This is a genomic window from Sphingomonas glacialis, from assembly GCF_006439055.1.
GTDB lineage: Bacteria > Pseudomonadota > Alphaproteobacteria > Sphingomonadales > Sphingomonadaceae > Sphingomonas > Sphingomonas glacialis_A.
On the sequence record NZ_RCZC01000002.1, the window covers coordinates 57,672 to 168,724 of the forward strand.

108 protein-coding genes and 1 tRNA gene (2 of these 109 cut by a window edge) are annotated in these 111,053 nt (G+C 66.8%); 56 read left to right on the plus strand and 53 right to left on the minus strand.

What is annotated here, in order from left to right; all coding sequences use genetic code 11:
• Nucleotides 1-154, plus strand: partial view of an alpha,alpha-trehalose-phosphate synthase (UDP-forming) gene (locus EAH76_RS04065; RefSeq protein WP_170207999.1) — the 3' end only. The gene continues 1,232 nt to the left of window position 1, outside the view; the window shows 154 of its 1,386 coding nt (coding positions 1,233-1,386); its start codon lies beyond the left edge, outside the window; it ends in the stop codon at nt 152-154.
• A gap of 141 nt (nt 155-295) precedes the next feature.
• Here the strand turns inward: EAH76_RS04065 and EAH76_RS04070 are convergent, their stop codons facing one another.
• On the minus strand, nt 296-961 hold the full coding sequence (locus EAH76_RS04070) for a nitroreductase (protein ID WP_140848477.1): 666 nt from the start codon (nt 959-961) through the stop codon (nt 296-298).
• Between the two features lie 659 nt (nt 962-1,620).
• On the opposite strand from EAH76_RS04070, the gene EAH76_RS04075 reads away from it, so the two are divergent.
• Both EAH76_RS04075 and EAH76_RS04080 read left to right on the plus strand, forming a co-directional pair.
• Nucleotides 1,621-2,943, plus strand: a complete 1,323-nt coding sequence (locus tag EAH76_RS04075) for a carbohydrate porin (RefSeq protein ID WP_161988970.1) — start codon at nt 1,621-1,623, stop codon at nt 2,941-2,943.
• A 104-nt stretch (nt 2,944-3,047) separates the two neighbouring features.
• Nucleotides 3,048-4,664, plus strand: a complete 1,617-nt coding sequence (locus EAH76_RS04080; protein ID WP_140848481.1) for an FAD-dependent oxidoreductase — start codon at nt 3,048-3,050, stop codon at nt 4,662-4,664.
• A 27-nt stretch (nt 4,665-4,691) separates the two neighbouring features.
• Here the strand turns inward: EAH76_RS04080 and EAH76_RS04085 are convergent, their stop codons facing one another.
• Together EAH76_RS04085 and EAH76_RS04090 are read right to left on the minus strand one after the other, a co-directional pair.
• Nucleotides 4,692-4,883 carry a hypothetical protein gene (locus EAH76_RS04085; protein ID WP_140848483.1) on the minus strand — a complete coding sequence of 64 codons (192 nt, stop codon included), beginning with the start codon at nt 4,881-4,883 and terminating at the stop codon, nt 4,692-4,694.
• Nucleotides 4,884-4,985: 102 nt separating this feature from the next.
• The gene (locus EAH76_RS04090) at nt 4,986-6,629 is read right to left on the minus strand and encodes an ATP-binding protein (protein WP_140848485.1); all 1,644 of its coding nucleotides are present in this window, start codon (nt 6,627-6,629) and stop codon (nt 4,986-4,988) included.
• Between the two features lie 100 nt (nt 6,630-6,729).
• Between EAH76_RS04090 and EAH76_RS04095 the strand changes: the two genes are divergently transcribed.
• The 4 genes from EAH76_RS04095 to EAH76_RS04110 are packed head-to-tail and all read left to right on the plus strand — an operon-like array spanning nt 6,730 to nt 12,847.
• Nucleotides 6,730-10,281, plus strand: a complete 3,552-nt coding sequence (locus EAH76_RS04095; RefSeq protein WP_194150938.1) for a hydantoinase B/oxoprolinase family protein — start codon at nt 6,730-6,732, stop codon at nt 10,279-10,281.
• The gene (locus tag EAH76_RS04100) at nt 10,282-10,935 is read left to right on the plus strand and encodes a DUF969 domain-containing protein (RefSeq protein WP_140848487.1); all 654 of its coding nucleotides are present in this window, start codon (nt 10,282-10,284) and stop codon (nt 10,933-10,935) included.
• Nucleotides 10,932-11,873, plus strand: coding sequence for a DUF979 domain-containing protein (locus EAH76_RS04105; protein ID WP_140848490.1), 942 nt, complete (start codon nt 10,932-10,934; stop codon nt 11,871-11,873). Before EAH76_RS04100 ends, EAH76_RS04105 begins: the two co-directional genes overlap by 4 nt.
• Nucleotides 11,873-12,847, plus strand: coding sequence for a DUF2891 domain-containing protein (locus EAH76_RS04110; protein ID WP_140848493.1), 975 nt, complete (start codon nt 11,873-11,875; stop codon nt 12,845-12,847). The genes EAH76_RS04105 and EAH76_RS04110 overlap by 1 nt, the downstream gene beginning before the upstream one ends.
• 971 nt (nt 12,848-13,818) lie before the next feature.
• Here EAH76_RS04110 and EAH76_RS04120 read toward each other — a convergent pair.
• The 6 genes from EAH76_RS04120 to EAH76_RS04145 form a co-directional block, all read right to left on the minus strand.
• Nucleotides 13,819-13,894, minus strand: a tRNA-Lys gene (locus EAH76_RS04120).
• A gap of 110 nt (nt 13,895-14,004) precedes the next feature.
• On the minus strand, nt 14,005-15,123 hold the full coding sequence (gene rodA, locus EAH76_RS04125) for a rod shape-determining protein RodA (RefSeq protein WP_140848497.1): 1,119 nt from the start codon (nt 15,121-15,123) through the stop codon (nt 14,005-14,007).
• Complete coding sequence (gene mrdA / locus EAH76_RS04130) at nt 15,120-17,144, minus strand: penicillin-binding protein 2 (RefSeq protein ID WP_431357983.1); 2,025 nt, start codon at nt 17,142-17,144, stop codon at nt 15,120-15,122. Before mrdA ends, rodA begins: the two co-directional genes overlap by 4 nt.
• A 77-nt stretch (nt 17,145-17,221) precedes the next feature.
• A complete protein-coding gene (gene mreD / locus EAH76_RS04135) occupies nt 17,222-17,731 on the minus strand; it encodes a rod shape-determining protein MreD (protein ID WP_140848502.1) in 510 nt (169 codons plus the stop codon).
• 7 nt (nt 17,732-17,738) lie between these two features.
• Nucleotides 17,739-18,656 (minus strand): rod shape-determining protein MreC, encoded by a 918-nt coding sequence (gene mreC, locus EAH76_RS04140; protein ID WP_140848504.1) that lies wholly within the window; start codon nt 18,654-18,656, stop codon nt 17,739-17,741.
• Between the two features lie 120 nt (nt 18,657-18,776).
• Nucleotides 18,777-19,823 carry a rod shape-determining protein gene (locus tag EAH76_RS04145; protein WP_140848506.1) on the minus strand — a complete coding sequence of 349 codons (1,047 nt, stop codon included), beginning with the start codon at nt 19,821-19,823 and terminating at the stop codon, nt 18,777-18,779.
• Between the two features lie 160 nt (nt 19,824-19,983).
• Between EAH76_RS04145 and mutL the strand changes: the two genes are divergently transcribed.
• Together mutL and EAH76_RS04155 are read left to right on the plus strand one after the other, a co-directional pair.
• Nucleotides 19,984-21,819 (plus strand): DNA mismatch repair endonuclease MutL, encoded by a 1,836-nt coding sequence (gene mutL / locus EAH76_RS04150; protein WP_140848510.1) that lies wholly within the window; start codon nt 19,984-19,986, stop codon nt 21,817-21,819.
• 69 nt (nt 21,820-21,888) lie between these two features.
• Entirely contained in the window at nt 21,889-22,269 is a 381-nt protein-coding gene (locus EAH76_RS04155; RefSeq protein WP_140848513.1) for a hypothetical protein, read from the plus strand.
• Nucleotides 22,270-22,546: 277 nt separating this feature from the next.
• On the opposite strand, the gene rplI is transcribed toward EAH76_RS04155, so the two are convergent.
• The 4 genes from rplI to EAH76_RS04175 form a co-directional block, all read right to left on the minus strand.
• On the minus strand, nt 22,547-23,146 hold the full coding sequence (rplI, locus tag EAH76_RS04160) for a 50S ribosomal protein L9 (RefSeq protein WP_133188026.1): 600 nt from the start codon (nt 23,144-23,146) through the stop codon (nt 22,547-22,549).
• Nucleotides 23,147-23,158: 12 nt separating this feature from the next.
• Complete coding sequence (gene rpsR, locus EAH76_RS04165) at nt 23,159-23,383, minus strand: 30S ribosomal protein S18 (protein ID WP_010186331.1); 225 nt, start codon at nt 23,381-23,383, stop codon at nt 23,159-23,161.
• Between the two features lie 14 nt (nt 23,384-23,397).
• On the minus strand, nt 23,398-23,832 hold the full coding sequence (gene rpsF, locus EAH76_RS04170; RefSeq protein WP_010186332.1) for a 30S ribosomal protein S6: 435 nt from the start codon (nt 23,830-23,832) through the stop codon (nt 23,398-23,400).
• A 306-nt stretch (nt 23,833-24,138) separates the two neighbouring features.
• On the minus strand, nt 24,139-24,510 hold the full coding sequence (locus tag EAH76_RS04175; RefSeq protein ID WP_140848516.1) for an RcnB family protein: 372 nt from the start codon (nt 24,508-24,510) through the stop codon (nt 24,139-24,141).
• Between the two features lie 210 nt (nt 24,511-24,720).
• On the opposite strand from EAH76_RS04175, the gene fabD reads away from it, so the two are divergent.
• The 7 genes from fabD to EAH76_RS04210 all read left to right on the plus strand — a co-directional run bounded on the left by fabD (nt 24,721) and on the right by EAH76_RS04210 (nt 30,351).
• On the plus strand, nt 24,721-25,656 hold the full coding sequence (fabD, locus tag EAH76_RS04180; RefSeq protein ID WP_140848518.1) for an ACP S-malonyltransferase: 936 nt from the start codon (nt 24,721-24,723) through the stop codon (nt 25,654-25,656).
• Between the two features lie 51 nt (nt 25,657-25,707).
• Nucleotides 25,708-26,139, plus strand: coding sequence for a GxxExxY protein (locus tag EAH76_RS04185; protein WP_140848520.1), 432 nt, complete (start codon nt 25,708-25,710; stop codon nt 26,137-26,139).
• The gene (gene fabG / locus EAH76_RS04190) at nt 26,139-26,879 is read left to right on the plus strand and encodes a 3-oxoacyl-[acyl-carrier-protein] reductase (RefSeq protein WP_140848523.1); all 741 of its coding nucleotides are present in this window, start codon (nt 26,139-26,141) and stop codon (nt 26,877-26,879) included. Before EAH76_RS04185 ends, fabG begins: the two co-directional genes overlap by 1 nt.
• A gap of 93 nt (nt 26,880-26,972) precedes the next feature.
• Nucleotides 26,973-27,209: an acyl carrier protein gene (locus EAH76_RS04195; protein WP_010186338.1), complete on the plus strand. Its 237-nt coding sequence runs from the start codon at nt 26,973-26,975 to the stop codon at nt 27,207-27,209.
• A 123-nt stretch (nt 27,210-27,332) separates the two neighbouring features.
• Nucleotides 27,333-28,592: a beta-ketoacyl-ACP synthase II gene (fabF, locus tag EAH76_RS04200; protein ID WP_140848526.1), complete on the plus strand. Its 1,260-nt coding sequence runs from the start codon at nt 27,333-27,335 to the stop codon at nt 28,590-28,592.
• Nucleotides 28,593-28,667: 75 nt separating this feature from the next.
• Nucleotides 28,668-29,633 carry an endolytic transglycosylase MltG gene (gene mltG, locus EAH76_RS04205; protein ID WP_140848529.1) on the plus strand — a complete coding sequence of 322 codons (966 nt, stop codon included), beginning with the start codon at nt 28,668-28,670 and terminating at the stop codon, nt 29,631-29,633.
• Between the two features lie 187 nt (nt 29,634-29,820).
• Complete coding sequence (locus EAH76_RS04210) at nt 29,821-30,351, plus strand: cupin domain-containing protein (protein WP_241659557.1); 531 nt, start codon at nt 29,821-29,823, stop codon at nt 30,349-30,351.
• 6 nt (nt 30,352-30,357) lie between these two features.
• Here EAH76_RS04210 and eda read toward each other — a convergent pair whose 3' ends face one another.
• The 8 genes from eda to EAH76_RS04245 form a co-directional block, all read right to left on the minus strand.
• Nucleotides 30,358-30,969 (minus strand): bifunctional 4-hydroxy-2-oxoglutarate aldolase/2-dehydro-3-deoxy-phosphogluconate aldolase, encoded by a 612-nt coding sequence (gene eda / locus EAH76_RS04215; RefSeq protein ID WP_140848533.1) that lies wholly within the window; start codon nt 30,967-30,969, stop codon nt 30,358-30,360.
• Nucleotides 30,966-31,934, minus strand: coding sequence for a glucokinase (gene glk / locus EAH76_RS04220; protein WP_140848535.1), 969 nt, complete (start codon nt 31,932-31,934; stop codon nt 30,966-30,968). Before glk ends, eda begins: the two co-directional genes overlap by 4 nt.
• 170 nt (nt 31,935-32,104) lie before the next feature.
• Nucleotides 32,105-33,925: a phosphogluconate dehydratase gene (gene edd, locus EAH76_RS04225; protein WP_140848537.1), complete on the minus strand. Its 1,821-nt coding sequence runs from the start codon at nt 33,923-33,925 to the stop codon at nt 32,105-32,107.
• A gap of 28 nt (nt 33,926-33,953) precedes the next feature.
• A complete protein-coding gene (pgl, locus tag EAH76_RS04230; protein ID WP_140848540.1) occupies nt 33,954-34,670 on the minus strand; it encodes a 6-phosphogluconolactonase in 717 nt (238 codons plus the stop codon).
• A 177-nt stretch (nt 34,671-34,847) separates the two neighbouring features.
• Nucleotides 34,848-36,314, minus strand: coding sequence for a glucose-6-phosphate dehydrogenase (gene zwf / locus EAH76_RS04235; RefSeq protein ID WP_140848543.1), 1,467 nt, complete (start codon nt 36,312-36,314; stop codon nt 34,848-34,850).
• 70 nt (nt 36,315-36,384) lie between these two features.
• The gene (gene argC, locus EAH76_RS04240) at nt 36,385-37,314 is read right to left on the minus strand and encodes an N-acetyl-gamma-glutamyl-phosphate reductase (protein WP_140848545.1); all 930 of its coding nucleotides are present in this window, start codon (nt 37,312-37,314) and stop codon (nt 36,385-36,387) included.
• Nucleotides 37,311-37,703 (minus strand): SH3 domain-containing protein, encoded by a 393-nt coding sequence (locus EAH76_RS23875; RefSeq protein WP_161988971.1) that lies wholly within the window; start codon nt 37,701-37,703, stop codon nt 37,311-37,313. Before EAH76_RS23875 ends, argC begins: the two co-directional genes overlap by 4 nt.
• Nucleotides 37,624-37,959 carry a MarR family transcriptional regulator gene (locus EAH76_RS04245; RefSeq protein ID WP_029625324.1) on the minus strand — a complete coding sequence of 112 codons (336 nt, stop codon included), beginning with the start codon at nt 37,957-37,959 and terminating at the stop codon, nt 37,624-37,626. Before EAH76_RS04245 ends, EAH76_RS23875 begins: the two co-directional genes overlap by 80 nt.
• A gap of 246 nt (nt 37,960-38,205) precedes the next feature.
• Between EAH76_RS04245 and secG the strand changes: the two genes are divergently transcribed.
• The 3 genes from secG to EAH76_RS04260 all read left to right on the plus strand — a co-directional run bounded on the left by secG (nt 38,206) and on the right by EAH76_RS04260 (nt 40,698).
• A complete protein-coding gene (gene secG, locus EAH76_RS04250) occupies nt 38,206-38,610 on the plus strand; it encodes a preprotein translocase subunit SecG (RefSeq protein WP_140848548.1) in 405 nt (134 codons plus the stop codon).
• A 106-nt stretch (nt 38,611-38,716) separates the two neighbouring features.
• The gene (locus tag EAH76_RS04255; protein WP_140848551.1) at nt 38,717-40,351 is read left to right on the plus strand and encodes a CTP synthase; all 1,635 of its coding nucleotides are present in this window, start codon (nt 38,717-38,719) and stop codon (nt 40,349-40,351) included.
• 80 nt (nt 40,352-40,431) lie between these two features.
• On the plus strand, nt 40,432-40,698 hold the full coding sequence (locus tag EAH76_RS04260) for a DUF1294 domain-containing protein (protein WP_140848554.1): 267 nt from the start codon (nt 40,432-40,434) through the stop codon (nt 40,696-40,698).
• Nucleotides 40,699-40,780: 82 nt separating this feature from the next.
• On the opposite strand, the gene EAH76_RS04265 is transcribed toward EAH76_RS04260, so the two are convergent.
• Nucleotides 40,781-41,245 (minus strand): Hsp20 family protein, encoded by a 465-nt coding sequence (locus EAH76_RS04265; protein WP_140848557.1) that lies wholly within the window; start codon nt 41,243-41,245, stop codon nt 40,781-40,783.
• Nucleotides 41,246-41,508: 263 nt separating this feature from the next.
• Between EAH76_RS04265 and EAH76_RS04270 the strand changes: the two genes are divergently transcribed.
• The 8 genes from EAH76_RS04270 to EAH76_RS04305 all read left to right on the plus strand — a co-directional run bounded on the left by EAH76_RS04270 (nt 41,509) and on the right by EAH76_RS04305 (nt 53,663).
• Entirely contained in the window at nt 41,509-43,986 is a 2,478-nt protein-coding gene (locus tag EAH76_RS04270; RefSeq protein WP_140848559.1) for a TonB-dependent receptor, read from the plus strand.
• Between the two features lie 481 nt (nt 43,987-44,467).
• On the plus strand, nt 44,468-45,718 hold the full coding sequence (locus tag EAH76_RS04275; RefSeq protein WP_140848561.1) for a lipoprotein-releasing ABC transporter permease subunit: 1,251 nt from the start codon (nt 44,468-44,470) through the stop codon (nt 45,716-45,718).
• Entirely contained in the window at nt 45,711-46,385 is a 675-nt protein-coding gene (locus tag EAH76_RS04280) for an ABC transporter ATP-binding protein (RefSeq protein WP_140848563.1), read from the plus strand. The genes EAH76_RS04275 and EAH76_RS04280 overlap by 8 nt, the downstream gene beginning before the upstream one ends.
• On the plus strand, nt 46,382-47,065 hold the full coding sequence (gene lepB, locus EAH76_RS04285; RefSeq protein WP_140848565.1) for a signal peptidase I: 684 nt from the start codon (nt 46,382-46,384) through the stop codon (nt 47,063-47,065). Before EAH76_RS04280 ends, lepB begins: the two co-directional genes overlap by 4 nt.
• On the plus strand, nt 47,062-47,670 hold the full coding sequence (locus tag EAH76_RS04290; RefSeq protein ID WP_140848567.1) for a GNAT family N-acetyltransferase: 609 nt from the start codon (nt 47,062-47,064) through the stop codon (nt 47,668-47,670). The genes lepB and EAH76_RS04290 overlap by 4 nt, the downstream gene beginning before the upstream one ends.
• On the plus strand, nt 47,667-48,146 hold the full coding sequence (locus tag EAH76_RS04295) for a glutathione peroxidase (protein ID WP_140848570.1): 480 nt from the start codon (nt 47,667-47,669) through the stop codon (nt 48,144-48,146). The genes EAH76_RS04290 and EAH76_RS04295 overlap by 4 nt, the downstream gene beginning before the upstream one ends.
• 218 nt (nt 48,147-48,364) lie before the next feature.
• Entirely contained in the window at nt 48,365-51,979 is a 3,615-nt protein-coding gene (dnaE, locus tag EAH76_RS04300; RefSeq protein WP_140848573.1) for a DNA polymerase III subunit alpha, read from the plus strand.
• A gap of 103 nt (nt 51,980-52,082) precedes the next feature.
• A complete protein-coding gene (locus tag EAH76_RS04305; protein WP_140848576.1) occupies nt 52,083-53,663 on the plus strand; it encodes a long-chain fatty acid--CoA ligase in 1,581 nt (526 codons plus the stop codon).
• 136 nt (nt 53,664-53,799) lie between these two features.
• Here the strand turns inward: EAH76_RS04305 and EAH76_RS04310 are convergent, their stop codons facing one another.
• Both EAH76_RS04310 and EAH76_RS04315 read right to left on the minus strand, forming a co-directional pair.
• On the minus strand, nt 53,800-54,093 hold the full coding sequence (locus EAH76_RS04310) for a DUF167 domain-containing protein (protein ID WP_140848578.1): 294 nt from the start codon (nt 54,091-54,093) through the stop codon (nt 53,800-53,802).
• Nucleotides 54,090-55,163 carry a PA0069 family radical SAM protein gene (locus tag EAH76_RS04315; RefSeq protein WP_140848580.1) on the minus strand — a complete coding sequence of 358 codons (1,074 nt, stop codon included), beginning with the start codon at nt 55,161-55,163 and terminating at the stop codon, nt 54,090-54,092. Before EAH76_RS04315 ends, EAH76_RS04310 begins: the two co-directional genes overlap by 4 nt.
• Before the next feature lie 56 nt (nt 55,164-55,219).
• Between EAH76_RS04315 and EAH76_RS04320 the strand changes: the two genes are divergently transcribed.
• On the plus strand, nt 55,220-55,558 hold the full coding sequence (locus tag EAH76_RS04320; RefSeq protein WP_140848583.1) for a VOC family protein: 339 nt from the start codon (nt 55,220-55,222) through the stop codon (nt 55,556-55,558).
• A gap of 9 nt (nt 55,559-55,567) precedes the next feature.
• On the opposite strand, the gene EAH76_RS04325 is transcribed toward EAH76_RS04320, so the two are convergent.
• The 4 genes from EAH76_RS04325 to EAH76_RS04340 are packed head-to-tail and all read right to left on the minus strand — an operon-like array spanning nt 55,568 to nt 58,965.
• Nucleotides 55,568-55,894, minus strand: coding sequence for a hypothetical protein (locus EAH76_RS04325; RefSeq protein ID WP_140848585.1), 327 nt, complete (start codon nt 55,892-55,894; stop codon nt 55,568-55,570).
• Nucleotides 55,895-55,896: 2 nt separating this feature from the next.
• Nucleotides 55,897-56,424: a molybdenum cofactor biosynthesis protein B gene (moaB, locus tag EAH76_RS04330; protein ID WP_140848588.1), complete on the minus strand. Its 528-nt coding sequence runs from the start codon at nt 56,422-56,424 to the stop codon at nt 55,897-55,899.
• Nucleotides 56,414-58,216, minus strand: coding sequence for a lytic transglycosylase domain-containing protein (locus tag EAH76_RS04335; RefSeq protein WP_140848590.1), 1,803 nt, complete (start codon nt 58,214-58,216; stop codon nt 56,414-56,416). The genes moaB and EAH76_RS04335 overlap by 11 nt, the downstream gene beginning before the upstream one ends.
• Nucleotides 58,213-58,965 (minus strand): uracil-DNA glycosylase, encoded by a 753-nt coding sequence (locus EAH76_RS04340; protein ID WP_140848592.1) that lies wholly within the window; start codon nt 58,963-58,965, stop codon nt 58,213-58,215. Before EAH76_RS04340 ends, EAH76_RS04335 begins: the two co-directional genes overlap by 4 nt.
• A 147-nt stretch (nt 58,966-59,112) precedes the next feature.
• On the opposite strand from EAH76_RS04340, the gene EAH76_RS04345 reads away from it, so the two are divergent.
• The 7 genes from EAH76_RS04345 (at nt 59,113) to EAH76_RS04375 (ending at nt 67,362) form a co-directional block, all read left to right on the plus strand.
• Nucleotides 59,113-60,756, plus strand: coding sequence for an electron transfer flavoprotein-ubiquinone oxidoreductase (locus EAH76_RS04345; protein WP_140850357.1), 1,644 nt, complete (start codon nt 59,113-59,115; stop codon nt 60,754-60,756).
• A gap of 120 nt (nt 60,757-60,876) precedes the next feature.
• Nucleotides 60,877-61,701, plus strand: coding sequence for a 4-(cytidine 5'-diphospho)-2-C-methyl-D-erythritol kinase (locus EAH76_RS04350; RefSeq protein WP_140848594.1), 825 nt, complete (start codon nt 60,877-60,879; stop codon nt 61,699-61,701).
• Between the two features lie 205 nt (nt 61,702-61,906).
• Complete coding sequence (locus tag EAH76_RS04355) at nt 61,907-62,641, plus strand: N-formylglutamate amidohydrolase (protein WP_140848597.1); 735 nt, start codon at nt 61,907-61,909, stop codon at nt 62,639-62,641.
• A 9-nt stretch (nt 62,642-62,650) separates the two neighbouring features.
• The gene (ilvD, locus tag EAH76_RS04360) at nt 62,651-64,372 is read left to right on the plus strand and encodes a dihydroxy-acid dehydratase (RefSeq protein ID WP_140848600.1); all 1,722 of its coding nucleotides are present in this window, start codon (nt 62,651-62,653) and stop codon (nt 64,370-64,372) included.
• Nucleotides 64,359-64,760 (plus strand): hypothetical protein, encoded by a 402-nt coding sequence (locus EAH76_RS04365; protein WP_431357972.1) that lies wholly within the window; start codon nt 64,359-64,361, stop codon nt 64,758-64,760. Before ilvD ends, EAH76_RS04365 begins: the two co-directional genes overlap by 14 nt.
• A complete protein-coding gene (locus EAH76_RS04370) occupies nt 64,757-66,181 on the plus strand; it encodes an NAD(P)H-hydrate dehydratase (RefSeq protein WP_140848604.1) in 1,425 nt (474 codons plus the stop codon). Before EAH76_RS04365 ends, EAH76_RS04370 begins: the two co-directional genes overlap by 4 nt.
• Nucleotides 66,178-67,362: a class I SAM-dependent RNA methyltransferase gene (locus EAH76_RS04375; RefSeq protein WP_140848607.1), complete on the plus strand. Its 1,185-nt coding sequence runs from the start codon at nt 66,178-66,180 to the stop codon at nt 67,360-67,362. Before EAH76_RS04370 ends, EAH76_RS04375 begins: the two co-directional genes overlap by 4 nt.
• Here EAH76_RS04375 and truA read toward each other — a convergent pair.
• On the minus strand, nt 67,353-68,093 hold the full coding sequence (gene truA / locus EAH76_RS04380) for a tRNA pseudouridine(38-40) synthase TruA (RefSeq protein ID WP_140848609.1): 741 nt from the start codon (nt 68,091-68,093) through the stop codon (nt 67,353-67,355). The two genes, EAH76_RS04375 and truA, sit on opposite strands and share 10 nt — an antisense overlap.
• Complete coding sequence (gene fmt / locus EAH76_RS04385) at nt 68,090-69,055, minus strand: methionyl-tRNA formyltransferase (protein WP_140848611.1); 966 nt, start codon at nt 69,053-69,055, stop codon at nt 68,090-68,092. The genes truA and fmt overlap by 4 nt, the downstream gene beginning before the upstream one ends.
• 169 nt (nt 69,056-69,224) lie before the next feature.
• Here fmt and recR point away from each other — a divergent pair, with 169 nt between their 5' ends.
• Both recR and def read left to right on the plus strand, forming a co-directional pair.
• Entirely contained in the window at nt 69,225-69,821 is a 597-nt protein-coding gene (gene recR, locus EAH76_RS04390; RefSeq protein WP_140848613.1) for a recombination mediator RecR, read from the plus strand.
• Nucleotides 69,822-70,084: 263 nt separating this feature from the next.
• Nucleotides 70,085-70,615 carry a peptide deformylase gene (def, locus tag EAH76_RS04395; protein WP_140848615.1) on the plus strand — a complete coding sequence of 177 codons (531 nt, stop codon included), beginning with the start codon at nt 70,085-70,087 and terminating at the stop codon, nt 70,613-70,615.
• A gap of 95 nt (nt 70,616-70,710) precedes the next feature.
• Here the strand turns inward: def and EAH76_RS04400 are convergent, their stop codons facing one another.
• Both EAH76_RS04400 and EAH76_RS04405 read right to left on the minus strand, forming a co-directional pair.
• Nucleotides 70,711-71,034: a hypothetical protein gene (locus EAH76_RS04400; protein WP_140848617.1), complete on the minus strand. Its 324-nt coding sequence runs from the start codon at nt 71,032-71,034 to the stop codon at nt 70,711-70,713.
• Between the two features lie 31 nt (nt 71,035-71,065).
• Nucleotides 71,066-72,727 (minus strand): formate--tetrahydrofolate ligase, encoded by a 1,662-nt coding sequence (locus EAH76_RS04405; RefSeq protein WP_140848619.1) that lies wholly within the window; start codon nt 72,725-72,727, stop codon nt 71,066-71,068.
• 152 nt (nt 72,728-72,879) lie between these two features.
• Here EAH76_RS04405 and EAH76_RS04410 point away from each other — a divergent pair, with 152 nt between their 5' ends.
• Both EAH76_RS04410 and EAH76_RS04415 read left to right on the plus strand, forming a co-directional pair.
• On the plus strand, nt 72,880-74,424 hold the full coding sequence (locus tag EAH76_RS04410) for a DNA recombination protein RmuC (protein ID WP_140848621.1): 1,545 nt from the start codon (nt 72,880-72,882) through the stop codon (nt 74,422-74,424).
• Between the two features lie 23 nt (nt 74,425-74,447).
• Nucleotides 74,448-75,146, plus strand: a complete 699-nt coding sequence (locus tag EAH76_RS04415; protein ID WP_140848623.1) for a tetratricopeptide repeat protein — start codon at nt 74,448-74,450, stop codon at nt 75,144-75,146.
• Here the strand turns inward: EAH76_RS04415 and EAH76_RS04420 are convergent.
• From EAH76_RS04420 to EAH76_RS04450, 7 genes are all read right to left on the minus strand, one after another.
• A complete protein-coding gene (locus tag EAH76_RS04420) occupies nt 75,143-75,949 on the minus strand; it encodes a TrmH family RNA methyltransferase (RefSeq protein ID WP_140848625.1) in 807 nt (268 codons plus the stop codon). The genes EAH76_RS04415 and EAH76_RS04420 overlap by 4 nt on opposite strands.
• A gap of 126 nt (nt 75,950-76,075) precedes the next feature.
• Nucleotides 76,076-76,348 carry an HPr family phosphocarrier protein gene (locus tag EAH76_RS04425; RefSeq protein WP_140848627.1) on the minus strand — a complete coding sequence of 91 codons (273 nt, stop codon included), beginning with the start codon at nt 76,346-76,348 and terminating at the stop codon, nt 76,076-76,078.
• Nucleotides 76,348-76,755, minus strand: a complete 408-nt coding sequence (locus EAH76_RS04430) for a PTS sugar transporter subunit IIA (RefSeq protein WP_140848628.1) — start codon at nt 76,753-76,755, stop codon at nt 76,348-76,350. Before EAH76_RS04430 ends, EAH76_RS04425 begins: the two co-directional genes overlap by 1 nt.
• A gap of 13 nt (nt 76,756-76,768) precedes the next feature.
• Nucleotides 76,769-77,734: an RNase adapter RapZ gene (gene rapZ / locus EAH76_RS04435; RefSeq protein ID WP_140848630.1), complete on the minus strand. Its 966-nt coding sequence runs from the start codon at nt 77,732-77,734 to the stop codon at nt 76,769-76,771.
• Nucleotides 77,731-78,171 carry an HPr kinase/phosphorylase gene (locus EAH76_RS04440; protein ID WP_140848632.1) on the minus strand — a complete coding sequence of 147 codons (441 nt, stop codon included), beginning with the start codon at nt 78,169-78,171 and terminating at the stop codon, nt 77,731-77,733. The genes rapZ and EAH76_RS04440 overlap by 4 nt, the downstream gene beginning before the upstream one ends.
• Nucleotides 78,168-79,793, minus strand: coding sequence for a sensor histidine kinase (locus tag EAH76_RS04445; RefSeq protein ID WP_241659558.1), 1,626 nt, complete (start codon nt 79,791-79,793; stop codon nt 78,168-78,170). Before EAH76_RS04445 ends, EAH76_RS04440 begins: the two co-directional genes overlap by 4 nt.
• Nucleotides 79,762-80,469, minus strand: a complete 708-nt coding sequence (locus tag EAH76_RS04450) for a response regulator transcription factor (RefSeq protein WP_140848634.1) — start codon at nt 80,467-80,469, stop codon at nt 79,762-79,764. The genes EAH76_RS04445 and EAH76_RS04450 overlap by 32 nt, the downstream gene beginning before the upstream one ends.
• Nucleotides 80,470-80,710: 241 nt before the next feature.
• Here EAH76_RS04450 and EAH76_RS23880 point away from each other — a divergent pair, with 241 nt between their 5' ends.
• The 4 genes from EAH76_RS23880 (at nt 80,711) to EAH76_RS04465 (ending at nt 82,427) form a co-directional block, all read left to right on the plus strand.
• On the plus strand, nt 80,711-80,881 hold the full coding sequence (locus tag EAH76_RS23880) for a hypothetical protein (RefSeq protein WP_161988972.1): 171 nt from the start codon (nt 80,711-80,713) through the stop codon (nt 80,879-80,881).
• Between the two features lie 12 nt (nt 80,882-80,893).
• Complete coding sequence (locus tag EAH76_RS04455) at nt 80,894-81,349, plus strand: hypothetical protein (RefSeq protein WP_140848636.1); 456 nt, start codon at nt 80,894-80,896, stop codon at nt 81,347-81,349.
• Nucleotides 81,350-81,385: 36 nt separating this feature from the next.
• The gene (locus EAH76_RS04460) at nt 81,386-81,700 is read left to right on the plus strand and encodes a hypothetical protein (protein WP_140848638.1); all 315 of its coding nucleotides are present in this window, start codon (nt 81,386-81,388) and stop codon (nt 81,698-81,700) included.
• 82 nt (nt 81,701-81,782) lie between these two features.
• Nucleotides 81,783-82,427 (plus strand): hypothetical protein, encoded by a 645-nt coding sequence (locus EAH76_RS04465; protein WP_140848639.1) that lies wholly within the window; start codon nt 81,783-81,785, stop codon nt 82,425-82,427.
• Between the two features lie 445 nt (nt 82,428-82,872).
• Here the strand turns inward: EAH76_RS04465 and EAH76_RS04470 are convergent, their stop codons facing one another.
• From EAH76_RS04470 to EAH76_RS04485, 4 genes are all read right to left on the minus strand, one after another.
• Nucleotides 82,873-83,319: an NfeD family protein gene (locus EAH76_RS04470; RefSeq protein WP_140850359.1), complete on the minus strand. Its 447-nt coding sequence runs from the start codon at nt 83,317-83,319 to the stop codon at nt 82,873-82,875.
• A complete protein-coding gene (locus EAH76_RS04475) occupies nt 83,319-84,287 on the minus strand; it encodes an SPFH domain-containing protein (RefSeq protein ID WP_140848641.1) in 969 nt (322 codons plus the stop codon). Before EAH76_RS04475 ends, EAH76_RS04470 begins: the two co-directional genes overlap by 1 nt.
• Nucleotides 84,288-84,407: 120 nt before the next feature.
• Nucleotides 84,408-84,974: a hypothetical protein gene (locus tag EAH76_RS04480; protein WP_140848643.1), complete on the minus strand. Its 567-nt coding sequence runs from the start codon at nt 84,972-84,974 to the stop codon at nt 84,408-84,410.
• Between the two features lie 164 nt (nt 84,975-85,138).
• The gene (locus EAH76_RS04485) at nt 85,139-85,321 is read right to left on the minus strand and encodes a hypothetical protein (RefSeq protein ID WP_140848645.1); all 183 of its coding nucleotides are present in this window, start codon (nt 85,319-85,321) and stop codon (nt 85,139-85,141) included.
• 379 nt (nt 85,322-85,700) lie between these two features.
• Between EAH76_RS04485 and guaB the strand changes: the two genes are divergently transcribed.
• From guaB to EAH76_RS04500, 3 genes are all read left to right on the plus strand, one after another.
• Nucleotides 85,701-87,158 (plus strand): IMP dehydrogenase, encoded by a 1,458-nt coding sequence (gene guaB, locus EAH76_RS04490; RefSeq protein ID WP_140848647.1) that lies wholly within the window; start codon nt 85,701-85,703, stop codon nt 87,156-87,158.
• A gap of 138 nt (nt 87,159-87,296) precedes the next feature.
• Nucleotides 87,297-88,469: an RsmB/NOP family class I SAM-dependent RNA methyltransferase gene (locus tag EAH76_RS04495; RefSeq protein ID WP_140848649.1), complete on the plus strand. Its 1,173-nt coding sequence runs from the start codon at nt 87,297-87,299 to the stop codon at nt 88,467-88,469.
• A 34-nt stretch (nt 88,470-88,503) separates the two neighbouring features.
• A complete protein-coding gene (locus EAH76_RS04500; RefSeq protein WP_194150939.1) occupies nt 88,504-89,010 on the plus strand; it encodes a tetratricopeptide repeat protein in 507 nt (168 codons plus the stop codon).
• 91 nt (nt 89,011-89,101) lie between these two features.
• On the opposite strand, the gene rsmA is transcribed toward EAH76_RS04500, so the two are convergent.
• The 4 genes from rsmA to EAH76_RS04520 form a co-directional block, all read right to left on the minus strand.
• Complete coding sequence (rsmA, locus tag EAH76_RS04505; protein ID WP_140848653.1) at nt 89,102-89,923, minus strand: 16S rRNA (adenine(1518)-N(6)/adenine(1519)-N(6))-dimethyltransferase RsmA; 822 nt, start codon at nt 89,921-89,923, stop codon at nt 89,102-89,104.
• The gene (pdxA, locus tag EAH76_RS04510) at nt 89,920-90,915 is read right to left on the minus strand and encodes a 4-hydroxythreonine-4-phosphate dehydrogenase PdxA (protein ID WP_140848655.1); all 996 of its coding nucleotides are present in this window, start codon (nt 90,913-90,915) and stop codon (nt 89,920-89,922) included. The genes rsmA and pdxA overlap by 4 nt, the downstream gene beginning before the upstream one ends.
• 16 nt (nt 90,916-90,931) lie before the next feature.
• A complete protein-coding gene (locus tag EAH76_RS04515; RefSeq protein ID WP_140848657.1) occupies nt 90,932-92,320 on the minus strand; it encodes a peptidylprolyl isomerase in 1,389 nt (462 codons plus the stop codon).
• A 113-nt stretch (nt 92,321-92,433) separates the two neighbouring features.
• Nucleotides 92,434-94,671 (minus strand): LPS-assembly protein LptD, encoded by a 2,238-nt coding sequence (locus EAH76_RS04520; protein ID WP_140848658.1) that lies wholly within the window; start codon nt 94,669-94,671, stop codon nt 92,434-92,436.
• Between the two features lie 196 nt (nt 94,672-94,867).
• On the opposite strand from EAH76_RS04520, the gene EAH76_RS04525 reads away from it, so the two are divergent.
• The 4 genes from EAH76_RS04525 to EAH76_RS04540 all read left to right on the plus strand — a co-directional run bounded on the left by EAH76_RS04525 (nt 94,868) and on the right by EAH76_RS04540 (nt 97,967).
• On the plus strand, nt 94,868-96,343 hold the full coding sequence (locus EAH76_RS04525; protein WP_140848660.1) for a leucyl aminopeptidase: 1,476 nt from the start codon (nt 94,868-94,870) through the stop codon (nt 96,341-96,343).
• Between the two features lie 146 nt (nt 96,344-96,489).
• Nucleotides 96,490-96,930, plus strand: a complete 441-nt coding sequence (locus EAH76_RS04530; protein WP_140848662.1) for a DNA polymerase III subunit chi — start codon at nt 96,490-96,492, stop codon at nt 96,928-96,930.
• 93 nt (nt 96,931-97,023) lie between these two features.
• The gene (gene ndk / locus EAH76_RS04535; RefSeq protein ID WP_140848663.1) at nt 97,024-97,446 is read left to right on the plus strand and encodes a nucleoside-diphosphate kinase; all 423 of its coding nucleotides are present in this window, start codon (nt 97,024-97,026) and stop codon (nt 97,444-97,446) included.
• On the plus strand, nt 97,446-97,967 hold the full coding sequence (locus EAH76_RS04540) for a GNAT family N-acetyltransferase (RefSeq protein ID WP_140848665.1): 522 nt from the start codon (nt 97,446-97,448) through the stop codon (nt 97,965-97,967). The genes ndk and EAH76_RS04540 overlap by 1 nt, the downstream gene beginning before the upstream one ends.
• Before the next feature lie 39 nt (nt 97,968-98,006).
• On the opposite strand, the gene EAH76_RS04545 is transcribed toward EAH76_RS04540, so the two are convergent.
• The 4 genes from EAH76_RS04545 to purM form a co-directional block, all read right to left on the minus strand.
• On the minus strand, nt 98,007-98,669 hold the full coding sequence (locus tag EAH76_RS04545; RefSeq protein ID WP_140848667.1) for a hypothetical protein: 663 nt from the start codon (nt 98,667-98,669) through the stop codon (nt 98,007-98,009).
• Nucleotides 98,666-99,043 carry an MmcQ/YjbR family DNA-binding protein gene (locus EAH76_RS04550; RefSeq protein ID WP_140848669.1) on the minus strand — a complete coding sequence of 126 codons (378 nt, stop codon included), beginning with the start codon at nt 99,041-99,043 and terminating at the stop codon, nt 98,666-98,668. Before EAH76_RS04550 ends, EAH76_RS04545 begins: the two co-directional genes overlap by 4 nt.
• Entirely contained in the window at nt 99,040-99,549 is a 510-nt protein-coding gene (purN, locus tag EAH76_RS04555; protein WP_140850360.1) for a phosphoribosylglycinamide formyltransferase, read from the minus strand. The genes EAH76_RS04550 and purN overlap by 4 nt, the downstream gene beginning before the upstream one ends.
• Before the next feature lie 165 nt (nt 99,550-99,714).
• A complete protein-coding gene (purM, locus tag EAH76_RS04560) occupies nt 99,715-100,824 on the minus strand; it encodes a phosphoribosylformylglycinamidine cyclo-ligase (RefSeq protein ID WP_140848671.1) in 1,110 nt (369 codons plus the stop codon).
• A 62-nt stretch (nt 100,825-100,886) separates the two neighbouring features.
• Between purM and EAH76_RS04565 the strand changes: the two genes are divergently transcribed.
• From EAH76_RS04565 to EAH76_RS04580, 4 genes are read left to right on the plus strand one after another with little or no spacing between them, the layout of a single operon-like run.
• On the plus strand, nt 100,887-102,158 hold the full coding sequence (locus EAH76_RS04565) for a heavy-metal-associated domain-containing protein (RefSeq protein WP_140848673.1): 1,272 nt from the start codon (nt 100,887-100,889) through the stop codon (nt 102,156-102,158).
• 19 nt (nt 102,159-102,177) lie between these two features.
• Entirely contained in the window at nt 102,178-102,813 is a 636-nt protein-coding gene (locus EAH76_RS04570; protein WP_140848675.1) for an HdaA/DnaA family protein, read from the plus strand.
• Nucleotides 102,810-104,987, plus strand: coding sequence for an RNA degradosome polyphosphate kinase (locus EAH76_RS04575; RefSeq protein ID WP_140848677.1), 2,178 nt, complete (start codon nt 102,810-102,812; stop codon nt 104,985-104,987). Before EAH76_RS04570 ends, EAH76_RS04575 begins: the two co-directional genes overlap by 4 nt.
• Nucleotides 104,988-104,991: 4 nt before the next feature.
• Nucleotides 104,992-106,518: a Ppx/GppA family phosphatase gene (locus EAH76_RS04580; protein ID WP_241659559.1), complete on the plus strand. Its 1,527-nt coding sequence runs from the start codon at nt 104,992-104,994 to the stop codon at nt 106,516-106,518.
• A 140-nt stretch (nt 106,519-106,658) separates the two neighbouring features.
• Here the strand turns inward: EAH76_RS04580 and rnd are convergent, their stop codons facing one another.
• The gene (gene rnd, locus EAH76_RS04585) at nt 106,659-107,837 is read right to left on the minus strand and encodes a ribonuclease D (RefSeq protein ID WP_140848681.1); all 1,179 of its coding nucleotides are present in this window, start codon (nt 107,835-107,837) and stop codon (nt 106,659-106,661) included.
• Between the two features lie 173 nt (nt 107,838-108,010).
• On the opposite strand from rnd, the gene aspS reads away from it, so the two are divergent.
• Nucleotides 108,011-109,834, plus strand: coding sequence for an aspartate--tRNA ligase (gene aspS, locus EAH76_RS04590; RefSeq protein WP_140848682.1), 1,824 nt, complete (start codon nt 108,011-108,013; stop codon nt 109,832-109,834).
• 136 nt (nt 109,835-109,970) lie between these two features.
• The gene (locus EAH76_RS04600; protein ID WP_140848684.1) at nt 109,971-110,744 is read left to right on the plus strand and encodes a polyphosphate kinase 2 family protein; all 774 of its coding nucleotides are present in this window, start codon (nt 109,971-109,973) and stop codon (nt 110,742-110,744) included.
• Between the two features lie 19 nt (nt 110,745-110,763).
• Here EAH76_RS04600 and EAH76_RS04605 read toward each other — a convergent pair whose 3' ends face one another.
• Nucleotides 110,764-111,053 carry the 3' portion of a hypothetical protein gene (locus EAH76_RS04605; protein ID WP_140848686.1) on the minus strand. 157 nt of this gene lie beyond the right edge of the window, so only the last 290 of its 447 coding nucleotides appear in the window; its start codon lies beyond the right edge, outside the window; the stop codon is at nt 110,764-110,766.

The following is a 111,053-nucleotide window of genomic DNA, read 5'->3' on the forward strand; positions in this document are numbered from 1 at the left end:
AGTGTCGGACGCGATCCTGCAAGCCATGCGAATGGATCGGACGGAGCGCATTCGACGGTGGCGCGCCTGCATGGGGTCGATCGAAACGCAGGACATCGATTGGTGGCGGCAGACGTTTCTCGATGCGCTGATGCTGCCGAGAGCCGGCGCCTAGGGCTTTGCCGTAGGCAGCGAAAAACACCGGCCGGGGGCGCCTGACCAATGCCTTGCGCAGAGCGACAAACAGCGCGTTGCGACGACCGGTTGAATCCGCCCGGACTGGGTCGGTCTCTGCGGCAATACGCATCTGCGCTGATCACGCGTGAAAGGTGACGATCTGGTCGAGCGGCTCGCGCGGCGCGATCACGCCGTTCACCGGATCGTCGGTATCGGCATAGCCCAGCGCCATGCCGGCAATAATGTACTCGTCCTCCGGTATCGAGAGGATCCGTCGCGTTGCACTCCAAAACAGGTTCCAGGCACCCTGGGCGCAGGTGTCTAACCCGCGGTCCTTCGCAGTCAGCATCAACGTCTGCATAAACATGCCAATGTCGAGGAACGACATCGAATCCAGCTCCTTGTCGATCGTGAAGATCAGCCCGACAGGGGCGTCGAAGAAGCTGTAATTCCGGCCCCATTGGCGCCAGCTAGCCGCGTCGTCGCCACGCGCAATTCCGATCCGCCCGTACATGTCCTTGCCGAGTGCTCGCATCCTAGAGATGTAAGGCTCCTTGCGTTTGGACGAGCGCGGAAACTCTGCCTTGTCGTCGTCCGGCCGGGTTTCACGATGCGCCAGCACTTCTTCCTCGAGGCGCCGGCGCGTGTCACCTGAGACGACGTGCACCTTCCACGGCTGGATATTGGTGCCCGAAGGCGCCAGGCAGGCGGTCTGCAGCAATTCTCGGATCAATTCCGCTGGCACCGGGTCCGACCGGAAAGCGCGAACCGAGTGTCTGGCGCGGACTACGTCGTCGAATTGCATGGTCCAGCCTCGTTACAGCGCGGGTGTCTACCTCAGCATAAACGCGACCTCGCCAAAGGCGAACCGCATTCGAGACCGCATGTGAACGAACGGCTGCAGTTTGACAGGGCCAGGATCGCAATGACCGCCTGATTGTGGGTCTATACGGTAGCACGCTGGGCGGTGTGAGCCGCTTATTTGCGATTGTTTGGTTGGCGTCCGACGGTCTTTCGGACCGCTTCATAAGGTTAGGGGACGGCGAAGGGGAGCGAGCTGTGTATCGGGAGGCGATTACGCGCTCGCGGATCACTAACTTTCGCTGGCACGCCCTGCGGAATAGCTGGGTAAGCTGGCTCAGGTAAGGTGACGTCCCCACCTGGGTGCTGCAGGAGCTGGGATGCTGGAAATCGGAGACGATGGTGCGCCGCTACGCGCACATGTCGGTGAGGTATTTGCAGCCTTACGCGGACCACGTAGGCCAGCGATCTAAAGGCGCCTGGCGGGTTTCGGTAACACCATCGTATAATGGTGTCCTCGGTCACCCCCGGACGAAGAGACCTGCACGAAATCGAGTCTTCGGGAGCACTGCAATGCGCGGTTTTGCAACGCCACCGTTCATTCGAGATAGAGCAACGTGGTCTCCACGTGTAAGGCGACGTCATCCCCTAGCATTGCGACTCTTGCGGATTGCGATCGCTGGACTGGTTTTCGGCGCTATGGGCGAGGCAGGCGCGCAGACGACGCAGCTTGCTCCAACACCGGCGCAGACTCGCGGCGAAAACGGCGAGGCGCTGCGGCGGCCCGAGGCCACGGTCACCCTGGCCTTGACCTATACCAGCGATCTCAACGGCGACGTGAGCGGAGGCGATCGGCGCGGTGCTGCGTATCTCCAGCGGGTCGGCGTCATCGCCGACGCGGACCTCGATCGGCTGGTGGGTTGGCGCGGCGCATCGGCGCATCTGAGCGTCCACTCGATCGTCGGGGAGGGGCTATCGGCGCACCGCGTCGGCAACGTCCTGACGGTCAGCGGGATCGAGGCCGAGCCGGCGCTGCGGCTGTTCAATCTGTGGATCGAACAGAAGGTTGGCCGCGGTGCGACGCTGCGGGTCGGGCAGTTCACCGCCGGACAGGAATTCGCGATCAGCCCGACCGCCAATCTCTTCGTCAACGCCACCTTCGGCTGGCCGGGAAGCTTCGCGACCGACCTGCCGAGCGGCGGTCCCGCCTATCCGCTGGCCGCGCCCGGCATCCGGGTCGCGCTCGAGCCAGGCGCCCGTACCAAGCTCCGGCTCGCGGTCTTTGCGGGCGACCCCGCGGGCCCCGGTGGCGGAGACCCGCAGCGCCGCGACCTGCACGGCCTCAATGGCTGGCGTCTTGCGGGCAAGCCCTTCGTCATCGGGGAAATCGCGCGCACCGCGTCGGGCGCCGATCCGGCCTGGTCGATCGTCCTTGGCAGCTGGGTGCATTTCGACCGCTTCCAGGATCTTCGCTACGACGTCGCCGGACGATCGCTGGCGGGGCAAGGTGCGAACGATCCGGCGTTGCAGCATGCCGGGAACGCTGCGGTTTATGCGATCCTCGATCTCAAGCTGCTGCAATCGAACGGTCGAACGCTTCACGGCTTCCTGCGCGGCAGTGCCAGTCCGCAGGATCGAAACGCGATCGATCTCTACGCCGATGGCGGGCTTTCATTGACGCAACCCTTCAAGGGCCGCCCGAATGATGTGGTGGGGATCGGCGCGGCAGTCGCGCGGCTATCGCCGCGGCTGCGTGGCCTTGTGAAGGACCAATCCGCGCTCTCGGGGCAGCCGGTCTTTACGCCCGCGGTCGAAGCGGTGTTCGAGATTACCTATCAGGCGCAAGTGCGGCGGGGTCTGTCGGTTCAGCCGAACGTGCAGCTGGTGCTGCATCCGTCGGCCGCGGTCATCGCCGATCCGCAGCAGTTGAGCGCCGCGCCATCGAACGCTGTCGTCGTCGGCGTGCGGACGGCATTTCGTTTGTGAGCGTCCGTGCTCGCAACCGCGACAGGTCTCTCGCGCTTTCACACCATCGCGGTATCATCCGCCGCGCATGACTATCCCGACCCGATCGCATCAGGAAACGTCCCATGGAAACTATCGGCCGCGATTTGCGCGAGATGCAGCGCATCCCTTTGACGGCGTCGCATGTCGATGCGCTGCGCGCCAACGGCATCGAACGGCGCTATCCCGCGGAAACCTTCCTGGCGCGACCGGGCGAGCCCGCCGACCGCTTTCTCTATGTCCTGTCGGGCGAGATCGAGGTGGTGAACCCGTTCACCGACAAACGACACCTCGCCTCGACGCTCGGACCCACCCAGTTCATGGCCGAAATCTCGTTTCTGAACGGCGGAAATTGGTCGATGGCGATGCGGACGGTCAGCGAGACCACCGTCATCGACGTGCCGCGCCTGCAGATGTTGCGGTTGATGTCCGACATTCCCGAGATGTCGGACATCGTCATCACGGTTCTTGCCGCGCGCCGGCGCCGGCAGCTCGATTCGGGCGATGGCACACTCGTCCTGATTGGCGAAGATGACGACCGCGCGGTCAGACGGATCGCGGAATTCGCGAGCCGCAACCGGCTGCCCTACAGGTCCTATGCGCTGGGCAGCCCCGAAGCCGTTGCAGTGGCGACGAGTTGCGCGACGGATCCCGGCCGACCCGCCGTCATTTTCGGCCGTGATATCGTCGTGGCGGACCCGACGCCGGAGAAGGTCGCCCGGCTGCTCGGGCTCAACCGCGATCTCGTCAATGACGAGGCGTTCGACGTGCTGATCGTCGGCGGGGGACCGGCGGGCGTCGCGGCCGGCGTCTATGCCGGTGCGGAGGGCCTTCATGCGCTCGTCATCGAGGACATCGCGATCGGTGGCCAGGCGGGGACATCGAGCCGCATCGAAAACTATATGGGGTTCCCCACCGGAATCTCGGGCGCGGATCTCGTCTGGCGCGGGGAAATCCAGGCGATGAAGTTCGGGACGCGTTTTGCCATGCCACGCCGCGTCGCCAAGCTCGAGCACCTCGACGAAGGCGGGTTCTGCGCGACGTTCGACAATGAACAGCGCGTGCGCGGACGTGCCGTCGTCGTCGCGACGGGCGTTCAGTATCGGCGCTTGCCGATCGATCGGCTCGAGGAATTCGAGGGTGCGGGGGTCTATTATGCGGCGACGGAAAACGAGGCGCGCTACTGTGCCAATGCCGAGACGGTGATCATCGGGGGCGGCAACTCGGCGGGACAAGCGGCGATGTTTCTCAGTCGGAGCGCGCGCCACGTTCGCCTGCTCGTGCGCGGCACCTCCCCGGCGTCGTCGATGTCGAGCTATCTGTCCTCGCGCCTAGAAGCGGACGCGGCGATTTCGATCGAATATGGCGCAGAGATCACCGCGCTGCACGGCGCCGATCACCTTGAGGCGGTGACGATCCGCACCATCGCCGATGGAAGATCGCGCACCCTTGCGACCTGCGCGGTGTTCATCATGGTCGGGGCCGCGCCCAATACCGGATGGCTGTCGGATCTTGTCGAATTGGACGCGAACGGCTTCGTCCGGACCGGCGACGCCGTCGGAAGTCCTTCGCCTTACGGGACGTCCCATCCGGGGATATTCGCGGTTGGCGATGTTCGCGCGAATTCGGTCAAGCGGGTCGCGTCGTCGGTCGGCGAAGGCTCCGTCGTCATCTCCAGCTTGTGGGCGTATGTGCGCGGCTGATCGGCGCGGTGACCGGGCAGCGTGCCCTCAGTTTGACGGGCCCCGCTGCGCCTTGAGGGCATCGAGCTCGGCCTGTTGCTCGGCGATGCGGTCCGAAGCGCGCTCCTCGTCATTCCCGCCCGAATAGGCAGCGGCCTGCTCGACCAGCGTGCGAAGATTCTCTTCGATGTCGGCAATCCGTTGGTCGAGTTCGGTCGGCGTTAGGTCGGTGTTGGACACGCTGTATCTCCTGAAAGCTAGATCCGGGTCTGAACGCGCCCCGCACTCTGCACAAGCATCCCCTCGGATGATTGTGCCGCCCGCCCGCCTTTCGAGCGCGGATTACCCCGAGCGAAGTAAGCGCAGTCCCTTCTGCCACATCCTGGCGGCGAACGAGCGGTCGAATCCGAATGCCTTGGGGGCCGGTACGACGAGCGTCACCTCGGCGCCACCCGCCGGCGCGTTGTCGAAGATCAGCTCCGCGCCAAGGGTGCGGGCGCGTTCGCGCATGCCGACCAGGCCGAAATGACCATCGCGCATGCCCGTGCGCAGGACGAGCGGGTCGAAGCCGATGCCATCGTCGCGCAGCCTGATGACGAGCGCCTCGGCACGATACTGTATCGTCACGTCCACTTTCGTGGCCGCCGCATGACGCGCGATGTTGATCACCGCCTCGTTTGCGATGCCGGCGATCTCGTCAGCCGCGGCAGGGGTCAGCAAACGGGGCTCGCCGTACACGGTGACAGAATGGAAGGGCGGCCCGCCGTGTTGCGGCGTGCGCACGATCTCGGTGAGGAGCGTTTCGGCGTCGCCATTGATTTCGGGCGGGCGCAGCGCCCTGACCCGGTCGCGCCCCTGCGCAATGACGTCCTCCGCACCGTCGAGCGCCGCCTCCAGCGTCTTTCGTTCGGGCAGGTCGGGCGGCATGCTGATCGTGGCGTGCTGAAAGCGCAGGATCAGGCCGGTGACCGACTGGAGCAGCGTATCGTGGAGTTCGCGGGCGATGCGCTCGCGTTCATCGTGGCGCACGGCCATGTTGGCGCGCACCTGCGCCGAGACCGCGCGGATGCGAACCCGGTACGCGAGCCAAAGGAGTGCCACGACGAGAACTCCGCAGAGAATGCGAAACGGCACGCTTTGCACGAAGGTCGGCCGGATCTCGAAGTCGAGCGTCGCCCCGCGTCGGTTCCAGACGCCGGCTTCGTTCCCGGCGATCACCTGGAACTGGTATTTGCCGGGTCCGAGGTTGGTGTAGTTGGTCGCGCGGCGCGTGCCCGGGTCGACCCAGTCGGTATCCACGCCGCTGAGCCGGTAGCGGAACTGGACGCGCTCAGGCGCCGAGAGGCTTGCGGCGGCGTAGGCGATGCGGATCGATCGCGTGCCGGGCGGCAGGATCAGCGCCGAGGGATCCCGGAAGGTCCGTGCGCCGGCCGCAAGGCTGCGGATCGACACCGGAGGCGCCCCTGCGCTTTCGTAGACCGCCGCCGGATCAATGCCGGCCAAGCCCGCTGACGTGGCGAACCAGATGCGGCCGTCGCCGCCGACGGCTGCCTGCATCCCGACGAACCCGCGGCGCTGGGGACTGCCGAACAGGCCGTCGCGGAAGTCGAACAGCCTGGTCCGCACCGGCTGCCCCGGCGCGTCAAAGGCCCTGTTCAACAGGTTGGAGGCGATCCGTACGACCCCGGCCGTCCCGTAGAGCCATGTCTCGCCGCGTGAGGTCTGCACGATTTCGCGCAGTCCCCGCGTCCACGGGAAGCGCGTGGCGTCTAGGGTCCGAATGCGGTCGCCCTGGATGCGGATGAGTCCGCGGGTCGTCGAAACGAGGAAGCCCTGACCGTTGGAGACCACGTTGGTGATGTCGCCGAGCGCGTATCGGGCGAGATCGATCTTGCGAAGCGTGTTCCCCTTCAATCGGAAAAGCGTGGACCCGTCCCCGGCGAACATCGCGCCGGTCGCGTCGGTGGCGATTCCCGATCCGATCACCGGTGCGCTCGCCGACGCGGCACGATGCCACCCCTGTGAGCCGACCCGATCGAAGGGCGGTCGCGCTTGATCCGTCACTGCGGAAATGGGAGACGGACTGATGGCACCATGGCAGTTCTGGATCGATCGCGGCGGCACCTTCACCGACGTCGTAGCGCGCAAGCCCTGCGGCACGGTCGTCACGGCCAAACTGCTGTCCGAAGACCCCGAACGGTATGCCGATGCGGCGGTGGAGGCGATCCGGCGCTTGACCGCGCAGGCGGACGTGCCGCTCGAACTGCGCATCGGCACGACCGTCGCGACCAATGCGCTGCTCGAGCGCAAGGGCGAGCCAACCGTTCTGGCGATCACGCGCGGATTCGGCGATGCGCTGCTGATCGGACACCAGGAGCGGGCCGACATTTTCGCGCGCGACCTGGCGCGGCCCGCGCCGCTGTTCGCGCACGTCGTGGAGATCGACGAACGGATCACGGCGGATGGCGCGCTGGTGACCCCGCTCGACCGCGACGCGGCGCAGGCCGGTTTGCAAGCGGCGTTTGCGGCCGGTTTCCGGTCGATCGCCATCGTGCTGATGCATGGCTATCGCTTCAGCGCGCATGAAGCGGCGCTGGCCGAGCTCGCGACGGCGATCGGCTTCACGCAAATCTCGGCCAGCCACCGTGTCGCGCCGCTGATCAAGCTGATCGGCCGCGGCGATACGACCTTGGTCGATGCCTATCTGTCGCCGGTGCTCGATCGCTACGTCGCGGGGCTGCACGCGGCGCTCGGCCAGAACGCGCTGTTTATGCAATCGTCGGGCGGCCTCGTCGATGGCGCGCGCTTTCGCGGCAAGGACGCGATCCTGTCGGGGCCGGCGGGTGGTATCGTCGGCATGGCGGCGACCGCGCGCGCGGCCGGGTTCGACCGAATCATCGGCTTCGACATGGGCGGGACATCGACCGACGTGTCGCATTATGCCGGCAGCTACGAACGCGATACCGAGACGCTGATCGCGGGCGCCCGCATCCGGGCACCGATGCTGCGCATCCATACCGTGGCAGCGGGCGGGGGGTCGATCTGCAGCTTCGACGGACAGCGGCTACGGGTGGGGCCGGAGAGCGCCGGTGCGATGCCGGGGCCGGCCTGTTACCGCCGTGGCGGGCCGCTGACCGTCACCGACTGCAACGTGATGCTCGGCAAAGTGCGCCCCGAATTCTTCCCTGCGCTGTTCGGTGCGCAGGGTGACCAGCCGCTCGATCCGGCGGCAGTGGCGGCGCGTTTCGCCGAACTGCCGCTCGACGCCTATGCCGCCGCCGAAGGCTTCGTCGCGGTGGCCGTCGCGAACATGGCCAATGCGATCCGCAAGATCTCGGTCGCGCGCGGGCACGATGTCACGCGCTACACGCTCGCCTGTTTCGGCGGCGCGGGTGGGCAGCACGCGTGTCTCGTCGCCGACGCGCTGGGAATGGATCAGGTGATGATCCACCCGCTCGCGGGCGTGCTGTCGGCTTATGGCATGGGGCTGGCCGATCGCCGCGTGCTGCGCGAGCGGACACTGGGGGCGGGGGTCGCGGATAGCGCGGCGATCGCCACGGCCTTCGATGTGTTGGCGACCGAGGCGCAGCAAGCGCTGGTGGCGCAGGGCGTCGCGCCCGACACCGTCATCGTCGAGCGCCGCGTCCACCTGCGCCGCGGCCAGACCGAACATACGATCGAGCTCGATTTTGCGGAAACGGCGACGATGACCGCCGGCTTCGATGAAGCGCATATCGCCCAATTCGGGTTTGCGAGCACACAACCCTTGATCGTCGATCGTCTCGTCGCCGAAGCGGTCGCGAAAGGGCCACCGGTCGAGACGATGCTGGTCGATCTGCCGGGTCATGCCGCCGCACCGCTGGCGATCGTCCCGGTGCATATGGCAGGGGCGTGGCACGATACGCCCGTGGTGGCGCGCGAGGGCCTGCCCGCTGGCCATGCGCTCGACGGGCCCGCGTTGATCATCGATCCGATGTCGACGACCGTCGTCGAACCCGGCTGGCGCGCGCGCGTGGATACGATCGGAAATCTGATCCTCGATCGTGTCGCCGCCCGGCGCGTCGCCAGCGTCGGCACGCAAAGCGATCCAACCCGCCTCGCGATCTTTGCCGGACTGTTCAAGAGCATCGCCGAGGAGATGGGCGCAGCGCTGCAGCGGTCCGCCGCGTCGGTCAACATCCGCGAGCGGCTCGATTTCTCGTGCGCGCTGTTCGACGCCGCGGGCAATCTCGTAGCCAACGCGCCACACATCCCGGTGCATCTCGGATCGATGGGCGAGAGCATCCGCACGATCATCGACGCGCGCGGGGGCAATGCCGACGGACGTGGCATCCGCCGGGGCGACGCGTATGCGCTCAACGCGCCGTATCGCGGGGGCACGCACTTGCCCGATATCACCGTCATCATGCCGGTCTTCGCCCCAGGATCGCCGGGTGGAAGCGACGCCCCGGACTGGTTCGTTGCCGCGCGCGGCCACCATGCCGATGTCGGCGGGATCACGCCTGGATCGATGCCGCCCGACAGTGTTTCGGTCGAGCAGGAAGGGGTGTTGCTCGACGATGTGCTGGTGGTGGACGAAGGGCATTTCCGCGAAGCCGAACTGCGCGCAGTGTTCGCCAGCGGCCCCTATCCGGCGCGCAACATCGACCAGAATATCGCCGATCTTGCCGCGCAGCTGGCCGCTTGCACGCGGGGCGCGGCCGGCTTGGCGCGGATCGCCGACGCATACGGCGCGGAGGTCGTCAGCGCGTATATGGAGCATGTGCAGGCCAATGCCGACGCTGCCGCGCGTCGCCTGATCGTCCGGCTCGACGATGGCGCTTTCGCCTATGAGATGGACGACGGTGCGGTCGTCCGGGTCGCCATCCGGATCGATCGCGCCGGCGCGACCATGACGATCGATTTCGCCGGGACCAGCGACCAGCGCCCGAACAATTTCAACGCGCCGGTCTCGATCGTGCGCGCCGCCGTGCTGTACGTCCTGCGCGTGCTGATCGACGCCGAGGTGCCGCTCAACGATGGCTGTCTGCGCGGCGTGACGATCCGCGTGCCGGAAGGGTCGATGCTCAATCCGCGCTTCCCGGCGGCCGTGGTGGCGGGCAATGTCGAGACCAGCCAGGTCGTCACCGACGCGCTGTTCGGGGCGCTGGGGGCAATGGCGGCGAGCCAGGGCACGATGAACAACTTCACCTTCGGCGACGACACCTACCAATATTATGAGACGGTCGCCGGAGGATCGGGGGGCGGCCCGGGTTATGACGGCACGGCGGTGATCCAGACGCACATGACCAACAGCCGCCTGACCGACCCCGAAATCTTCGAGACGCGCTTTCCGGTGTTGCTGGAGGCGTTCGCGATCCGCCCGGGTTCGGGCGGGGCAGGGGCGCGCACCGGCGGCGACGGCGGCCTGCGGCGCATTCGGTTCCTGACCGACATGACCGCCTGCATCCTCGCCAATCGCCGGCGCGTGCCGCCGTTCGGGCTGGATGGCGGGTCGGCGGGCGCCGTAGGCGCCGCGCGCGTCGAGCGCACCGACGGATCGATCGATCGCCTCGGATCGACGGCAAAGGTGGACATGCGGGCGGGAGACGTGTTCGTCATCGAAACGCCCGGCGGCGGCGGATTCGGAGGCGATTGAATGCTTGTTCTGGCGGGGATCGGGGTGATCGTCGCGGGCTTCCTGTTGCGCTTCAACCCGCTGCTGGTCGTGGCGGTCTCGGCACTGGTCACCGGCCTTGCCGCCGGGATCGATCTGCTCGCGATCCTCGCTGCGTTCGGCAAGGCGTTCAACGCCAACCGTTTCGTCAGCGCGATCTACATCGTCTTGCCCGTCATCGGGCTGCTCGAACGCCATGGCCTGCAGGAGCGCGCGCGCGGCGTGATCGCGGCATTGCGCGGCGCGACGGTCGGGCGGTTGCTGATCGGCTATCTCGTGTTCCGGCAGATCACGTCGGCGCTTGGCCTGACCTCGATCGCCGGGCCGGCGCAGAGCGTGCGCCCGCTGGTCGCGCCGATGGCCGAGGCGGCGGCGGAGCGGCAAGGCGTCGCGCCGGGTGGCGACGCGATCCCGGCGCTGGCCGCCGCGACCGACAATATCGGGCTGTTCTTCGGCGAGGACATCTTCATCGCGATCGGATCGATCCTGCTGATGAAGGGGGTGCTGGAGAGCTATGGCATCGTCATCCAGCCGCTGCATCTGTCGCTGTGGGCGATCCCGACGGCGATCGCGGCGTTGCTGATCCATGGCGGCCGTCTGTGGTGGCTCGATCGCCGCCTGGCGCGCGGCGCATGATCGGCACGAATTTCATCTACACCGTCGCCGGGCTGATGTTCGCAGGCTTCGCGTGGCTAAGCGCGACCGATCGCAGCAATACCAAGCGCTTCGGCAATGCCGGTTTCTACGCCTTGCTCGCCGTCAGCTTCGTGTTCGGGGACCGGATCGGCGATATCGGCAATGGTGTCCTCGTCCTGGGTCTCGTCGCAATCGCGGGCACCGGCGCGATGGGGCGCGGCACACGCGGCACCACCGGCGCGGTCGAGCGACAGGCGGAAGCGGCCACGCGCGGCAATCGGCTGTTCCTGCCCGCTGTGGTCATTCCTGCGACCGCTTTGCTGGGTACCCTTGCCTTCAAGGCCATTCCCGCGCTGGTCGATCCCAAGCAGATCACGCTGGTCGCCCTCACGTGCGGCGTCCTGCTCGCGCTGGCGATCGGCTACGCCTGGTTCCGGCCGCGCGCCGCCACGCCGTTTGCCGAGGGGCTGCGGCTGATGGACGGCGTCGGCTGGGCGGCGGTGCTGCCGCAGATGCTGGCGAGCCTCGGCGCGGTATTCGCGCTCGCCGGTGTCGGGCAAGTCGTCGGCGGTATTGCCGGCGCCGCGATCCCCGAGGGCAGCCTGATCGGCGCGGTGCTCGTTTACGCGCTTGGCATGGCGGCCTTCACGATGGTGATGGGCAATGCCTTCGCGGCCTTTCCGGTGATGTTCGCGGCAGTCGCGATGCCGCTGCTGATCGGCCGCCATCACGGCGACCCGGCGGTAATCGCGGCGATCGGCATGCTCGCCGGGTTTTGCGGCACGCTGATGACGCCGATGGCGGCTAACTTCAATCTGGTGCCCGCCGCCCTGCTCGACCTGAAAGACAAGGGCGCGGTGATCCGTGCGCAGGTGCCGACCGCGCTGCCGCTCTTGGCGGTCAATATCGCTTTGCTCTACTGGCTGGGATTTCGCTGATGCTCGATGCTGCCACCGCCGAGCGGTTCGCCACGCTGACGCTTGGCCATGTGACGCGCGAATGGCCCTATAAGCTCGATCAGGTCCTCAACGGCCCGTCCGATCTCGCGCTGCCCGCTACGCTGCACCCGATCTTCCATGGGAGCTTCGATTGGCACAGTTGCGTTCATGGCTGGTGGCAAGTGATGCGGCTCGCCCGTTTATTCCCAGCGATGGACCAGACAGTCGCGATCGAGGCTTTGGCGGATCGGATGATGGTGCCGCACCGCGTGGCGGGCGAGGTCGCGTATCTCGATCGCCCGATGACCGGCGGGTTCGAACGTCCGTACGGCTGGGGCTGGCTGCTGGCGTTGCATGACGAGCTGGCGTTGCGCCCCGATCGGCCATGGGCCGCGGCGCTGGAGCCGCTTGCGCGGGCCTTTGCCGCGCGCTTTGCCGCGTATCTGCCCAAGCTCCTGTATCCAGTGCGCAGCGGCAAGCATGACAGCACGGCGTTCGCGCTGATCCACGCGCTGCGCTGGGCGCGAACGCATAACACGGCGCTCGCCGGGGTGATCGCGGCGCGATCAAGGCTGTGGTTCGGCGCGGACCGCGCGGCGCACCCATGGGAGCCGAGCGGCGAGGACTTCCTGTCCGCCACCCTGTGTGAAGCGGTCCTGATGCAGGAAGTGCTCGGCACGGATTTTCGGGCGTGGCTCGGCGCCTTCCTGCCGGATCCTTACGGCGCACCGACCGCTTGCCTGCGCACGCCTGCCATCGTCACCGATCGCAGCGACGGTCGGCTCGCCCATCTCGACGGCCTGAACCTCGCGCGGGCGTGGTGCTGGCAGCGCCTCGCCAACGATTTGCCCGAGCCGACGGACGCCCGCAGGATCGCCCAAGCACATCTCCAGGCCGCACTGCCCCATCTCGCGGACGATTATATGGGTGAACACTGGCTAGCGACGTTCGCCCTTCTCGCGCTGACGGACTGATGGGAGGGTTTGATCGACACTGCTCTGCACAAAACGGTGGAATGAAGCGTCCATTCTGCACGCTGCTCGGGGGCGGTTCGCTGCGCCAGGATCGTCATCCGGCCAGAAATGGGACGCAATCGCGCTGAACGAATGTTCGCTCGGTAACCGACTGACCTGTGGCCGGACGCCCCAGTAGATCGCTCCGAACGCCCAATATCAACGAATGGGTGGTTTCGGGGAGAAGCAACGAGGCTATGGACGTTCGCAACTGGGTCAAAGACGACGGAGATCGGGGAGCCTTGGCCTATCGCGCCGCGTTCCGCGCCGGGACATGGTGCGGATCGTCTCCAGGGACATCGTTACCCCTGCTGGCGCCTCCAAGCCCGCCGCCGCCACCCATACCACCACCGCCGCTCCGGCCAGCATGATCCTTTGTGCTACCGCCGCCGGACGCGGAGGTCCCTCATAGCGATGGTCAGGTCGGCCGGGATCGGGGCGAGATCGAGCGCATCGCGCACGAACCGGGTGGCCCGCAACCCGTTCGCGAGCCGCCCTGTCGGTCAGCCGGACATGCTTCTCGTACCGAGCAGGATGATCTCGGGCAGCGCGGCCTCGACCGCGTCGCGGATGCGGAGGGTACGGTCGGATGCCGCCGCGCCTCCCGGACTGGAGGTCCAACGCGGCCATCGGCGCCTCTGCGACGTCGCCATTCTCCCGCCCTGCAGAGGAGCGCCAAAGGCTCGGCAAGGTCGACCGCTTCGTGGTGGGCTTCGCTAAGGGTTACGACGCTTTCCCCGCTAAGCGCACATGTCGGTCAAGCATGTGCAGCCTTACGGGACATCGAATGATTTTTGCGGGCAAATCAGGTCACACTGGGCCCTCGGAAGACACGCCTGCTCAGGGGTCCAAAAGTGGTCACGGTCCGGGCCAATCCAGGCTCAGGCTCGTGGCCGGGACCGACTTAAGTAACTGCACTAGAATGAAGGAAATGGTGGACGCACTTGGGCTCGAACCAAGGACCCGCTGATTAAGAGTCAGCTGCTCTACCAACTGAGCTATGCGTCCAAAGTCCCGGCGATTTCAAGGGCGCTTGGTGGCGCCGCCGCTGCGGGAGGCGGTCGATTAGCAGCGTCGCGGCGGGATGCAAACCCTTTTTGTGCAGAGCGGCAAAAAAATCACCAGCGGACCGGCGAACGGCGGTTGGTGCGGTCGATCGACATCAGGATGCCGAGGCAAATCATGAAGGTCATCTGGCTCGATCCGCCATTGCTGATCAGCGGCAGCGGCACACCGACCACCGGCGCCATCCCCATCACCATCGCCATGTTGATCGACACGTAATAGAAGATCGTTGCCGCCAGCCCGGCCGCGGTCAGCTTGGCGAAGCGCGATTGCGCCTGCAGTGCGGTCGACAGGCCCCATTGCACGATCACCAGGAAGGCGATGATCAGCAGCACGCCGCCGACCAGGCCCCATTCCTCCATCATCGTTGCCAGCGCAAAGTCGGTATGCCCCTCGGGCAGGTAATCGAGATGGCTCTGCGTCCCGTTGAGGAAGCCCTTGCCGAAGATCCCGCCCGATCCGATCGCGATCTTCGACTGGCTGATGTGATAGCCGATGCCGAGCGGATCGCTCTCGGGATCGAGGAACACGAGGATGCGGTTGCGCTGATAGCCGTGGAGCACGAAATTGACCGCGATCGGCACCGCCGCGCTCATCGCGAGCGCGCCGCCGATGAACAGCCGCAACGGCACGCCCGCCAGGAACATCACCGTCACCCCGCCGATCGTGATCATAAGCGCAGTGCCCAGATCGGGCTGTTTCATGACGAGCGCTGCGGGCACCAGGATCAGCAACGCCGCCGGCCAGATCGCGCCGAAGCGGCGGGTCTCGTTGGGGGGCAGCATGTCGTAGAATTTGGCACAGGCCAGCACGATACACGGCTTCATCAGCTCGGACGGCTGAAGCCGGAAGCCGATGCCGAGATCGAGCCAGCGCTGCCCGCCGCCGCGGACCGCGCCGACCAGCTCGACGAGCACCAGCATGACGCACAGTACGCCATAGGCCGGCAGCGTCATGTTGCTCCAGACCCGTTCGGGGATCCGCGACAGCACCATCGCGCCGCTCAGGAATACGAAGAAGCGGATCCCCTGCGACAGCGCCCAGGGCCGGATGCTGCCGCCCGCGGCGGAATAGAGCACGAGCAGGTCGAAGCAGCCGATCGCGAGCACGAGCAGCAGGATCTTCCACGGCAGCTGCGCCAGCGGCGCGGGGACGAAGCTCAGCCCGCTCATGGTACATCCCGCTCGGTGGTGCCGTCCTCGGCGACGGTGTTGCCGTGCGCGGCGGTGTTGGCGAGTTCCTCGGCCGCCGCGACATCGGCGGCGGCGGCGGCGCGCACGGCGGGTGCGTCGGTCGGCGCGCTGGCGTTGAATTCGGTCTGTGCGCCGACCGCGATCGGCGGGGCGTTGGCGGCGGCGCGGTATGCGGCGGTTTCCGCCGCCATCCGCGTGCGGATATCGCCGCCCCAAGTCTTCTCGCCCTCGACGAGCGAGGCCATCGCGCGCTCGCGGTCGAACAGATAGGTCATCACGTCGCGCGCGATCGCCGGCGTATCGAGGTTGCGGACGGTGTGGCCGCCATGTTCGAGCACCACGGCGATCGCATAGCGCGGCTTGTCGTGCGGCGCGAAGCCCTGAAACAGCGCGTGATCGCGCATCTTGAACGGCAGCGACCCGTTCTTGAGCACGCCGCCGGCGCGCTCGGCCATGGTGATGCGGCGGACCTGCGCGGTGCCGGTCTTGCCGGCGAGCGCGACGCCCGGGATCAGCATCCGCGCCGCGCCGCCGGTGCCGCCGCCATTGACCACGCCCCACATCGCCTCGTGGACGGTCTGGAGGTGCTCAGGCTGGAACGACAAGGGCGCGGCGCCATGGCGGACATCGGCCGCGAGGATCGTCGGCTGGAGCGCGCGGCCGGAGGCGAGCCGCGACGCCATCACCGCGAGCTGGAGCGGGTTGGACAGGACGTAGCCCTGGCCGATCGACGCGTTGAGCGAATCGGCGACCGTCCACGGCTGTTTGTAGCGGCGTAGCTTCCATGCGGTGTCGGGAACGGTGCCGTAGCGCTGGCTGTTGAACGGCAGCACGAACTTCTGCCCGAGCCCGAGCTCGCGCGCGACCGGCGCAACGTGATCATAGCCGAGCCGCCGGACCATCTCGTAGAAATAGATGTCGCAACTCTGCATGATCGCGTTCTTGAGATCGAGCGCGCCGTGTCCGCTCTTCTTGTGGCAGTGGAATATCCCGGTGCCGACGCGCAACGCGCCCGAGCAGACGACGCGGTCCGACGCGGGGACGCCCGCGCCAAGCAAGGCCAGCCCGTTCATCGGCTTGACCGTCGAGCCCGGCGGATAGAGCCCCTGCAACACCTTGTTCATCAAGGGCACGTGGTCGTTTTCCGACAGCATCTTCCATTCGAGATGGCTGATCCCGTCGGAAAAATTGTTCGGGTCGTACGCTGGCATCGACACCATCGCGAGCATCTCGCCGGTCAGGCAGTCGATCACCACGACCGAGCCCGACTGCGTGCCGAGCCGCCGCGCGGCATAGTCCTGCAGCCCGGCATCGATCGTCAGCCGCGCATTGGCGCCGGGCTGGTCGGGCCTGGTGGCGAGCTCCGCAACGAGCTTCCCGCGGGCGGTGACCTCGACGCGCTTCTGTCCGGCGACGCCGCGCAACTGCTTTTCGAGCGTCTTTTCGAGCCCGTCCTTGCCGAGCTTGAAACCCGGCGTGACCATCAACTGGTCGTGCGTCTGCTTATACTGCTCGGCCGACGCCGCGCCGACATAGCCGGTGAGATGCGCGACCGCAGCCCCCGCGGGATAGCTGCGCGAGAAGCCGCGCGTCGGCGCGACGCCGGGCAATTCGGGCAGCCGCACGCTCACCGCGGCGAAGCGCTCCCAGTCGAGATTCTCGGCAACCTGGACCGGCTGGAATCCCGCGGCATGTTCGAGATCGGCGACGAGCCGGTCCATCTCCTCGGGCGGCAGCTTGAGCAAGTCGTGCAGCAAGGCGAGGACATGGTCCTTGTTCTCGAGCCGGTCGGGAATGATATCGACGCGGAAATCGGTACGGTTGTTGGCGATCGGCGCGCCGTGGCGGTCGACTATCCACCCGCGGCGCGGCGGCACCAGCGTCATGTTGACGCGGTTGCTTTCGGACTTGGCGGTATATTGCTCGTTCTCGACCACCGCGAGCCACGTCATCCGCCCGGCAAGCGCGAGACCGAACACGCCCTGCGCCGCGCCGAGCATGACCGTGCGGCGCGAGAAGCTGTAGCTCTGCGCGGCTTCGGTCGCGACGCGGCCGCTCGGCCGGAACGGCGCGCCGCTCACGTATCCTCCTCCTCGTCGCTCAGCAGCGTGCAGATCCGCACGACCAGCGGGAAGAGCAGGATCGAGACCGCGATCTGGAGCATCAGCGCGGTATCGACATGCGCGCTGATCGGCGAGGCGACGTAGCGCCCGAGCAGCAGGCAGAACGCGATCGCGCCCGAGGCGATCAGCCAGTCCTGCCAGAAATCGCGGTAGACGACGCGCTGGTCGATCAGGTCGATCATGAACAGGCACAGCGTCCAGAACAGCATCGCATTGCCGAGCGGCTGCCCGCTGACCAGATCGTCGAAAAAGCCGAGCGGCAGCGGCGCCCAAATTCGCAGGCTTTCAGGCTTGGTCAGCCGCCAGCCGAGCAGCATCAGCAGCCCGAACGGCGGCAGCACGGGGAAGCTCGCGATCATCGGCCACAGCGTCAGCGCCGAGCCGATCACCACCGTGATCGCCGGCACGAACCGCCGGAAACTCTGGTCGGGGACCTCGTCGAACGGACCGCGGGCTTGCCTCATCGCGCGATCACGGCTTCTTCTTGGGTGGACGCGGCGCGGCGACCGGCTTGGGCGCGGGCGTCGGCACCGGGATCGGCGGGGCAGGGGGTATGAAGGCGCGCTGGACGAGCGCATAATCTACCGTGTCGGCCTGGGTGAACGCCCGCGCGATCGATGCGTCGCGGCCACGGTGCAGCACGCGCGCGACGGGCACGTCGGGCGGGTAGATGCCGCCGATGCCCGACGTCACGAACACGTCGCCGGGACCGAAGTCGGTCGCGGTGAGCGCGACGGATTTGACGTCGATCAGCCCGTCGCCGCGCCCGGTCGCGAGCGCGGGGATGCCGTCGCGCGTGCGGCGCACCGGCACGACGCTTTCCGGGTCGGTCAGCAACAGCACGCGCGCGCTGTTCGGGCCGGTCTCGAGCACGCGGCCGATCAGCCCCTCGGGGCCACGCACCGGCTGGCCGCTCGCGACGCCCTGCCACGATCCAGCGTTGAGCACTGCAACGCGGCGCGTGCTCGACGCCGACGAGCTCACCAGTCGCGCGGTGACGACCGGCTCGGAGATCCGTTCGCGGACCTGGAGCAAGGCAAGCAGGCGGCGGTTCTCATAGGAGAGCGAGCGCGCGCGCAGGAACAGCGCATGCTGCGCGGCAAGCTGCTTGCGCAGCGCGGCGTTCTGGTCATGCACCGCGAAATAGCTGCCGATCCCGCTGGGAATCGAGCCGATCCCGCGCCCGATGCCGGCAAGCCCCGAGGACAGCGGCGTGCTCACTTCGGCGACGCTCGCGCGCAGCGCGGCAAAGGCGACGGGGTCCAAAGTCGACAAGGCAAGCAGCACCGCCCCGACGAGCGATCCCGCTACGGCGACGACATATCCTGCAAAAAGGCTGTATTGCGCCCGCCGCGAAAACCCCGGACGCCGATTGCGAGGCGGCGCCATCATACCCCCATCAAAAAGCCCGAGGGCCAGTAAAAACCACGATTTGCCTTACGCGATGCGGTGCGGCCTGAGTAGGGTCCATCCCTCGACCCAGACCGCGCAACGCCTCGCTTCACCGCGTCACGCGCTGTGCAGGACGCCGCGATAGATCGGATCCTCGAGCGCACGGCCGGTGCCGAGCGCGACGCAGGTGAGGGGGTCGTCGGCGATCGTGACGGGCAGGCCGGTCTCGTCGCGCAGCACCTCGTCGATGCCCTTGAGCAGCGCGCCGCCGCCGGTGAGCACGATGCCCTGGTCGACGATGTCGGCCGCCAGCTCGGGCGCGGTGTTCTCGAGCGCGATGCGGACGCCCTCGACGATCTGGCCGACCGGCTCGCTGAGCGCCTCGGCGATCTGGCCTTGGTTGATCTGGATTTCCTTGGGGACGCCGTTGACGAGATCGCGCCCCTTGACGTGGATCGTCAAGCCGATGCCGTCCGCCGGCGGCTTGGCGACGCCGACTTCCTGCTTGATCCGCTCGGCGGTCGCATCGCCGATCAGGAGGTTGTGGTTGCGGCGGACGTAGGAGACGATCGCTTCGTCCATCTTGTCGCCGCCGACGCGCACCGAGGTGGTGTAGGCGAGGCCGCGCAGCGAGAGCACCGCGACTTCGGTCGTGCCGCCGCCGATATCGACGACCATCGAGCCGATCGGCTCGGTCACGGGCATGTCGGCGCCGATCGCGGCCGCCATCGGCTCTTCGATCAGCCAGACCTGGCTGGCACCGGCGTTCGACGCGGCATCGCGGATCGCGCGGCGCTCGACCGAGGTCGAACCCGACGGCACGCAGATCACGATCTGCGGCCAGCGCATGAAGCGGCGTTGGCCGCCATGCACCTTGTGGATGAAGTGCTTGATCATCTGCTCGGCGACGTCGATGTCGGCGATGACGCCATCACGTAAGGGGCGGATCGCCTGGATGCTGTCGGGGGTCTTGCCCATCATCAGCTTGGCGTCGTCGCCGACGGCCTTGACGCGCTTGACGCCATTGAGCGTCTCGACCGCGACGACCGACGGTTCGTTGAGCACGATGCCCTTGCCGCGCAGATAGACCACCGTATTGGCGGTCCCCAGATCGATCGCCATGTCATGGGAGGAAAAGCGGAAGAGATTCGAGAAAAAGCCCATGGATCGTTCCGTTTCACGCCGGACTTAGGGATCTGCCGACAGGTCGCACAAGGTCGTGACGTCGCTTACAACCGGGGCGTTCAGGGCGGCGGTGAAACCGCTCTGATACGTGGTGGAATGCGGGTCGCGGGAGGCTTGCGATTGGGCTAGACCCTGCACCATGTCAATACGCCGCCTGCCCGAACATCTCGTCAATCGTATCGCCGCCGGTGAAGTGGTCGAAAGGCCCGCCAGCGCGTTGAAGGAACTGGTCGAAAACGCGGTCGACGCGGGCGCGACGCGCATCGCGGTGCGCCTTGCCGGAGGGGGAACCGACCTGGTCGAGGTCACCGACGACGGCTGCGGCATGACGCCAGAAGACATGGCGCTCGCGCTCGAGCGGCACGCCACCTCGAAGCTGCCCGACGAGGCGATCGAAAACGTCAGCACGCTCGGCTTTCGCGGCGAGGCGTTGCCCTCGATCGCGAGCGTTGCGCGGATGACGCTCGAAAGCCGGGTGCGCGGCAGCGAGGGCTGGGCGCGCGTGGTCGATAACGGCGTGGTCGTGTCCGAAGGACCCGCGGCGATTCCCCCCGGAACGCGCGTACGCGTCGAGGGCCTGTTCGAGCGCGTGCCCGCGCGGCGCAAGTTCCTGCGCTCGCCGCGCAGCGAGTTCGCCGCGTGTCTCGACGTGGTCAAGCGGCTCGCGATGGCGCGGCCTGATATCGGTTTCTCGGTCGAGCATGACGGGCGGCGCTCGCTCGGGGTGAGCGGCGGCGAGACGCTCCCCGACCGCGTGGCGGCGCTGACCGATCGCGGGCTGGTCGATAACGGGGTGGGGATCGACTTCGTCCGCGAAGGGATCGGGCTCGGCGGGATCGCCGGTCTGCCGACCTTCAACCGTGGCGTGGCCGACCATCAATACCTGTTCGTCAACGGTCGGCCGGTGAAGGACCGGCTGCTGATCGGCGCGATCCGCGGCGCCTATGCCGAGATGATGCCGCGCGATCGGCATGCCGTGGTGGCGCTGTTCCTCGACGTCCCGCCGGATGCGGTCGACGTCAATGTCCATCCCGCCAAGACCGAGGTGCGGTTTCGCGATCCGGCAATGGTGCGCGGGCTGATCGTCAGCGGGCTGCGGCGGGCCTTGGACGAGGCGGGGCATCGGAGCCAGTCGGCGCCCGAGAGTGCGCTGGCGGCTTGGACGCAAGAGCAAAGCCCCTCCCCTTCAGGGGAGGGGTTGGGGTGGGGCCGTGTGCCACAAGACGAGGCGCCTGCTTTTTGGTCAGCGGTCCCCACCCCCAACCCCTCCCCTGAAGGGGAGGGGCTTTCAGTGGATCAGCGCTCGTACGCGATAAACGAGCGCCGCAGCTTCTTCACCCCGCCGCCGCAGGCGCGCGCCGAACCCGCCTACGCGCCCCCGCCCGAGACGATCGACTTCCCGCTCGGCGTCGCCCGCGGCCAGGTCGCGAAAACCTATATCGTCGCCGAGAGTCCCGATGGCCTGATCCTGGTCGACCAGCACGCCGCGCACGAACGGCTCGTGCTCGAACGGATGCGCAAGGCGATGGCGAGCGGCGGCGTCTCCTCGCAGGCGCTGCTGCTCCCCGAAGTGATCGAACTCGACGAACCCGCCTGCGACCGGCTCGAGGCCCGCGCCGCCGAACTCAGCGAGTTCGGTCTCGATCTCGACCGCTTCGGCCCGCACGCGATGCTCGTGCGCGGCGTGCCCGCGATGCTCGGGCAAAGCGACGTGACTGGCCTCGTCACCGATCTTGCCGACGAGCTCGCCGCGTTCGACGAGGCGCTCAGTCTGAAGGAGCGTCTCGACCATGTCGCAGCCACGATGGCGTGCCACGGCTCGGTACGTGCCGGGCGGATCCTGTCGGTCGCCGAGATGAACGCGCTGCTCCGCGAAATGGAGATCACCCCGCATTCGGGGCAGTGCAACCACGGCCGGCCGACCTGGGTGAAGCTTGCGCATGGCGATATCGAGAAGCTGTTCGGCCGGAAATAGGGGTTTTCACCCGCCGCTCATCAACCGCATTTCAACGCATGGCTGCTACTTTTCGCCGCGGAGGCGAGAATGTACAAGATCACCGTCGATCGCGGTCATGCTCTGATCAAGATCGAGATGCGCGCCATGCTGGATGTCGCCGATAGCGCGCGGCTCGTTTCCGAGCTGATCGCGCAGATCACCGAGGCCAGGTTGGAGTCCTACGCGTTGATCCTCGATATCTCGCAGTGCCCGGTCCAGTCGCAGGACATGATCTCGGCGATGGGGCAGCATCTGACTCGGATGAAGCGCGTGCGCGCGATTGCGATCGTCACGGGCACGATGCTCGCGCGGCTGCAGGTGCGGCGCATCTTCTCGCAGCCGTTCACCCGCTTCACCTCGACCTATGATGAGGGTTTGCGCTGGGTTCTGTCGGGGATCGAGCCCGGCGCTTCGCCGACGGCGGGGTGAGCGCAAGAAAAGCTTTTGGAAAGCTGAACCTTTGTCGGGGCCGCGCATTTTAGCGGCAACCCCTGCAGCACCGTTCAGCAAAGCGACCGATCCGATGGCCAAAGTATTCCCGGTTTTTCTCGCCCTAATACCGTTCGCAGCGCTGGTCGGCGCGTGCGCGGTGACAGGCTAAACCCGCTCCGCTCCAGCCCCCTCTCCCCCGGGGCGAAGACACAGAAAAGGGCCGCCCGGATTGCTCCGGGCGGCCCTTTTTTTGGTCGGCACGTGCTGCGAAGGCTTACGCCTCTGCAGTCGCCTCGTCCGAAGTGTTCGACACTTCGGCGGTCGCACCAGGCTCGGCGTTCGGATCGTAATCCTCGACGAAACCGGCCTCGTCCTTTTCGAACATGGCTTCCATGACGTTGACGCCATCGGCCTGCATCTTCGCCTCTTCCGGCGAACGTGCAATATTGACCTTGATCGTCACAGCCACTTCCGGGTGCAGCGAAACCTTGACCTCATAGAGGCCGATTGCCTTGATCGGCTTGTTGAGCACGATCGCCGACTTCGGCACCTTGTGGCCTTCGGCCTCGAGCCCGTCGATCAGATCGCGAACCGCGACCGAACCGTAGAGCTGACCGGTGTTCGACGACTGACGGATCAGCGTCAGCGTGATGCCGTCGATCGTCTTGGCTTCGACCTCGGCCTCGGTGCGCTTCACAGCGTTGTCGGCCACGATCTTCTCGCGGTTCTTCTCGAAGACCTTGCGGTTGGCTTCGTTCGAACGGAGCGCCTTCTTGTTCGGCAGCAGGAAGTTGCGGGCGAACCCGTCCTTCACCTTGACGACGTCGCCGATGTTGCCGAGCTTCTCGACGCGTTCCAGCAGGATGATATCCATCTGTTGGGCCCCTTACTTAACGATGTAGGGCAGCAGGCCCAGATGGCGCGAACGCTTGATCGCCTGGGCGAGCTCACGCTGCTTCTTGCCGCTCACCGAAGTGATGCGGCTGGGGACGATCTTGCCACGCTCGGACACGAAGCCCTGGAGCAACCGGACGTCCTTATAGTCGATCCGGGGGGCGTCTTTGGCCGAGAACGGGCAGGACTTGCGGCGGCGGAAAAATGGGCGTGCCATTGTCTATAACTCCCTTATTCGCCGTCGAAGCTGCGGCGGGGGCGATCTTCACGATCACCACGGTCCGGGCGATCGCCACGGCCTTCACGGCCGCCCTCGCGGTCGCCACGACGCTCACGGTCGCGGTCCGACTTGCGCATCATGACGCTGGGGCCTTCTTCGGCCGCATCGATCTTGACGGTCATGTAGCGGATGATGTCTTCGTTGATCTGCGTCTGGCGCTCCAGCTCGGCGATCACGTTGCCCGGGGCATCGATCTCGAGCATGACATAATGCGCCTTGCGGTTCTTCGCGATCTTGTACGCGAGGCTACGCAGACCCCAGCTCTCGGTCTTGATGACCCGGCCTTCGTTGTCATTTACGATCTTGGTGGCGATTTCCGCCAGAGCGTCCACCTGCGCCTGTGCCAGATCCTGGCGCGCAAGGAACACGTGCTCGTATAGAGCCATGTGTCTCGTCTTTCATTCTTGGCCGATCGCTGACGCCCGCACCATGCGAGACGCCCCTCCGGCTATCGTCTTCACTTCTGCCGTTCGAATGGCAACCGGGGCGGAAAGCGCCTGCTCTCCACCCCGATCGGCGTGCCATAGCGAAATCGGCGCGGATGGCAAGCCTTCCGTGATCCTCCCCCGCCAGGGGGAGGTGTCGCCGAAGGCGACTGAGGGGGAGGAAGCGCAACGGGCGTTCCGCTTACCGCCCCCTCCGTCAGGCTGCGCCTGCCACCTCCCCCTGGCGGGGGAGGATTTGGGCTAGCCTCAGTTGAACGCGCCGCCGAGCACCGCGCCGATCAGGCCGCCGCTGAGCGCGACGAGGACGGCGTCGTTACCCGAGCGCACCCAGTGATAGCCGCGCGGCGGGGCGTAGAGGCGACGACCGCGATACTGGCGCCAATCGCGGACTTCCTGGTAGTTGTTGGCATAGCGACGGTCGAAGCGCTGGCCCTTGGCCCAGCGGCGACCGGCTTGCGGACGGACGACGCGACGCTCGGTAACGACGGTGCGGCCATTGGGCTGCTCGCGGATCACCGTGGTGCGGCGCTCGTCGCGCTGCTGGGCCGATGCGCCGGTTGCGGCAAGCGGGCTCAGGACCGACGATGCAGCGAGCGCTGCGAGAATGAACTTGTTCATGATGAAACTCCTTGTTTCGGACGGCGCCTTATCTCCCGGCGTCGAACACAATCTAGGAAGCGTTTGTCGCGCATCCGTGACGATCAGAACCCGAAACGGTCGCAAAGTGTCCCGGCCGGAACGGTCCCGTTCAGCTTCGGCCGCTCGTCGCGCGGCTTCTTGACGCGGGTTTGACCGAGCGCCTAACCGCCCCGGCAAAGGAGTTAGGGTATGCGTGCATTTATTTTCCCGGGGCAGGGGAGTCAGTCGGTCGGCATGGGCAAGGCGCTCGCCGAAGCCAGCGCGGTTGCGCGCGCGGTGTTCCAGGAGGTCGACGACGCGCTCGGGCAGCATCTCTTCCGCCTGATGTGCGATGGGCCTGAGGACCAGCTGCAGCTCACCGAGAATGCACAGCCTGCAATCATGGCCAACGCCATCGCGACGCTGCGCGTGCTGGAGCAGGAGGGCGGTGTCCGCCTGGCCGACAAGGCCGACTATGTCGCGGGACATTCGCTCGGCGAATATAGCGCGCTCTGCGCCGCGGGCGCGATCGACCTCGCGACGACCGCCAAGCTGCTCAAGCTGCGCGGCCAGGCGATGCAGGCGGCGGTGCCGGTCGGCATCGGCGCGATGGCGGCGCTGCTCGGCGCGGACGTCGACAAGGCGCGTGCGATCGCCGAGGCCGCTGCCGAGGGTGAAATTTGCACCGTCGCCAATGACAATGATCCGTCGCAGGTGGTGATCTCAGGGCATCGCGGCGCGATCGAGCGTGCGGTCGCTTTGGCCAAGGAAATGGGCGCCAAGCGCGCGGTGTTGCTGCCGGTGTCGGCGCCGTTCCACTGCCCGCTGATGCAGCCCGCTGCCGATGCGATGGAAAAGGCGCTGGCCGAAGCACGGATCGACGCGCCGCTGGTGCCGTTGTTCGCCAATGTGACGGCAGCGGCGGTCGGCGATGCCGATACGATCCGGCGGCTGCTGGTCGAGCAGGTCACCGGCATGGTGCGCTGGCGCGAATCGGTGCTGGCACTGCAGGCGGCCGGGGTCGAGCGCTTCGTCGAGTTCGGCGGCAAGGTGCTGACGCCGATGGTCAAGCGCATCGCGGGCGATGTCGAGGCGGTCAGCGTGGTGTCGATGGACGATGTCGAGGCTTTGGTTAAACAGATGTGATTCACGCGAAGACACGAAGGCGCGAAGCGGCGGTATCGAGGAGAGGGCGCTGTGAAGGATCTCGAAGTGATCGCCGCCGACGTAATTGACGTCGCGTTTCACTTGCATCGGGACCTCGGGCCGGGTTTGCTCGAGAGCGCTTACGAGATGCTGCTGGCGCGCCAGATTGCGCGACGCGGATATGGAGTTTCGCGGCAGCAGGCGGTGGATTTTGAATATGACGGAATGCGCTTCGACGCGGCGTTTCGCATCGATCTGCTCGTCGAGGAGCGGCTTGTTGTGGAAATCAAATCGGTGGAGCGGTTGAATGCGGTGCACGCAAAGCAACTGCTCACATATCTAAGGCTTATGGAGCAGCCGCTCGGGCTGCTCATCAATTTCGGGGGCGCAACGCTCAAGGAGGGGCTTAAACGCGTGGTCAATGGTCACACGTCCTTCGCGTCGTCGCGTCTTCGCGTGAATCAAAGTACCAGGAGAGACTGATGTTCGACCTAACAGGCATGACCGCCCTCGTGACCGGAGCCTCCGGCGGGATCGGCTCTGCCATCGCGCAAGCCCTCGCCGCGCAGGGCGCGCGGCTCGCGGTTTCGGGGTCCAATGTGACCAAGCTCGAGGCCTTCCGCGACAGCCTCGGCGGCGAGCACGTCGCGCTGCCGTGCGACCTGTCCGACGGCGCGGCGGTCGATGCGCTCGTGCCCGCGGCGGTCGAGGCGCTTGGCGGCAAGCTCGATATCCTCGTCAACAATGGCGGCATCACGCGCGACAATCTCGTCATGCGGATGAAGGACGACGAATGGGACCAGGTGATCCGCGTCAACCTCGAGGCCGCATTCCGGCTCGCGCGTGCCTCGGCTCGGCCGATGATGAAGGCGCGTTTCGGGCGGATCGTGTCGATCACCTCGGTCGTCGGGACGACCGGAAATCCGGGCCAGGCGAACTACGCCGCGTCGAAGGGCGCACTGACCGCGATGTCCAAGGCGCTCGCACAGGAGCTCGCCAGCCGCGAGATCACCGTCAACTGCGTCGCGCCGGGATTCATTGCCTCGCCGATGACCGAAACGCTGCCCGATGCGCAGAAGGAAGCCCTCAACGCGCGCATTCCGATGGGAAAAATGGGCGCGGGGGCAGACATTGGCGCCGCGGTCGTCTATCTCGCCAGTCGTGAGGCTGGGTACGTTACGGGGCAGACGCTGCACGTCAACGGTGGCATGGCCATGATCTAAAGGGGATCTGACGTCCCTACTTGCAAGCCTGGGACGCGCGTTCTACGTGCGTTCAGGAATTCCAACACCCCCATCGATAGAGGGACGATACACATGAGCGAGACCGCAGACCGCGTTAAGAAAATCGTCGTCGAGCATCTCGGCGTCGAAGCCGACAAGGTGACCGAAGACGCGAGCTTCATCGACGATCTGGGCGCGGACAGCCTCGACATCGTCGAGCTCGTGATGGCGTTCGAAGAGGAATTCGAAGTCGAGATTCCCGACGATGCCGCCGAGAAGATCACGACCGTCAAGGACGCGATCACCTTCATCGACGAGCACAAAAGCTGAGCCTAGCGCTTTTGGCGCGGCCGAATGGCTGATGTACAGGAACGGCTCCCCGTCCCAGGGCAATGACCGGGGGCTGGGGGCCGTTCCCATTTACGAAGATCAAGAATTTACACGGAGATGGCCATGCGGCGTGTTGTCGTAACCGGACTGGGGCTTGTGACGCCGCTTGGCGCCGATGTCGAAACCGCCTGGGCGAATATCCTCGCGGCGAAATCGGGCGCGGGGACGATCACGCGCTTCGACGCGACGGACTATGCCTGCACCATCGCGTGCGAGGTCAAGCCCGCTGACCATCCTTACGGCTTCGACCCGAACAAGCGCGTCGACCACAAGGTCCAGCGCCAGGTCGATCCCTTCATCATCTACGGCATCGATGCCGCCGGCCAGGCGCTCGAGGACGCCGGCCTGCTCGACATGACGCTCGAGCAGAAATATCGCGCGGGCTGCTCGATCGGCGCCGGCATCGGCGGCTTGCCGGGAATCGCCAGCGAATCGATCGTGTTGCACGAAAAGGGCCCGCGTCGCGTCAGCCCGCACTTCGTCCACGGTCGGCTGATCAACCTCATCACCGGCCAGGTGCAGATCAAATACGGCCTGATGGGCCCCAACCACGCGGTCGTCACCGCCTGCTCGACCGGCGCGCATTCGATCGGCGATGCCGCGCGGATGATCGCGATGGACGATGCCGACGTGATGCTCGCAGGCGGCGCCGAGGGCGCAATCTGCCCGCTGGGGATCGCCGGCTTCTCGCAGGCGCGCGCGCTTTCGACCAATTTCAACGCGACCCCCGAAAAGGGCAGCCGTCCGTACGACAAGGATCGTGACGGCTTCGTGATGGGCGAGGGCGCAGGTGTCGTCTGCCTCGAGGAATATGAGCACGCCAAGGCGCGCGGCGCGAAGATCTATGCCGAGGTGATCGGCTATGGCCTGTCGGGCGACGCCTATCACGTGACCGCGCCGCACCCGGAGGGTTCGGGCGCGTTCCGTTCGATGGAAATGGCGATGCGCAAGTCGGGGCTGCAGCTCTCCGACATCGATTACATCAACGCGCATGGCACCTCGACCCCGCTCGGCGACGAGCTCGAACTGAACGCGGTCCGCCGCCTGTTCGGCGACAATATCAAGACGATGTCGATGAGCTCGACCAAGTCGGCGATCGGGCATCTGCTCGGCGGCGCGGGCGCGGTCGAGAGCATCTTCTGCATCCTCGCGATGCGTGATCAGATCGTCCCGCCGACGCTCAACCTCGACAATCCGAGCGACAATTGCGCGGGCGTCGATCTCGTGCCGCACGTCGCCAAGAAGCGGTCGGTCAAGGCGGTGCTCAACAATTCGTTCGGCTTCGGCGGGACGAATGCGAGCCTCGTCCTGCGCGCGATGTGATCGCGCGCCGTGCGTCAGCCGAAACGCGGCGTACGGCGTGCGGTGCGCCGCGCACCCCGGAGCAAGGATAGAGCGATGCGCAAGGTCGGCTGCCTCGGACTGCTGGTCGGCCTCGGTGCGATCGTGGCGCTGTTCGTCGTCGTGCAGATGTGGGGCGGACGCGGGCCGCTCGCTCGCCCGATCAGCGTGCAGATCGCGCCGGGCACGAGCCTTGCCGGCGCATCGGTCGCGCTCGAAAAGTCGGGCGCGATCGCGTCGGCCACGCGCTTCCGGCTGTTCGCCAAGCTGTTCGGCTCGGACGCCCCGATCAAGGCGGGCGAGTATCGCATTCCGGCACGTCTGAGCCAGGCCGACATCCTCAAGGTGCTGCAGGGCACCAAGACGATCCAGCGCTTCGTAACGATTCCGGAAGGGTGGCCCTCGGTAATGGTCAAGGACGCGCTCGACCGCGCGACCGAATTGAAGGGTAGTGTCGATGTGCCGGCCGAGGGCAGCGTGCTGCCCGACAGCTATGCCTTCCAGCGCGGCGACACGCGCGCCTTCATCCTCGCGCGGATGCAGAGCGTGCGCAAACGCTACCTCGCCGCCGCTTGGGCGAAGCGTGCGCCGGGGCTCGCGGTGACGACGCCCGAACAGGCGCTGATCCTCGCCTCGATCGTCGAGAAGGAAACCGGCAAGCCGAGCGAACGCGCAATGGTCGCGGCGGTCTATTCGAACAGACTGAAGCGCGGGATGATGCTCCAAGCCGATCCGACAATCATCTACCCGATCACCAAGGGGCGGCCGCTCGGGCGCAAGATCCTGCTGTCCGAGGTGCATGCGGTGAATGCGTACAATACCTATGCGATGGTCGGGCTGCCGGTCGGGCCGATCTGCAACCCCGGGCGCGCGTCGATCGACGCGGTGCTCAACCCCGCCAAGTCGAATGCGCTGTATTTCGTGGCAGATGGGTCGGGCGGGCATGTCTTTGCCGACACGCTCGAACAGCATAACGCCAATGTCGTGAAGTGGCGGGCGTATCGCGCGGCGCACGGGATCTGACGGAAACGCGGCGGGTGTTGCGTCGCCCCGGCCAGCCCGCGCGAGCTTGACATTCAAACCCGCTTATCGTCTTTTTCCGTAACGATATTTGTGTTGATTGAGCCGTAACCGCCACCACGCTGGAGGATGTATGGAGCGCAGGTCGATACTGGGTCTTCCGTTTGCGGCGCTGATCGGAGGATCGGCCGTGCGGGCATCGCCGGCCTTGGCGATGTTTCCGGCGATAGCCGATCCAGCGACTGCGCCGCCGCCCTTCGCCTCGGTCGCTGCCGGGGGAGACCGCGAAGGCCGCAAGCGCCAGATCGGCGTCAGCGCGACCACCTACAAGGTCATCACGAGCGAAACCAAGGGGGATCTGTTCGTCATTGAGCAGGCCAACCAGCGGCGCGGCGGCCCGCCGCTCCACATCCATCACGGCGAGGACGAACTCTTCTTCGTGCTGGAGGGCGACTATCTCGTCCAGGTCGGCGAAACGCGCTTCCCGCTCAAGACCGGCGATTGCGTGCTCGGCCCGCGCGGCGTTCCCCATGCCTGGGCGTTCGTCGGGACCACGCGGGGGCGCATGCTGCTGAGCTATGCGCCAGCGGGCAAGATGGAGGCGTTCTTCAACGCGTGGGAGCAGCTCGGTTTCAGCCCCGGCGGCTATTCGAAGGAGAAGGACGCGGCCCTGTTGCGCTCCTACGGCATGGAACGCATCGGGCCGCCAATCCAGCTTTGAGCGACGTTACGCGCGCAGACCGCTCGCCGCGCGCGCGATCGCTTCGACCTCGGCCATCGTCGCGCCCTTGGGCGTGACCCAGCTGCCGCCGACGCACAGCACCGGCTTGAAGCTCAGCCACTCGGGCGCGCTCGCCTCGGTGATGCCGCCGGTCGGGCAGAAGCTGCATTGGTAGAAGGGGGCAGCCAACGCCTTGAGCGCCTTCAACCCGCCATTCGCCTCGGCAGGGAAGAATTTGAAGTTGGTCAGGCCGAGGTCGAGCCCGGTCATGATGTCGGCGGCATTGGCGATGCCCGGCAGGAACGGCACGCCGCTCGCGATGATCGGCTTGGCGAGGCGCTCGGTCAGGCCGGGCGAGACGATGAACTCGGCCCCCGCATCGACTGCCTGCTTGAACTGCTCGGGGTTCACCACGGTGCCAGCACCGACGATCGCGCCCGGCACCTTCTTCATCTCGGCGATCGCCTCGAGTGCGGCACCGGTGCGCAGGGTCACTTCGAGCACCTTCAACCCGCCCGCGACGAGCGCCTCGGCAAGCGGGCGGGCGGTCGCGGCGTCGTCGATCACCAGCACGGGGATGACCGCGCTGGTGCGCATGATGTCGGTAATCGTCGTCATAGCGTGTGCTCCTGGGCAAAGGCGGCAGCCGCGCCGAACAGGCCGGGCTGCGGATAGGTGATGAGCTTGACCGGGATCGCCGACATGCGGCCCTGGAACCGGCCCTTGGCGGCGAAGCGCTCGGCAAAGCCCGATTTGCGGATATGGTCCTTGAGCCGCAGCCCGAGCCCGCCGGCGATCACCACGCCGTTCGAGCCATGCGCCAGCGCGAGATCGCCCGCGACCGAGCCGAGGCTCATGCAGAAGCGATCGAGCGCGGCGACCGCCAGGCTTTCGCCCTCGTCGAGCGCGGCGCTCCAGATCGCCTTGTCGTCGAGCCGCGGAACGGTGCGATGCTCGAGATCGGCGAGCGTCTCGTAGATCGCGACGATGCCGGGGCCCGAGACGACGCGCTCAGCCGAAACGCGCGTGTAATTGGTCCGCAGACGCTTGGTGAGGCGGTCCTCGATCGCGTCGAGCGGCGCGAAATCGACATGGCCGCCCTCGGTCTCGAGTACATGATAGCGGTCCGCCGTGCGTAGCACCTGCGCCACGCCGAGCCCGGTGCCAGGACCACACACGGTCAACACGCCACGATCCGCGAAGGGCACATCGGGCCCGCAGAGATGGAGAAAATCCTTGTGATCGACCTGCGCCACGGCCTGACCGACCGCGCCGAAATCGTTGATCAGCACGAACTCATCGACGTGAAGTCGTTCCTTGATCAGCGGCGGGCGGATCACCCAGGGGTTGTTGGTCAGCTTGATCACGTCGCCGCTGATCGGCGAGGCGACCGCGATCGCCGCGGCGCGCGGCAACGGGCGGCCGATCTGCTGGCCGAACGCCTCCCAGGCGGTCTGGAAACCGGCATATTCGGCGGTCTTGAGCGTGACCGGCTCGCCGAGCGCGACGACGCGGCCCTTGTCGACCTCGGCAATCGCAAAGCGCGCGTGCGTACCGCCAATATCGACCGAAACGACTTCCATGCTATTTCTCTCCGTCTTGGTGCGCGCAACCGGCGACCAATATAAGCCCCTCCCCTTTAGGGGAGGGGTTGGGGGTGGGGACGTGCCTCAAAGCTGAAGTTCGCTTTCGCGGGACGGCCCCACCCCAACCCCTCCCCTGAAGGGGAGGGGCTTGCGCGCTTTGCACGCGCTTACCACCCCATACCCGTGAGCAGCGGCGATGCCCCGCGTTCGGCCTCGTTGGCATTGGCGCGAAACAGGCCGAACAGTTCGCGGCCCATGCCATCGGCCTCGGGTGGCGCGGTCGCAGGAATGCGCGCGGCCCACTCGGCCGGATCGACCAGCGCTTCGAGCACACCCGCTTCGGCATCGAGCCGGATGATGTCGCCGTCCTGCACGCGCGAGAGCGGGCCGTCGCCCAATGCCTCGGGCGAGCAATGGATCGCCGCGGGGACCTTGCCGCTCGCGCCCGACATGCGCCCGTCGGTGACGAGCGCCACCCGGAAGCCGCGGTTCTGCAGCACGCCAAGCGCGGGCGTGAGCTTGTGGAGCTCGGGCATGCCGTTGGCGCGCGGCCCCTGGAAGCGCATCACCACGACGACGTCGCGGGTCAGCTCGCCCGCCTGGAACGCGGCGAGCACCGCGGCCTGGTCATGGAACACCGCCGCCGGCGCCTCGATCGTCCAGCGATCGCGCTCGACCGCCGAGACCTTGATGCACGCACGGCCGAGATTGCCGGTGAGGATGCGGAAGCCGCCCTCGGGGGCGAACGGCGCGGCCGGCGTGCGCAGGATCGTGTCGTCGCCGCTTTCGCCGGGATCAGCCCAGGTCAGCGTATCGTTTTCGTCGAGGCGTGGCTTGCGGCCGTAATCGGTCATGTCCTCGCCCGCGACGGTCATAAGGTCGCGGTGGAGCAGACCGGCATCGGCGAGTTCGCGGATGACGTACGGCATACCGCCGGCATCCTCGAAGCCGTTCACGTCGGCCGCGCCATTGGGATAGACGCGTGCGACGAGCGGGACGGCCTTCGACAGGCGATCGAAATCCTCCCAGTCGATCAGGATGCCAGCGCAGGCCGCGATCGCGGGCAGATGCAGCAGATGGTTGGTCGACCCGCCGGTCGCGAGCAGGCCGATCGCCGCGTTGACGATCGCCTTTTCATCGACGCACAGGCCGATCGGGCGATAGCTGTCGCCATGCCAGCCGATCTGCGTGACGCGGTGGACCGCGGCGCGCGTCAGCTCCTGGCGCAGCTTGGTGCCGGGGTTGATGAAGGCGGCGCCGGGCATGTGCAGCCCCATCATCTCCATCATCATCTGGTTCGAATTGGCGGTGCCGAAGAAGGTGCAGGTGCCCTTCGAATGGTAGGCGCCGATCTCGGCCTCGAGCAAAGCATCACGCCCGACCTTGCCCTCGGCATAGGCCTCGCGCACGGCGACCTTGGCCTTGTTGGCGAGACCCGAGGGCATCGGCCCGGCGGGGATCAGCACCATCGGCAGATGACCGAAGCGCAAAGCGCCCATCAGCAGGCCGGGCACGATCTTGTCGCAAATGCCGAGCAGCGCGGCACCCTCGAACATGCCGTGGCTGAGCGCGATCGCGGTCGACAGCGCGATCGTGTCGCGGCTGAACAGCGACAGCTCCATGCCGGCATAGCCCTGCGTCACGCCGTCGCACATCGCCGGAACGCCGCCGGCGACCTGCGCGGTCGCCCCGGCTTCGCGCGCCCAGATCTTCATCTGCTCGGGGTAGCGATAGTAAGGCGCATGCGCCGACAGCATGTCGTTATACGAGGTGACGATGCCGATGTTCATCGCCTTGGCGGCGGTGAGCGCGGGGCGATCCTCCTCGGTGCCGGCATAGGCATGCGCGGCGTTGGCGCAGCCCATCGCGGGGCGCTCGATATGCGTGTCGCGCGCCCGGCCGATCAGCGCGAGATAGGCGTCGCGCGTCGGCTTGGAGCGGGTGATGATGCGGTCGGTGACCGCGGCGATTTCGGAATGGAGGGTCACGACAATCTTCCCGGGGAGGGGTTGGAGATCATTCGGCGGCCCAGTGAATATCCACCGGCAGCTCGGCATCGGCAAGCACGCGCCCGATCGGGTATTTCGACGACGGACCCTGCTTGATCGCGGCTTCGATCACCTTCTTCTTCGCGTCGCCGGTGACCGCGATGATCAGCGCGCGCGCCGAGACGATTGCCGCGCGGCTGAGCGTGACGCGGGCGACCGGGGCTTCCTTGGGGAGCGGATCGGGCATCACGCCAAGCGCGCGGCGTTCGTTCGGGCCCGACAGCGCTTCGTCATAATCGGGGCCGGGGAAGATCGACGCGGTGTGGCCGTCGGCGCCGACGCCGAGCAGGCACAAATCGAGCGGCCAGTGCAGGTCCTGCATCAGCGCATCGGCCGAACGGCCGGCGGCCTTGTAGTCGGCGGTCGCGGTCGGGACGATCGGCATGACGCGCGCGCCCTTGGGCAGGAACGCCTTGGCGATCATCGTGACGTTCGACAGCGGATCGCCCAGCGGCACGATGCGCTCGTCAACGGGGACGATCGTCACGCGCTTCCAGTCGTGCTTGGCGGCGGCGAGCTTGGCGTAGATCGGGATCGGCGTCTTGCCGCCCGACAGCGCGATCACCGCCGCGCCGCGCGCGTCGATCGCGCTGTCGATGATGAAGCCGATATCGCCGGCGACGGCGGCTGCCATCTCCTCGGCGTCTTCATAGTCCCACCATTCGATTTCACGGTCGTCGCTCATTGTCTTCTCTCTTTGCTTGCCCTCTCCCGCAAGCGGGGGAGGCTACGGAGACTTGGTCGCGCTTCTTCAGCGCGGCCTAGTCGCAGTCGGTGAGGTTCTACTACCTTCGAGGGACGACAAGAAGAAGGCCCTCACTCAACCCTCTCCCGCGAAAGCGGAAGAGGGCTTCTTATGAAACTACTCGTCCAGCCAGGTCACGCCATCGCGCTCGGTCAGCGCGATCGCGGCGCTCGGACCCCAGCTGCCCGAGGCATAGCTCTTGGGCTTCATGTCGTTGGCGACCCAGCCGGCGCGGATCGCGTCGATCCAGGTCCACTGCGCCTCGACCTCGTCGCGGCGCACGAACAGCGTCTGGTCGCCCTCGATCAGATCGAGCAGCAGGCGCTCATACGCGATCCGGCGGCGCGAACCCGCGAATTCGGCGTCGAGGCTGAGGTTCAACGGCACTTCGCGCAGGCGGATACCGTCGCGGTCGAGGCCGGGCTCCTTCGCCATCACCAGCAGCTGGACATATTCCTCGGGCTGCAGGCGGATCACCAGGACGTTGGGCTGGAGCAGCCCGCCACGGTTCGAGAACATCGAATGCGGAACGGGCTTGAACTGGATCGCGATCTCGCTGCGCCGCGTCGGCATGCGTTTGCCGGTGCGCAGGTAGAAGGGCACGCCCTGCCAGCGCCAATTGTCGACATGCGCCTTGATCGCGACGAAGGTCTCGGTGGTCGAGGGCTTGGTCAGCTCGTCGATATAGCCCTTGACGATCTCGCCGCCGCTCGCGCCCGCGCCGTACTGGCCGGTCACGGTATCGCGCGGCGCGTCCTGCGGCTCGATCAAGCGCAGCGAGCGGAAGACCTTGGCCTTTTCGTCGCGGATCGCATTGCCGTCGAAACGGGCAGGGGGCTCCATCGCGATCAGCGCGAGCAGCTGCAGCATGTGGTTGGCGACCATGTCGCGCAGGGCACCCGCGCCGTCATAATACGCCGCGCGCTCCTCTAGCCCGACCGTCTCGGAGATGGTGATCTGGACGTTGTCGATGCCGCGCGCGTTCCAAATAGGCTCGAAGAACGAATTGCCGAAGCGCAACGCGAGGATGTTCTGCACTGTCTCCTTGCCGAGATAATGGTCTATCCGGAAGGTCCGCTCCTCGGGGAAGGCGGTCGCGACGGTATCGTTGATTTCGCGGCTCGATTCGAGATCGTAGCCGAGCGGCTTTTCAAGCCCGATGCGGACGGTCTCGCCGGCGAGGCCGGCCGATTCGAGCCCGCGAATGACAGCCTCGAACAACGACGGTGCGGTCGACAAGAAAATCGCGAGACCGCCTGCGACATCGCCGACCTTGGCCGACAGATCCTTGTAATGCGCCATGTCGGTCGCATCGAGCGCCTGGTACTGGACGCGCTCGAGGAACGACTTGATCGCCTTGGCGTCCATCCGGTCCTTGGGGACGAACTTCTCGAGCGCGTCCTTGGCGAACTTGCGATAGCTCTCGTCGCTATTCTCCGACCGCGCGGTGCCGGTGATCGTGAGCCCTTCGGGCAGCAGCCCATCGGCGTGCAGGCCGTAGAGCGAGGGCAGCAACATCCGCTGCGCAAGGTCGCCGGTCGCGCCGAACAGAAGGAGTTTGCCGACGGGCGTACGGTTGGCCATGCGAATTCGAGCTCCTGGGGAAGGCATCACCTAGGGAACGCCGGGCGCCCCGCCAAGATGAAACCTTGCGTTACACGGTGAGGCCGGCGAGCGGATCGAGCCCGGCCATGATGTTCAGATTCTGCACGGCAGCCCCGGCCGCACCCTTGCCGAGATTGTCGAGCGTCGCGATCAGCCGCGCCTGGCCGATATCGGCATTGCCGCAGACGCGCAGCGTCAGGCGATCGGTGCCGGCATCATCCTCAACCTGCACCGCGGACGCATCGCCCTCGGCAATCCGGATCAGCCCGCCCTCGGGATAGGCCTCGCGCAACGCGGTCTCGCAGGCGAGCAAGGTCGGCCGCCGCGGAAAGCGATAGAGCGCCAGCGGCACCTCGACGATCATCCCGCGATAGGTGTTGACGACCGACGGCGTGAAGATCGGCGGATGCTCGAGCCGCGCATGCTTCTGCATTTCGGGCACATGCTTGTGTGCGAGGCTCAGCGCGTAGGCACGCGACGCAGGCGGCGGATTGACGCCCTCATACTCGGCGATCATCGCCTTGCCGCCGCCCGAATAGCCCGACACCGCGTTGACGCTGATCCCCCAGTCGACCGGGACGAGCCCGGCACGCACCAAGGGGCGGAGCAAAGCGAGAAAACCGGTCGGATAACAGCCGGGATTGGAGACGCGCTTCGCCTCGGCGATCGCATTGGCTTGGCCGGGCTCGACCTCGGCGAAACCATAGGTCCAGCCGTCGGCGACGCGAAACGCGGTCGAGGCGTCGATCACGCGCGTGCGATCATTGGCGATCAGCGAGACCGCCTCGCGCGCGGCATCGTCGGGCAGGCAGAGGATGACGAAGTCGCTGTCGTTGAGCGCCTCGGCGCGCGCTGCGGGATCCTTGCGGCGCGCATCGTCGAGCAAGACGAGCGAAATATCATCGCGCCCGGCAAGCCGCTCGCGAATCTCGAGGCCGGTCGTCCCGGCGGCACCGTCGATGAAGACCGAGACGCTCATGCCGTGGGCCAGGACAGCGTGTCGGCATCGACATAGCCGACCAGCCCGGCGCCGGGGGCACGGCCCCAGGCGCGGCCTTTGACGAATTCGAGCACTTCGAACACATCGCCCGTCTTGAGATCGGTCAGCACGGCAGACTCCGGATCAGCGCCTTCGCGAAGGCCCGTAGCGCTGATCACGACGCGTTGCACGCACGAAGCGTAATGCGGCGCGAACACGCGATCGGCGAGGCGGATGTCGGCGAGGTCACGGCGCACGGCATGGGTGCGCGGATCGAGCTCGACCGACTGCCCAGCGAGCGCAAAGCTCCTACGCGGCGGCGTGCCGGACGATCCGCTGTCGCGCGGGTTGGGGCGTGGTGTCGCCGATAAATTGGCCGAAATCGTCAAGAAAACTTGCCCCCTCGGACGTACGCGCAACAAAGATGTTGCGCTTGTCATTGTCGTCCCGTTGGCGGCGCAGATAGCCCAGGGTACCGAGCCTGTTCAAGGCGCGCGTGACAACGGGCTTCGAGACGTTGAGCATCGCCGCCAATCCGCGCACGGTATGCGGCCCCGGTTTGAGATAGACGACGAGCAGCAGCGCCATCTGTCGATTGGTCAGGTCAGGCTCGCCCGACCGGACATAATCCACCAGCGTATGCATCCAATCGGCAAGCGCATGATCTGTTTGTATAGCCACGGCAGGTGTCCGCAAATAACTCGGATACCCCACCAGCGGGGTAATTCCTGGTCCACTAACGTTCCGGGAAGCCACAGGTTTCAGTTCGATGGCGAAATGTGACGGTCAGGGTGCCGTAACAGTCGTTGCGCGCGCGGTTGATCGCGCGGCCTACCTCGCCTATGTGCCCGGCTTCGCTGTCAAAGCGCCCCCAAGGAATCAGCCCGCTTCATGTTTCTGTTCCAGTTTCTCCTCGTGGTCCATTTCGTCATCGCCCTTGCGCTGGTGACGGTCGTCCTGATGCAGCGGTCCGAGGGCGGTGGGCTCGGCATGGGCGGCAGCCCGGCCGGTCTGATGTCGGCGCGCGGCGCGGCGGATTTCCTGACGCGGGCGACGTCGATTCTCGGCGGCCTGTTCATCGCGCTCAGCATTCTGCTCGCGGTGCTCGCGGCGCAGGGCAAGTCGGTCAAGGTCGATGCCAGCGCCAAGCCTGCCGCGGTCACCGCGCCGGTCCAGGCTCCGGTCGCGCCGGGTGATCCGAACGTGCCGTTCGCCTCGGGCGCACGCAGCGCGCTCCAGTCGGCGCCGAACAGCGCCGCACCGGTCGGCAACAGCGCGGTCCCGCTCGCGCAGTAACCTTCGGGTTCGTTTCGCGCGCGACTCGGTGGGTCGCGCATATCCTTCATTGTTTGGAGTCGCGCGCTTGCCGCGCCACCCCGTTTGACGCTAGGCCTCTTCTCCCATGGCGCGGTTCATCTTTATCACCGGCGGCGTGGTCTCCTCGCTCGGCAAGGGTCTCATGGCAGCGAGCCTCGCGGCTCTCCTGCAGGCACGCGGATACCGCGTGCGGATCCGCAAATTCGATCCCTATCTCAACGTCGATCCCGGCACGATGTCGCCCTACCAGCACGGCGAAGTGTATGTGACCGACGACGGGGCGGAGACCGATCTCGATCTCGGCCATTATGAACGCTTTACGGGCGTCGCCTCGCGCCAGTCGGACAACATCACGAGCGGCCGGATCTATCAGCAGATCATCACGCGCGAACGTCGCGGCGACTATCTCGGCGCGACCGTCCAGGTCATCCCGCACGTCACCGACGCGATCAAGGAATTCGCCCAGGCCGAGACCGACGACCTCGATTTCGTGCTGTGCGAGATCGGCGGCACCGTCGGCGATATCGAATCGCTGCCGTTCATCGAGGCGATCCGCCAGCTGCGCAACGATCTCGGGCGCGGCAATTCGGTCAGCATCCACGTGACGCTGGTGCCGTATATCGCCGCCGCGGGCGAGCTGAAGACCAAGCCGACGCAGCATTCTGTGCGCGAACTTGCGGCGCTAGGCGTCCAGCCCGACGTGCTGGTGTGCCGGTGCGAGCAGCCGCTCCCCGAGAGCGACCGCGCCAAGATCGCCCTGTTCTGCAACGTCCCCAAGGAAGCCGTGATCCCGGCGCTCGACGCCAAGAGCATCTACGCGGTGCCGGTGCAGTATCACGAGGAGGGCCTCGACAACGCGGTGCTCAACGCGTTCGGTATCATGCCGGGCAGCGCCCCCGATCTGTCGCGCTGGACCGACATCATGGACCGCGTGACCAACCCCGAGGGCGAAGTCACCGTCGGTGTGGTCGGCAAATATGTCGGCCTGCAGGACGCGTACAAGTCGCTCGGCGAAGCGCTGGTGCATGGCGGCATCGCCAACAAGGTGAAGGTCAACGTCGAGTGGATCGACGCCGAGCTGTTCGAGGCCGACGACGCCGACATCACCGCACGGCTCGAGCCGCTGCACGCGATCCTCGTCCCCGGCGCGTTCGGGTCGCGCGGCGCCGAGGGCAAGATCGCCAGCGTGCGCTTCGCGCGCGAGCGCGAGATTCCCTATTTCGGGATCTGCTTCGGCATGCAGATGGCGTGCGTCGAAGGCGCACGCGATCTGGCCGGGATCCCCGATGCCAGCTCGACCGAGTTCGGCGCGACCGATGAGCCTGTCGTCGGCATGATCACCGAATGGATGAGCGCTGCGGGGATCGAAAAGCGCGAACATGGCGGCGATCTCGGCGGCACGATGCGGCTCGGCGCCTATCCGGCGAAGCTCGATGGCAACAGCGTGGTGTCGAGCATCTATGAAGAGACCGACATCTCGGAGCGTCATCGTCACCGCTATGAGGTCAATACGGCGTATCGCGAGCGGCTCGAAAAGGGCGGACTGGTGTTCAGCGGCATGTCGCCCGACGGCACCTTGCCCGAAATCGTCGAGCGGCCCGACCATCCGTGGTTCGTCGGCGTGCAGTTCCATCCCGAGCTGAAGAGCAAGCCGTTCGATCCGCATCCGCTGTTCAAGAGCTTCATTGCTGCTGCCGTGAAGCAATCGCGACTGGTCTGAGCGGCACGCGATAGTCTTCGACGTCGCGTTATGATTCCGGCCGTTGCCTCACAGGAAGGTATTCGCTTCGCGCGTTAGCGATGGTGTGGTTTGCCATTCCCTTCCTGCTGGTCATCAACCTCTGGACGATAGTGTGCTTCTGTCAGGATAAGCAGCGGGCGATAGCGCGTGCGCGCAGGATATCCGAAGCCGACCTACTGACCTTGGCGGCAATAGGCGGGTCGCCCGGCGCGCTTCTGGCGCGACGTTGGTTCCGCCACAAAACCCGGAAGGAGCCGTTCTCCACTCGGCCGCTGCTTATTTGCGCGATCCAGATGGGACTAGCGCTGGGCTTCTGGATCCTTTGATCGATCGCTAATCGCTGCCGACGTAAAAAGGGCGCCCAGATCGCTCCGGGCGCCCTAACCGATACCTCGACAGCGGCTGAGCTTACGCCGCCTGCGCCTTGTCCTCGACCGCGACCAGCGGTGCGCCGGTCTTGATCGCGATGCTCTTGGGCTTCATCGCCTCGGGCACTTCGCGGATCAGGTCGATCACCAGCAGCCCGTCGTTGAGCCGCGCATCCTCGACCCGCACGAAATCGGCGAGTTCGAAGCGACGTTCGAAGCTGCGATTGGCGATCCCGATGTGGAGGAACGCAGCCGAGCTTTCATCTTGAGCTTCCTTGCGGCCCTTCACCTGGAGCAGATTCTGCTGCGCGGTGATCTCGATATCATTGCGGCCGAAACCGGCAACGGCGAGCGTGATGCGATAGCGGTCGCCATCGAGTCGCTCGAGATTGAAGGGCGGGTAATTGTCCGCGCTCGCCTGGCGGGCATTGGCCTCGAGCATGTCGAACAGCCGGTCGAAACCAACGGTCGAGCGGCGATAGGGGGTGAGATCGAACGTACGCATGGTAACTCCTTCGATAAAGCGAGTGTCGTCCAGATCGAGCCGGGTCCGCTGCTGCGCGACCCGCCCGGTGCAGCCTCGTGTCGAGCGCCGCACGCGCTCAATCTGGTTGGCCTTGCACCCGGTTCAAGAGGCCGCGCCCCGGATTTTTGAAGCGCCGCTAAAGCGTATCTATCCGCGGCCCAAGAAGGAGACCGAGTGATACTCCCCTCGTTTAGTGGGCATATGCTCCCGACTCGGGAATAACCCGACCACAGGGGATCTTCATGCTCGCTTCCGTTCCGGCCTTGCTGCTCGCTTCGACCGTATTGGGAGGCCCCGCCATCGTCACCGATCCACCCGCCGCGCCGACGTCGGAGCCGCAGGCCGCCACGCCGGCGGAGAGCCAGGACAATGGCGATATCCTCGTCACCGCCCGCCGCCGCGCCGAGACGCAGCAGACCGTGCCGATCGCGCTGTCGGTGCTGACCGGCAAATCGCTGGCGGAGAGTGGCGCGTTCAACGTCAACCGGCTGCAGCAGCAAGTTCCCTCGCTGCAATTCTATTCGAGCAACCCGCGCAACTCGGCTATCAATATCCGCGGGCTCGGCGCGCCGTTCGGCCTGACCAATGACGGGATCGAGCAGGGCGTCGGCTTCTATATCGACGGCGTCTATATCGGCCGCGTGGGGGCGGCGACGTTCGACTTCATCGATGTCGACCGCGTCGAGGTGCTGCGCGGGCCGCAGGGCACGCTCTATGGCAAGAACACCACGTCGGGCGCGCTCAACATCACGACCCGCGCGCCGAGCTTCTCGCCCGAAGCGCGCGCCGAAGTGAGCGTCGGCAATTACGATTTCTTGCAGGCGAAGACGTCGATCTCGGGGCCGATCACCGACAACCTCGCCATTCGCCTGTCGACCTCGGCGACGACGCGGCACGGCACGATTTATGACGTCACGAGCAAGACCGATCTGCACCGCCAGCGCAATGTCGGGTTCCGTGGACAGGTGCTCTACAAGCCGACCGACTCGCTGAGCCTGACGCTGTCGGGCGATTTCAACGTCCAGAACCCGCTGTGCTGCGCGCAATATTATGCGCGCGTCGGTACGACGCAGCGCGTCACCAGCCGGCAATATGCCGCGCTCGCCGCGAATTTCGGCTACACGCCGCCGAGCACCAATCCGTTCGACCGCGTCACCGATCTCGATGCGACGATCAATTCGCGTCAGGAAGTCGGCGGCGCCTCGCTCGTCGCGAACTGGGATCTGGGGCCAGCGACGCTGACCTCGGTCAGCGCGTGGCGCTATTGGGATTGGCAGCCCGCCAACGACCGCGATTTCATCGGCCTGCCGATCACGACGATCTCGCAGAACCCGTCGCAGCAGAAGCAATATTCGCAGGAAGTCCGCATCGCGTCGAACGGCAAGAACAAGCTCGATTACACCGTCGGCGCGTTCTTTTTCAACCAGACGATCAACACCCAGGGCGTGCAGGCGCAAGGGGCGGCGGCGAGCCGCTTCCTGCTGTCGGGCGCCGATGCGGCCAACCCCAATGTGCTCAATGGGCTGACCTCGACCAACACGATCGCGTTCGACAACACCAGCTTCGCCGTGTTCGGCAAGCTCAACTGGGCGGTGACCGATAAATTCCATCTGCAGCCGGGGCTGCGCATCAATTACGACAAGAAATCGGGCTCGTATGTTTCGGTGGTGAGCATCCGCAACAGCCAGTACGATTTCGTCGCGACCGCCGACAATGTCGCGAGCCTGCTCGCCGCCGCGCGCGCGCGCAGCACCGCGGCGGGCACGACCTTCCAGAACCAGATCAATACGCTCGCGCCGCAGAGCTACAGCCCCAGGTTCAGCGCCTGGAACGTATCGGGCGATCTGACCGCGTCGTACGATTTCGCGTCAGACGTCCACGGCTATGCGACCTATTCGCGCAGCTTCAAATCGGGCGGGATCAATCTGTCGGGCCTGCCGCTCAACTCGACCAGCACCGGCGTCGATCTGACGACGCAGACGGTGAAGCCCGAAAAGGTCACCGCCTATGAAATCGGCCTCAAGACGCAGTTTCTCGATCGTCGCCTGACCGTGAACCTTGCCGGCTTCTGGACCGACATCAAGGATTACCAGGCGACCGTGAACAACAACGCGATCAATGTGATCCGCGGTTATCTCGCCAATGCCGGCAAGGTCCGCTCGCGCGGGTTCGAATTCGACACGACCTACCGCCCGACGCCGCGCTTCAATCTTTATTTCAACGGTGCATACACCGACGCGAAATATGTCGATTTCAAGAACGCGCCGTGCCCGCCCGAGCTGACCGGCGGCACCGCCGCCAGCGCGACCAGCCCCGCGACCGCGGCGGGCGTTGCGGGGGGCGTCAGCCCGGCGGCGTGCGATATTTCGGGCCAGCGTCTGCCCGGCATCTCGAAATGGTCGCTGTCGTACGGCGCGGAATATAACGTTCCGGTCGATTCCTCCGGGGGCCAAGTCTATCTCGGCTATGACGGCAATTACCGCACGCGCTTCTCGTCGAACCCGTCGCCTTCGGCCTACACCTATATCTCTGGCTACTCGATCTCGAACTTCCGGCTCGGCTATCGCAAGAAGGATTTCAACGTCTACGCCTGGGTGCGCAATGCGTTCGACCAGGACTATTTCGAGCTGCTGTCGACGCAGTCGGGGAGCACCGGGTTGATCGTTGGGCAGCCGGGCGATCCAAGGACGTTCGGGGGGACGATTTCCAAGACGTTTTGAGGTCTTCTCCCTCTCCCGCTTGCGGGAGAGGGTGGCCGAGCGAAGCGAGGTCGGGTGAGGGCAGTGGTGCGTCGGTAGGAAAGCGCCGGTCGGCAAAGCCGCCGTCGGACGGGTTCGCGCTTCGCTCGACCCGCCGCCCGGTTTGGGCGATCCGCTGTGCGGACCGGCGGCCGGCACGGCCGCCTTCGCCCAAACGCAAACGTCCGGGCCGTTTCCGACCCGGACGCCTGCGTGACGATCGCTCGTCAGCCCCCATTTCGACCTCCGCTGCCAGCCCTGCGGCGGCGCTGAAGGCCAGTCCCCGAACCCACGGCCATTGCCTGTGTGTCAGTGACAAAAGCGTTACGAGCGCGTCGGGTGCTTGTCATGGGGAATGTGGCCGTTGCGAACCGATTGCGACACTCCTGTGGCGCTTTCGCAACAGCTGCAACGTTCGGGGGAACGGTTGCCAGCGCATCGGCCGCGGCCTAGAGCGCAGCCCATGATCCTCTCCCGCTATGAACGCATGATCGCCCGGCGCTATTTGCTGCCCGGCAAGGGCGAGGGGTTCATCTTCCTCGTCGCCGGTATCAGTCTCGTCGCCGTGATGCTCGGAGTCGCCGCGCTCGTCATCGTGATGAGCGTGATGAACGGCTTCCGCGCCGAACTGTTCGACAAGATCGTCGGGCTTAACGGCCATGCCGTAGTCCAGGCGTACGGCGGCCAGATGCGCGACTGGCGTCAAGTCGTCGGGCTCGCCGAGACGACCAAGGGCGTGACCAGCGCGACCCCGCTGATCGAGCAGCCGCTGATGGCGACGTATAACGGCCGCGTCGAAGGCGTGCTGGTGCGCGGGATGCGGGTTTCCGACATCCGGTCGAACAAGACGATCGGCAGCAAGGTCGTGATGGGCTCGCTCTCGTCGCTGATGCCGGGCAGCGGGCAGATCGCGATCGGCTCGGGGCTCGCCGACCAACTCGGCGCGGTCGTAGGGAGCCAGATCTCGCTGATCAGCCCGCAGGGGCAGACCACCCCCTTCGGCACCGTGCCGCGGATCGTGCAATATACCGTCGGCGCGATCTTCACGATCGGCGTCTATGATTTCGACAAGGCCTATGTCGTCATGCCGATGGAGGATGCGCAGACGCTCCTGATGCTCGGCGACTCGGTCAACATGGTCGAGCTGCAGACGAGCGATGCCGACCAGGTCGGGCCGATCCTCGCGCCGCTCGCCACCAAGGTCGGCAAGATGGGGGTGATCCAGGACTGGCGGCAGATGAACGCGCAGCTGTTCGAGGCGCTAGCGGTCGAACGCGTCGCGATGTTCACCGTGCTGTCGATCATCATCCTCGTCGCGGTGTTCAACATCCTCTCCTCGCTGATCATGCTGGTGCGCGCCAAGACGCGCGACATTGCGATCCTGCGGACGATGGGGGCGAGCAGGGGGGGGATGATCCGTATCTTCATGACCGTCGGCACGACGATCGGCGCGCTGGGCGTCGTCGCGGGGCTGATCCTCGGCTTCATCTTCCTCTATTTCCGCCAGAGCGTCGTCGATTTCGTCCAGCTCGTCACTGGGCAGAACCTCTGGGATCCCTCGATCCGCTTCCTGAGCGAACTGCCTTCGAAAACCGATCCGGTCGAAGTCACGGTCATCGCGCTGATGGCCTTGCTGTTCAGCTTCCTCGCCACGCTCTACCCCGCGCTGAAAGCGGCGAGCACCGACCCAGTCCAGGTGTTGCGCTATGAATAATCCGGTTCTCGGCGTCTCGGGTCTGACGCGCAGCTTCGAACAGGGCGGACAGACGATCGAGGTCCTGCGCGGCGTCGATCTGCAGGTCGGCGCGGGCGAGATCGTCGCGCTGCTCGGGCCATCGGGCTCGGGCAAATCGACGCTTTTGCAGGCGGTCGGGCTGCTCGAGGGCGGTTTCGGGGGCTCGATCCTGATCGACGGCGAGGAAACCGCGCGGCTCAACGCCGACGGGCGCACGCGCGTGCGGCGCGACAAGCTCGGCTTCGTCTATCAATTCCATCACTTGCTGCCCGATTTCAACGCGACCGAGAATGTCGTCCTGCCGCAGATGATCCGCGACAAGACGCGCGCAGAGGCCAACGAACGCTCGACCGCCTTGCTCACCGCGCTCGGCCTCGGCCACCGCCTGACGCATCGCCCGAGCCAATTGTCGGGCGGCGAGCAACAACGCGTCGCTGTCGCGCGCGCGCTCGCCAATCAGCCGGCGCTGGTGCTGGCGGACGAGCCGACCGGCAATCTCGACGAGGCGACCGCCGATATTGTGCTCGCCGAATTCCTGCGGCTGGTGCGTGGCGAGGGGACGGCCGCGCTGGTCGCGACGCATAACGAGCGGATGGCGCTCAAAATGGACCGTGTCGTGCGGCTGCACGAGGGCCGGCTGGCGTGAAGGCACTGGTTGGCCGCTTCGGATGGCCGACCATTGCGCTCTGCTGTGTCGGTCTGGTCGCTTTGGCGGGATTGACGTGGTGGTTGGGCCCGAGCGTATTGGCGCTTTCGCACGGAGCGCGGATCGGCCGTACATTCTATATCCCATCGCAGAGCATGCTGCCGACGCTGGAGGTTAATGATCGCCTTGCCCCGCTGCGGTTCCGTGCGACGGAATTGCGGCGTGGCGTTGTCGTCGTGTTCAAGACCCAGGGCGAGATCCGCGCCGCGAGGATCGCTGCGATCGGGGGCGATACGATTGAGATGCAGAACGGTGTGGTTGCCATCAATGGCAAGGTCGCCGATCAACGTTTGGTTGGGATCGGCCCGAGCTTTGACGGCACGGCGTCGCGCATGCTCGAGGAGAGCTTTCCCGGCGAGCAAGGCTCGCACCGCATCCTCGATATCGAGCCAGGGCTTTTCGATTCGGTGGCAGCGGTACGCGTCGATGCGGGGAAGCTGTTTCTGCTAGGCGACAATCGCGATCGTGCGGCGGATAGCCGGGTTTCCCTCCAGGAGATGGGGGTCGAGCAGGTGCGCGTGGGGGATGTGCTCGGGATCGTCGACTCGGTGTACTGGTCGCCTACGCGATCGAAAATCGGGCGTCCGATAGATGATTGGGATCAGAGAGGGGTACAATGATCGGGGATCCTTGGAAGACCGCACCGACGATGGTCGGGCGGCACGTCACGCTGCGCCCGACTGTGCCCGAGGATCGCGACGCCATCGTCGCGGCGGCGGCGGATGGGAACATCAGCGAGCTGTTCTTCACCAACGTCTCGACGCTGATCGATCCCGACGCCTTCATGGCGGCCGTGTTCAAGGAACGCGACTTTGGTCGCGCGATGCCATTCACCGTCTGCACCCCCGACGGGCACGTCGTCGGGCTCACGCGCTACATGCGGATGAGCGCGGGGCACAAGCGGCTCGAGATCGGCGGGACCTTCTACGCCAAGTCGGTCCAGCGCAGCGGGGTCAATACCGAGGCCAAGCTGCTGTTGCTCCGCCATGCCTTCGAGGTGCTGGGCTGCAACGCCGTCCAGATCCGCACCGACTGGTTCAACACGCGTTCGCAGGCGGCGATCGAGCGGCTCGGCGCCAAGCGCGACGGGATCTTGCGCAACCATCAGGTGATGGATGGCCGGGTGCGCGATCTTGTGGTCTATTCGATCATCGCCAGCGAATGGGCGGGCGTCGAGCGCAACCTGCGCTTCCTGCTCGCGCGCAACGAAGGAAACTCCGCATGACCGCGATCACCGACCTGACCGTCAAGGCCGCCGATGGTTCGGCCGTCGATCTCTCCGCTTATGCCGGCAAGGTTTTGCTGATCGTCAACACTGCCTCGAAATGTGGGTTCACGCCGCAATATGAGGGGCTCGAAGCGCTCCACCGCACGTTCGCCGGGCAGCCGTTCGAGGTGCTGGGCTTTCCGTGCAACCAGTTCGGCGCGCAGGAGCCCGGCGACGCGGCGGAAATCGCCAATTTCTGTTCGCTGACCTATGACGTGACCTTCCCGGTGTTCGCCAAGGTCGACGTCAACGGATCGAACGCGGACCCGTTGTTCACCGAGCTGAAGAAGCAGGCGCCGGGGATCCTCGGCCTGCAGGGCATCAAGTGGAACTTCACCAAGTTCCTCGTCGGCAAGGACGGCCGCGTCGTCGAACGCTATGCGCCGACGACCAAGCCGGCCGAGATCGAGGCGGACATCGCTAAGCTGCTGTAGAACGGGTCACCTTCGTCGCCCCGGCGAAGGCCGGGGCCGTTCGGTTGTGTTCGCAACGGCTGAACCGCGCCCGACATAGCGGCCCCGGCCTTCGCCGGGGCGACGGAGGTGGCTGGCACCATCATTGGGGGCCTTCCTGACGTCCGCCAAATGATATCCACCGCATTTTGCGAGTCACCGCCTTCCCCAAAACCGGCGTACCCCCCATAGTCATATCCATGTCGCATTCCGGTTTCGTACCCCTTCGTATCTTCTCCTCCTTCACCATGCTCGACGGCGCGATCGAGCCCAAGGCAATCGCCAAGCGCGCGCAGGAACTTGGGTTTCCCGCCGCCGCGCTGACCGATCGCAACGGCCTTTACGCCGCGATGGCCTATTCCGACGCAGCGCGGGCCGCGGGCGTACAGCCGATCATCGGCGCGATGCTCGGCGTCTGCCGCCCGGGCATGCCCGAGGGCATGACGCCGGTACTCGACTGGATCGCGCTCTATGCGCAGGACGAGGTGGGCTATCAGAACCTGTGCGTGCTGGTCTCGCAGGCGCATCTCGACCGCCCGCTCGAACTCAACGCGCATGTCGATTTCGCCGCGCTCGAAGGCCGCACCGAGGGACTGATCGCACTCACTGCGGGCCGCGAAGGCGCGCTCGCGCGGCTGTTCGCCGAGGATCAGCCCGATCGCGCGCTCGCTTATTGCGAACGCCTCGAGGCGCTATTCCCCGACCGGCTCTATATCGAACTGACGCGGCGCGGAGACGAGATCGAGACCAAGGCCGAGAACGCGCTGCTCGACCTCGCCTATGATCGTAACCTGCCGATCGTCGCGACCAATCCATGCTGCTTTGCCGAGCCCGGTTTCAGCGAGGCACACGACATCCTGCTGTGCATCGCCAGCTCGACCTATATCGCCAGCGAAGACCGCGTCCGCAGCTCGCCCGATGCGTGGATGAAGCCCGCCAAGGACATGCGCGAGCTGTTCGCCGATCTGCCCGAGGCGATCGCCAACACGTTGGTGGTGGCGAAACGCTGCGGCGTCGCGGCGCCGAAGCGCAAGCCGATCCTGCCGAGTTTGGCGGGCGACCCGACGGCCGAGGCGGCGAAGCTGCGCGAGGACGCGCATGTGGGGTTGGAACGGCGGTTGAATCGCATCGCCGAGCTGGCCGTCTCTGCTCCCCTCCCGCTTGCGGGAGGGGCTGGGGGTGGGCGCCCGACCTCCACTAGCGGTACGACAGCCGGAGAGCGCGAGCCCACCCCCAACCCCTCCCGCACGCGGGAGGGGGGTGAAGAAGAAGCCGAAGATTGGCGCACCGTCTACCGCACCCGCCTCGATTTCGAACTCGACGTCATCATCCAGATGGGCTTCCCCGGCTACTTTCTGATCGTCGCCGACTTCATCAAATGGGCGAAGGACCACGACATTCCGGTCGGTCCGGGCCGCGGTTCGGGCGCAGGCTCGGTCGTCGCCTGGGCGCTGACGATCACCGATCTCGATCCGATCAAGCTGGGGCTGCTGTTCGAGCGCTTCCTCAACCCGGAACGCGTGTCGATGCCCGACTTCGACATCGATTTCTGCGAAACCCGCCGCGGCGAGGTGATCCGCTACGTCCAGGAGAAATACGGCCGCGACCAGGTCGCGCAGATCATCACCTTCGGGCGTCTGAAGGCACGCGCGGTGCTCAAGGATACCGGGCGCGTGCTGCAGATGGGCTATGGCCAGATCGACCGGCTCGCCAAGCTGATCCCGAACCTGCCCGCCGATCCGTGGACTCTGAAGCGCGCGATCGACGGCGTGGTCGAGCTCCACGCCGAGTACAAGTCGGACAGCAACGTCCGCCATCTGCTCGACCTGGCGATGCAGCTCGAGGGCCTCCCGCGCCACAGCTCGACCCACGCCGCGGGCGTCGTGATCGGCGACCGGCCGCTCGCCGATCTCGTGCCGCTCTACCGCGATCCGCGTTCGGACATGCCCGTCACGCAGTTCGACATGAAATATGTCGAGGGTGCGGGCCTCGTGAAGTTCGACTTCTTGGGCCTCAAGACGCTGTCGGTGCTCAAGAAGGCGATCGACCTGCTTGCCGCGCGCGGCGTGGTGCTCGATCTCGATGCGCTCGAATGGGATGACGAGGGCGTCTACAAACTGCTCCAGAAGGGCGACACGGTCGGCGTGTTCCAGCTCGAATCCGAGGGGATGCGGCGCACGCTGTCGGCGGTGCGCCCGTCGAACTTCGGCGACATCATCGCGCTCGTCTCGCTCTATCGCCCGGGCCCGATGGACAACATCCCGATGTTCGGCCGCCGCAAGAACGGCCTGGAAGAGATCGAATACCCGCATCCGCTGCTCGAGAGCATCCTGTCCGAGACCTACGGCATCTTCGTCTACCAGGAACAGGTGATGCAGGCCGCGCAGATCCTCGCTGGCTATTCGCTCGGCCAGGCCGACATGCTGCGCCGCGCGATGGGCAAGAAGAACCAGGCCGAGATGGACGCGCAAAGAGCCCATTTCGCCGAAGGCTGCCTGACGATCAACGGCATCCAGGCGGCAAAGGCGAACGAGCTGTTCGACTTGATCGACAAGTTCGCCGGCTACGGTTTCAACAAGTCGCACGCCGCGGCCTATGCGCTGCTGTCGTACCAGACGGCATGGCTCAAGGCGCACCACCCGCACGAATTCTTCGCGGCCTCGATGTGCTTCGATCTCACGCTGACCGACAAGCTCAGCATCTTCGTCGACGATATGCGGAGGCTTGGCGTCAAATTGCTGCCGCCGTGCATCCTGCGCAGCGAGGCAGACTTCACCGTCGAGGATAGCGGCGACGGGCTGGCGGTGCGCTATGCGCTCGCCGCGTTGAAATCGGTCGGCGAGGGGGCGATGGAGAAGGTCGTCGCCGAGCGCGACGCGAGCGGTCGGTTCGAATCGATCGACGACCTCGCACGCCGGATCGATCCGCGCGTGATGAACAAGCGCCAGCTCGAGACGCTCGCCGCAGCGGGCGCGTTCGATGGGCTCAATGACAATCGTGCGGGCATTCTCGCTTGCGCCGAGACGATCCTCGCCACCGCCGCGCGGATCCACGAGCAGAAGACCAGCGGGCAGGGCGGTCTCTTCGGGACCGCGGAGGCGTCCGAGCCGCCGATCAAGCTGCCGCTCTCGGCGCGCTGGACACTGGCCGAGCGGATGGACCAAGAGCGCGAGGCGTTCGGCTTCTATTTCTCGGCGCATCCGGTCGACCGCCACAGCCACCTTGCCAAGATGCATGGCGCGCGCAGCTTCGCGACCTTGGGCGAGCTCAACATCCCCGACGACGGCACGCGCACCGGCGCAACGATGGCGGCGCTGGTCGAGGATGCGCGCTGGCGAACCTCGGCGCGCGGCAAACGCTATTTGATGGCGACGCTCTCGGATCCGTCTGGTCAGTTCGTCGCGACGTGCTTCGACGACTCGGTCGCCGCCGATCTCGAGGAAGCGGCGCGCAACGGCGGGTGCGGGCTGGTGACGGTCGAGCTCGATCGGCGGCCGGGCGAGGAAACCCCGCGTGTTTCGGTCAAGCGGATCCAGCCGTTCGAGGCATTGGCGAACGATGCCCGCTTCAGCCTCGATCTGACGATCGACTCGCCGGCCGGGATGGCGTCGCTCGCCGCGATGCTCGGCGATGCGCGGGGCGCACGCGGCGAAGTGTGGGCCACGGTCGCGGTTCCCGGTGGGGAAACCGCCCGCGTTCTGCTCGGTCGCGACTTCCTGCTCGACGGCGAACTTGTCGGGCGGATCGAAGCGCTGCAGGATGTCGGCAATGTGGTGCTGCGCACCAGCGGCGCGCAGCTGTCGCTGGTGGGATAAATCCCCCTCCCGCTTGCGGGAGGGGCTAGGGGAGGGGAGTGTGGAGAGAGGGCGAACACATGCCCTCCCCCAACCCCTCCCGTAAACGGGAGGGGAGTTTAAGATGCTCGGTGGAATGCAGGATTTCGAATTGCGGGTGCCGCGGCTCCTCGACCACGCCGCGCGCGAGCATGGCCGGCGCGAGATCGTCACGCGCTGGGCCGATGGCAGCGAGACGCGCAGCAGCTGGGCCGGTGTGGCCCACGACGCCAAACGCCTCGCGCAAGCGCTAGAGCGGCTCGGTATCGCCCCCGGTGACCGCGTCGCGACGCTCGGCATGAACCACGGGCCGCACCTCGTCGCGTGGTACGGCACGATCGGGATGGGCGGGGTGGTGCATACCATCAACCCGCGGTTGTTCGACGAACAGCTCGTCTACATCGCCAACCACGCCGAAGATCGCGTGCTGCTCTACGACAAGCAGTTCCAGCCGCTGGTCGATCGGCTCAAGCCGCTCTGGACGAGCATCGAGCACTATATATGCTTCGACGACGGGACGTTCGATGCGTTGCTCGAGGCCGAGACCGGCGCCTATCCCTGGGTCGAGGGTGGCGAGCGCGAACCGTGCATGCTCTGCTACACCAGCGGCACGACGGGCAACCCCAAGGGCGTGCTCTACACCCACCGCTCGACTTTGCTCCACGCGATGCATGCCGCCTCGCCCGCGGTAATGACGCTCAGCGCTCGCTCGACCGTCTTGCCGATTGTCCCACTGTTCCACGCCGCCGCTTGGGGCCTGTGCTTCGCCGCGCCGCTTGCGGGCACCAAGCTCGTCTTCTCGGCGGTCAACGATGCCGCGGTGCTGTGCGGCCTGATGAACCGCGAGCGCGTCACGCTGGCGGGCGGCGTGCCGACCGTCTGGCTCGCCTTGTTCCAGCATATCGACGCGACCGGCGAGCTGCCACGCACGCTCGAAGCGATCACCGTCGGCGGATCGGCGGCGCCGCGCGCGATGATTGCGCGCTTCCTCGATATGGGGATCAAGGTGATCCATCTGTGGGGAATGACCGAGACGTCGCCCGTCGCGACCGCCGCCGCGCCGCCGCCGGAGTGGGACGAACTCTCGCGCGACGACCAGCTCGACCTGCTCCAGAAGCAGGGCAGCATTCCGTTCGGGATCGAGCTGCGCGTGCTGGACGATAATGATGTCGAGCAGCCGCGCGACGGCGTTTCCTCGGGGCGGCTGCAAGTCCGTGGGCCCTGGATCGTCCAGCGCTATTTCGGCGCGGAGGAGGATGCGGTCGATGCCGACAATTGGTTCGACACTGGCGACGTCGCGGTGCTCCACCCCGACGGCACAATGCAGATCACCGATCGCGCCAAGGACGTGATCAAGTCGGGCGGCGAGTGGATCTCGTCGGTCGATCTCGAGAACGCTGCAGTCGGCTGTCCCGGCGTCGCGGAAGCCGCGGCGATCGGGATCTATCATCCCAAGTGGGACGAGCGGCCGCTGCTGGTAGTCGTCCGCAAGCCCGACAGCACGGTTGGCGCCGCCGAGATCCGGGCGCATCTCGGCGAGCATGTCGCGAAATGGTGGCTTCCCGACGAGATCGTCTTCGTCGACGACCTGCCGCACACCGCGACCGGCAAGATCCTAAAGACCGCGCTGCGCGCCCGCTTCAAGGATCATGTGCTGGCGCAGTGAGATCGCTGCGCCCATGTATCGGCGCGATGGAAACACCGCTCCCCGGCGCAGGCCGGGGCCCAGTAGCCATGGCGGGGATCATCGAACGTACCGCCCGCCTTCGCCGGGGAACTGGCTCACGTAACCGGAACCGAACCTAGCGCGCGACCTGCACGACCTTGTCCCGCGCGGTCGCCCCGCGCACCAGCGTCAGCGCCGATTTCGGACAGCCGAGCGCTTCAGCGAGTAGCGCGAGGATCGCGTCATTCGCCTTGCCATCCTCGGGCGTGACCGTCGTGCGCACGCTCAGCACGCGCGGCGCCCCCGCTGCCGGCAACACCACCGTGTTCGCGCTCGCATTGGGCGTCGCGCGAACCGCGATCTGGCCGCGCTCGTCGACCAAAGCGAGCACCGCCGCACGGTCAGGCAGGCGATGTTTGACGCGGCTCATCCGAACAAATCCCCCTGCGGCCCCGCCGGCGGGCGGAACAGCTCGCTGCGTAGCGCAATCCGTTCGACATTCATCCCATGTTTGCGACACGCGATCTGGAAGCGCGTCCGCAGCAGTTCCGCCCACGGCCCGCTGCCGCGCATCCGCGTGAAGAAGCCCGGATCGTTCTCACGCCCCTCGCGGATCGAGGCGATGATCGCCATCACCTTGCTCGCGCGGTCGGGAAAATGCGCGTCGAGCCACGCCTTGAACAGCGGCGCCACCTCCCAGGGCAGCCGCACCGGGATGAACGACACCGAGCGCGCCCCCGCCTCGGCCGCCCGCTCGATCAGATGCTCGATCTCGTGATCGGTGATCGCCGGGATCACCGGCGCGATCGAGACGTGCGTCGGGATCCCCGCCGCGACAAGCGCGCGCACCGCCGTCAACCTCCGCGTCGGGGTCGGCGCGCGCGGTTCCAGCGTCATCGCGATCTTCGGATCCAGCGAGGTGAGCGAAATCGCCACCGCCGCCAGCCCCTTCGCCGCCATCGGCGCGAGCAGATCGATATCGCGGACGACGCGGTCGGACTTGGTGGTGATCGTCAGCGGATGGTTGGTCTCGGCCAGCACTTCGAGACAGGCGCGCGTGATCCGCCAGTCGGTCTCGATCGGCTGATACGGATCGGTATTGGTGCCGAACGCGATCGGCTGCGCGACATAGCCGCGCTTCCCCAGTTCGGCGCGGAGCAGCTCTGCGGCATCGGGCTTGGCGAACAGCTTGCTCTCGAAATCGAGCCCGGGCGAGAGATCGTGGAAGGCGTGGGTCGGCCGCGCGAAGCAATAGATGCAGCCATGCTCGCACCCGCGATACGGGTTGATCGAGCGATCGAAGCCGATGTCGGGCGAGCTGTTGCGGCTGATGATCGTCCGCGCGCGCTCGACCGTCACCGTGGTGCGTAGCCGTGGCGGTGCGCCGTCGAGCCCCTCGCGATCATCGAGCCAGTCGCCATCCATGGCGCGTTCTGGCAGGTTGAAACGGGCGCTTTCGCGGTTGAGCGTAGCGCCGCGCTGGGGGCGTTTGTCGGCCATTGACATCGTGTAGCGAGCATATCAGAACGTAACAAGAACATTAAAGGGGGCGGGTTATGGCGCGACTGAACTATCTCGAGCTGCCGGTGCGCGACACCGCCACGGCCAAGGCCTTCTATTCGGCGGCATTCGGCTGGCAGTTCAGCGATTTCGGGCCGACCTACGCCGCGACGACGACCGGCGGCACCGAGGTCGGTTTCCAGGCCGATCCCGCCGAGGCGACTGCCGCGCCGCTGCCGGTCATTGAAGTCGAAGATCTGGAAGCCTGCGAAAAGAAGGTGCGCGACGCGGGTGGCGAGATTACCGTCGCGATCTTCGCTTTCCCGGGGGGACGGCGCTTCCATTTCCGCGATGTCGCGGGGCACGAACTGGCGGCGATGCAGGCCGGAGCGTGATTGGGGCGGTTATTTGTGCGCGTCGAGATAGGCGCGCGCATTCCGTGCGGTAGCGCAATTCTTACGCTGATGCGCACACGCGCTTTCGAGCGCCTCGACCACCTTGCGCTGCTCGTCGAGAACATGCGGGTCCGCGATGACCGAAGACGAGAAGACGTTGCGGAAGCGGTGTTCCGGTGATGCGGGGGCGGTGCTGCCAGACTGCTTTTGCGGCCGTTGTGGGTCGGCCTGTTGTCGGCCCAGCAGAATGCCCGCGTAAAACACGACGAGGCCGCCAAGGACGGCCAAGCAGATAATAATCCTGCGACGGGCCACCCGCGGCGCGGGCTGGTTCATCGCTACCGCTCGCGCAACCGCGGCATCAGTTCGACGAAATTGCAGGGCTTGTGGCGGCTATCGAGCTGGCTCTCAAGGATCCCGTCCCAGCCATCCTTCACCGCCCCGGTCGAACCCGGCAGCGCGAAGATGTACGTGCCACGCGTCACGCACGCGCAGGCGCGCGACTGGACCGTCGAGGTGCCGATCGTCTTGAAGCTCAGCCAGCGGAACAGCTCGCCGAACCCCGGGATCATCTTGTCGGCGACGCGTTCGATCGCCTCGGGCGTGACGTCACGCCCGGTCACGCCGGTGCCGCCGGTCGAGATGATGCAATCGACCTCTGGATCGTCGATCCAGCGATGGAACGTCGCGACCAGAAGATCGGCGTCGTCCTTGACGATCTCGCGCGCCGCCAAAACATGGCCCGCGTCCGTCAGCCGAGCAACCAGCGTGTCGCCCGACCGATCATCGGCCAAACCGCGCGTGTCGGAAACGGTGAGAACGGCAATCCGGACGGGAAGAAACGTTGCGCCTTCGTCAATTGGCACTGGCGACCGCCTTGCTCGGAAGGCTTGCCGAAGCGCGATAGCCGTTGCTCGAGGTCAGCCGCACCGCGGTCGCCCCCGGCAGGCCGGGGAAGCGCGGCCACATGCCCTGCGCGAGTGCCGCGCGGCTGACCGAAGCCGGCTTGCCGGTCTGCGCCTCATAGACCCAGTAATTGCGCAGCACGGTGGTGACGTAGCCGCGCGTCTCCCAATAGGGGATCGATTCGATGTAGAGCAACGGATCGCCGCCATCGCGGGTCTGCGCGTTCCACAATTCGACCGGGCCGGGGCCGGCATTGTACGCGGCGATGACCTTGGGCAGCAGCCCCTCGGTGCAATGCTGGTCGCGCAATTGCTCCAGATAGCTCTGGCCGACCTCGAAATTGGTGCCGGGCCGCGACAGCGCGCTGCGGTCGAAGCTGCGGCCCTGCTTGCGCGCGATATCGGTCGCCGCGCGCGGCATCACCTGCATCAGGCCGTATGCGCCCGCCGGGCTCACCACGTCGGTGCGGAAGCGCGATTCCTGGAGCGTGTGCGCGAACACCAGCGCCTTGTCGACGCGCCAGCCGCCATCGGGAGTCCAATTGGGCGCGGGGAAGCGCGCCTCGAGCGGCGGGGTCGCACCGACCGGGCCGTTGTGCGACAGCCACACCTGCGTCGCGGGCAGATCGAGCGCTGCCGCCACGCGCACCAGAGCGGGATATTCGGAAGGATCGCCGATCCGCGCCTGCTGGCGGATCACCGTATCAGCGAGGCCGTTCTCGCCGATCTCGACGAGAGCGGCTGCGACGCGGACATTGGGGCGACGCCCGACCTGCTGCCAGTCGCTCGCCGCCGACAGCGTCACGGCGCGATTGGGCGCGTCCTTGATGCCGAGCGCCTGACGCGCCAGCAGACCGTAGAAGGTCTCGCGATATTGCGCGGCGTTCTTGAGGCGGTTCTCGATCCGGTCGGGTCGGCCGCACTGCATGTCGGCGCGTGCGGTCCAATAGAGCCCCGCGGCGCGCAGTTCGATATCGCTCGCGCGGGCAGCGACGCTCTGGAACAGCTCGCCCGCCGCGGCGCAGTCGCGCTGGCGCCATGCGGCGAGTGCGCCGACCCAAACCGCCTCGACCGCGAAATCGCCGTAGCCGCTGCCGGCACGCGCCGCCATCGTGCGGGCGTTGGTGTCGTCGCCCGCGAGATAATACATCCAGGCGATCTTGCGCTGCCATTCGGTCATCGAATCCGACGACAGGCCAGGCGTCGATTCGAGCAATTGCTGCGCTTCGAAGCCGCGATCTTCCTTGATCAGCGGCTGCATCTTGAGCGCGAGCTCGACCGCGAGCATGTCGCCAGTGCCGAAGCTCTTCGCGCGCTTGCGGGCCGGTGCGCCGTCGATCCAGCGCAGCGCCCGCGCCTCGGGCAAGGGCGGCAGGCCAACGCCACCGCGCGACGCCGCCATCGTCAGCAGCTGCTTGGCCTGCGGCAATTCAGGCGCATCGGCGAGCAGCTTCATCAGCGGGTCGAGCTCGGCCTTGGGCGATCCCTTGGCGGTGAGCAGTTCGGCTTCGGCGATCGCATGGAGCGGGCCGGGCTTGAGCGCGGTGAGCAGGAGCTGCGCATCCTGCCACTTCTGCGCGCGGATGCTCGCAAAGACCGCGCGATAGCCGTCGCGCTGTTCGGGATCGAGCTGGGTCGGGATGATGCTGCGCTGGCTGGTCTGGACAGAGGCCATCGGCGGTTCGCCGGCCGCCTGTGCGATGCCGGGCACCGCCAGAAGAAGAGCGGTGAAAATGGCCCGCTTTGCGCTCATGCGCTCAACCCTGCGATCAACATCTGTAAATCCTTCCACGCCCGGGCCTTTTCGGCCGGGCGTTCCAGCAAGAGCCGCGGATGGAAACTGGCCACCACATCGACCGTCACAGCCGGCATGCCATCCTCTAGGTTAATTGGGTGTAAACTACCGCGGGCATGCGCGACGTCCATCCCTGTCAACGCACGGCTCGGCGCATTTCCCAGCACGAGCAGCCGCGGCGGCTTCACCAAGGCGACGTGATGCCGTGCGACCTCGACAATCCGCTGCTCGATTTCGGGCGCGATCCGCCCCGCCGTCGGGCGCTTGCTGCACATCGGCACTAGGTAGACCGAATCGCGACTCTGGCCGATCGCGGCGAGCATCCGGTCGAACAGCCGCCCGACCGGCCCGCTGAACAGGCTGCCCGATTCGCCATCTTCGCGGTCGGGCACGTCGGTCAAAATCATGATCCCGGCCGACGGATCGCCCGAAGCGCCGATCGGATCGCCACGCCATTCGGCCTCGGGCGCATCGGCACCGGCGCGCCAGGTCAGGAAATCCTCGAGCGTGCGCGGCAGCGGCAGGACGACCGGTTCCGCTACGGCGGTAACGCGTGCGCGCTGCTCGGGCACGACGACGGGCACGGCCGGGGCGGCGGTCCAGTCGCGCGGCGCCTCGTCGACCAGCGCATCGATACCGGCGTCGCGCCACCATTCGAGCGCGCTCGCCGCGGCCATCCGCCAGTCGATATTTTGGTCAGCCCCCATATGGCGCTATAGGTACCATGTTGACGCGAAGGTCAATTCGCTGGCACGCGCAGCAGGACAGGAAGTGCCGCGTGCGCGACGAGACCGACGCGATGGCACCCCGGATGGAGATGTAAATTGAGCGAAGGCGAAAACCACCGCGAGTCCATGCCGTACGATGTCGTCATCGTCGGCGCCGGACCGTCCGGCCTGTCGGCAGCGATCCGGCTGAAACAGGTGGCGGCCGAGAAGGGCGCCGAGCTGTCGGTTTGCGTGCTCGAAAAGGGCTCGGAAGTCGGCGCGCACATCCTGTCGGGCGCGGTGATCGATCCCAAGAGCCTCGACGAATTGCTCCCCAACTGGCGCGAGGACGGCTGTCCGCTCGCCGAGGTGCCGGTCACCGAGAACCATCACTGGGTGCTGAGCAAAGGTGGCAAGCGCAACCTGCCGCACTTCCTCACGCCGTCGTTCATGCACAACAAGGGCACCTATACCGGCAGCCTCGGCAATCTGTGCCGCTGGCTCGCGGGCAAGGCCGAGGAGCTCGGCGTCGAGATCTTCCCCGGCTTCGCTGCCGCCGAGATCCTCTACAATGACGACGGTTCGGTAAAGGGCGTCGCGACCGGCGACATGGGCGTCGCGCGCGATGGCACGCACAAGGGCGACTATACGCCGGGGCTCGAGCTCCACGCGAAATACACCTTTTTCTCGGAAGGGTGCCGTGGCCATCTGACCAAGCAGCTGCTGCGCACCTTCGATCTGGCGAAGGACAGCGACCCGCAGGTCTACGGCCTCGGCGTCAAGGAATTGTGGGACATCGATCCCGCGCTGCATTCGCCGGGCCGCGTGATCCACACGCAGGGCTGGCCGCTCAGCGAGACGCACGGCTCGAACGGCGGCGGCTGGATCTATCACCAGGCCAATGGCCAGGTGTCGATCGGCTTCGTGACGTGGCTCAACTACACCAACCCGTATCTCTCGCCGTTCCAGGAGATGCAGCGCTGGAAGACGCATCCCGAGATCGCGGCGCTGCTCAAGGGCGCCAAGCGCGTCAGCTACGGCGCGCGCGCGATCAGCGATGGCGGGCTGCAGTCGATCCCCAAGCTGGTGATGCCCGGCGCGGCGCTGATCGGCGACAGCGCGGGCTTCCTCAACGTGCCGCGGATCAAGGGCACGCATACCGCGATGAAATCGGGCATGCTCGCCGCCGAGGCCGCCGCCGATGCGATCCTCAGCCAGCGTGAACATGACGAGCTCGCCGCCTATCCCGCGGCGTTCGATGAGAGCTGGGTGAAGAAGGAGCTGTCGGTCGTCCGCAACGTCGTGCCGCTGGTCAAGAAGTTCGGCGATTTCGTCGGTTCGGGGCTCGCCGGCGTGACGATGTGGCTAGAGCATTGGGGGCTCAAGGTGCCCTTCACGCTGCACCATCATCCCGATCACGAGAGCCTGTGGCGCAAGGATCAGGTCCAGCCGATCGTCTATCCCAAGGCCGACGGCGTGCTGACCTTCGACCGCCTGTCCTCTGTGTTCATCTCGAACACCAATCACGAGGAGGACCAGCCGGTCCATCTGACGCTCAAGGACGCGGATGTTCCGGTGCAGTACAATCTGCCGACTTATGACGAGCCGGCGCAGCGCTATTGCCCGGCGGGCGTGTACGAGATCGTCGGCGAGGAAACCGGCGATCCCAAGTTCGTGATCAACGCGCAGAACTGCGTCCACTGCAAGACCTGCGACATCAAGGACCCGACGCAGAACATCAACTGGGTCGTGCCCGAGGGCGGCGGTGGGCCGAATTATCCGAATATGTAAGGCGCGCCGGGCAAGGCGCAGCCAAGCTGCGTCGCGCCTCAAGGCGCGCCCGGCCGGCGGCGCCCGAAGCGCCGTCCGACGACGCGGCTTCGCCGCGGCGCTCTCAACCGGACGAAGCGAATGATTACCGAAACCGCCCCCGCCAAGATCAACCTAGCGCTCCACGTCCGCGCGCGCCGGTCGGATGGCTATCACGAGCTCGAGACGCTGTTCGCCTTCGTCGCCGACGGTGACACGGTGACGCTCGCGCCGGGGCCGCTCTCGCTGTCGATCACCGGCCCGTTCTCCGCGGGCCTGAGCGGTGGAGGCGACAACCTCGTCTTCCGCGCCGCCCGCGCTTTCGCTGCCGCCTTCGACCTACCGGAGGAAGGCGCCTTCACGCTCGACAAGCACTTGCCCGTCGCCTCGGGGATCGGCGGCGGCTCGGCCGATGCCGCCGCGGCGCTCCGCGCGCTCGCCCGCGCGAATGCCATCGCGATCGACGACCCCAAGCTGTTCGACATCGCCGCCGCACTTGGGTCGGACGTCCCGGCGTGTCTGCTCGGCCGCACCGCGTTGGGGCAGGGGCGGGGCGAGCGCCTGGTTCCCTTAGACGGCCCTACCGGAATGCCGGTGCTGCTCGTCAACCCAGGCGTCGCGGTGTCGACCGCCGCGGTCTTCAAGGCATGGGACGGCATCGATCTCGGCGCGATGCCCGAAGGCGACGTGCTCGACGTAGCGCTCGCCGCACGCAACGACCTCGAGCCGCCCGCGCGCCGGCTCGCGCCTGAAATCGACGGCGTGCTCGCGCTGCTCGCCGAGGGCACGCCGCTGCTCGCGCGCATGTCGGGCTCGGGCGCGACGTGCTTCGCGCTCTATGCCACCACGGCCGAGCGCAGCGCGGCCGCCGAGCGGATCCGCGCCGCGCAGCCCGGCTATTGGTGTCTCGAAACGACACTCGCGTGACACTTGGCCGCGTCATTCTGGGACATGCGCTCGTCCGCCAGCGCCGAAATCGACGGAAAACCGCGATTGGCGCGGCGCTTGCTGTGCTAAGGCAAGATGGGTCCGCCGCCCGCCGCGGTGCGCCCGTTGATGGTCCATGGCCCCGCCGTGCGCCATTCCCCGGCCGGGGTGGTGATATCGATTTCACCGCCCCGGTCGTGACCCCATGACGCTGCCCCACATCATCCCCGGCAAACCCCGCGGCATCCTACTGGTCTGCGATCACGCGTCGAATGCGGTGCCCGACGGCATCGATCTCGGCATCGCGCCCGCGCTGCTCGAAAAGCATATCGCGATCGACATCGGCAGCGCCGCGCTGACCGAGTCGCTTGCGTCAACGTTGCAAGCCCCCGCCTTGCTTGCCACGCTGTCGCGGCTGGTGACCGACCTCAACCGCCCGACCGACCATCCCGGCCTGATCCCGCTATCGAGCGACGGCCATGCCATCCCCGGCAACGCTACCGCCGACCGCACCGACCGGGTCGCCCGCTTCCACGCGCCGTATCACGACGCGCTCGCCGCGCTGATCGTCGAAACGCAGCCTGTGCTCGTCGCGGCAATCCACAGCTTCACGCCGCGGCTCGAACAGGGCGACGGTGGGCCGCGCCCATGGGAAATCGGCATCCTGTCGAACACCGACCGCCGCGCAGCCGATCTCGCACTGCCACTGCTCGCGGCGCAGGGCCTCGTCACCGGCGACAACGAGCCCTATTCGGGCCAGCTGCTCAACGCGACGCTCGACCGCCACGGCGAGGACAATGGCATCGCCAGCCTGTCGATCGAAATCCGCAACGATCTGATCGCCGACCCCGCTGGCGTACGGCGTTGGACCGCGATCCTCGCGCCAATCTTGCGCGATATCAGCAACAGACTTGCGTCGGGCGATCTTCCTACGCAATAGGCTGTCGCCATGACTCGCACCTTCGACAAATCCAAGCTCCCCAGCCGCCACGTCTCCGTCGGCCCCGAGCGCGCCCCGCACCGCAGCTATTATTACGCGATGGGAATCGCCGAGGAGGATATCGCCAAGCCGTTCGTCGCGCTCGCGTCCGCCGGCAACAACTCCGCACCGTGCAACACCACGCTCGATGCGCAGGCCGATGCCGCGCAGGCCGGCGTCATCTCGGGCGGCGGCATGCCGCGGCGCTTCAACACGATCACCGTCACCGATGGCATCGCAATGGGGCATCAGGGGATGAAATCCTCGCTCGTCAGCCGTGAAGTGATCGCCGATTCGGTCGAGCTCTCGGTCCGCGGGCATTGCTATGACGCGCTGGTCGGCTTTGCCGGCTGCGACAAGTCGCTCCCCGGCATGATGATGGCGATGCTCCGCCTCAATATCCCGAGCATCTTCGTCTATGGCGGCTCGATCCTGCCCGGCAGCTATCACGGCAAGGACGTTACGGTCGTCGACGTGTTCGAGGCGGTCGGCCAGTTTGCCGCGGGCTCGTGCCCGCTGCAGGAACTGATCGAGCTCGAGAAGGTCGCGTGCCCCGGGCATGGCGCCTGCGGCGGCCAGTTCACCGCCAACACCATGGCGTGCGTCGGCGAGGCGATCGGCCTGTCGCTGCCCAATTCGAACATGATGCCCGCGCCCTATCGCGGTCGCGACGAGATCGCGCGCGCGGCGGGCGACCAGGTGATGGAGCTCGTCGCGCGCAACATCCGCCCACGCGACATCTGCACGCGCGAGGCTTTCATCAACGCCGCCCGCGTCGTCGCGGCGACCGGCGGCTCGACCAACGCCGCGCTGCATCTGCCCGCAATGGCGAACGAGGCGGGGATCGACTTCGACCTGTTCGATGTGGCGGAAGCTTTCAAATCAACGCCGTACATCGCCGACCTCAAGCCCGGTGGTAAGTATGTGGCCAAGGACATGTACGAGGCCGGCGGCGTCTACATGCTGATGAAGACGATGCTCGCGGGCGGCTTCCTCGACGGGAATTGCCTGACCGTCACCGGCAAGACGCTCGGCGAGAATATCGATCAGGTCACCTGGAACCCCGACCAGAAGGTCATCTACGACGTCAGGGCGCCGCTCTCGGCGACCGGCGGCGTGGTCGGCCTGCGCGGTTCGCTCGCCCCCGATGGCGCGATCGTCAAGGTTGCCGGGATGCACCGGCTCCAGTTCACCGGCCCGGCGCGCGTGTTCGATTGCGAGGAAGACTGTTTCGCCGCGGTCGAGGCGCGTTCGATCAACGAGGGCGAAGTGCTCGTGATCCGCTACGAAGGCCCCAAGGGCGGCCCCGGCATGCGCGAAATGCTCTCGACCACCGCCGCGCTCTACGGCCTCGGCATGGGCGAGAAGATCGCGCTGATCACCGACGGCCGCTTCTCGGGGGCGACGCGCGGCTTCTGCATCGGCCATGTCGGCCCCGAAGCCGCCGATGGCGGCCCGATCGCGCTGATCGAGGATGGCGATTCGATCCGGATCGACGCCGAGGCGGGCACGATCGACCTGGATGTCCCAGCCGATGTGCTCGCCGAGCGCAAGGCGGCGTGGCAGGCGCGCGTCAACGATTATCAATCGGGCGTGCTGTGGCGCTATGCCAAGACCGTCGGCCCGGCGTATAGGGGCGCGGTCACGCACCCAGGAGCCAGTGCCGAAACCCATGTCTATGCGGATATCTAGCGGAGCCTTGCTGCTTCTCGCGCTCGCTGCTTGCGGCGAGCCCAAGACCGACAAGGCGACGCTCGCCAAGGCCGAGGCGGAACAGCGCGCGCGCGCCGACGACAGCGGCAACATCGTCTGCGCGCAACGCGGTTCCAACGATTTCGCGCGCGTCTGCACGGTCGATCGCACGCAGAGCGCTGACGGGCTGGTGCTGACGCTGCGCCATCCCGACGGTGCGTTCCACCGCTTGCTGGTGACGCGTGACGGGCGCGGCGTGATCGCCGCCGATGGCGCCGAAAAGGCCGTCGTCAGTGTCATCGGCAGCGGCGAGATCGAAGTGGCGCTCGGCGGCGATCGCTATCGTTTGCCCGCGACCGTCAAGGGCAAGGCCGCCACGGCGTCATGATCCGAAGCGACGGGCAGCCGATCGTCGGCGCGGCGGCGATGCGCGCCGTCGAGCAGCACGCGATCGATGCCGGCACCAGCGTCGAAGCGCTGATGGAGCGGGCCGGCGCGGCGGTCGCCGAAGCGGTGCGACGGCTTGCGGGCGGCGCGCCCGTCCTGATGCTGTGCGGGCCGGGCAACAACGGCGGCGACGGCTATGTCGCGGCGCGGCTGCTGAAGGCGAACGGGCTCGACGTCCGCCTGGCCGCCCTCAGCGACCCCAAGACCGAGGCCGCAAAGGCCGCGCGCGACGGCCGGGATGGCCCAGTCGAGGATTTCGCGAAGCTTGCCCCCGATGCCAGCCACGGCGCGGTGCTGGTCGATGCCCTGTTCGGCACCGGCCTTACGCGTCCGCTCGCGGCGGAGACCGCGACGCTTTTATCCATGCTGACCCGCCACGCGCTTCTCGCGATCACCGTCGATGTGCCGAGCGGGGTCGATACCGATAGCGGCGCGATACTCGGGAAAGCGGAGATTGCGCCCTATGCGCTGACGCTCGCACTCGGTGCGCTGAAACATGCACATGTTCTTCAACCCGCTGCGGTTTTGTGCGGCGCGGTGCGCGTGCTCGATATCGGGCTCGACGCGACCGCGAGCCACGACTGGACGCTCGCGCGGCCCAAGCTCGCGCAACCGACCCCGGCGATGCACAAATATTCGCGCGGGCTCGTCGTCGTGATCGGCGGCGCGATGCCCGGCGCCGCCGCGCTCGCGGCAAGCGCCGCGATGCATGTCGGCGCCGGCTACACCGTTTTGCTCGGCGCAGCGCCCGACATGCCGCACGCGCTCGTCCAGCGTGCATGGTCGCCCGAGGCATTGGCCGCAACACTCGACGGCAAGAAGCCCGAAGCGACCGCGATCATCGTCGGCCCTGGGCTCGGCAAAGGCGAGGACGCCGCTGAAAAGCTCGAGCACGCGCTGGCGAGCGGCTATCCCCTCATGATCGACGGTGACGCGCTCCACCGCCTCGACGCTGCAATGTTCGACCGGATCAAGGCGCGTGACGCCGACGCCCCCGTCGTGCTCACCCCGCATGCTGGCGAGTTCCACGCCGTGTTCGGCGCCTATACCGGCAGCAAGATCGACGCCGCCCGCGCCGCCGCCGCGCGCTCGGGTGCCATCGTCGTCTTCAAGGGCCCCGACACCGTGATCGCCTATCCCGACGGTCGCACCCGCACCGCGACCCAGGCCAATCCCTGGCTCTCGACCGCCGGCACCGGCGACGTCCTGGCAGGCACGATCGGCGGGATGCTCGCCAGCGACGCACCGCACCCGGTCGAGGCGGGGGTGTGGCTCCACGCCGAAGCCGCGCGGCGGCTCGGCGCGGCATTCCTCGCCGATGATCTGGCGGTAGAACTTTCCAAAGTAAGGGGCGCCCTGTGAGCGACGTCATCGTTCGAGTTGCCGCCCGCGGCGACGGCATCACCGCCGACGGCCGCCACGCCGCCTATGCGGCCCCCGGCGACACGCTGACCGCCGACAACGTCGTCGTGCCCGGCCCGCATCACCAGCCCCCGCCATGCCGCCACTTCCCCGTCTGCGGCGGCTGCCAGCTCCAGCATCTCGACGATGCGAGCTACGCCGATTTCCTCACCGACCGCATCGCCGGTGCGCTCGCCGCGCAGGGCCTGACCGCGCCGATCCGCCCACCCGCGCTATCGCCCACGCACACCCGCCGCCGCGCGACGCTGCATGCCGAGGCGAAGGGCGGGGGGCTCCAGCTCGGCTTCAGCGAGCAAGCGAGCCACGCGATCGTCGACCTGCGCGAATGCTGGATCCTGACGCCGACGCTGTTCGCGCTCGTCGCCCCGTTGCGCAAGCTGCTCGCCCGCGCGCTGAAGGGCCGCGCGCGCGTCCATCTGACCGAGCTCGACCAGGGCATCGACGTGCTGATCGAAGGCACGATCGCCGATGGCCTCGCGATCGCCGAAGCGATCACCGCCTTCTGCAGCGCGAACGGTGTCGCACGGCTCGCGATCGATGACGGGATCGGCCCCGAGACGCGCTGGGAGCCTGAGGCGGTGACGATCACGCTCGGCGGCGTCGCAGTGCCGTTCCCGGCCGGCAGCTTCCTCCAGGCGACGCAGGAAGGCGAGGCCGCCCTCGTCGCGGCGGTGCGCGAAGCGATCGGCGATGCCAGGATCAGCGCCGATCTGTTCGCCGGGCTCGGCACCTTCGCGCTGTCGCTGCCCGGCAAGGTCTATGCCGCCGAGGCCGGGCGCGACGCGATCTTCGCGCTCAAGGCGGGGGCGGCGCAGGCGGGACGGGCGGTGTTCGCCGAGCATCGCGACCTGTTCCGCCGCCCGCTGACCTCGGCCGAATGCGACCGCTTCGCCGCAATCGTGCTCGATCCGCCCCGTGCCGGCGCGAAGGAGCAGATCGCGCAGCTGGCAGGCTCAAAGATGCCGGTGATCGCCTATGTCTCATGCAATCCCAGCAGCTTCGCACGCGATGCTGAGATCCTGTCGAAGGGTGGCTACACGCTCGACTGGATCCAGCCGGTCGGCCAGTTCCGCTGGTCGACGCATGCCGAACTCGCCGCGCGGTTCAGCCGTCAGGGATAGTCGGCGCGCAGGAAGTAGAGCCCATCGGGCGGCGCATTGAGCCCGAGCCGGGTGCGGTCGCGCGCCTCGAGCGCGGCGGCCATGTCGTCGGGCGACCATTTCCCCAGCCCGACGAGCGACAGTGAGCCGACCATCGAGCGCACCTGATGATGCAGGAACGACCGCGCCGAGGCGAACACGCTGATCCGGTCACCCTCCGCGACGACATCGAGCCGGTCGAGCGTGCGGATCGGGCTGTCGGCTTGGCAATGCGCCGCGCGAAAGGTGGTGAAGTCATGCCGCCCGACGAGCCGCGCCGCGCCCTCGGCCATCGCTTGTGCATCGAGCGGGGCAGGGACGCGCCATGCCAGCCCGCGCTCTACCGTCAGCGGCGCGCGGCGCGTGACGATGCGGAATTCGTAATGCCGCCGAATGCATGAAAAGCGCGCGTGCCAGTCGTCGGGAACGACGTCGCACTCGACGATCGCGACCGGATCGGGACGGACCAGCGCGTTGAGCGCTTCCATCAGCCGAAACGGCGTGATCTCGCGCGCGACATCGACATGCGCCCGCATCCCCAGCGCGTGAACGCCCGCATCGGTCCGCCCCGCGGCCTGGACTGCGACGGTCTCGCCGGTGACGGCATGGACCGCGCGCTCGATCGACGCCTGGACGCTCGCGCCATTGTCCTGCCGCTGCCAGCCGACGAACGGGCGCCCGTCATATTCGACCGTCAGCGCGAAACGCGTCAAAGCTGTGTCCCCGCAGGGATCGCAAAGCCACGCAGCAGCTCGCCAGCGGTCATGACGCCACGCCCCGCGCGCTGGAGCAGGGTCGGCCGGATCGCGCCGTCGCCGCACGCAATCGTGAGCAGATCGTCGAGCACCACCCCGCCGTCGCCCCGACGGAGGCCGGGGCCGTCCGGTTGCTCGGATTCGCTGTCCTCATGCAGATCCCCGCCTTCGCCGGGATGACGGATTTGCGCCGCCAGCACCTTGATCCGCTCGCCCTGAAACTCGAAGAACGCCCCGGGCACCGGATTGAACCCGCGGACCTGCCGCTCGACTGCAGCGGCGCTCTGCGTGAAATCGAGCCGCGCCTCGGCCTTGTCGATCTTGGCGGCATAGGTCACGCCGTCCCCGGGCTGCGCGACCGGCGCAAAGGCGTCGAGATCGCCCAACACCTCCACCATCAGCCGAGCACCCATAGCGCTCAGCTCATCGGTCAGCACACCCGCCGTCTTGGCATCGACCGGCGTCGTATCGCGCAGCAGCACCGGTCCGGTATCGAGCCCGGCCTCCATCTGCATGATGCACACCCCCGTCGCGGCATCGCCGGCAAGGATCGCCCGCTGGATCGGCGCCGCGCCGCGCCAGCGCGGCAGCAGCGAGGCATGGACGTTGAGGCACCCACGCGCCGGCGCATCGAGCACCGCGCGCGGCAGGATCAGCCCGTAGGCGGCGACCACCGCCACATCCGCGCCGAAGCCGGCGAACTCCGCCTGCGCTTCGGCATCGCGAAATGTCACCGGCGTGCGCACCGCGATCCCCAGCGCCTCGGCGCGCGCCTGGACGGGCGAGGGGGTGAGCGCCTTGCCACGCCCGGCGCGCCGAGGGGGCTGGCTGTACGAGGCGACGACGTCATGCCCGGCATCGACCAGCGCCTGAAGCACCGGGACCGAGAAATCGGGCGTGCCCATGAAGATAATCCGCATGCTGGCGCTTTGCGATCGGGCGGCCGTAAACACAAGACTTCGTCGCCCCGGCGCAGGCCGGGGCCGCTGCGTTAGGCGCGAATCCGGCGTTGCGCGCCGCAAACCGGCCCCGGCCTCCGCCGGGGCGACGGATAGTGACGAACGTCGTTCCGCCCCCTATCTCTGGGCGATGGCCTCTCCCGAAATCGAAGCACTCACGCAAGCGCTGTCCAAACTGCCCGGCCTCGGCCCGAGATCGGCACGGCGGGCGGTGCTGCATTTGCTCAAGAAGCGCGAGGGGGCATTGGCGCCGCTGCTCAATGCTTTAATGGCGGTCGAGGAAAACCTCTCAACTTGCTCGATTTGCGGCAATATCGACACGACCAACCCCTGCGGCGTATGCGCCGACCCACGCCGCGATGGGCGCGCGCTCTGCGTCGTCGAAGAGGTCGCCGATCTCTGGGCACTCGATCGCTCGCGGCTGTTCCCGGGGCGCTTCCATGTGCTCGGCGGGCGGCTGTCGGCGCTCGAGGGCGTTCGCCCGGAAGATCTCGCGATCGAGTCGCTCGTCCGCCGGATCGCCGATGGCGGCATCGACGAAGTCGTGCTGGCGATGAACGCCACGCTCGAGGGCCAGACCACCGCGCATTATCTCGCCGAGCGGATCGAGCGTTTTCCGATCCGGATTACCCAGTTGGCGCATGGGCTGCCGGTTGGGGGCGAACTCGATTACCTCGATGAAGGCACCCTGGCACAGGCGCTCCGTGCGCGGCGGCCGGTTTCGTAGGAAGATTTTGTTCGCGCGGAGGCGCGGAGACGCGGAGAGAAGAAAGAAGAAGGGGCTCCCGTGGTGTGGCGGTCTGTAGCAGGGGTAGCCACGCGCGTAATGCTGCCCGCTTCGCGGGCGCTCTCAACGAGGCCTACCTCTCCGCGCCTCCGCGCCTCCGCGCGAACAAAATTTCTTCCTTCTTTGTGGCTTTGCGTCGTCGCACGCGCCCATCTTCAGCCGGAAAGCTTGACGCACGCCGCGACCTTTCCTAGCTCGCGGGAATGGCTGTCCTAGAAATCCTCGAAGTCCCGCACCCCGGCCTCCGCGCCGTCGCCAAGCCCGTCGAAACGGTGGATGACGCCGTGAAGAAGATCGTCGCCGACATGTTCGACACGATGTACGACGCGCGCGGCATCGGTCTGGCGGCAACGCAGGTCGGCATCGAGCAGCGCATCGTCGTGATCGACCTGCAGGAGCCCGAGTCCGAGGAAGAAGACGCCAAGCCGGTCCGCAAGCCGCTCGTCTACATCAACCCCGAGCTGATCTCGGTCAGCGAGGAAACCTCGTTCTACAACGAAGGCTGCCTCTCGATCCCCGAGCAATATGCCGAGGTCGAGCGCCCGACCGGCTGCCGCGCGCGCTGGCTCGACGAGCAGGGCGCCGCGCACGAAGGCGATTTCGACGGCCTGCTCGCGACCGCGCTGCAGCACGAGATCGACCATCTCAACGGCGTGCTGTTCATCGATCACATCTCGAAGCTCAAGCGCGACATGCTGCTCAAGAAGCTGACCAAGATGCGCAAGACGGCCTAATCGCCGGGGCCGATCCCGTATCGGCATGCCGGAGCGGGCGGCCGACGATACAAGACCCAATCCGTATCCGTCGGCAACGCCATCCAGCGTAGAGATTACCCCAATTCGGTGAGTTCAGCAGGCATGGCCGAGGTTCCGGTTATCCTTGCGATCAGCCGTTCTAGTAAGTGAATCCGCGCCTCGAGATCGCTTATCTTGCCCGAGGCAGACAGTCCTCCAAGGATAAACCCTCCCGAGACGCCGATACTCCCTGCCGCGAACATCGATATCAGCACGAACATCGGCGAAAACGGTCCCATCGCGCGGCCCTTTATCTGGCTTATCCTTGCGGCATGCCTGAGACGTACCAAGGAACCTTGGATTTCGGTAGTCTTATCAGGTTGATGCACTTTATCGTCGCTCCGCACGGGCGCGACCATGCGGAGCGCATGCTCGAAACCGGATCCCCCATCAGAACAGCCCCTCGATCTCACCCCCAGCCCCAAACCTAATCCCCTCCGCCGCCGGAACCCGCGGCAGCCCGGGCATCGTCATGATCTCCCCGCAGATCGCCACCACGAATCCCGCGCCCGCGCTGAGGCGCACCTCGCGCACCGGCACGACATGCCCGGTCGGCGCGCCGAGCTTGGCCGGGTCGGTCGAAAAGCTGTACTGCGTCTTGGCCATGCACACCGGCAGATGCCCGAACCCCGCCGCCTCGAACCGCGCGAGCTGCGCCAGCACCGAAGGCTCGGCAACGGCTTCCTCGGCACGATAAATGCGCGTCGCGACGGTGGTGATCTTGTCGAACAGCGACAGATCGTCAGCATAGAGCGGCGCGAATTGCGACGGCGCATCCGCCAGCGCCGCGACCTTCTCGGCCAGCTCGACAGCCCCCGCGCCGCCCTCGGCCCAATGCGAGCACAACACCGCCTCGCATCCTTGGGCGCCCGCGATCTCGTGAATCACCGCGACTTCCTCGGGCGTATCGCCGTCGAAGCGGTTGATCGCCACCACGACCGGCACCCCGAACGCGCGGACATTCTCGATATGCCGCGCGAGGTTGACACCACCGCGGCGTACCGCCTCGGCATCGGGCGCGCCGAGATCGGCCTTGGCCACGCCCCCGTTCATCTTGAGCGCCCGCACCGTCGCGACGATCACCGCCGCCGCGGGCTTCAACCCGGCCTGGCGGCACTTGATGTCGAAAAACTTCTCCGCCCCCAGGTCCGCCCCGAACCCCGCCTCGGTCACGACATAGTCGGCCAGCCCCAAAGCGGCGCGCGTGGCGATCACCGAGTTGCAGCCATGCGCGATATTGGCGAACGGCCCGCCATGGACGAACGCCGGCGTGCCCTCGAGCGTCTGGACGAGGTTGGGCTTGACGGCTTGCGCGAGCAGCACCGCCATCGCGCCATCGGCCTTGAGATCGCGCGCCGTCACCGGCTGCTTGCCGCGCGTATAGGCGACGACGATCCGCCCGAGCCGTGCCTCGAGATCGTGCAGGTCGCTCGCCAGACACAGGATCGCCATCACCTCGGAAGCGACCGTAATGTCGAACCCGCTCTCGCGCGGATAGCCGTTGGCCGGCCCGCCGAGCGACTGGGCGATGTCGCGGAGTGCCCGGTCGTTCATGTCGAGCACGCGCCGCCATACGATCCGCCGCACATCGATATCGAGCGCATTGCCCCAATGGACATGGTTGTCGATCATCGCCGCGAGCAGATTGTGCGCCGAGGTGATCGCGTGGAAATCGCCGGTGAAGTGGAGGTTGATGTCCTCCATCGGCACCACCTGCGCATACCCACCGCCGGTCGCGCCGCCCTTGGTGCCGAAGCACGGCCCGAGCGACGGCTCGCGCAACGCGAGCATCGTCTTGCGCCCGGTGCGGTTGAGCGCATCGGCGAGCCCGACCGAGGTGGTCGATTTACCTTCGCCCGCAGGCGTAGGGTTGATCGCGGTGACGAGGATCAGTTTGCCCTGCGCCACGGGGGCGGGGAGCGCGGCCAGATCGATCTTCGCCTTGTGATGGCCATAGGGCTCAACCGCTTGCGGAGGGATCCCGGCTGCGGCGGCGATCGCGCCGATGGGTTGCAGAGTGGCGGCGCGCGAGATCGCGATGTCGGTGAGCATAGGAAGGCCCTACCAAATCCCGCGCAAAAGGGGAGATGGAGAATGATGGCCAGGGCGCGCACGCCAGCATCACCACTCGGTCCGTCGCGCAAGCATTTACCATCCGGATCGCGCGGGCTACGAGTTCGCAGAATGTTCCAGTGAGACCCACGATGACCGGATTGACGATAGCCCTGTTGGCGATAGCCGCGCTGCTGATCGGGCTCGCGCTCGGCTGGGTGCTCGGCAGCAAGCCGGTCGCCGCCGCGCGCGCCGATTCGGCCGCGCGCGAGGCCGACTTCAAGCGCGCGATCGTCGATCTCGCGAGCGCCGAGGAACGCGCGCGCGCCGCCGACCAGCTCCGCGCCGAACTCGCCACGATCCGCGACGAGCGCGACGTCGCGCGGCTCGAGAACACGGCATTGAAGACCCACACTGCAGCGTTCGAAAGCCGTCTCGCCGACATGCACGCGACCAACGATGCGCGGCAACGCGCGGAGCGCGACACCTATGAGGGGCGCATCGCCGATATCCGCCAGGTCACCGCAGCGCGCGAGAAAATGATCAGCGACACGCATGCGACGCGCATCGCCGAACTGCTCCACGCCAAGGAGCTGCTCGCGACGCAATTCGCCGAGGTGTCGAACAAGCTGCTGACCGACGCGCAGAACGCCTTCCTCAAACGCGCCGACGAACGCTTCCGCCAGTCGGAGGAGACCGCGGGCGCGAACCTCAAATCGATGCTCCAGCCGGTCAGCGACCGCCTGCTGCGCTACGAAGAGGCGGTGACCAAGGTCGAGCTCGACCGCGTCAGCGCGTTCGACCAGCTCAAGGGCCAGATCGAGGGGCTCCGCGTCGGCCAGGAAAAGGTCTCGAGCGAGGCCGCGAAGCTCGTCAATTCGCTGCGCAACGCGCCGAAATCGCGCGGCCGCTGGGGCGAGCAGCAGCTGAAGAACGTGCTCGAGACCTGCGGTCTCTCCGAACACACCGATTTCCAGACCGAGGTCTCGGTCGCGAGCGGCGACGCCGACGAGCGGGCAGGCGGCCGGCTGCGCCCCGACGCGATCGTCAAGGTCCCCGGTGGCCGCGCACTGGTGATCGACGCCAAGGTGTCACTCAACGCCTATCAGGACGCGTTCGGCGCGGTCGACGAGGAAGAGCGCGCGAAAGGCCTCGCGCTCCACGCCGCGGCGATGCGCGCGCACGTCAACGGGCTCGGCAACAAGGCCTATTGGAGCCAGTTCGCCGACGCGCCCGATTACGTCATCATGTTCGTGCCCGGCGAGCATTTCCTCTCCGCCGCGCTCGAGCAGGACCCGACGCTGTGGGACTTCGCCTTCGAAAAGCGCGTGCTGCTCGCGACGCCGACCAACCTGATCGCGATCGCGCGCACCGTCGCGGCGGTATGGCGTCAGGAACGGCTCGCCAAGGAGGCCGCCGAGATCGGCCGGCTCGGCAAGGAAATGCACGATCGCCTCGCCAAGGTGGCGGACGACCTCCGCAAGGTGGGCGCCGGGCTCAACAGCGCGGTCAACAATTTCAACAGCTTCTCGAATTCGTTCAACGGCCGCCTGATGGTGACCGGCCGCAAGTTCCGCGACCTCAACATCGAGACCGGTGCGCGCGAACTCGAAGACGTCTCGCCGGTCGAGGCGCTGGCGCGCTACGACGACGGTGCGAAACTCTTGACGCAGGCCGAGGAAAAGGCGTCAGAATAAGCCTCACATAGCGGAGACGGTGAATGGGCGGCAGGACGTGGATCGCACTGGCGCTGCTGATCGCGGCGCCGACCGCGGGTGTCGCCACCCAGACAGGCGCCGATGTCGACGAGGCGCAGAAGGCGAGCCTCGACACCGCCTCGCGCGCCTTGCTCGACGGTCATCCCGACGAGGCGCTGACCAGGATCGAGCCGGTGATCGCGGCGTATCGATCCGCCTATGCCGCCGAGACGCGCCAGACCTATTGCGGCATGTCGACCGCGCAGACGCTCGCTTATATGGCGCTCGCCACATCCGAGAAGCACGACGCGGTCGCGCTCGGCCCAGGCTATTGCGAGGCGCTGTACGTCAAGGGCTTCGCCTTGGTCGATCTCAAGCGCCTGCCGGAAGCCCGCGCCGTCTATGAGCAAGTCGTAACGCTCGCGCCGATGCACGCACACTTCCTGACCGAACTCGGCCAGACCTATCGACCCGATCGCAACTGGCCCAAGATGCTCGACTTGTGCACCAAGGCGGCGGGGCTCGCCGATCTCGCGCCGCCCGAAAAGGTCGCAAGCGAGCACAGTTTTGCCTGGCGCTGCATGGGCTATGCGCTGACCGAGCAGGGCAAATACGACGAGTCCGAGGCGCTCTATCGCAAGTGCCTCGAGGTCGACCCCAATGACGCCAAGGCGAAGAGCGAGCTCAGCTATATCGCCGAGCAGCGCCGCAAGAAGGTCTAGCCGCGCTTGGTCTGCTGCCCCAGCACCTCATACGCCATCACCGCGGTCGCGACCGCGGCGTTGAGGCTGTCGGCCTTCCCGAGCATCGGGATCTTGACCAGCAGATCGCATTCGCTGGCATAGGCATCGGGCATGCCCTGCGCCTCGTTGCCGGTGAGGAGGAAGGTCGGCGCCTCATACCGCGCCGACTGGTAATCGACGCTCGTATCAAGGCTCAAGCCGACCAGCTGCCCCGGCCCGCTGCGCAGCCACGGCAGGAACGCATCCCATTCGCACTGCACGACGGGGACGGTGAACAGCGCCCCCATGCTCGCGCGGACCGCCTCGACCGAGAAGGGGTCGACGCATTCGCCGATCAGGATCAGCCCGCCCGCACCGACCGCGTCGCCGGTGCGCAGGATCGTGCCGAGATTGCCCGGATCGCGCATCCGCTCGGCAACGAGCCAGATCGCGGCGCTCGTGCGGTCGAGCGAGTCGAGCGTGCGGGCGAATTCGGCGAAGACGCCGACCACCGCCTGCGGATTATCCTTGCCCGAGAGTTTGGAGAGGATGTCGGGAACGGTCTCGATCGCCTCGCCGCCCGCCGCCTCGACCGCATCGACCAGTGCGAGCACGAGCGGATGCGCCGCGCTGTCGCGGGCGAAGAAGAGATAGTGCGGAATGCGCCCGGCTTCACGCGCCTCGGTGAGGATGCGCAGGCCCTCGGCGAGGAACAGACCCTCCTCGCGGCGATGGCGCTTCTCGCGCAAGCCGCGGATGCGTTTGATCAGCGGGTTGGAATAAGCGGTGATTTCGCGGGGCATATTTCTATTTCCTCCCCTCCCGCTTGCGGGAGGGGTTGGGGGTGGGCTCGCGCTCCATCGAGAGCGCCACGCTGGAGGAAAGCGCGCGCCCACCCCCAGCCCCTCCCGCAAGCGGGAGGGGAGATATTAGTCCTCGCCGAACTTCGCCTCGACCAGCTCGCACAGCGCGCCGACCGCGACCTCGGCATGCTCGCCCTCGGCCGAAATCGAGATCGTATCGCCCATCGCAGCGCCGAGCATCATCAGCCCCATGATCGAAGTCCCGGTCACCGACCCGGCGCCATCCTTCTCGACCTGCAGCTCACACGGCTGCGACGCCGCGAGCGTAACGAATTTCGCACTGGCGCGCGCATGCAGCCCGCGCTTGTTGGTGATCAGCACCGACCGCGTCACCGACATCAGGCGGCAGCCTCGCCCAGCACTTCGGAGGCGACCGAAATATATTTCCGTCCCGCCTCGCGCGCGGCGGCGACGGCATCGACGATCTTCATCTTCTTGCGCGCCGATTCGAGCCGGATCAGCATCGGCAGATTGATCCCCGCGATCACCTCGATCCGCCCGCGCTCCATCAGCGAGATCGCGAGGTTCGACGGCGTGCCGCCAAACAGGTCGGTCAGCAGGATCACGCCACGTCCGATATCGACACGACCGATCGCCTCGGCAATGTCGTTGCGGCGCGCCTCCATATCGTCGTCGGGGCCAATGTTGACGGTCGCGACATGCTCCTGCTTGCCGACCACATGCTCCATCGCCGTCACGAACTCATCGGCCAAACGGCCGTGGGTCACGAGAACCAGTCCGATCATCGTCCCACCCACTTCATGCAACACGCGCCCCATCGTCCCTAATTTCATCGGGCGTCCCGTCGCGCGCACCTTCGAGCGAGTCTTGCGGTGCAGCGGCGAGATCGCGGTGCGCGACCGTGGGCGAAAATCCTTCGGCGCGCAACCGCGCGGCGATCCGCTGCGCGACATGGACCGAGCGGTGTCTCCCTCCGGTACAGCCCAGCGCGATCGTGACGTACGATTTTCCCTCGGCGCGGTAGCGCGGTAGCAGCAGCAGCAGCAGATCCTCGATCTGCGCTAGCGCTGCGTCATACGCCGGATCCTGCGCAATATACGCCGAAACGTCGGCGTCGAGCCCGGTGCCGGGGCGCAGATCGGGCACCCAATGCGGATTGCGCAGGAAGCGCATGTCGAACACCAGATCGGCGTTGCGCGGCAGCCCGCGGGCAAAGCCGAACGACATCACCGACAGCGTCGGCTCGCCCAGCCGTTCGCCCAACTGCTCCCCCGAGAAGGTCGCGCGGACCTGTTGCGCGAGCTCGTTGGCGGTGAGGGTCGTCGTGTCGATCAGCCGGTTGGCCCAGCCGCGCAGGGGCGCCAGCAACTCCCGCTCGCGCGCGATCCCGTCCGATGCCGGCCGGTCGAGCGCGAGCGGATGGCGGCGGCGCGTCTCGGAATAACGCCGCTCGAGCTCGCCGCCCGCGCAATCCAGGAACAGCGTGCCGATGTCGTAGCCATGCGCCTCGCGCAATTGCTTGATCCGCTCGACGATCCGTTCGGGATCAAAATCGCGCGTCCGCGCGCCAATGCCGAGCGCGAGCGGCTGTGCCGAGCGTTCGACCCCCTCGGGCAACGGCGCACTGAGCAAGCGATCGAGCAGCAGCAGCGGCAGATTGTCGACCACCTCCCAGCCGAGATCCTCGAGCGTGCGCAGCACGGTCGATTTCCCCGCGCCCGACATGCCGGTGACGAGCAGGATATCCTTGGGATCGCGTTTCATAACGCCTCTCTAGCGGCACGGAGCGCCAATTCCACCTTGATCGCCAATTCGACCTTGATCGGAGCCGAAGACTCAAACGCATCGAGCGTGACAACGGGCACTGCGATGCCGGCGATATCGGTCGACTCGCCCGGCTCGGGCATCCGCGCGACCGCGCCGCCAAGCCGTACCACCAGCGCGACGGCAATGTCGGGGAGATACGGCATCGCCACGATGCCGAGCCCGCGCACTTCGATCTTGCCGGCGATCGTCGGCGGTGCCGTGGCGCGCAGTTCGCCCGCGACCACCGCAACCTCGCTATAATCGTCGCTGACGAGCCGCGCGCCGCGGTCGATCAGCCGCAGCGCGAGGTCGGACTTGCCGCTCCCCGACGGCCCCATCAGCATCACGCCGTGGCCCTCGATCGCGAGGGTGGTAGCATGGATCCGCACGCTCACGCGTCGGGCGCCGCGGCGGGCAGGTGGATGACGAAACGCGCCCCGCTCGCGCGGTCGTCGCGCTCGGTCGCGACGATGCTGCCGTGGTGCGCATCGACGATCGTCCGCGCGATCGCGAGGCCGAGCCCCGAATGCTTGCCGAACGCCTCGCCCGCCGGGCGCAGCGACTGGAAGCGCTGGAACACCTGTTCGCGCGCTTCCTCGGGAACGCCGGGCCCCTCGTCCTCGATCGCGATGAGGAGCATGTCATGGTCGTGGCGCGCGACGATCCGGATCAGCCCGCCATCGGGTGAGAAGGAGATCGCATTCTCGATGACATTCTCGAGCACGCGCTCGAGCCGAGCGCCCTCGCCGAGCACGACGAGCGGCTTAAGGGGGAACCCGGCCGAGCGCCGGTCGAACTGCAGGCGAATGCCGCGCTCGACCCCGCGCGCCTCGCGGCTGCCGATCAGCGCGGCGATCATCGCGCCGAGATCGACTGGCTCGAACTTGGCGCGGCTGAGCTGCGCGTCGAGCCGCGACGCCTCCGCAATGTCGGTGATCAGCCGGTCGAGCCGGTGGACGTCGTCGCGCACGATGGCGAGCAGCCGCTCCTGCAGGTCGGGATCCTTGACCAGCGCCAGCCCCTCGACCGCCGAGCGCAGCGAGGCGAGGGGGTTCTTCATCTCATGCGTCACATCGGCGGCAAATGCCTCGATCGCGTCGATCCGCGCGCGAAGCGCCAGGCTCATATCCGACAGTGCCCGCGCGAGCATCCCGATCTCGTCGCGCCGCTCGGGCAGCCGCGGCACGACGACTTCGCGCGCACGCCCCATCCGGACGCGCACCGCCGACCAGGCGAGCCGCCGCAGTGGCCGCACGATCGTCCGCGCGAGGAACAGCGACAGCAGCACCGAGACGATCGCCACGACGAACAAAACGATACTCAGCCGGAAGCGCTCGACCCGCACCGTCTGCGTGATGTCGCGCGCGTTGAAGGTCGTCATCACCACGCTCCCGCCGGGCATCGGCGAGGCGGCGGTGATGACGGGCGTGCGATCGGGCGCGCGCCACACCGTCGCGGCGACGGTCGGCGCCGAGCGGACGGTGCGCACATCGGGCCAGGCGAGCCCGTTGCTGCGTTCGCGATAGAGCGGTGCGCGCGGCGTGCCGACCACGGTGTCGATCCCGGCATCAAGGAAGCGCGCCGCAGCCTGCCGCCAATCCTGCTTGTCGGGGTCCTGCAGCACGAAGTTGCGCAGGCCGAGCCCACGCGTATCGATGACCAGCTTCGCCTCGGCGTCGTAGATCCGCACCCAGCTGCCCATGTCGCGCGCCAGCTTGACCGCGAGATCGGGACGCTGCGCGGTCGGCACCGCGACGATCGCCTCGGCGATCAGCCGCGCCTCGCGGATCGACTGCGTGACGCGTCCGTCGACGATCCGGCTGCGATACGAATCGAGATAGAAGAACCCGCCCGCAAGCATCGCCAGCGCGAACACGTTGACGAACAGGATCCGCGGGGTGAGCGAGACGCGCGCCGACCAGCGCAGCGACAGCGCGCGCGCATCCTCGTCGCCCGGGTCGGGACGCAGCTGCGCCCGTGCGGCGTCAATCCTCCGAAAAACGATAGCCCGCTCCATAGAGAGTTTCGATCGCGTCGAATTCGGGGTCGACCTGGCGGAACTTGCGCCGCACACGCTTGATATGGCTGTCGATCGTGCGGTCATCGACATAGATGTCGTCGTGATAGGCGGCATCCATCAGCTGGTTGCGCGTCTTCACGATCCCCGGTCGCTGCGCGAGCGTCTCGAGGATCAGGAATTCGGTGACGGTCAGGACGACGGTCTCGCCGCCCCAGGTGACGCGGTGTCGCGCGGTGTCCATCGCCAGCCGCCCGCGCACCAGCGCGGTGTCGGCCGTGGGCTCGTCACCCGCCGGGCCACCCTGCGACACCTCGGTCCGCCGCAGGATCGCCCGGATCCGCGCGATCAGCAGGCGTTGCGAGAAGGGCTTGGCGATATAATCGTCGGCGCCCATCGCGAGGCCGAGCGCCTCGTCGAGCTCGTCATCCTTCGAGGTGAGGAAGATCACCGGGATCATGCTCTTCTCGCGCAGCCGGCGGAGCAGCTCGAGCCCGTCCATCCGCGGCATCTTGATGTCGAGGATCGCGATGTCGGGCGGATTGTCGATCAGCGCCTTGAGCGCGGTCTCGCCATCGGAATAGAGCCGCGTGACGAAGCCTTCGGCCTGCAACGCGATCGAGACCGAGGTGAGGATGTTGCGGTCGTCATCGACCAGCGCGATCGTTGCCGTCATCGGCGGGGGCAATCCTTCATCATTTCGCAGGCGGCTTAATCCATTAGGCGGTCCGCCTCAACGCAAGCTGAACGACCGACGCGACCGGGGTGTGCCGCCACGATATGCGCGAAAACGATAAGGGCGGGGTCAAACCGACCCGCACGGGGCAGCAGGAGACCCATTCCGAGACTGGCGCGCAAACCGGGCGCAAGGCGTAGAACGCTTGCATGGTCCGTGACGATGAAGCCGAGAGCATCGTGTGACTTGCTCCAACCCGGCGGCATATGACGCGATTGCCGCCAAACTGGTCGATTTGTTCGTGGAAAACTGCGCGCAATGCGCCGAGCATGCCGACGACGGCGTCCGCCAATCCGCCCGCAAGGACGCCCGCCAACGCCCGACCTGCCCGATCGTCGGATCGGGCGCATGAAAGCCCGTTCCGATGACCGACCTGCCGTTTCGCCCGTTCCCCGATGATGCCGCCGTCCGCGAGATCGGCCAGCGGCTGCTCGACCGCAGCCTGCCGCGCGCCGACTGGACGCACGAGGCGCATCTCGGCGCGGCGACCTGGCTGGTGCGCGAGCGGCCCGATCTCGATCTCGACGCGCAGATCGCCGCGATCATCTCGAGCTACAATCTCGCGGTCGGCGGCGTGAACGACGCCGATAGCGGCTATCACGACACGATCACGCGCACCTATCTCGCCGGCGTCCGCGCGCACGTCGCGACGCGCGACCCCGACGAGCCGCTCGCCGACAGCGTCAATGCGCTGCTCGCCAGTCCCGCCGGACGGCGCGACTGGCCGCTGCGCTTCTACAGCCGCGACCTGCTGCTTTCAGCCGCGGCACGGCGCGCTTTCGTCGAGCCCGATCTCGCGCCGCTGCCACGGCCATGCTAATCTCGCCCGCGTTAGCCGTGATACAAGGACACACGCATGGGATTGCTCGACGGATTGCTCGCCCAGGTTTCTGATAACGTCGAGGTCAAGAACCTCGCCGCCAAGGTCGGCCTGACGCCCGAACAGGTACTGTCCGCGGTGCAGGCGCTCGGCGTGGCGCATCCCGCCCCCGGTGACACGGTCGGCACCGCCGCCACCAGCACCGGCCTGTCGCCCGAGATCCTGCAGCAGATCGTCGCGCATATCGGCGGCGAGGGCGCGCTGGCCGGCTTTGCGAGCCAGCTCGGACAGCAGGGCGGCGTGCTGGGGCAGCTCGGCGGCCTGGCCGAGGGGTTCTTCGGCAAGAAATGAGCGTTTCGGATCGCTCGCCTCGCCCGGCGAGCGATCCGCTTTGCGCTTCAACCCCCGCGCGCGATTGGCTAAGCGCTTGGATATGAGCGAAACCCAGGATTATCGCGCGAACGGCTATGTCGCCTTGGCGGGCCTCTTCCCGCCGGTGGTGCTCAACGCCTTTTACGAGCGCATGCGGCGCGACCTCGATCTCACCAACGCCTCGATGCGCAGGTTCACCGCGCGTGGGCCGTTGCTGACCAAGGACGCGATCGAGATCTACGCGCTACAATACCCGCCGATGCTGACCTTCCTCTGGGGCCTCACCCCCAGGATCGCGCAGGCGACCGGCTGCGCGCTGCTCCCGACCTACGCCTATTTCCGGCTCTATCAACGCGGCGATGTCTGCCGCATCCATACCGATCGCCCGGCATGCGAGCACAGCGTGTCGCTGACGATCGCGTACGGCGACGACACCCCGTGGCCCTTGTCGGTCGCGACCGTCGCCGATCCCGTCCCGCAGCCGGTGGTGCGCGAGGATTTCGGCGACACCGCGTTCGGATCGGTGGCGATGCAGCCGGGCGACGGCGTGCTCTACCAGGGCGTCCACCACCGCCACGGCCGGCTCGACCCCAACCCCAATGCCTGGTCGGCGCACCTCTTCCTGCATTGGGTAGACGCCGATGGTCGCTACAAGGACCAGGCCTTCGACCGCCCGACGATCGACCGCGTCAACGCGGGGCGGTAGTGGGTCCACCGTCACTCGATAGCGAAACCCCAGGCCTCCCGTCACCCTCGCGAAAGCGAGTGTCCCGCTTCTTCCACGCGCACCGGATACGGTAGCGGGATCCCCGCTTTCGCGGGGATGACGGATGGGTAAGCGCTAGGCGATCCATCCCCGCCGCTGCTGAAAAAGAAGATTGGGTTCGCGCAGAGGCGCGGAGGACGCAGAGAGGGCGCGGATATGCCGCCGTCTCGCGCGCCTTCAGGCCCCTGATCAACGCAACCCGGCGCAGCACCGGCGGCGCGCATGGCGGAGATCACAGGCGCACCACCTCCGAGTCTCCGCGTCTCCGCGAGAATCAACCTTCTTGTTCACGCGGAGACGCGGAGACGCGGAGAAGAAGAGGGGAATCCGCTTCGCGCCTTCGCGTGAATCGATTTTCACGCGAAGGCGCGAAGCCGCAAAGAGATCAGCCCAGCTCGACCCGCAAAACGCTCCCATCCGCCCCAACGATCCGCACGCTCGCACCCACAGCAGCGTCAGGCCCCATCGCGCTCCAAGCCCCGTCGCCGACCGTAACCCGCCCCTCGCCATCGACGATCGCCTCGCACACCAGCACGCGCCGACCGATCAGCCGCGCCGCGCGATCGTTGAGCGCCGGCTCCGCCGCAGTCGTCGCAAGCCCGCGATACCAACGCCACCCGATCGCCACAGCGCCCGCCGTCATCCCCGCGAACACCAATGCCTGCAGCACGACCGGCACCCCCGGCACGATCAGCACCAGCAACCCCGTCACCGCCGCACCCACGCCGAGAAACACCAGGAAGAACCCCGGCACGAGCATCTCGGCGATCACCAGCCCCAGCGCCGCCGCCAGCCACAGCGCGCCCAGGCTCCAGTCGATCCCGAACACCATCACGCCGCCGGCTCCTCGAACGGACGCGGCCGCGGCTTCACCACCGGCGCAGCCGCTGGCGACCCCGAGATCGCCTCGCGCGCCAGCTCGCCGATCCCGCCGAGCGTCCCCATCAGCTGCGTCGCCTCGACCGGGAAGAGGATCGTCTTGGCGTTGGGCGAGGTCGCGAACTTGCCGATCGCCTCGACATATTTCTGCGCGATGAAATAGTTGATCGCCTGGACGCTGCCGCCCTCGATCGCGTCGGACACCGCCTTGGTCGCCGCCGCTTCGGCCTGCGCCGCCCGCTCGCGCGCCTCGGCGTCGCGGAAGGCGGATTCGCGGCGACCCTCGGCCTCGAGGATCTGCGACTGCTTGGCGCCCTCGGCGCGGTTGATCGCATTCTGGCGGGCCGCTTCCGACTCGAGAATGGTCGCGCGCTTCTCGCGCTCGGCCTTCATCTGGCGCGTCATCGCATTGACGATGTCGGCGGGCGGGCGGATGTCCTTCAGCTCGACGCGCGTGATCTTGACGCCCCAGCTTTCGGTCGCGTGGTCGACCACCATCAGGAGGCGCGTGTTGATCTCGTCGCGCTTCGACAGCGTCTCGTCGAGGTCCATCGACCCCATCACGGTGCGCAGATTGGTCGTCGCGAGCTGCATGATCGCGAGATACAGGTCGCTCACCTCATACGCCGCCTTGGCCGCATCGAGCACCTGGAAGAACACGACGCCATCGACAGCGACCATCGCATTGTCCTTGGTGATGATCTCCTGGCCTGGAATGTCGAGCACCTGCTCCATCATGTTCACCTTGCGCCCGACCTGGTCGAACAGCGGCACGATGAAGGTGAGCCCGGGCTTGGCGACCGCGGTGAACTTGCCGAAGCGTTCGATCGTGTATTGATAGCCTTGGCGGACGACCTTCATGCCGAGCATGAGGTAGAGCAGGACGACGAAGACGAGCAGGCCGGCGATGATGAGTGCCATGGGGATCCCCTTGCGCGACCGCGGAGGGGCGGGCGCGATATTGGGGTTTTAGCAGATTGGGGGGTGGGGGGTAGGGGGTAGGGGGTTTGAAACTCAGCTACTTCCAACCGTATACCAAGTTCAGTGCCGGCGTCGCCACTCGACGAAACGCGATATAATCGGCTTGATATCTATACCTGCTCCCATAAACGTCAATTTAAGTTGCGCTGAATCGTATAATGCTTGAAAAACCGAGGATTGTTTCTTCAATCTACCTTCAGTTTCATAGCGGTGATCGATTATTTCCTTACATACCCGATGAAGTTCTCGAAAGAATTTCTGCGCTTTGACGTCATCTGATACGATGTCATTTGTAATAGGAAAATAAATCCATTCGCCGCTCTCAGGATCAAATTTATGCAGTGGAACTCTTGAAAGAAAAATTCCTGGGGTCTTCCCGTTAAAGCCCCCCCAGAAATCCATGAATTTGTTCTCCAATTCTCGGTTTATGTGACCCCGATAGTCATCCATCGGGGTAAAAGCTGAAACGCTATCACGAAAGTTGTAACCAAGGTCAGCTAGGAGTTTCAGGACCCGCTCCGGAACAGCGCTCTGACGCGCATAGTCCTCAAAGAAATAATAAAGATATACATCTGACTCTGGCGCAAGCTTGCCAAGATAAGTCTGAGAAACCCACATCTCGTTCACGCCTCCTTTTTACGCCATCGCGCTCGACAATGAACATGCTTCGACAAGCACGTCGGGCCATCCTGATACGAGGTGATGTGGCAACATTTGTGCCCCGGACGCAACGCCCGTCCGTTCAAACGTTAAATTTTTGATTTCCTACTCGGTCCGTTCCTGCTACGTTCTCATTCGCTCTTTGAACCTTCCGCCTCTTTATGCTCGCGATCCGCGACACTTCCGCCCGCCATGCTCTGGCGCGCGTTGGAGAGTGGAAAACCCTTGCGATAGGTCATAGGCCTTCCAGCGTTGGCGCCGAAATGGAAACGATCGAAAAAGTAAATATCAAGTCTTGGGGTCAATCGGGTCATCTGACTTGGTGCGCAACGATCGCCTTCTTCTTCTTGCCCCTCTCCTTCAGGGGAGGGGTAAGGGGCGGGGCCTCTCCGCGAATCCGACGCCGCGTAACAGGCACGGCCCCACCCCACCCCAGTGGCGGGTCGGTCATGCCCCCGGCATGACCTGAACAGCGCGGGGCGCTGTTCACCCGCCACTCCTGCAGGGGAGGGGCTTTCGAGCCACCCGCGATGGTGTGACTTTAGTGTGACTTTCCGCCGCGCCCCCGTCGCCAGCGCCCAACCCACCCCACACCCAAACCGCCCCCTAGCGCCCCGCGCGCCCGTTGTTTACATGGACCGCCACGACTCGCACCCACCCGACCTCCCCGGGCCAGCAGGAAACGGCATTTTCATGGACATTCGCCTCGGTCTCACCTTCGACGATGTCCTGCTCGTGCCGGCTGAATCGGACATCGTGCCCAGCCAGACCAACACCGCGACGCGCGTCACCCGCGGCATCTCGCTCGACATTCCCATCCTCTCCTCGGCAATGGACACCGTGACCGAGGCCGACATGGCGATCGTCATGGCGCAGCTCGGCGGCATCGGCGTGCTCCACCGCAATATGGAAATCCCCGAGCAGGTCGCCGCGGTCCGTGCGGTCAAGCGCTTTGAGAGCGGCATGGTCGTCAACCCGATCACGATCGCCCCCTCGGCGACGCTCGCCGAAGCGCAGTCGCTGATGCTCCGCCACAAGATCAGCGGCATCCCGGTGGTCGAGGCCGACGGCACGCTCGTCGGCATCCTCACCAACCGCGACACGCGCTTCGCCGAGAATCCCAACCAGCCCGTCTCCGAACTGATGACGCACGAGAACCTCGCGACCGTCTCGACCGGCGTCGGCAAGGAAGAGGCGCGCCGCCTGCTCCACCAGCGCCGGATCGAGAAACTGATTGTCGTCGATGACAAATATCGCTGCGTCGGCCTGATCACCGTCAAGGATATCGAGAAGGCGGTCACCTATCCCAACGCGACCAAGGACGATGCCGGCCGCCTGCGCGTGGCGGCAGCGACCACGGTCGGTGACAAGGGCTTCGCGCGGACCGAGGCGCTGGTCGATGCCGAGCTCGACCTGGTGGTGATCGACACCGCGCACGGCCACAATCGCGACGTCGCGCGCGCGGTCGAGCGGGTGAAGAAGCTCAGTAATTCGGTCCAGGTCATCGCCGGCAACGTCGCCACCGCCGAGGCGACCCGCGCGCTGATCGATGCCGGTGCCGACGGCATCAAGGTCGGCATCGGCCCGGGCTCGATCTGCACCACGCGCGTCGTCGCCGGCGTCGGCGTGCCGCAGCTGACCGCGGTGATGGACTGCGCCGAGATCGGCCAGAAGCACGGCGTGCCGGTGATCGCCGACGGGGGCCTGCGCACCTCGGGCGATCTCGCCAAGGCGCTGGCGGCGGGCGCGTCGGCTTGCATGATCGGCTCGCTGCTCGCGGGCACCGAGGAAGCGCCGGGCGAGACCTTCCTGTTCCAGGGCCGCGCCTACAAATCGTATCGCGGCATGGGCTCGGTCGGCGCGATGGGCCGCGGCTCGGCCGACCGCTATTTCCAGGGCGACATCAAGGACCAGATGAAGCTCGTCCCCGAGGGGATCGAGGGCCAGGTCGCTTTCAAGGGCCCGGCCCGGGACGTGATCCACCAGCTCGTCGGCGGCATCCGCGCGGCGATGGGTTATACCGGCTCGGCAACGCTCGAGGATCTTCAGGCGCGCGCCCGCTTCGTCCAGATCACCGGCGCCGGGCTCAAGGAAAGCCACGTCCACGACGTCGACATTACGCGCGAAGCCCCGAACTACCCGACCAGGTAACTTCTTCTCCCTCTCCCCACTCGTGGGGAGAGGGCCGGGGAGAGGGGGACGCCTCAACACCCGTCGCCCTTGGTAACGAAGCACTACCCCTCTCCCCGACCCTCTCCCCGCAAGCGGGTAGAGGGAGAAAGACCAACAATGACCCCATCCGCCCGCACCCAGGCCGCGATCGAGCTGCTCGACCAGATCATCGCCGGCGCCCGCGACAGCGGCGCCGCCGCCGACACGCTCATCGCGCGCTATTTCAGCACGCGCCGCTACGCCGGCAGCAAGGACCGCCGCGCTGTCCGCGAGCTCGTCTACGCCGCGATCCGGCTGGCAGGTGAACGCCCGGCCTCGGGCCGCGCCGCAATGCTCGCCGTCGCGCAAGCCGATCCCGAGATCGCCGCGACCTTCGACGGCGTCGGTCACGGCCCTGCGACGATCGGCAAGCACGAGACCGCCGCCCCCTCGGGCGTCGCGCCCACGTGGATCATCGACCGCCTGCATTCGTCAGACCTCGGCTATGAAGAGTTCGAAGCGCTCATCAGCCGCGCCCCGCTCGACGCGCGCATCAACCGCATGATCGTCGAGGAGATCGACATCGAGGGCGCCGAGCCGATCCCAGGCCTGCCCGACGGCCTGCGCCTCCCCTCGGGAACGCAGGTCGAGAACCTCCCCGCCTACAATCACGGCGCGATCGAGGTGCAGGACGCCGGCAGCCAGTTCGTCACGCTCGCCGCCAAGGCCAAGCCCGGCCAGCGGATCGTCGACCTGTGCGCCGGCGCCGGCGGCAAGACGCTCGCGCTCGCCGCGGTGATGGAAGGGCAGGGCGAAGTGCTCGCGACCGACACCGACCGTATGCGCCTCTCGCGCATGGCCCCGCGCGCCGAACGCGCGCGCTCGGGCATCATCGAGACGCGGCTGCTCAATCCGGGCCGCGAGGTCGAGATGCTCGACGACTGGCTCCACAGCGCCGATTGCGTGCTGATCGACGCACCGTGCTCGGGCACCGGCACCTGGCGCCGCAACCCCGAGGCACGCTGGCGCCTGACGCCCGACCGGATCGAGCGGCTGGTCGAGACGCAGAAGCACGTGCTCGAAGTCGGCGCCAACCTCGTCAAGCCCGGTGGGGCGCTGGTCTACATCGTCTGCTCGCTGCTCGACGAAGAGGGGGCAGGGCAGGTCGCCGACTTCCTCACCGCCAACCCCGGCTGGAAGGCGCAGCCGCTCAAACTCCCGGTCGGGCGCAAGCACGGCCCCGGCGTCCGCCTGACGCCAGCGCATGACGCCACCGACGGCTTTTTTGTCGCGCGCCTGATCGCGCCGTGATAGCCCTGTGGCCGTGTCGAAGCTGGAGTATCTCATGCGTTACACGTCCGTCGCCGTCGCTGCCGCGCTGACGCTGGTTACCGTCGCGACCGCGGTGCAGGGCCAGCGGCCCGAGGACGCGGTCGATGCGCGCTCGCTGGCGCTGCTCGCCAAGGGGCAGGCGCAGCAGGCGGCGGGCAATCTCGACGCGGCGACCGATCTGCTCGAGAGCGCGGTCGCGGTCGATCCGCGCAATCGCGGCGCGTTCGTCAGCCTCGCCGAAGTCGCCAAGACGCGCGGCCTGCCGGGCAAGGCGATCCGGCTCTACCGTGAGGCGCTGTCGCTCGATCCCAACGATGTCGCCGCGCTCAGCGGGCAGGGCGAAGCGCTCGTCGCCAAGGGCGCGGTGATCCGTGCCCGCGAAAATCTCGCCAAGGTCAAACTGGTCTGCGCCAAGCGCGCATGCCCCGAGGTTGCCGCGCTGACGGCATCGATCGCCAAGGGCCCGCCAATCGTGACGGCTGCAGCGACGGTACCGGCAGCGCTCCCCAAAACCGACTGATCCGTCGCCCCGGCGAAGGCCGGGGCCGCTCGGTTGGTCGCGCGGCGCTGTGCCACATCCAGCGGCCCCGGCCTTCGCCAGGGCGACGACGTCAGGAAAGCGCCTTCGCCAGCGCCACGAACTCCGCAACGCTCACCGTCTCCGCCCGCCGCGTCGCCTCGATCCCGACCGCCTCGAGCGCGGCAAGCGCACCCGGCACGCCCTTCAAGCTCTGCCGCAACATCTTGCGCCGCTGCCCGAACGCCGCCGCCGTGAGCCGCTCCAGCGTCGCGAAGCGCACGCCGTCGGGCGCCTCGCCCGGCACGATATGCACCACCGCCGACATCACCTTGGGCGGCGGCGTGAAGGCCGACCGGTGCACCGGCATCGCCAGCGTCGCCTTGCTCCGCCACTGCGCCAGCACCGCGAGCCGACCATACGCCTCGCCATCGGTCGGCGCGACGATCCGCTCGGCGACTTCGCGCTGGAACATCAGCGTCAGGCTCTGCCACCACGGCGCCCAGTCGGCCGAGAGCCAGCGCACCAGCAACGCCGTGCCGATGTTATAGGGCAGGTTCGAGGCGATATGCGGCTTGCCCTCGAACAGGCCCGCGCCATCGATCTCGAGCGCATCGCCCTCGATCACGCGCAGCTTGCCGGGAAACGCCTCACCCAATTCGGCCAAGGCCGGGATACAGCGATGGTCGCGCTCGATCGCGGTGACGCGGGCCCCGGCCCCCAACAGCGCCCGCGTCAGCCCGCCCGGCCCCGGGCCGATCTCGAGCACCTCAGCATCGGTCAGATCGCCAGGGATCCGCGCGATCCGCGCCAGCAATTGCGCGTCGAGCAGGAAGTTCTGCCCCAACGCCTTACTCGCGTTGAGGCCATGGCGCGCGATCACCTCGCGCAGCGGTGGCAATTCGGGAAGGCTCACGCGTCGGCAGCGGCGCGGCGGTCGGCGGCTTCGCCGGCGAGGCGGATCGCCGCGATCGTCGCACCGGGCTCGGCGCGGTCCTTGCCGGCAATGTCGAACGCGGTGCCATGGTCGGGCGACGTCCGCACGATCGGCAGGCCGAGCGTGATGTTGACCCCCTCGTCGAAATACAGCGTCTTGATCGGCACCAGCGCCTGGTCGTGATAGCAGCACAGCACCGCGTCATACCCGGCGCGCGCGCGCGGATGGAACAGCGTGTCGGCGGCGAACGGCCCGATCGCATCGATCCCATCACCGCGCAGCACCGCGACCGCAGGCGCGATCAGCTCGATCTCCTCGCGTCCGATCGCGCCGCTCTCGCCGGCATGCGGGTTGAACCCGGCAAAGGCGATGCGCGGGTTGAGGATCCCGAAATTCCGTGCGAGGCCGCGCGCCGTCGCACGCCCCTTGGCGACGATCAGCTCGATCGACAGCAGCCCACTGACTGCGGCGAGCGGAACGTGCGTCGTGATCGGCACGACGCGCAGATCAGGGCCCGCGAGCATCATCACCGCATTCTCGCCGGCAATGCCGCAACGCTCGGCGACGAACTCGGTCTGGCCGGGATAATTGAAGCCGATCTGGTAGAGCTGGCTCTTCGACACCGGCCCGGTGACGAGTGCCCGTGCTGCGCCCGACCGGACCAGCCCCGCCGCCAGCTCGAGTGCGCGCAGCGCACAGCGCGCGCCCTCGACGTCGGGCGAGCCCGGCACGATCTCACCGCCATCCTCGACCGTCAGCACCGGCAGCGCGGTCTCGAACACACCGTTCGCCGCATCGGGATGCGCGATGGTGGTAATCGGACCGTCCCACACCGCTGCGATCGCACGCGCGTCGCCCGTCGCGAAGAAGGGCGGGAGCCCGGCTTCGCTACGGCGCGACCACGCCTTGGCGATGACCTCGGGGCCGATGCCCGCCGGATCCCCCATCGATATGGCGAGCGGCGCGACCATCGTCCTATCCCCCCGGTCAGCGATATTCGATGATCGCATCGCGCCGCAAATCGCGGAGCAACTGGTTGGCGCGCAGATTGACGCGCTGATTTTCCATCGTGCTGCGGACCTGTTCCATCCCTGGGATGTTGGCGACCGCCTCGTCGCGGCCGCACAGCACGAGCGAACGGATGCCGTCCTTGGCCGAACCGAACGGCGGGGTCGATTCGCCGACCTGCAGCTTGAGCATGATCTCGCGCAGCGCGACCGGCAGATCCTTGATCCGCACCGAATCGTTGTCGACCACGTCGGCGCCGAGCGCCGAGGCGACCTTGGCGACTTCACCGCAGCCCTTGATCGTCGCGCTGAGCTTGGCGAACTCGGCGACACGCGCGTTGGCCTGTTCCTGCGTGATCCCCTCGGGGAAGCGTTCGCTGACCTGCTTGAGCGTCAGGCGCGCGTCGAGCGGATCGGCGACGCCGATTTTCCGGGTGTCGACCAGATAGATGATCGAGAAGCCGCCCGGCACCTCGATCGGCCCGGCGAGATGCTCGGGCGTCATCGACTTAATCGCCTCGACCAGCGCGGCCGGAAGCTGCGACAATTGCTGCTCGCTCAACCAGTCGAGATCGCCGCCGGTCGCGCGCGTCGTGGCGTCGGACAGGCGGGCATAATAGCCGAACGTGTCCTCGCCCTTGTCGCGCTTCTGGATCGACTGCATCATCTGCTGCGCCTGCGCGAACACTTCGGGCGCGCGATCGGCATCGGCCTTCAGATAGATTTCGCGGACGTGATATTCGGTCGAGCCCTGCTGCTTCTTGATCTTGTCGATGATCGCATTGACCTCTTCGTCACCGACATTGACGTCGACCTTGCGGCGCAGATAGCGGTTCCACGACAGTTCGGCCTCGATCTGGCGCTTGAGCGAGCGGTCCGACGACGCGATCGAGCGGAGATAGGCGCGCATCTCGGTCGGCGTCTTGCCGAAGTTGCGCGCGACCGTGTCGTAGCTCTTGGTGATCTCGTCGGGGCCGATCTTGACGTCGGCACTCTTGGCCTGCTGGATCTCGAGCGTCTCGTCGATCAGCTGGCGGACGATGACGAGCTTGTACTGTGCCATTTCCTGCGCCGACAGCTTGAGGTCGCGCGCGGCGAGCAACAGCGCGACGCGCTGGTCGATATCGGTCCCGGTGATCACCGCGCCGTTGACGATCGCGGTCGGCTTGCGGATCGTCGGATCGACCTTGCCGAAGATCGTCGGGTTCTTCGGCAGGTCGAGCGCGGTCACGCCGGCCTGATCCGCGGGAGCGGCATCCGGCGCGGTCTGTGCGATCGAACCGCCGCTCGTCGCCAGCAGCGCGATGATCGCGGCGCCAAATCCCACACGGCGACCAAGGCGGGTCGGCTTTGCAATATCAGTCTTCACGTAATCAAAATCCCATCCCGCATGGCGTGCCCCGATCAGCCCACAGAGCTCGAGCCGGAACCCCAGCCCAAACCGTTGGACGCTGCACTGCGCCAATCCGTCTGAACCTGTGCTTAGCGGCCAAGGTTTTTGAACGCCAGCGTCAACAGGAAGCCGTTGCCCGCCTTGACGTCGCCGGTCGTCTGATAATCGCGTTTCCAGGTGACGCCGAGCTTGAGGCAATCGTCCTCATACTGCACGCCGAGGCGATGCCGCACCGGATCGAACCCGTCGGCGAGCGACAGCGGGTCTTCGTCGCGATTGGTCAGATCGATCACGGTCGAGCCGAACACCGACCAGAAACGCGAAATCTGCACGCGCGACCCGACCCGCAATTCCTCGCGGTCACGCAGATCCTCGAGCGTCTGGTCGATATTGCGGTTGAGCCGCAGATAGCCGACCAGCAGATAGGTGCTGCGCGAGCCGACCGTCGCGTCGAGCTCGTTGCGTCGGACCGCGAGGTCGCCCTGATCGAGCCGGTAGCGGTGGATCACCGACACCCAATCGTGGAAGCGCAGCTCGGTACGGCCGACGATATCCGACACGCGACCCGACAGGCCGGTGCCATCGGGGAACAAGGTCGGGCGGCTGTTGAGCCGATAGCTCTGGCCGACATTGGTGGTGAAGGAGAAGCCCGGCAGATCGACCGACCAGTCGAGCCCATAGGTCACGCGCGCCGAATCCTCGAAGCGGTCATAGCCCGGGAAACGGTTGAGCGAGAACAGGTTGGTGTCCTCGAGATCGACCGAGCGCGAATCCTCGTTGGGCACCATCGTCGTTCCCGCCTGCGGTGAGGCGACGACCTGGACGCGCGGGGTCAGCCGCTGCGTGCCGCCGAGGAACGACCCGATGAACGGCCATTTCACGTCGACCGCAAACGCACCGAGGATCCGGCCGCTGACCCCGGACTCGCCGCGATAGCTCGCCACCGTCGTCGCGAGGATGTCGCTCGTATGATAGATGTCGCCGCGACCGAGCGCGGTGAAGGTCACTTCCTGGCCCCATGGCGTCAGCTTGCGCAATTCCCACTGGGCGCTGGCAAAGGCCCGCTGCGTATCCTGTCCCGCCGGACGCTCGATCCCGAGGCTGTTGACCTGGAAGGTGAAGACACCGCCGAGCAGGCTGTCGGGAATGCGCTTGCGATAATCGATCTGGGGCAGCGCGATCGGCTGCAACGCCTGGCGGTCGCCGACGCGCAGGGTCTGTACGTACCAGCCCGCGACCGAGAAATAGCTGCTCTTGTCGATATGCTCGAGCTTGACGGTGCTGCGCAGCCGGTCGTCGGTCGAGATGTCGTAGCGGCGCAGGAAGGTCGGGTCGGTGGTCAGCCGGAGCGATCCGCTGAGCGTCCAATCGGGGCTGAGCTGGAACTTGGCGACGCCGTCGAGATAGCCGCGGAACGAATTGGGTGTTCCGGCAGGCGTCGGGGTCAGCAGGTCGGTGCTGCGCGGGCTCGCGGTGACATAGCCCGCGATGCGATACGCGCCGAGCGTGTTGAGCGCGCTATATTCGGCCTTGAGCATCGGCAGCACCGCGCTGAAGATCCGCGGCGTTACCGTCAGCCCCTGGTTCGGCCCGAGCGCGAAATGATAGGGCTGCGCGAATTCGAAGCCGTTGGTGCGGCTGTAGCGCAGATCGGGTGCGAGCAGGCCGTTGTCGTTGCCGTCGCCGATCGAATTCGAGAACGCCGGCAGCGGGAGCGTCGGCAGGCCGAACAGATTGATCCGCGCGCCCTTGTAATAGATCCGCTTGCGGTCGGGCCGATAGATGACGCGCACCGCGGTGATCTTCCACGACGGCTCTTTCGGGCAATTGTCCGAATCGGTCACCCCGCACGGCGTATAGGCGGCGTCGTCGAGCACGACGCTCTCGTCGAGCGAGCGCGTGCCCTTGCGCGCCGCGAGCCGCCCGCCTTTCTCCAGAACGAGCAGCATGTTGTCGACCATGCCGTCCTTCAGCGCATCGGTCAGGTCGATCGAATCGCCATAGGCGGTATCGCCCCCCGGATTGACCACCGCCACGTTGCCGCTCGCATGGACCTTGCCGGTCTTGCGGTCCCATACCACCGTGTCGGCGCGCAGGCGGTTGCCAGCACGGTACATGCGCACGTCGCCGGTCGCGGTGACCAGGTCGGCCTTGTTGTCATATTCGAGCGTGGTCGCGTTGAACTGGACCTGATCGTCGCTCGTGCTCGGAGTCGTCGCGGGCGGCGGCGGCGGGACGGTACGCGTCTGCAGATCTTGCGCGGACGCGGGCGCGGCCGCCAAAACGAACGGAATCACACAGCTGGCGAGGAAAACGGCACGCGTCACGTCGGAACAAACACCCTGATGCGAGAAAGCGCCCGGTCTTCGCCGGATGCCGCTGGTCGATCCCGCCCTATCGCATCGACCTCGCCCTGCTGCAATCGTGCTGCGGCGAATTCGTGGGGCGATCCTTTGCCAGCCGCGTTGCGCTGTCCTAGAGACATCCGACTCAATCGACGACCAGACCCACATCGAGGCTTTCATGCAGATCGACTTTTCCACCGCCGCGCCGGCATCCGCCGCGGCCATCGCCTTTCCCGTCGAGAAGGACGGGCTCGCCCGGCTCGCAACGACGCTGATCGACGCCGCAGCGCTCGATCTCGCCAAGGCGGCGGCGCGCGCAAGCCGCTTCGAGGGCGAGGCGGCAAGCGTCGTCGAGACCTTCGTCGCCGATGGCGCGGGCGGGGTGCGCCGCGTTCTGCTGCTCGGCACGGGTGCTGGCAGCGAGCCCGACTATGAGCGGGCCGGCGGCGCGTTGACCGCCCGCTTGCTGACCTCGGGCGTCACGAGCGCGAGCGTCGATTTTACCGGCGCCGGGGCCACCCCGAATGCGGTCGCACGCTTTGCCGGCGCCGCGGCACAGCGCGGCTGGCGTCACGACGTCTATCGCACCAAGCTCCCCGAAAAGTCGAAGCCCACGCTCGCTTCGATCGTGCTGCACGGCACGCCCGACGGCACCGACGCCGCCTGGAGCAAGCAGAAGGCGCTGACCGAAGGCCTCGAACTGACGCGCACGCTCGTCGCCGAGCCGCCCAACAAGATCTATCCCGAGACCTTCGTCGCCAAGGTGCTCGCCGAAGTCGAGGGCCTCGGCCTCGAAGTCACCGTGCTCGGTGAGGACGAGATGCGCGAGCTCGGCATGGGCGCGATCCTCGGCGTGTCGCAGGGCTCGGCCAAGGATGCGCGACTGCTGGCGCTCAAGTGGAGCGGGGCAGGGGCGGGCGATCCCGAGCTGGCGCTGGTCGGCAAGGGCGTGACCTTCGACACCGGCGGCATCTCGCTCAAGCCCGGACCCGGCATGGAAGACATGAAGTGGGACATGGGCGGTGCCGGCGCGGTCGTCGGCGCGATGAAGGCGATCGCCGGGCGCAAGGCCAAGGCGAACGTCATCGGCGTCTGCGGTCTGGTCGAGAACATGCCCGATGGCGATGCGATCCGTCCCGGCGACGTGCTCACCTCGATGTCGGGACAGACGATCGAGATCCTCAACACCGACGCCGAGGGGCGTCTGGTGCTGTGCGACGCGGTCACCTGGGTCCAGCGCACGCACCATCCCAAGACAATCGTCGATCTCGCGACGCTGACCGGCGCGATGATCGTCAGCCTCGGCACCGAGCATGGCGGCATCTTCGCCAATGACGACGCGCTCGCCGATGAGCTGCTCGCCGCTGGCAAGGCCTCGGGCGACCTGTTGTGGCGTTTCCCGCTGTCGGATGCGTACAACAAGCTGATCGACTCGCCGATCGCCGACATGAAGAATGTCGGCCCACGCGGCGCAGGCTCGATCACCGCGGCGCAGTTCATCCAGCGCTTCGTCGAGCCGGGCGTGAAATGGGCGCATCTCGATATCGCCGGGATGGTCTGGGCCGACAAGCCCGGCCCGAACTTCGACAAGGGCGCGACCGGGTATGGCGTGCGTTTGCTCGACCGGTTCGTGGCGGACAATTTCGAAGCATAAGCCGCAAAATCCCCCTCCCGCTTGCGGGAGGGGCCAGGGGAGGGAACGACCTGGAACGCCTGCGCTCCGCCTGAGGCGCTGCCCTCCCCCMACCCCTCCCGCAAGCGGGAGGGGAGTAAGAAGAAGCGGGTAGGTGAAGAGCTGAAATGCAAGTCGACTTCTACCACCTCACCGCGCAACCGCTCGAGCGCGTGCTCCCACGCATCGCCGAGCGCGTCGTCGAGACCGGCGGACGCCTGCTGATCGTCGCCGAGAGCGCCGACCAACGCGGCGCGCTCGACCGCTTGCTCTGGACCTACGCACCCGACGGCTTCCTCCCGCACGCGCAATCCGACGGCGAGAGCGACGCCGCCCAGCCGATCCTCATCACCGAGCATCCCGCTGCACAAAACGCCGCGCGCAACATCGCGCTCGCCGATGGCGTGTGGCGCGAGGAGGCGCTCGGCTTCGATCGCGCCTTCCACTTCTTCGACGAAGACCGCATCACCCACGCGCGCGCCGCGTGGAAAGCGCTCGCCGATCGCGACGGGATCGAGCGCCGCTACTGGAAGCAGAACGACAGCGGCCGCTGGGAGCAAGCCGCCTGAGGCCCACCCCGAGGCTTGCATCCCACCGGGCTCCCGACTAGGGAACCGCGACTTTCCGCGACACCTTTCAAACACCACAGGAGATTCACGGTCATGGCCGCGAACCGCACGTTTTCGATCATCAAGCCCGACGCAACGCGTCGCAACATCACCGGTGCCGTCACCAAGATGCTCGAGGAAGCCGGCCTCCGCGTCATCGCCTCGAAGCGCATCCAGATGACCCGCGAGCAGGCCGAGGGCTTCTACGCGGTCCACAAGGAGCGTCCGTTCTTCGGTGAGCTCGTCAGCTTCATGATTTCGGGCCCGGTCGTCGTCCAGGTGCTCGAGGGCGAGAACGCGATGCAGCGCAACCGCGACATCATGGGCGCGACCAACCCGGCGAACGCCGATGCCGGCACGATTCGCAAGGAGCTGGCCGAGTCGATCGAAGCCAACACCGTGCACGGTTCGGACTCGGACGAGAATGCCGAGATCGAGATCGCCTATTTCTTCAAGCCCGAAGAAATCGTCGGCTGATGCTGCAATGGCGCGTGCGACGGGCAGGGGCGGCGGATGCCGACCTGCTCTCGCTCGTCGCCAATGCGGCCTTCCTCGATACCTATGCGCCGTCGCTCGCCGGCGCCGATCTCGTCGCGCATTGCCTCAAGAACAATAATGCGGCGGTGTTCGCCAAATGGCTCGCCGATCCCGCGACGGTGGTTACCGTCGCGGAGATCGAGCCCGGGCTCGCGCCGATCGGCTATGCCGTACTGACCGCGCCCGACTTTCCGATCGACCTGCAGCCGGGCGATATAGAACTGCGCCGGATCTATACGCTGCGCCAAGCCTATGGCAGCGGCATCGGCGCTGCGCTGCTGGCGCAGGCGACTGCCGACGCGGTGCTGCTCGGCGGCAAGCGCTTGCTGCTCGGCGTATGGGACCAGAATGGCCGCGCCCGCGCCTTCTACGAACGCAACGGTTTCACCGTCATCGGCAGTCGCGACTTCGTCGTCGGCGGTGAGGTCCATGTCGACCCGGTCTACGCGCGGAACCTTTGAGTATCGGTGATCGGTCGATCACCGACATCCGACCTGAATTCAGTCCTTCGGTTTCGGCTGCTGCCCCGCCCAGATCGCATCGACCCGCTTCTGCGTTCCGCCGATTTCGTGCAGGCGCAGGCTCTCGAGCTTGACCGACCGCCCGAGCAGCCCAAGCGGCCCGTTCGTCTCGGTCTTCCACCCGATATCGTAGATCCCGCGCGTCGTGCGCGGCGTGTCGCCATCCCAATAGGTCAACGCGATCAGCACCGGCAGGCGTCCGGCCTTCTTGTCGGGCCCGCCATCGGTCGCCTTGAGCAGGGCATGGTCGAACCAGCCGCGATCGATCGTATCCGCCACCGTATCCTTGGTGCCGACGCCGAGCGCGGTCGGGAAGGTGACCGTCGCGTCGCGGATCGCATGGCGTTCGTCATGCGCCAGCAGCAGCGCGCTGCCGTTCGAAGCCGGCGCCGCGCGAATGTCGAAGCGCGATTGCGCGCGTTCGGCCTTGACCGCGGCGACCTGCTTGTCGGCCTCGTCCGCGCGGTGGTCGGCCCAGTTGAGATACAGGCTGCCACCCGCGATGATCAGCCCGGCAACCGCGATGAACTCGCCGAGATTGATCCAGCGCCGGCGCGTCGCCGCGGCCTCTGCCTTCGCGACCGCCTCGGTGGCGGCGACTTGCAGCGCGGGGTCGCGCGGCGGGGTCGGCTGATCGCTCATCGTCCGCCAGCCTCGAGCAAGCGCCGCGGCGCGGCCAGTTCCCAGTTGATCGCGATCCGATCACCGACGCGGTCCCAATCCAGATCGTCGCGATCGAGCCGCATCGCGACCCAACCCGACGAACCGAGATAGGCCGGGCTGAAATAGCAATCGGGGTCGGCCTCGATCAGCGTGGCCTGTTCGTCGGCGCCGGTGGTCTTGACGATGACGACGGTCTCGCCGTCGCCATGATGGTCGTGGCAGAAATAGGCGAAGAACTTGCCGTCCTCGATCAGGAAGCCGGGCGCGCCGTGCGACGGGCGCTCGGTGGTTTCGGGCAATGCCAGCGCGAGTTCGCGGACCTTGGCGAGGGCGGATTCGGGGTCTGGGCTCATCGTCTTACGAACTCTGCCAGAACATGCGGGTAAAGGCGATGCTCGGCTTCGAGCACGCGCGCGGCGAGGCTGTCGGGGGTGTCGCCGGGCACGATCGGGACCTCGGCCTGACCGAGCACCTCGCCACCATCGAGTTCTTCGGTAACGATATGGACCGAACAGCCCGCCACGGCATCGCCCGCTTCGATCGCACGGGCGTGGGTGTCGAGGCCCTTGTATTTGGGTAGCAGCGAGGGGTGGATGTTGATGATCCGACCCGCCCAGCGCGCGACGAACGCCTCGGAGAGCAGGCGCATATAGCCGGCCAGCGCGATGATCTCGACGCCAGCCTCGACGAGTGCGGCGTGGATCGCGGCTTCATACTCGGCCTTCGGGATGCCCTTGGGTGACTGCGTGAAGGTGGCGAGGCCGCGCTCGCGCGCCCAGGCGATGCCGGCGGCATCAGGCTTGTCCGACGCAACGAGCGCGATGTCATAATCGCGTGCCGCCTCGACGAGCGCCATCATATTAGAACCGCGGCCCGACAAGAGAATACCCACCTTGACGCTCACAACTCCCCTCCCGCTTGCGGGAGGGGCTGGGGGAGGGGCGTGCAGCACCTGCCAACGGTTGCGAGTGAGGACAGGCCCTCCCCCGACCCCTCCCGCAAGCGGGAGGGGGGAAGAAGAAGTTCACCCATGATTATGCGTCGCGGTCCAGTCGGCGCGACCGCCCCAGGTCTCGACCGACCCCGCCACCGTGCACCCGCGCACGCCGGCCTCGATCGTCCCGATCGCGAACACCGTCTCGCCCGCCGCTTCGAGCCCGGCGGTCACCGCCGCGACCTCGTCCGCTGCGACCACCGCGACCATCCCGATCCCGCAATTGAAGGTCCGCGCCATTTCCTCGGGCTCGATATTGCCCTGCGCCTGGAGGAACGCCATCAGCCGCGGCTGCGCCCAGGCATCGGCATCGATCTTCGCATGCACGCCATCAGGCAAAACGCGCGGGATATTCTCGAGCAAACCGCCGCCCGTAATGTGCGCCAGCCCCTTGATCCGCTTCTCGGCGAGCAACGGCAGCAACGCCTTCACGTAAATCCGCGTCGGCGCCATCAGCGCGTCGATCAGCAGCACGTCAGCATCGAACAAGGCCGGCCGGTCAAGCTTCCAGCCCTTGTCGGCGGCAAGCCGGCGCACCAGCGAGAACCCGTTCGAATGCACACCAGCCGAGGCAAGCCCCAACACGACGTCGCCCGCTGCGATCGCAGCGCCGGTCAGCACCCGGTCACGCTCGACCGCCCCGACGCAGAAGCCCGCCAGATCGTAATCGTCGGCGGCATACATGCCCGGCATCTCGGCCGTCTCGCCACCGATCAGCGCGCAGCCCGCCTGGCGGCAACCCTCGGCGATCGAGGCGATCACACGCTCGGCAACCGCAGGGTCGATCTTCGCGGTCGCATAATAATCGAGGAAGAAGAGCGGCTCGGCGCCCTGCACGATCAGATCGTTGGCGCACATCGCAACGAGGTCGATTCCGACCCAGTCATGCGCATTGTGTTCGATCGCGAGCTTGAGCTTGGTGCCGACCCCGTCATTCGCTGCGACGAGCAAGGGATCGACGAACCCCGCCGCCTTCAAATCGAACAGCCCGCCAAAGCCGCCGAGCTCGGCATCGGCACCCGGCCGGCGCGTCGCCTTGGCGAGCGGTGCGATCGCGCGCACCAGCGCATTGCCAGCGGCAATCGAGACGCCCGCTTGGGCATAGGTATAGGACTCGGTGTCCGGGTTCGTTTCGCTCATCGTGCCCGCCTAGCCATATCCTGCTTGGATTTCCACGCCTCCTTCGCCAAAAGGGCGCCGACATGACGATCCGCCGCCTTTCCACGCCCCTAAAGTTCGCCGCGGCGCTCGCTCTCACCGCGACGGGCGGGCTCGTGCTCGCGCAAGTCGACGATCCCGACCAGGGCGTCGCGCCCGCCGACAGCTCGGGCAGCTACGAAGTGAGCGGCATCCAGGTCGACGTGACGGGCAAGAGCGCCGAGGCCGCGCGCTACGCCGGCTGGCGGATAGCGCAGCGCAAGGGCTGGGACATGCTGTCGCGCCGGATGGGGAGCAGCGGCGGCACTTTGCCCGACGGAACGCTCGACGCGATGGTCTCGGGGATCGTCGTCGAGAACGAGCAGATCGGCCCCAACCGCTATGTCGCCAAACTCGGCGTGCTGTTCAGCCGGGCGCGCGCCGGGTCGATCCTCGGCGTCTCGGCCGAGGCTTCGCGCTCGTCGCCGATGCTGGTCATCCCGATCGAGGTGAGCGGCGGAGTCGCGACCGGCCTCGAGCAGAAGACCAGCTGGCAGGAAGCGTGGAGCCGCTATCGCACCGGCAACAGCCTGGTCGATTATGTCCGCCCGACCGGTACCGGCGCCGATGCACTGCTGCTCAATCTCGGTCAGACCGAGCGCCCCGGCCGTGGCTGGTGGCGCGTCGTGCTCGACCAATATGGCGCGACCGACGTGCTGGTGCCCAAGGTCACGCTGCGCCGCGAATGGCCCGGCGGGCCGATCATCGGCGTGTTCGAGGCGCGGCATGGCCCCGACAATCGCATCGTCACCCAATTCACGCTGCGCGTCGATCGCGCCGATGCGCTCCCGGTGCTGCTCGATGCGGGCGTGAAGCGCATCGACGACGCCTATCAGACGGCTTTGCGCGGCGGCGGGCTCAGCGGCGATTCGGGTTTGGCCTATGTCGCGCCCGTCGGCATGCCGACGCCGACCGCGACGCCGACCGAAGTCGTGCCGATCGATCTCGGCATCGACGGGCTACCGGGTCCGAACGCGGCCAAGACGAGCGTGGCGATCACGATCCAGGCCGATACCCCCAATGCCGGTTCGGTTACCGCGACCGAAAGCGCGCTCCAGGCGATCCCCGGCGTCCGCTCGGCGATCACCACCAGCCTCGCGATCGGCGGGATCTCGGTGCTGCGCATCGCGTATGACGCCGATCCCGCAGTGCTCCGCGCAGCACTCGAGGCGCGCGGCTGGAGCGTCAACGCGAGCGGATCGACGTTCCGCATCCGCCGCAGCAGCGCGGCGGGGCAGGGCAGCCAACCCACACCCACCGATTCGCCGACGGGGTGATCTGATGCTCCCGGCACAAATGGCACTTCCCCTCGACTGGCCGGCCGACCCGCGTGATGACGAATTCCTGATCGGGAATTCGAACGCGCGGGCGGTCCAGCAGCTCGAGCATTGGAGCACCTGGCCCGTCATGGCGGTGGTCGTCACGGGTCCGCGCAAATCGGGCCGCAGCCTGCTCGCGCGGATCTTCGCCGCCAAGACCGGCGGCGGGCTGATCGACGATGCCGAGCGGCAGAACGAGACGAGCATCTTCCACGCCTGGAACCGCGCGCAGGAAGATCGCCGCCCGGTAGTGATCGTGGCGGACGCGCCGCCGCCCGAATGGACGATCAAGCTGCCCGATCTGCGCTCGCGTCTCGCCGCGAGCCCGACGGTGCGGATCGGCGACCCCGACGAAGAGCTGATGCGCGCAATCTTCGAGCGTCAGTTCCTCCGGCGTGGTATCGACGCGCGGCCGGAGGTGATTCAATGGCTCGTCCTGCGGGTGGAACGCACCCACATAACCTTGTTGCGCACGGTCGATCTGCTCGACCAGGCGCTTCTGGCGCGCCACAAGCGCCTGTCGATCCCGCTCGCGCGGGCCACGTTGATCGAAGCCGGACTGATCCCGGGCGCGGCGCCCGACCTGTTCCCCGAACCGACGGAAACCCCATGACCCGCCCCGCCCACCTCGCGAGCCTGGACCACGACGACGATCCGTTTGCCGGAAGCGAGGGGAGCGACCGCTATTTCAACCGCGAGCTGTCCTGGCTCGCCTTCAACCGCCGCGTGCTCGAGGAAGCGTGCAACACCGCGCATCCGCTGCTCGAGCGCGTGCGGTTCCTGTCGATCTCGGGGTCGAACCTCGACGAATTCTTCATGGTCCGCGTGGCGGGGCTCAAGGGCCAGCAATTGCAGGACGTCGCCCGGCTGTCGAACGACGGGCTGACCTCGGGCCAGCAGCTCGCCGCGATCGTCGCCGAGGCCGATGCGCTGGTCACGAGCCAGCGCGACGTGTGGCGCGACCTGCGCCGCCAGCTCGCCGAGACGGGCATCGCGGTGCTCAGCTCGCGCACGATCGACGAGGCGCTGTCGGGCGAGGATCTCGCCTGGCTCGAAACGCAGTTCCGCGAGCAGCTCTTCCCGATCCTCACACCGCAGGCGCTCGACCCAGCGCATCCCTTCCCGTTCATCCCCAACAAGGGGCTGGCGGTGATGTTCGACCTGGTGCGGATCGCCGACGACCAGCCGATCCGCGAACTCGTCATGATCCCCGCGCCGATGCCGCGCTTCCTGCGCCTGCCGGGCGAGAAGGCGCGCTACATCGCGGTCGAATCGCTGGTGAAGCGCTTCGCCCCGCTGGTCTTCCCGGGCTACCGCGTGATCGGCGGCGCCGAATTCCGCGTGCTGCGCGACAGCGATCTCGAGATCGAGGAAGAGGCCGAGGATCTCGTCCGCTACTTCGCCAACGCGATCAAGCGCCGCCGGCGCGGCCGCGTCATCCGGCTCGAGCTCGAGAGCGGGATGCCTAAGCGGCTCGGCTCGGTACTGCGCGATGAACTCGGCGGGGCGGATTGCTTCGTCACCGAGAGCGGCGCGTTTCTCGGCGTCGGCGATCTCGAGTCGATCGTCGACGAGGATCGCCCCGATCTCAAATTCCCGCCCTTCTCGCCGCGCTTCCCCGAGCGGATTCGCGAATATGGCGGCGATTGCTTCGCTGCGATCAAGGCGAAGGACATCGTCGTCCACCACCCGTACGAGACCTTCGACGTGGTGCTCGCCTTCCTCAAGCAAGCCGCCGCAGACCCCGACGTCGTCGCGATCAAGCAGACGCTGTACCGCGCCGGCAAGCAGCCCGCGGTCATCAACGCGCTGATCGCCGCGGCCGAGGCGGGCAAGTCGGTCACCGCGGTGGTCGAACTGAAGGCGCGCTTCGACGAAGAGCAGAACCTGCTCTGGGCCTCGGCGCTCGAGCGTGCCGGTGTCCAGGTCGTCTATGGCTTCATCGACTGGAAGACCCACGCCAAGGTCTCGATGGTCGTCCGCCGCGAGAGCGGGCAGTATCGGACCTACTGCCACTTCGGCACCGGAAATTATCACCCGATCACCGCCAAAGTGTACACCGACCTCAGCTTCTTCACCGCCGATCCGCGGCTCGGGCTCGATGCCGCGCAGATGTTCAATTACATCACCGGCTATGTCGAACCCGAGAATATGGCGCTGATCAGCCTGTCCCCGCGCGACCTGCGCCCACGCCTGATGCGGCTGATCGATACCGAGATCGACAACGCCAAGGCCGGCCGCCCCGCCGCGATCTGGGCGAAGATGAACTCGGTGGTCGATCCCGCGGTGATCGACAAGCTCTACGAAGCGAGCGACGCCGGCGTCCAGATCGACCTCATCATCCGCGGCATCTGTTGCCTCAAGCCCGGCGTTCCCGGCTTGTCGGAGAATATCCGCGTCAAGTCGGTGATCGGCCGCTTCCTCGAGCACAGCCGCATCTGGTGCTTCGGCAATGGCGGGATGCTGCCCAACGACGGCGCGCAGGTATTCATTTCCTCGGCCGACTGGATGCAACGCAATTTCGATCGCCGGATCGAGTACATGCTGCCGATCGAGAACAAGACCGTCCACCAGCAGATCCTCGACCAAGTCATGGTCGCCAATCTGATCGACAACGAACAGAGCTGGGAGCTGCAGGGCGACGGATCGTATGTCCGCACCCAGCCGGGCGACCGGCCGTTCAACCTGCATCGCTACTTCATGACCAACCCGTCGCTATCGGGGCGCGGCGCCTCGCTCGCGGCGAGCGGTTCGGTGCCCAAGCTGTCGCTCAGAAGCCGGCGCTGAGCCGATGACAATGACCACCGAGTTTCCCGTCGCCGCGTCCCCGGCGAAGGGCCGCGATCCCGTCTCCGATACCTGGGCCGAGCCCCGCACCGCGATCATCGACATCGGATCGAATTCGATCCGCCTGGTCGTCTATCAGGGCCCCGAGCGCCTGCCCGCGACGCTATTCAACGAGAAGGTCATGGCCGGGCTTGGCCGCGGCATGGCCGAGACCGGCGCGATCGCCGAATCGGGGATCGCGGTCGCCAAGGATGCGTTGGCACGCTTCGCCGCGGTCGCACGCGAGATGGAGGTGACGAAGCTGCGCACCGTCGCGACCGCCGCGGTCCGCGATGCCTCGAACGGCAAGGTCCTGCTCGATGCTGCGCACGATCTCGGCCTCAAGGTCGAACTGCTCAGCGGCGAGCAGGAGGCGACGGGCGCCGGCTACGGCGTGCTGTCGGCGATCCCGCAGGCCGACGGCATCGTGGGGGACCTCGGCGGCGGCAGTCTCGAGCTGATCCGGATTGGCGACGGCAAGGTCCGCGAGCGCGTGTCTTTTCCGCTCGGCGTGCTGCGCATCGGCGCGATCCGCGACAAGGGGCCGGGCATGTTGCAACGCGAGGTCGCGCGCGCGCTCGATCGGTCCGGCTGGACGGGGAAGGGGGCAGGGCTCCCGCTCTATCTCGTCGGCGGATCGTGGCGCGCGCTGGCACGGCTCGACATGCACCTTGCCAGCTATCCGCTCCCCGTGATCCACGAATATGCGATGTCGGCCGATGCGATCGCGCGGATGGGGCGAACGATCAGCCACGTCAACAAGAGCTGGCTGCGCGCGATCCCCGGCCTGTCCGCCGCCCGCGCGGCAACGCTGAGCGACGGGACCGCGCTGCTCGTGTCCTTGCTCAAGCATATCGGCAGCGACACCACGATCGTCTCGGCCTTCGGGCTGCGCGAAGGATTGCTCTACGGAGCCCTCGACCCGGACGTCCGCGCGCAGGACCCGCTGATCGTCGCCACGCGCGACGAAGGGCGGCGCCATGGCCGCTTCGCCGAACATGGCGATCTGCTCGACCGCTGGATCGCGCCGCTCTTCACGCGCGACCGGCCCGAGATGGCGCGGTTGCGGCTGGCGGCGTGCCTGCTCGCCGATGTCGGCTGGCGCGCCAATCCCGAGTTCCGCGCCGAGCGCGGCGTCGAGGTCGCGCTTCACGGCAATTGGGTCGCGGTCGATGCGCGCGGTCGCGCGCTGATCGCGCAGGCGCTCCACACGAGTCTGGGCGGCGGGGTCAACACGCCCGCGCCGCTCGCGGTGCTCGCCGATCCGCTCGACCTGAAGCGCGCGGTGCATTGGGGGCTGGCGATGCGGCTTGGGCAGCGGATGAGCGGCGGGCTCGCCGGGCCACTGCAGCGCTCGTCGCTCGCCGACGATGGCGAGACGGTGACGCTGCGCGTGAAGAACAGCGATATCGCGCTGTACAGCGAGACGGTCGAGCGGCGCCATGCCTCGCTGGCGACGGCGCTGGGACGCAAGGCCGTGATCGTCGAATAGGCGTCCCGGACCCTCTCCGTCACCCCGGGCTTGTCCCGGGGTCCACCGGGATGCACGCACAGCACGCGCAGGACGCGCGTCACGGTGGACCCCGGCACAAGGCCGGGGTGACGGGCGGGGTTGCGTCCGCCGCGCGTCGGTTAAACCGCGATATCTTCGGTCCGCGTCATCTTGAGCTTGCCGTTCACCACCGCAAACGCCAGCCGCCCCTCGACCAGATCGAGCGCATCGCGCCCGAACTGTTCGAACCGCCAGCCCTGCAGGATCGACAGCCCCTCGCGCTGCCCGGCGGCAAGCGCATCCAGATCGTCGGTCCGCGCCAACAACCGCGCCGCGACGTCGATTTCCTTCGAACGGATCTTGAGCAGCAGCTTGAGCAGATCGGCGACCAGCGCCCCATCCTTGCCCATCCCCGGCTTGCGGTCATCACGCGACGGCAGCTCGTCGGCCGACATCGGCTCGGCATGCTCGAGCGCCGCCATCAGCCGCGCGCCGATATCGTTCTGCGCCCAGGTCGCGGAGAGCCCGCGCACCTTGGCGAGATCGGCCTGCCGCTTGGGCGCATGGCCCGCCAGATCGGCGATCGTCTCGTCCTTGACGATCCGCCCGCGCGGCAGATCCTTGCCGCGCGCCTCGATCTCGCGCCAGCGTGCGAGTGCCTTCAACCGCCCGAGCACGTCGGGCTTGCGGCTCGGCACCTTGATCCGGCGCCACGCTTCTTCGGGGTCGTTGGCGTAATTCTTGGGATCGCCGAGGCGCTCCATCTCCTGGTCGAGCCACGCGCCGCGCCCGGTCTTGCGCAGCCGCTCGAGCATCTTGGGGAAGATCTTGGCGAGATGCGTCACGTCGCCGATCGCATATTCGATCTGCCGCGCGTCGAGCGGACGGCGGCTCCAGTCGGTAAAACGCGCGCCCTTGTCGACCGTGATGCCGAGCCACGCATCGACAAGGTTCGAATAGCCGACCTGCTCGCCTTGCCCCAGCGCCATCGCCGCGACCTGGGTATCGAACAGCGGATGCGGCGTCGTGCCGGTAAGGTTGTAGACGATTTCGAGATCCTGCCCGCCGGCATGGAAGACCTTCAGGACGTCCTCGTTATTGACCATCAACTGGAGCAACGGGCTCATGTCGAGCCCCGGCGCGAGCGGGTCGATCGCCGCCGCCTCGTTCACGTCGGCGATCTGGATCAGGCAGAGTTCAGGCCAGAAGGTGTTCTCGCGCATGAACTCGGTGTCGATGCAGACGAAATCGGCTTGCGACATTCGGGCGCAGAGATTGGCGAGGGTGGCACTGTCGGTGATGAGCGGATGGATATGCATCCCCACCCCTTAGCGAGGCTCGCGCGCCTTGACAAAGGTGGGTTGTAGAGGGAAGCGCATCGGCAATATTCGCCGTCGCCCCGGCGGAGGCCGGGGCCGCTGCGTTGTCACGCGTTGCGCTCCGATACACAGCGGCCCCGGCCTTCGCCGGGGCGACGAACATGAGAAGATCTATGCACGCTTATCGCACCCATACTTGCGCCCAGCTCCGCGCCGCGGACGTCGGCACCACGGTCAAGCTGTCGGGCTGGGTCCATCGCAAGCGCGATCACGGCAATCTGCTGTTCGTCGATCTGCGCGACCATTACGGCATCACCCAGATCGTCACCGACAGCGACAGCCCGGCGCACGCCGTGCTCGACAAGCTTCGCCCCGAGTCGGTCATGACGATCACCGGAGACGTCGTCGCCCGCTCGGCCGAGACGGTGAACGCCAACCTTCCCTCGGGCGAGATCGAGATCCGCGCACGCGACGTCGTCGTCCAGTCGGTCGCGCACGAACTCCCGATGCCGGTGTTCGGCGAGGCCGAATACCCCGAGGAAATCCGCCTCAAGTACCGCTATCTCGATCTGCGGCGCGAGCGGCTTCATGCCAACGTCCTGCTGCGCTCGAACGTCATTTCGTCGCTGCGCCAGCGGATGATCGGGCAGGGCTTCACCGAGTTCCAGACGCCGATCCTCACCGCGTCTTCCCCTGAGGGCGCGCGCGACTATCTCGTCCCGAGCCGCGTCCATCCCGGCAAGTTCTACGCGCTCCCGCAGGCGCCCCAGATGTTCAAGCAGCTTCTGATGGTCGCCGGCTTCGACCGCTATTTCCAGATCGCACCGTGCTTCCGCGACGAGGACGCCCGCGCCGACCGGTCGCCGGGTGAATTCTACCAGCTCGATTTCGAGATGAGCTACGTCACGCAGGATGACGTCTTCGCCGCGATCGAGCCCGTGCTCCACGGCGTGTTCGAGGAATTCGCCAACTGGCAGGGCAAGGGGCGCACCGTCTCGGCACTCCCGTTCAAGCGCATCCCGTACCGCGAATCGATGCTGAAATACGGCAACGACAAGCCCGATCTGCGCAACCCGCTGATCATCACCGACGTGTCCGAGCACTTCAAGGGTTCGGGCTTCGGCCGCTTCGCGTCGATGGTCGAGGGCGGCGACGTCGTCCGCGCGATCGCCGCGCCGAACACGCACGAGAAATCGCGGAAATTCTTCGACGAGATGAACAGCTGGGCACAGAGCGAAGGCTTCCCCGGCCTCGGCTATGCGACGCAGAAGGATGGCGTGTTCGGCGGCCCGATCGCCAACAATCACGGCCAGGACGGCATGAAGGCGATCGCAGAAGCGCTCGGCCTCGGCCCGAACGACGGCATCTTCTTCGCGGCCGGCAAGGCAGCGCAGGCGGCGAAGCTCGCCGGCCTCGCTCGCACGCGCGTCGCCGACCAGCTCGGCCTGATCGACGACAAGCGCTTCGAATTCTGCTGGATCGTCGATTTCCCGATGTTCGAATATGACGAGGACGCCAAGAAGGTCGATTTCAGCCACAACCCCTTCTCGATGCCGCAGGGCGAGATGGAAGCGCTCGAGGCCAAGGACCCGCTCGACATCCTGGCGTACCAGTACGACATCGTCTGCAACGGCATCGAGCTGAGCTCGGGCGCGATCCGTAACCATCGCCCCGAGATCATGTACAAGGCGTTCGAGATCGCCGGCTACACCCAGGCCGATGTCGATACGAACTTCGCCGGCATGATCAACGCCTTCAAGTTCGGCGCCCCGCCGCACGGCGGCTCGGCACCGGGCGTCGACCGGATCGTCATGCTGCTCGCCGACGAGCCCAACATCCGCGAGGTCATCACCTTCCCGATGACGCAGAAGGCCGAGGATCTGATGATGGGCGCGCCCAATTTCGCGACGCCCAAGCAGCTCAAGGAACTCAACCTGCGCTCAACCGCGGGCGTAGCGACCGCCAAGCCAGCCGACGAAGCCGTTCGTCCCGTCTGACTCTCCCCACAAGCGGAAGGGGCGCCCCCTAGACTCCCCTCCCGCTTGCGGGAGGGGCTGGGGGAGGGCAGTGTCTGCCCATGATAACGCTCCGCCCATTCCCACCCCTAACCCCTCCCGCAAGCGGGAGGGGGATATGAGCCTCGATCTCTCCGACTACGAATCGGGCAAATCCTACGACGGCGACTACGACGCCGATCTCGCCGCGCTGCAAAAGCGGCTGGCGCACATTCAGGTCGCGCATATCGTCCACCGCAAGCGCGCGATCGTGCTGTTCGAGGGCTGGGATGCGGCCGGCAAGGGCGGCATCATCCAGCGGCTCTGCGCCGAATGGGATCCGCGCAATTTCGAGGTCTGGCCGATCAAGGCGCCGACCCAGGACGAGCTCGACCACCATTTCCTGTGGCGCTTCTGGCAGAAGCTCCCGGCCTCCGGCGACATCGCGGTGTTCGATCGCAGCTGGTACGGTCGCGTGCTGGTCGAGCGCGTCGAAGGTTTCGCGAAAGACGCCGAGTGGAAGCGCGGCTTTGACGAGATCAACGAGTTCGAGGCGCAACAGGCCGATTCGGGGACGACGATCGTCAAGCTGTTCATCCATGTGTCGCAAAAGCAGCAGGACAAGCGCCTGGCGAATCGGCTCGATCATCCCTGGAAGCGCTGGAAGACCGGCGCCGACGATTATCGCAACCGCGAAAAGCGGCCGGCGTATCTCGAGGCGATGCACGACATGTTCAAGCGCACCGACACGCGCTGGGCGCCGTGGACGGTGATCGACGGCAACGACAAGAAAGCCGGGCGCATCGCCGCACTGACGACCATCGCCGAGCAGCTCGAGGCGCATATCGACATGACGCCCCCCGAGCTCGATCCCGCGGTCGAAGCGATCGCGCGAAAGGCGTTGGGGCTTTAGCGCCAACGCCCGCCGCGGGTCAGATCCAGAGCAAGACGATCGGCACGATCGTGCCCGTGACGAGCATCGCGATCGAAATCCGCCGCATCGAACGGATCGACAGCGCGATCGCGACGCCGGTGATCGTCGAGGCGCACAAAGCGATCGACAGCAAAACGACGAAGATCTTGAGCGGCAGGGGGGAAGGGCGCTTCGGCCCGGCGCGCTCGGCCTCGCCGCGCGGCTTGCCGGCTTCGGCTTGCGGCTTGGGCTTCTCCGCGCGGGGCGGACGCGGCGGACCCTGATCCTTGTGGACGCTCGCCAGCCAGA

What these genes read in the sequence shown, in the direction of transcription:
- EAH76_RS04570 (WP_140848675.1), top strand. Translation starts at nt 102,178, where the DNA reads ATGGCACTTCCCCTCGACTGGCCGGCCGACCCGCGTGATGACGAATTC.
- EAH76_RS04580 (WP_241659559.1), top strand. Translation starts at nt 104,992, where the DNA reads ATGACAATGACCACCGAGTTTCCCGTCGCCGCGTCCCCGGCGAAGGGC.
- purN (WP_140850360.1), bottom strand. Translation starts at nt 99,549, where the DNA reads ATGATGGCGCTCGTCGAGGCGGCACGCGATTATGACATCGCGCTCGTT.
- secG (WP_140848548.1), top strand. Translation starts at nt 38,206, where the DNA reads ATGTTTCTGTTCCAGTTTCTCCTCGTGGTCCATTTCGTCATCGCCCTT.
- EAH76_RS04420 (WP_140848625.1), bottom strand. Translation starts at nt 75,949, where the DNA reads ATGCCCCGCGAAATCACCGCTTATTCCAACCCGCTGATCAAACGCATC.
- EAH76_RS04145 (WP_140848506.1), bottom strand. Translation starts at nt 19,823, where the DNA reads ATGGGCTTTTTCTCGAATCTCTTCCGCTTTTCCTCCCATGACATGGCG.
- EAH76_RS04155 (WP_140848513.1), top strand. Translation starts at nt 21,889, where the DNA reads ATGTACAAGATCACCGTCGATCGCGGTCATGCTCTGATCAAGATCGAG.
- EAH76_RS04260 (WP_140848554.1), top strand. Translation starts at nt 40,432, where the DNA reads ATGGTGTGGTTTGCCATTCCCTTCCTGCTGGTCATCAACCTCTGGACG.
- EAH76_RS04370 (WP_140848604.1), top strand. Translation starts at nt 64,757, where the DNA reads ATGATCCGAAGCGACGGGCAGCCGATCGTCGGCGCGGCGGCGATGCGC.
- EAH76_RS04245 (WP_029625324.1), bottom strand. Translation starts at nt 37,959, where the DNA reads ATGCATACGCTGGTGGATTATGTCCGGTCGGGCGAGCCTGACCTGACC.
- EAH76_RS04525 (WP_140848660.1), top strand. Translation starts at nt 94,868, where the DNA reads ATGCAGATCGACTTTTCCACCGCCGCGCCGGCATCCGCCGCGGCCATC.
- EAH76_RS04475 (WP_140848641.1), bottom strand. Translation starts at nt 84,287, where the DNA reads ATGGCACTCATCATCGCCGGCCTGCTCGTCTTCGTCGTCCTGCTCTAC.
- EAH76_RS04550 (WP_140848669.1), bottom strand. Translation starts at nt 99,043, where the DNA reads ATGAGCCCAGACCCCGAATCCGCCCTCGCCAAGGTCCGCGAACTCGCG.
- EAH76_RS04105 (WP_140848490.1), top strand. Translation starts at nt 10,932, where the DNA reads ATGATCGGCACGAATTTCATCTACACCGTCGCCGGGCTGATGTTCGCA.
- EAH76_RS04310 (WP_140848578.1), bottom strand. Translation starts at nt 54,093, where the DNA reads ATGAGCCGCGTCAAACATCGCCTGCCTGACCGTGCGGCGGTGCTCGCT.
- EAH76_RS04295 (WP_140848570.1), top strand. Translation starts at nt 47,667, where the DNA reads ATGACCGCGATCACCGACCTGACCGTCAAGGCCGCCGATGGTTCGGCC.
- fabG (WP_140848523.1), top strand. Translation starts at nt 26,139, where the DNA reads ATGTTCGACCTAACAGGCATGACCGCCCTCGTGACCGGAGCCTCCGGC.
- EAH76_RS04430 (WP_140848628.1), bottom strand. Translation starts at nt 76,755, where the DNA reads ATGATCGGACTGGTTCTCGTGACCCACGGCCGTTTGGCCGATGAGTTC.
- EAH76_RS04470 (WP_140850359.1), bottom strand. Translation starts at nt 83,319, where the DNA reads ATGGTGTTCGGGATCGACTGGAGCCTGGGCGCGCTGTGGCTGGCGGCG.
- fabD (WP_140848518.1), top strand. Translation starts at nt 24,721, where the DNA reads ATGCGTGCATTTATTTTCCCGGGGCAGGGGAGTCAGTCGGTCGGCATG.
- rplI (WP_133188026.1), bottom strand. Translation starts at nt 23,146, where the DNA reads ATGGATATCATCCTGCTGGAACGCGTCGAGAAGCTCGGCAACATCGGC.
- EAH76_RS04465 (WP_140848639.1), top strand. Translation starts at nt 81,783, where the DNA reads ATGAGCGAAACCCAGGATTATCGCGCGAACGGCTATGTCGCCTTGGCG.
- EAH76_RS04175 (WP_140848516.1), bottom strand. Translation starts at nt 24,510, where the DNA reads ATGAACAAGTTCATTCTCGCAGCGCTCGCTGCATCGTCGGTCCTGAGC.
- EAH76_RS04530 (WP_140848662.1), top strand. Translation starts at nt 96,490, where the DNA reads ATGCAAGTCGACTTCTACCACCTCACCGCGCAACCGCTCGAGCGCGTG.
- EAH76_RS04335 (WP_140848590.1), bottom strand. Translation starts at nt 58,216, where the DNA reads ATGAGCGCAAAGCGGGCCATTTTCACCGCTCTTCTTCTGGCGGTGCCC.
- EAH76_RS04340 (WP_140848592.1), bottom strand. Translation starts at nt 58,965, where the DNA reads ATGGGGGCTGACCAAAATATCGACTGGCGGATGGCCGCGGCGAGCGCG.
- mltG (WP_140848529.1), top strand. Translation starts at nt 28,668, where the DNA reads ATGCGCAAGGTCGGCTGCCTCGGACTGCTGGTCGGCCTCGGTGCGATC.
- EAH76_RS04600 (WP_140848684.1), top strand. Translation starts at nt 109,971, where the DNA reads ATGAGCCTCGATCTCTCCGACTACGAATCGGGCAAATCCTACGACGGC.
- fmt (WP_140848611.1), bottom strand. Translation starts at nt 69,055, where the DNA reads ATGCGGATTATCTTCATGGGCACGCCCGATTTCTCGGTCCCGGTGCTT.
- mutL (WP_140848510.1), top strand. Translation starts at nt 19,984, where the DNA reads ATGTCAATACGCCGCCTGCCCGAACATCTCGTCAATCGTATCGCCGCC.
- EAH76_RS04450 (WP_140848634.1), bottom strand. Translation starts at nt 80,469, where the DNA reads ATGACGGCAACGATCGCGCTGGTCGATGACGACCGCAACATCCTCACC.
- EAH76_RS04565 (WP_140848673.1), top strand. Translation starts at nt 100,887, where the DNA reads ATGACGATCCGCCGCCTTTCCACGCCCCTAAAGTTCGCCGCGGCGCTC.
- EAH76_RS04270 (WP_140848559.1), top strand. Translation starts at nt 41,509, where the DNA reads ATGCTCGCTTCCGTTCCGGCCTTGCTGCTCGCTTCGACCGTATTGGGA.
- ilvD (WP_140848600.1), top strand. Translation starts at nt 62,651, where the DNA reads ATGACTCGCACCTTCGACAAATCCAAGCTCCCCAGCCGCCACGTCTCC.
- eda (WP_140848533.1), bottom strand. Translation starts at nt 30,969, where the DNA reads ATGACGACGATTACCGACATCATGCGCACCAGCGCGGTCATCCCCGTG.
- mreC (WP_140848504.1), bottom strand. Translation starts at nt 18,656, where the DNA reads ATGGCGCCGCCTCGCAATCGGCGTCCGGGGTTTTCGCGGCGGGCGCAA.
- def (WP_140848615.1), top strand. Translation starts at nt 70,085, where the DNA reads ATGGCTGTCCTAGAAATCCTCGAAGTCCCGCACCCCGGCCTCCGCGCC.
- argC (WP_140848545.1), bottom strand. Translation starts at nt 37,314, where the DNA reads ATGAGCGTCTCGGTCTTCATCGACGGTGCCGCCGGGACGACCGGCCTC.
- EAH76_RS04365 (WP_431357972.1), top strand. Translation starts at nt 64,359, where the DNA reads ATGCGGATATCTAGCGGAGCCTTGCTGCTTCTCGCGCTCGCTGCTTGC.
- EAH76_RS04325 (WP_140848585.1), bottom strand. Translation starts at nt 55,894, where the DNA reads ATGAACCAGCCCGCGCCGCGGGTGGCCCGTCGCAGGATTATTATCTGC.
- rpsF (WP_010186332.1), bottom strand. Translation starts at nt 23,832, where the DNA reads ATGGCTCTATACGAGCACGTGTTCCTTGCGCGCCAGGATCTGGCACAG.
- EAH76_RS04315 (WP_140848580.1), bottom strand. Translation starts at nt 55,163, where the DNA reads ATGGCCGACAAACGCCCCCAGCGCGGCGCTACGCTCAACCGCGAAAGC.
- mreD (WP_140848502.1), bottom strand. Translation starts at nt 17,731, where the DNA reads ATGAGGCAAGCCCGCGGTCCGTTCGACGAGGTCCCCGACCAGAGTTTC.
- recR (WP_140848613.1), top strand. Translation starts at nt 69,225, where the DNA reads ATGGCCTCTCCCGAAATCGAAGCACTCACGCAAGCGCTGTCCAAACTG.
- EAH76_RS04100 (WP_140848487.1), top strand. Translation starts at nt 10,282, where the DNA reads ATGCTTGTTCTGGCGGGGATCGGGGTGATCGTCGCGGGCTTCCTGTTG.
- EAH76_RS04290 (WP_140848567.1), top strand. Translation starts at nt 47,062, where the DNA reads ATGATCGGGGATCCTTGGAAGACCGCACCGACGATGGTCGGGCGGCAC.
- EAH76_RS04110 (WP_140848493.1), top strand. Translation starts at nt 11,873, where the DNA reads ATGCTCGATGCTGCCACCGCCGAGCGGTTCGCCACGCTGACGCTTGGC.
- EAH76_RS04575 (WP_140848677.1), top strand. Translation starts at nt 102,810, where the DNA reads ATGACCCGCCCCGCCCACCTCGCGAGCCTGGACCACGACGACGATCCG.
- EAH76_RS04400 (WP_140848617.1), bottom strand. Translation starts at nt 71,034, where the DNA reads ATGGTCGCGCCCGTGCGGAGCGACGATAAAGTGCATCAACCTGATAAG.
- rapZ (WP_140848630.1), bottom strand. Translation starts at nt 77,734, where the DNA reads ATGAAACGCGATCCCAAGGATATCCTGCTCGTCACCGGCATGTCGGGC.
- EAH76_RS04320 (WP_140848583.1), top strand. Translation starts at nt 55,220, where the DNA reads ATGGCGCGACTGAACTATCTCGAGCTGCCGGTGCGCGACACCGCCACG.
- EAH76_RS04425 (WP_140848627.1), bottom strand. Translation starts at nt 76,348, where the DNA reads ATGTCGGTGACGCGGTCGGTGCTGATCACCAACAAGCGCGGGCTGCAT.
- EAH76_RS04415 (WP_140848623.1), top strand. Translation starts at nt 74,448, where the DNA reads ATGGGCGGCAGGACGTGGATCGCACTGGCGCTGCTGATCGCGGCGCCG.
- rnd (WP_140848681.1), bottom strand. Translation starts at nt 107,837, where the DNA reads ATGCATATCCATCCGCTCATCACCGACAGTGCCACCCTCGCCAATCTC.
- guaB (WP_140848647.1), top strand. Translation starts at nt 85,701, where the DNA reads ATGGACATTCGCCTCGGTCTCACCTTCGACGATGTCCTGCTCGTGCCG.
- EAH76_RS04280 (WP_140848563.1), top strand. Translation starts at nt 45,711, where the DNA reads ATGAATAATCCGGTTCTCGGCGTCTCGGGTCTGACGCGCAGCTTCGAA.
- EAH76_RS04355 (WP_140848597.1), top strand. Translation starts at nt 61,907, where the DNA reads ATGACGCTGCCCCACATCATCCCCGGCAAACCCCGCGGCATCCTACTG.
- EAH76_RS04095 (WP_194150938.1), top strand. Translation starts at nt 6,730, where the DNA reads ATGGCACCATGGCAGTTCTGGATCGATCGCGGCGGCACCTTCACCGAC.
- EAH76_RS04460 (WP_140848638.1), top strand. Translation starts at nt 81,386, where the DNA reads ATGGGATTGCTCGACGGATTGCTCGCCCAGGTTTCTGATAACGTCGAG.
- EAH76_RS04195 (WP_010186338.1), top strand. Translation starts at nt 26,973, where the DNA reads ATGAGCGAGACCGCAGACCGCGTTAAGAAAATCGTCGTCGAGCATCTC.
- EAH76_RS04255 (WP_140848551.1), top strand. Translation starts at nt 38,717, where the DNA reads ATGGCGCGGTTCATCTTTATCACCGGCGGCGTGGTCTCCTCGCTCGGC.
- EAH76_RS04410 (WP_140848621.1), top strand. Translation starts at nt 72,880, where the DNA reads ATGACCGGATTGACGATAGCCCTGTTGGCGATAGCCGCGCTGCTGATC.
- glk (WP_140848535.1), bottom strand. Translation starts at nt 31,934, where the DNA reads ATGGAAGTCGTTTCGGTCGATATTGGCGGTACGCACGCGCGCTTTGCG.
- EAH76_RS04545 (WP_140848667.1), bottom strand. Translation starts at nt 98,669, where the DNA reads ATGAGCGATCAGCCGACCCCGCCGCGCGACCCCGCGCTGCAAGTCGCC.
- purM (WP_140848671.1), bottom strand. Translation starts at nt 100,824, where the DNA reads ATGAGCGAAACGAACCCGGACACCGAGTCCTATACCTATGCCCAAGCG.
- EAH76_RS04345 (WP_140850357.1), top strand. Translation starts at nt 59,113, where the DNA reads ATGCCGTACGATGTCGTCATCGTCGGCGCCGGACCGTCCGGCCTGTCG.
- EAH76_RS04455 (WP_140848636.1), top strand. Translation starts at nt 80,894, where the DNA reads ATGACCGACCTGCCGTTTCGCCCGTTCCCCGATGATGCCGCCGTCCGC.
- EAH76_RS04350 (WP_140848594.1), top strand. Translation starts at nt 60,877, where the DNA reads ATGATTACCGAAACCGCCCCCGCCAAGATCAACCTAGCGCTCCACGTC.
- zwf (WP_140848543.1), bottom strand. Translation starts at nt 36,314, where the DNA reads ATGGCCAACCGTACGCCCGTCGGCAAACTCCTTCTGTTCGGCGCGACC.
- pdxA (WP_140848655.1), bottom strand. Translation starts at nt 90,915, where the DNA reads ATGGTCGCGCCGCTCGCCATATCGATGGGGGATCCGGCGGGCATCGGC.
- EAH76_RS04080 (WP_140848481.1), top strand. Translation starts at nt 3,048, where the DNA reads ATGGAAACTATCGGCCGCGATTTGCGCGAGATGCAGCGCATCCCTTTG.
- EAH76_RS04275 (WP_140848561.1), top strand. Translation starts at nt 44,468, where the DNA reads ATGATCCTCTCCCGCTATGAACGCATGATCGCCCGGCGCTATTTGCTG.
- fabF (WP_140848526.1), top strand. Translation starts at nt 27,333, where the DNA reads ATGCGGCGTGTTGTCGTAACCGGACTGGGGCTTGTGACGCCGCTTGGC.
- pgl (WP_140848540.1), bottom strand. Translation starts at nt 34,670, where the DNA reads ATGAGCGACGACCGTGAAATCGAATGGTGGGACTATGAAGACGCCGAG.
- rpsR (WP_010186331.1), bottom strand. Translation starts at nt 23,383, where the DNA reads ATGGCACGCCCATTTTTCCGCCGCCGCAAGTCCTGCCCGTTCTCGGCC.
- EAH76_RS04305 (WP_140848576.1), top strand. Translation starts at nt 52,083, where the DNA reads ATGCTCGGTGGAATGCAGGATTTCGAATTGCGGGTGCCGCGGCTCCTC.
- EAH76_RS04540 (WP_140848665.1), top strand. Translation starts at nt 97,446, where the DNA reads ATGCTGCAATGGCGCGTGCGACGGGCAGGGGCGGCGGATGCCGACCTG.
- rodA (WP_140848497.1), bottom strand. Translation starts at nt 15,123, where the DNA reads ATGAGCGGGCTGAGCTTCGTCCCCGCGCCGCTGGCGCAGCTGCCGTGG.
- dnaE (WP_140848573.1), top strand. Translation starts at nt 48,365, where the DNA reads ATGTCGCATTCCGGTTTCGTACCCCTTCGTATCTTCTCCTCCTTCACC.
- EAH76_RS04500 (WP_194150939.1), top strand. Translation starts at nt 88,504, where the DNA reads ATGCGTTACACGTCCGTCGCCGTCGCTGCCGCGCTGACGCTGGTTACC.
- EAH76_RS04445 (WP_241659558.1), bottom strand. Translation starts at nt 79,793, where the DNA reads ATGGAGCGGGCTATCGTTTTTCGGAGGATTGACGCCGCACGGGCGCAG.
- EAH76_RS04495 (WP_140848649.1), top strand. Translation starts at nt 87,297, where the DNA reads ATGACCCCATCCGCCCGCACCCAGGCCGCGATCGAGCTGCTCGACCAG.
- EAH76_RS04265 (WP_140848557.1), bottom strand. Translation starts at nt 41,245, where the DNA reads ATGCGTACGTTCGATCTCACCCCCTATCGCCGCTCGACCGTTGGTTTC.
- EAH76_RS04485 (WP_140848645.1), bottom strand. Translation starts at nt 85,321, where the DNA reads ATGACCCGATTGACCCCAAGACTTGATATTTACTTTTTCGATCGTTTC.
- aspS (WP_140848682.1), top strand. Translation starts at nt 108,011, where the DNA reads ATGCACGCTTATCGCACCCATACTTGCGCCCAGCTCCGCGCCGCGGAC.
- mrdA (WP_431357983.1), bottom strand. Translation starts at nt 17,144, where the DNA reads ATGCTCGGCGCGGCGCAGGGCGTGTTCGGTCTCGCGCTTGCCGGGCGG.
- ndk (WP_140848663.1), top strand. Translation starts at nt 97,024, where the DNA reads ATGGCCGCGAACCGCACGTTTTCGATCATCAAGCCCGACGCAACGCGT.
- EAH76_RS04070 (WP_140848477.1), bottom strand. Translation starts at nt 961, where the DNA reads ATGCAATTCGACGACGTAGTCCGCGCCAGACACTCGGTTCGCGCTTTC.
- EAH76_RS04405 (WP_140848619.1), bottom strand. Translation starts at nt 72,727, where the DNA reads ATGCTCACCGACATCGCGATCTCGCGCGCCGCCACTCTGCAACCCATC.